At 65.4% G+C, this 110,172-nt stretch carries 115 protein-coding genes and 3 tRNA genes (2 of these 118 running past the window's edge); 67 read left to right on the top strand and 51 right to left on the bottom strand.

Annotation, left to right across the window (positions count from 1 at the left end):
- Together NATPE_RS10540 and NATPE_RS10535 are read left to right on the top strand one after the other, a co-directional pair.
- Window positions 1–851, top strand: the 3' portion of a protein-coding gene (locus tag NATPE_RS10540; protein WP_015299035.1) for a D-2-hydroxyacid dehydrogenase. The gene continues 118 nt to the left of window position 1, outside the view; only the last 851 of its 969 coding nucleotides appear in the window; its start codon lies off the left edge, out of view; the stop codon is at window positions 849–851.
- A 155-nt stretch (window positions 852–1,006) separates the two neighbouring features.
- Window positions 1,007–1,438: a universal stress protein gene (locus tag NATPE_RS10535; protein ID WP_015299034.1), complete on the top strand. Its 432-nt coding sequence runs from the start codon at window positions 1,007–1,009 to the stop codon at window positions 1,436–1,438.
- Between the two features lie 18 nt (window positions 1,439–1,456).
- Here the strand turns inward: NATPE_RS10535 and NATPE_RS10530 are convergent, their stop codons facing one another.
- The 3 genes from NATPE_RS10530 to asd form a co-directional block, all read right to left on the bottom strand.
- On the bottom strand, window positions 1,457–1,765 hold the full coding sequence (locus tag NATPE_RS10530; RefSeq protein ID WP_006180476.1) for a HalOD1 output domain-containing protein: 309 nt from the start codon (window positions 1,763–1,765) through the stop codon (window positions 1,457–1,459).
- A gap of 53 nt (window positions 1,766–1,818) precedes the next feature.
- Window positions 1,819–2,463, bottom strand: coding sequence for a helix-turn-helix domain-containing protein (locus tag NATPE_RS10525; RefSeq protein ID WP_006180477.1), 645 nt, complete (start codon window positions 2,461–2,463; stop codon window positions 1,819–1,821).
- Between the two features lie 124 nt (window positions 2,464–2,587).
- Window positions 2,588–3,622 (bottom strand): aspartate-semialdehyde dehydrogenase, encoded by a 1,035-nt coding sequence (gene asd / locus NATPE_RS10520; protein WP_006180478.1) that lies wholly within the window; start codon window positions 3,620–3,622, stop codon window positions 2,588–2,590.
- A 206-nt stretch (window positions 3,623–3,828) separates the two neighbouring features.
- On the opposite strand from asd, the gene NATPE_RS10515 reads away from it, so the two are divergent.
- Window positions 3,829–4,110: a hypothetical protein gene (locus tag NATPE_RS10515; protein WP_006180479.1), complete on the top strand. Its 282-nt coding sequence runs from the start codon at window positions 3,829–3,831 to the stop codon at window positions 4,108–4,110.
- A gap of 153 nt (window positions 4,111–4,263) precedes the next feature.
- Here the strand turns inward: NATPE_RS10515 and NATPE_RS10510 are convergent, their stop codons facing one another.
- The 3 genes from NATPE_RS10510 to NATPE_RS10500 form a co-directional block, all read right to left on the bottom strand.
- Window positions 4,264–4,455: a 30S ribosomal protein S17e gene (locus tag NATPE_RS10510; RefSeq protein ID WP_006180480.1), complete on the bottom strand. Its 192-nt coding sequence runs from the start codon at window positions 4,453–4,455 to the stop codon at window positions 4,264–4,266.
- A 109-nt stretch (window positions 4,456–4,564) separates the two neighbouring features.
- On the bottom strand, window positions 4,565–5,164 hold the full coding sequence (locus tag NATPE_RS10505; RefSeq protein WP_006180481.1) for a DUF447 domain-containing protein: 600 nt from the start codon (window positions 5,162–5,164) through the stop codon (window positions 4,565–4,567).
- Window positions 5,161–6,012 carry a triphosphoribosyl-dephospho-CoA synthase gene (locus NATPE_RS10500; protein ID WP_006180482.1) on the bottom strand — a complete coding sequence of 284 codons (852 nt, stop codon included), beginning with the start codon at window positions 6,010–6,012 and terminating at the stop codon, window positions 5,161–5,163. The genes NATPE_RS10505 and NATPE_RS10500 overlap by 4 nt, the downstream gene beginning before the upstream one ends.
- Before the next feature lie 141 nt (window positions 6,013–6,153).
- On the opposite strand from NATPE_RS10500, the gene NATPE_RS10495 reads away from it, so the two are divergent.
- A complete protein-coding gene (locus NATPE_RS10495) occupies window positions 6,154–6,498 on the top strand; it encodes a cupin domain-containing protein (RefSeq protein ID WP_006180483.1) in 345 nt (114 codons plus the stop codon).
- Window positions 6,499–6,747: 249 nt separating this feature from the next.
- On the opposite strand, the gene NATPE_RS10490 is transcribed toward NATPE_RS10495, so the two are convergent.
- From NATPE_RS10490 to NATPE_RS10480, 3 genes are all read right to left on the bottom strand, one after another.
- Entirely contained in the window at window positions 6,748–7,509 is a 762-nt protein-coding gene (locus NATPE_RS10490; RefSeq protein WP_006180484.1) for a beta/alpha barrel domain-containing protein, read from the bottom strand.
- Window positions 7,506–8,498 carry a 2-phospho-L-lactate transferase gene (gene cofD / locus NATPE_RS10485; protein WP_006180485.1) on the bottom strand — a complete coding sequence of 331 codons (993 nt, stop codon included), beginning with the start codon at window positions 8,496–8,498 and terminating at the stop codon, window positions 7,506–7,508. The genes NATPE_RS10490 and cofD overlap by 4 nt, the downstream gene beginning before the upstream one ends.
- 99 nt (window positions 8,499–8,597) lie before the next feature.
- Window positions 8,598–11,051 carry a DUF5059 domain-containing protein gene (locus NATPE_RS10480; protein WP_006180486.1) on the bottom strand — a complete coding sequence of 818 codons (2,454 nt, stop codon included), beginning with the start codon at window positions 11,049–11,051 and terminating at the stop codon, window positions 8,598–8,600.
- Window positions 11,052–11,472: 421 nt separating this feature from the next.
- Between NATPE_RS10480 and NATPE_RS10475 the strand changes: the two genes are divergently transcribed.
- Window positions 11,473–12,870 (top strand): FAD-binding oxidoreductase, encoded by a 1,398-nt coding sequence (locus tag NATPE_RS10475; RefSeq protein WP_015299032.1) that lies wholly within the window; start codon window positions 11,473–11,475, stop codon window positions 12,868–12,870.
- Window positions 12,871–12,905: 35 nt separating this feature from the next.
- Here NATPE_RS10475 and NATPE_RS10470 read toward each other — a convergent pair whose 3' ends face one another.
- The gene (locus NATPE_RS10470; protein ID WP_006180488.1) at window positions 12,906–14,459 is read right to left on the bottom strand and encodes a hypothetical protein; all 1,554 of its coding nucleotides are present in this window, start codon (window positions 14,457–14,459) and stop codon (window positions 12,906–12,908) included.
- A gap of 115 nt (window positions 14,460–14,574) precedes the next feature.
- Between NATPE_RS10470 and ligA the strand changes: the two genes are divergently transcribed.
- From ligA to NATPE_RS10420, 9 genes are all read left to right on the top strand, one after another.
- The gene (gene ligA / locus NATPE_RS10465; RefSeq protein ID WP_006180489.1) at window positions 14,575–16,308 is read left to right on the top strand and encodes an ATP-dependent DNA ligase LigA; all 1,734 of its coding nucleotides are present in this window, start codon (window positions 14,575–14,577) and stop codon (window positions 16,306–16,308) included.
- A gap of 130 nt (window positions 16,309–16,438) precedes the next feature.
- Complete coding sequence (locus tag NATPE_RS10460) at window positions 16,439–16,939, top strand: hypothetical protein (protein ID WP_015299031.1); 501 nt, start codon at window positions 16,439–16,441, stop codon at window positions 16,937–16,939.
- Window positions 16,940–17,167: 228 nt separating this feature from the next.
- A complete protein-coding gene (hisC, locus tag NATPE_RS10455; protein WP_006180491.1) occupies window positions 17,168–18,313 on the top strand; it encodes a histidinol-phosphate transaminase in 1,146 nt (381 codons plus the stop codon).
- On the top strand, window positions 18,310–18,882 hold the full coding sequence (locus NATPE_RS10450; RefSeq protein ID WP_006180492.1) for an adenylate kinase family protein: 573 nt from the start codon (window positions 18,310–18,312) through the stop codon (window positions 18,880–18,882). Before hisC ends, NATPE_RS10450 begins: the two co-directional genes overlap by 4 nt.
- A complete protein-coding gene (locus NATPE_RS10445; RefSeq protein WP_006180493.1) occupies window positions 18,879–19,493 on the top strand; it encodes a CDP-alcohol phosphatidyltransferase family protein in 615 nt (204 codons plus the stop codon). Before NATPE_RS10450 ends, NATPE_RS10445 begins: the two co-directional genes overlap by 4 nt.
- 84 nt (window positions 19,494–19,577) lie before the next feature.
- Window positions 19,578–20,120: a multiprotein bridging factor aMBF1 gene (locus tag NATPE_RS21430; RefSeq protein ID WP_015299030.1), complete on the top strand. Its 543-nt coding sequence runs from the start codon at window positions 19,578–19,580 to the stop codon at window positions 20,118–20,120.
- A 78-nt stretch (window positions 20,121–20,198) separates the two neighbouring features.
- A complete protein-coding gene (gene tpiA, locus NATPE_RS10430; RefSeq protein ID WP_006180496.1) occupies window positions 20,199–20,843 on the top strand; it encodes a triose-phosphate isomerase in 645 nt (214 codons plus the stop codon).
- Between the two features lie 46 nt (window positions 20,844–20,889).
- Window positions 20,890–21,330 (top strand): hypothetical protein, encoded by a 441-nt coding sequence (locus NATPE_RS10425; protein ID WP_006180497.1) that lies wholly within the window; start codon window positions 20,890–20,892, stop codon window positions 21,328–21,330.
- Between the two features lie 58 nt (window positions 21,331–21,388).
- Window positions 21,389–22,027 (top strand): toll/interleukin-1 receptor domain-containing protein, encoded by a 639-nt coding sequence (locus NATPE_RS10420; protein WP_006180498.1) that lies wholly within the window; start codon window positions 21,389–21,391, stop codon window positions 22,025–22,027.
- Here the strand turns inward: NATPE_RS10420 and NATPE_RS10415 are convergent.
- On the bottom strand, window positions 22,000–22,680 hold the full coding sequence (locus tag NATPE_RS10415) for a J domain-containing protein (protein ID WP_006180499.1): 681 nt from the start codon (window positions 22,678–22,680) through the stop codon (window positions 22,000–22,002). The genes NATPE_RS10420 and NATPE_RS10415 overlap by 28 nt on opposite strands.
- A 348-nt stretch (window positions 22,681–23,028) precedes the next feature.
- Between NATPE_RS10415 and NATPE_RS10410 the strand changes: the two genes are divergently transcribed.
- The 3 genes from NATPE_RS10410 to NATPE_RS10400 all read left to right on the top strand — a co-directional run bounded on the left by NATPE_RS10410 (window position 23,029) and on the right by NATPE_RS10400 (window position 25,018).
- Window positions 23,029–23,454, top strand: coding sequence for a DUF3054 domain-containing protein (locus NATPE_RS10410; protein WP_006180500.1), 426 nt, complete (start codon window positions 23,029–23,031; stop codon window positions 23,452–23,454).
- A gap of 296 nt (window positions 23,455–23,750) precedes the next feature.
- The gene (locus NATPE_RS10405; RefSeq protein ID WP_006180501.1) at window positions 23,751–23,966 is read left to right on the top strand and encodes a hypothetical protein; all 216 of its coding nucleotides are present in this window, start codon (window positions 23,751–23,753) and stop codon (window positions 23,964–23,966) included.
- Window positions 23,967–24,019: 53 nt separating this feature from the next.
- Entirely contained in the window at window positions 24,020–25,018 is a 999-nt protein-coding gene (locus tag NATPE_RS10400) for an ornithine cyclodeaminase family protein (RefSeq protein ID WP_006180502.1), read from the top strand.
- Between the two features lie 66 nt (window positions 25,019–25,084).
- Here the strand turns inward: NATPE_RS10400 and NATPE_RS10395 are convergent, their stop codons facing one another.
- The 3 genes from NATPE_RS10395 to NATPE_RS10385 form a co-directional block, all read right to left on the bottom strand.
- Window positions 25,085–26,608 (bottom strand): zinc ribbon domain-containing protein, encoded by a 1,524-nt coding sequence (locus NATPE_RS10395; protein ID WP_006180503.1) that lies wholly within the window; start codon window positions 26,606–26,608, stop codon window positions 25,085–25,087.
- Window positions 26,605–27,783 (bottom strand): thiolase domain-containing protein, encoded by a 1,179-nt coding sequence (locus tag NATPE_RS10390; RefSeq protein ID WP_006180504.1) that lies wholly within the window; start codon window positions 27,781–27,783, stop codon window positions 26,605–26,607. Before NATPE_RS10390 ends, NATPE_RS10395 begins: the two co-directional genes overlap by 4 nt.
- Before the next feature lie 78 nt (window positions 27,784–27,861).
- A complete protein-coding gene (locus tag NATPE_RS10385; RefSeq protein WP_006180505.1) occupies window positions 27,862–28,233 on the bottom strand; it encodes a helix-turn-helix domain-containing protein in 372 nt (123 codons plus the stop codon).
- 525 nt (window positions 28,234–28,758) lie between these two features.
- On the opposite strand from NATPE_RS10385, the gene NATPE_RS10380 reads away from it, so the two are divergent.
- Window positions 28,759–29,757, top strand: coding sequence for a DHH family phosphoesterase (locus NATPE_RS10380; protein WP_006180506.1), 999 nt, complete (start codon window positions 28,759–28,761; stop codon window positions 29,755–29,757).
- A 746-nt stretch (window positions 29,758–30,503) separates the two neighbouring features.
- On the opposite strand, the gene NATPE_RS10375 is transcribed toward NATPE_RS10380, so the two are convergent.
- Window positions 30,504–30,974 carry an Hsp20/alpha crystallin family protein gene (locus NATPE_RS10375; protein WP_006180507.1) on the bottom strand — a complete coding sequence of 157 codons (471 nt, stop codon included), beginning with the start codon at window positions 30,972–30,974 and terminating at the stop codon, window positions 30,504–30,506.
- 153 nt (window positions 30,975–31,127) lie between these two features.
- On the opposite strand from NATPE_RS10375, the gene NATPE_RS10370 reads away from it, so the two are divergent.
- From NATPE_RS10370 to NATPE_RS10340, 8 genes are all read left to right on the top strand, one after another.
- The gene (locus NATPE_RS10370; protein ID WP_006180508.1) at window positions 31,128–31,817 is read left to right on the top strand and encodes a type 1 glutamine amidotransferase domain-containing protein; all 690 of its coding nucleotides are present in this window, start codon (window positions 31,128–31,130) and stop codon (window positions 31,815–31,817) included.
- A 444-nt stretch (window positions 31,818–32,261) separates the two neighbouring features.
- Window positions 32,262–32,438, top strand: a complete 177-nt coding sequence (locus tag NATPE_RS22690; protein WP_006180509.1) for a hypothetical protein — start codon at window positions 32,262–32,264, stop codon at window positions 32,436–32,438.
- Window positions 32,439–32,555: 117 nt separating this feature from the next.
- Window positions 32,556–32,765, top strand: coding sequence for a hypothetical protein (locus NATPE_RS10365; protein ID WP_006180510.1), 210 nt, complete (start codon window positions 32,556–32,558; stop codon window positions 32,763–32,765).
- Between the two features lie 90 nt (window positions 32,766–32,855).
- Window positions 32,856–33,308, top strand: a complete 453-nt coding sequence (locus NATPE_RS10360; RefSeq protein WP_006180511.1) for an RNA-binding protein — start codon at window positions 32,856–32,858, stop codon at window positions 33,306–33,308.
- 127 nt (window positions 33,309–33,435) lie between these two features.
- On the top strand, window positions 33,436–34,065 hold the full coding sequence (locus NATPE_RS10355; RefSeq protein WP_006180512.1) for a TetR/AcrR family transcriptional regulator: 630 nt from the start codon (window positions 33,436–33,438) through the stop codon (window positions 34,063–34,065).
- Complete coding sequence (locus NATPE_RS10350; protein WP_006180513.1) at window positions 34,062–35,546, top strand: MATE family efflux transporter; 1,485 nt, start codon at window positions 34,062–34,064, stop codon at window positions 35,544–35,546. The genes NATPE_RS10355 and NATPE_RS10350 overlap by 4 nt, the downstream gene beginning before the upstream one ends.
- A 150-nt stretch (window positions 35,547–35,696) precedes the next feature.
- Window positions 35,697–36,935, top strand: a complete 1,239-nt coding sequence (locus tag NATPE_RS10345) for a cation:proton antiporter (protein WP_006180514.1) — start codon at window positions 35,697–35,699, stop codon at window positions 36,933–36,935.
- Window positions 36,936–37,001: 66 nt separating this feature from the next.
- A complete protein-coding gene (locus NATPE_RS10340) occupies window positions 37,002–38,765 on the top strand; it encodes a YcaO-like family protein (RefSeq protein ID WP_006180515.1) in 1,764 nt (587 codons plus the stop codon).
- Between the two features lie 57 nt (window positions 38,766–38,822).
- Here NATPE_RS10340 and NATPE_RS10335 read toward each other — a convergent pair whose 3' ends face one another.
- Entirely contained in the window at window positions 38,823–39,356 is a 534-nt protein-coding gene (locus NATPE_RS10335; RefSeq protein ID WP_015299028.1) for a hypothetical protein, read from the bottom strand.
- 128 nt (window positions 39,357–39,484) lie between these two features.
- Between NATPE_RS10335 and NATPE_RS10330 the strand changes: the two genes are divergently transcribed.
- Window positions 39,485–39,964: a cupin domain-containing protein gene (locus NATPE_RS10330; RefSeq protein WP_006180517.1), complete on the top strand. Its 480-nt coding sequence runs from the start codon at window positions 39,485–39,487 to the stop codon at window positions 39,962–39,964.
- Between the two features lie 139 nt (window positions 39,965–40,103).
- On the top strand, window positions 40,104–40,715 hold the full coding sequence (gene cmk, locus NATPE_RS10325) for a (d)CMP kinase (protein WP_006180518.1): 612 nt from the start codon (window positions 40,104–40,106) through the stop codon (window positions 40,713–40,715).
- Window positions 40,716–40,719: 4 nt separating this feature from the next.
- Here cmk and guaB read toward each other — a convergent pair whose 3' ends face one another.
- Window positions 40,720–42,222 (bottom strand): IMP dehydrogenase, encoded by a 1,503-nt coding sequence (gene guaB, locus NATPE_RS10320; RefSeq protein ID WP_006180519.1) that lies wholly within the window; start codon window positions 42,220–42,222, stop codon window positions 40,720–40,722.
- A gap of 518 nt (window positions 42,223–42,740) precedes the next feature.
- On the opposite strand from guaB, the gene NATPE_RS10315 reads away from it, so the two are divergent.
- Window positions 42,741–43,619, top strand: a complete 879-nt coding sequence (locus NATPE_RS10315) for a DUF5794 domain-containing protein (RefSeq protein WP_015299026.1) — start codon at window positions 42,741–42,743, stop codon at window positions 43,617–43,619.
- 52 nt (window positions 43,620–43,671) lie between these two features.
- Window positions 43,672–43,846 (top strand) — tRNA-Trp (locus NATPE_RS10310).
- Between the two features lie 260 nt (window positions 43,847–44,106).
- Here the strand turns inward: NATPE_RS10310 and NATPE_RS22275 are convergent.
- Complete coding sequence (locus NATPE_RS22275) at window positions 44,107–44,388, bottom strand: hypothetical protein (protein ID WP_049897232.1); 282 nt, start codon at window positions 44,386–44,388, stop codon at window positions 44,107–44,109.
- A gap of 358 nt (window positions 44,389–44,746) precedes the next feature.
- On the opposite strand from NATPE_RS22275, the gene NATPE_RS22270 reads away from it, so the two are divergent.
- From NATPE_RS22270 to NATPE_RS21410, 3 genes are all read left to right on the top strand, one after another.
- Window positions 44,747–47,479, top strand: a complete 2,733-nt coding sequence (locus NATPE_RS22270; RefSeq protein WP_015299023.1) for an ATP-binding protein — start codon at window positions 44,747–44,749, stop codon at window positions 47,477–47,479.
- Between the two features lie 155 nt (window positions 47,480–47,634).
- Complete coding sequence (locus NATPE_RS21415; RefSeq protein ID WP_006180524.1) at window positions 47,635–48,933, top strand: DNA cytosine methyltransferase; 1,299 nt, start codon at window positions 47,635–47,637, stop codon at window positions 48,931–48,933.
- A 115-nt stretch (window positions 48,934–49,048) separates the two neighbouring features.
- Window positions 49,049–51,304, top strand: a complete 2,256-nt coding sequence (locus NATPE_RS21410) for a DNA cytosine methyltransferase (RefSeq protein WP_015299021.1) — start codon at window positions 49,049–49,051, stop codon at window positions 51,302–51,304.
- A 63-nt stretch (window positions 51,305–51,367) separates the two neighbouring features.
- On the opposite strand, the gene NATPE_RS22265 is transcribed toward NATPE_RS21410, so the two are convergent.
- Window positions 51,368–51,700: a hypothetical protein gene (locus tag NATPE_RS22265; RefSeq protein ID WP_049804862.1), complete on the bottom strand. Its 333-nt coding sequence runs from the start codon at window positions 51,698–51,700 to the stop codon at window positions 51,368–51,370.
- 314 nt (window positions 51,701–52,014) lie between these two features.
- Between NATPE_RS22265 and NATPE_RS10280 the strand changes: the two genes are divergently transcribed.
- From NATPE_RS10280 to NATPE_RS10270, 3 genes are all read left to right on the top strand, one after another.
- Window positions 52,015–52,242, top strand: coding sequence for a hypothetical protein (locus NATPE_RS10280; RefSeq protein WP_241432731.1), 228 nt, complete (start codon window positions 52,015–52,017; stop codon window positions 52,240–52,242).
- Window positions 52,243–52,442: 200 nt separating this feature from the next.
- Entirely contained in the window at window positions 52,443–52,871 is a 429-nt protein-coding gene (locus tag NATPE_RS10275) for an SPW repeat domain-containing protein (RefSeq protein WP_006180528.1), read from the top strand.
- Window positions 52,872–53,059: 188 nt separating this feature from the next.
- Window positions 53,060–53,452 (top strand): SPW repeat domain-containing protein, encoded by a 393-nt coding sequence (locus tag NATPE_RS10270; protein ID WP_006180529.1) that lies wholly within the window; start codon window positions 53,060–53,062, stop codon window positions 53,450–53,452.
- Window positions 53,453–53,545: 93 nt separating this feature from the next.
- Here the strand turns inward: NATPE_RS10270 and NATPE_RS10265 are convergent, their stop codons facing one another.
- The gene (locus tag NATPE_RS10265) at window positions 53,546–54,535 is read right to left on the bottom strand and encodes a hypothetical protein (protein WP_006180530.1); all 990 of its coding nucleotides are present in this window, start codon (window positions 54,533–54,535) and stop codon (window positions 53,546–53,548) included.
- A gap of 111 nt (window positions 54,536–54,646) precedes the next feature.
- On the opposite strand from NATPE_RS10265, the gene NATPE_RS10260 reads away from it, so the two are divergent.
- On the top strand, window positions 54,647–55,240 hold the full coding sequence (locus NATPE_RS10260) for an NADPH-dependent FMN reductase (protein ID WP_006180531.1): 594 nt from the start codon (window positions 54,647–54,649) through the stop codon (window positions 55,238–55,240).
- Here NATPE_RS10260 and NATPE_RS10255 read toward each other — a convergent pair whose 3' ends face one another.
- Window positions 55,241–55,882 (bottom strand): hypothetical protein, encoded by a 642-nt coding sequence (locus NATPE_RS10255; protein WP_006180532.1) that lies wholly within the window; start codon window positions 55,880–55,882, stop codon window positions 55,241–55,243.
- A 464-nt stretch (window positions 55,883–56,346) separates the two neighbouring features.
- Between NATPE_RS10255 and NATPE_RS10250 the strand changes: the two genes are divergently transcribed.
- The 5 genes from NATPE_RS10250 (at window position 56,347) to NATPE_RS10230 (ending at window position 63,962) form a co-directional block, all read left to right on the top strand.
- Window positions 56,347–56,877, top strand: coding sequence for a hypothetical protein (locus NATPE_RS10250; protein ID WP_006180533.1), 531 nt, complete (start codon window positions 56,347–56,349; stop codon window positions 56,875–56,877).
- A gap of 133 nt (window positions 56,878–57,010) precedes the next feature.
- Window positions 57,011–58,057 carry a DNA-methyltransferase gene (locus tag NATPE_RS10245; RefSeq protein WP_006180534.1) on the top strand — a complete coding sequence of 349 codons (1,047 nt, stop codon included), beginning with the start codon at window positions 57,011–57,013 and terminating at the stop codon, window positions 58,055–58,057.
- Window positions 58,058–58,132: 75 nt separating this feature from the next.
- Window positions 58,133–61,432, top strand: a complete 3,300-nt coding sequence (locus tag NATPE_RS10240; RefSeq protein WP_006180535.1) for a PAS domain S-box protein — start codon at window positions 58,133–58,135, stop codon at window positions 61,430–61,432.
- Window positions 61,433–61,533: 101 nt separating this feature from the next.
- A complete protein-coding gene (locus NATPE_RS10235) occupies window positions 61,534–62,412 on the top strand; it encodes a universal stress protein (RefSeq protein WP_006180536.1) in 879 nt (292 codons plus the stop codon).
- Window positions 62,413–62,531: 119 nt separating this feature from the next.
- Complete coding sequence (locus tag NATPE_RS10230; protein ID WP_006180537.1) at window positions 62,532–63,962, top strand: aryl-sulfate sulfotransferase; 1,431 nt, start codon at window positions 62,532–62,534, stop codon at window positions 63,960–63,962.
- Window positions 63,963–64,050: 88 nt separating this feature from the next.
- Here NATPE_RS10230 and NATPE_RS10225 read toward each other — a convergent pair whose 3' ends face one another.
- Window positions 64,051–64,575, bottom strand: coding sequence for a DedA family protein (locus tag NATPE_RS10225; protein ID WP_006180538.1), 525 nt, complete (start codon window positions 64,573–64,575; stop codon window positions 64,051–64,053).
- Between the two features lie 155 nt (window positions 64,576–64,730).
- Here NATPE_RS10225 and NATPE_RS10220 point away from each other — a divergent pair, with 155 nt between their 5' ends.
- The gene (locus NATPE_RS10220; RefSeq protein ID WP_006180539.1) at window positions 64,731–65,240 is read left to right on the top strand and encodes a metal-dependent hydrolase; all 510 of its coding nucleotides are present in this window, start codon (window positions 64,731–64,733) and stop codon (window positions 65,238–65,240) included.
- On the opposite strand, the gene NATPE_RS10215 is transcribed toward NATPE_RS10220, so the two are convergent.
- Entirely contained in the window at window positions 65,220–65,762 is a 543-nt protein-coding gene (locus tag NATPE_RS10215) for a metal-dependent hydrolase (RefSeq protein WP_006180540.1), read from the bottom strand. The genes NATPE_RS10220 and NATPE_RS10215 overlap by 21 nt on opposite strands.
- 53 nt (window positions 65,763–65,815) lie before the next feature.
- Window positions 65,816–66,835 (bottom strand): lysylphosphatidylglycerol synthase transmembrane domain-containing protein, encoded by a 1,020-nt coding sequence (locus NATPE_RS10210; RefSeq protein WP_015299020.1) that lies wholly within the window; start codon window positions 66,833–66,835, stop codon window positions 65,816–65,818.
- A 344-nt stretch (window positions 66,836–67,179) separates the two neighbouring features.
- On the opposite strand from NATPE_RS10210, the gene NATPE_RS10205 reads away from it, so the two are divergent.
- The 5 genes from NATPE_RS10205 to NATPE_RS10185 all read left to right on the top strand — a co-directional run bounded on the left by NATPE_RS10205 (window position 67,180) and on the right by NATPE_RS10185 (window position 72,390).
- Entirely contained in the window at window positions 67,180–68,805 is a 1,626-nt protein-coding gene (locus tag NATPE_RS10205) for a sulfatase (protein ID WP_275040164.1), read from the top strand.
- Between the two features lie 135 nt (window positions 68,806–68,940).
- Window positions 68,941–69,804, top strand: a complete 864-nt coding sequence (locus tag NATPE_RS10200) for a hypothetical protein (protein WP_006180543.1) — start codon at window positions 68,941–68,943, stop codon at window positions 69,802–69,804.
- A 68-nt stretch (window positions 69,805–69,872) separates the two neighbouring features.
- The gene (locus NATPE_RS10195) at window positions 69,873–70,859 is read left to right on the top strand and encodes a glycosyltransferase family 4 protein (protein WP_006180544.1); all 987 of its coding nucleotides are present in this window, start codon (window positions 69,873–69,875) and stop codon (window positions 70,857–70,859) included.
- Window positions 70,856–71,953 carry a glycosyltransferase gene (locus tag NATPE_RS10190; RefSeq protein ID WP_006180545.1) on the top strand — a complete coding sequence of 366 codons (1,098 nt, stop codon included), beginning with the start codon at window positions 70,856–70,858 and terminating at the stop codon, window positions 71,951–71,953. Before NATPE_RS10195 ends, NATPE_RS10190 begins: the two co-directional genes overlap by 4 nt.
- Window positions 71,954–72,123: 170 nt before the next feature.
- Window positions 72,124–72,390, top strand: coding sequence for a hypothetical protein (locus tag NATPE_RS10185; protein WP_015299018.1), 267 nt, complete (start codon window positions 72,124–72,126; stop codon window positions 72,388–72,390).
- A gap of 359 nt (window positions 72,391–72,749) precedes the next feature.
- Here the strand turns inward: NATPE_RS10185 and NATPE_RS10180 are convergent.
- Window positions 72,750–72,901 (bottom strand) — tRNA-Met (locus NATPE_RS10180).
- 102 nt (window positions 72,902–73,003) lie between these two features.
- On the opposite strand from NATPE_RS10180, the gene NATPE_RS10175 reads away from it, so the two are divergent.
- Entirely contained in the window at window positions 73,004–74,143 is a 1,140-nt protein-coding gene (locus NATPE_RS10175) for a DUF7115 domain-containing protein (RefSeq protein ID WP_006180547.1), read from the top strand.
- On the opposite strand, the gene NATPE_RS10170 is transcribed toward NATPE_RS10175, so the two are convergent.
- Window positions 74,140–74,535 (bottom strand): DUF5830 family protein, encoded by a 396-nt coding sequence (locus NATPE_RS10170; protein ID WP_006180548.1) that lies wholly within the window; start codon window positions 74,533–74,535, stop codon window positions 74,140–74,142. The genes NATPE_RS10175 and NATPE_RS10170 overlap by 4 nt on opposite strands.
- A gap of 190 nt (window positions 74,536–74,725) precedes the next feature.
- Between NATPE_RS10170 and NATPE_RS10165 the strand changes: the two genes are divergently transcribed.
- Window positions 74,726–75,700, top strand: a complete 975-nt coding sequence (locus NATPE_RS10165; RefSeq protein WP_006180549.1) for a transcription initiation factor IIB — start codon at window positions 74,726–74,728, stop codon at window positions 75,698–75,700.
- Window positions 75,701–75,958, top strand: a complete 258-nt coding sequence (locus NATPE_RS10160) for a MarR family winged helix-turn-helix transcriptional regulator (protein WP_006180550.1) — start codon at window positions 75,701–75,703, stop codon at window positions 75,956–75,958.
- Window positions 75,959–76,130: 172 nt separating this feature from the next.
- Here NATPE_RS10160 and NATPE_RS10155 read toward each other — a convergent pair whose 3' ends face one another.
- The 3 genes from NATPE_RS10155 to NATPE_RS10145 all read right to left on the bottom strand — a co-directional run bounded on the left by NATPE_RS10155 (window position 76,131) and on the right by NATPE_RS10145 (window position 79,534).
- A complete protein-coding gene (locus tag NATPE_RS10155) occupies window positions 76,131–77,285 on the bottom strand; it encodes a multicopper oxidase domain-containing protein (RefSeq protein WP_006180551.1) in 1,155 nt (384 codons plus the stop codon).
- 163 nt (window positions 77,286–77,448) lie between these two features.
- Window positions 77,449–78,279, bottom strand: a complete 831-nt coding sequence (locus tag NATPE_RS10150) for a S1C family serine protease (protein WP_081597653.1) — start codon at window positions 78,277–78,279, stop codon at window positions 77,449–77,451.
- On the bottom strand, window positions 78,173–79,534 hold the full coding sequence (locus NATPE_RS10145; RefSeq protein ID WP_006180553.1) for an NAD-dependent succinate-semialdehyde dehydrogenase: 1,362 nt from the start codon (window positions 79,532–79,534) through the stop codon (window positions 78,173–78,175). Before NATPE_RS10145 ends, NATPE_RS10150 begins: the two co-directional genes overlap by 107 nt.
- 193 nt (window positions 79,535–79,727) lie before the next feature.
- Here NATPE_RS10145 and NATPE_RS10140 point away from each other — a divergent pair, with 193 nt between their 5' ends.
- Entirely contained in the window at window positions 79,728–80,030 is a 303-nt protein-coding gene (locus NATPE_RS10140; RefSeq protein ID WP_006180554.1) for a cupin domain-containing protein, read from the top strand.
- On the opposite strand, the gene NATPE_RS10135 is transcribed toward NATPE_RS10140, so the two are convergent.
- The gene (locus NATPE_RS10135) at window positions 80,027–80,665 is read right to left on the bottom strand and encodes a uracil-DNA glycosylase family protein (protein ID WP_015299017.1); all 639 of its coding nucleotides are present in this window, start codon (window positions 80,663–80,665) and stop codon (window positions 80,027–80,029) included. The two genes, NATPE_RS10140 and NATPE_RS10135, sit on opposite strands and share 4 nt — an antisense overlap.
- A 168-nt stretch (window positions 80,666–80,833) precedes the next feature.
- Here NATPE_RS10135 and NATPE_RS10130 point away from each other — a divergent pair, with 168 nt between their 5' ends.
- Window positions 80,834–81,325 carry a metal-dependent hydrolase gene (locus NATPE_RS10130; RefSeq protein ID WP_006180556.1) on the top strand — a complete coding sequence of 164 codons (492 nt, stop codon included), beginning with the start codon at window positions 80,834–80,836 and terminating at the stop codon, window positions 81,323–81,325.
- 41 nt (window positions 81,326–81,366) lie between these two features.
- Here the strand turns inward: NATPE_RS10130 and NATPE_RS10125 are convergent, their stop codons facing one another.
- Complete coding sequence (locus NATPE_RS10125) at window positions 81,367–82,245, bottom strand: COX15/CtaA family protein (protein ID WP_015299016.1); 879 nt, start codon at window positions 82,243–82,245, stop codon at window positions 81,367–81,369.
- 155 nt (window positions 82,246–82,400) lie between these two features.
- Between NATPE_RS10125 and NATPE_RS10120 the strand changes: the two genes are divergently transcribed.
- Window positions 82,401–83,531 carry a M24 family metallopeptidase gene (locus NATPE_RS10120; RefSeq protein ID WP_006180558.1) on the top strand — a complete coding sequence of 377 codons (1,131 nt, stop codon included), beginning with the start codon at window positions 82,401–82,403 and terminating at the stop codon, window positions 83,529–83,531.
- Window positions 83,532–83,543: 12 nt separating this feature from the next.
- Here NATPE_RS10120 and NATPE_RS10115 read toward each other — a convergent pair whose 3' ends face one another.
- From NATPE_RS10115 to NATPE_RS10105, 3 genes are all read right to left on the bottom strand, one after another.
- Window positions 83,544–84,173 (bottom strand): helix-turn-helix domain-containing protein, encoded by a 630-nt coding sequence (locus NATPE_RS10115; RefSeq protein WP_006180559.1) that lies wholly within the window; start codon window positions 84,171–84,173, stop codon window positions 83,544–83,546.
- Between the two features lie 55 nt (window positions 84,174–84,228).
- Entirely contained in the window at window positions 84,229–85,311 is a 1,083-nt protein-coding gene (locus NATPE_RS10110) for a glutamate--cysteine ligase (RefSeq protein ID WP_006180560.1), read from the bottom strand.
- Window positions 85,312–85,398: 87 nt separating this feature from the next.
- Window positions 85,399–86,991 carry a fatty acid--CoA ligase gene (locus NATPE_RS10105; protein ID WP_006180561.1) on the bottom strand — a complete coding sequence of 531 codons (1,593 nt, stop codon included), beginning with the start codon at window positions 86,989–86,991 and terminating at the stop codon, window positions 85,399–85,401.
- Between the two features lie 377 nt (window positions 86,992–87,368).
- Here NATPE_RS10105 and NATPE_RS10100 point away from each other — a divergent pair, with 377 nt between their 5' ends.
- Window positions 87,369–87,884 carry a hypothetical protein gene (locus tag NATPE_RS10100; protein ID WP_006180562.1) on the top strand — a complete coding sequence of 172 codons (516 nt, stop codon included), beginning with the start codon at window positions 87,369–87,371 and terminating at the stop codon, window positions 87,882–87,884.
- A 43-nt stretch (window positions 87,885–87,927) separates the two neighbouring features.
- Here NATPE_RS10100 and NATPE_RS10095 read toward each other — a convergent pair whose 3' ends face one another.
- Window positions 87,928–88,563 (bottom strand): fibrillarin-like rRNA/tRNA 2'-O-methyltransferase, encoded by a 636-nt coding sequence (locus NATPE_RS10095; RefSeq protein WP_006180563.1) that lies wholly within the window; start codon window positions 88,561–88,563, stop codon window positions 87,928–87,930.
- Window positions 88,556–89,455, bottom strand: a complete 900-nt coding sequence (locus NATPE_RS10090; protein ID WP_006180564.1) for an NOP5/NOP56 family protein — start codon at window positions 89,453–89,455, stop codon at window positions 88,556–88,558. Before NATPE_RS10090 ends, NATPE_RS10095 begins: the two co-directional genes overlap by 8 nt.
- A gap of 72 nt (window positions 89,456–89,527) precedes the next feature.
- Here NATPE_RS10090 and NATPE_RS23265 point away from each other — a divergent pair, with 72 nt between their 5' ends.
- Window positions 89,528–89,656 (top strand): hypothetical protein, encoded by a 129-nt coding sequence (locus NATPE_RS23265; protein WP_275040163.1) that lies wholly within the window; start codon window positions 89,528–89,530, stop codon window positions 89,654–89,656.
- A 136-nt stretch (window positions 89,657–89,792) separates the two neighbouring features.
- Here NATPE_RS23265 and NATPE_RS10085 read toward each other — a convergent pair whose 3' ends face one another.
- From NATPE_RS10085 to NATPE_RS23260, 4 genes are all read right to left on the bottom strand, one after another.
- A complete protein-coding gene (locus NATPE_RS10085) occupies window positions 89,793–90,920 on the bottom strand; it encodes a DUF63 family protein (RefSeq protein WP_006180566.1) in 1,128 nt (375 codons plus the stop codon).
- A 96-nt stretch (window positions 90,921–91,016) separates the two neighbouring features.
- Entirely contained in the window at window positions 91,017–91,814 is a 798-nt protein-coding gene (locus tag NATPE_RS10080) for an inositol monophosphatase family protein (protein ID WP_006180567.1), read from the bottom strand.
- Window positions 91,815–91,986: 172 nt separating this feature from the next.
- A tRNA-Leu gene (locus NATPE_RS10075) sits at window positions 91,987–92,069 on the bottom strand.
- A gap of 122 nt (window positions 92,070–92,191) precedes the next feature.
- The gene (locus NATPE_RS23260) at window positions 92,192–92,320 is read right to left on the bottom strand and encodes a hypothetical protein (RefSeq protein ID WP_006180568.1); all 129 of its coding nucleotides are present in this window, start codon (window positions 92,318–92,320) and stop codon (window positions 92,192–92,194) included.
- A gap of 101 nt (window positions 92,321–92,421) precedes the next feature.
- Between NATPE_RS23260 and NATPE_RS10070 the strand changes: the two genes are divergently transcribed.
- Both NATPE_RS10070 and NATPE_RS10065 read left to right on the top strand, forming a co-directional pair.
- On the top strand, window positions 92,422–92,907 hold the full coding sequence (locus NATPE_RS10070) for a DUF309 domain-containing protein (RefSeq protein WP_006180569.1): 486 nt from the start codon (window positions 92,422–92,424) through the stop codon (window positions 92,905–92,907).
- A gap of 84 nt (window positions 92,908–92,991) precedes the next feature.
- A complete protein-coding gene (locus tag NATPE_RS10065) occupies window positions 92,992–94,416 on the top strand; it encodes an amidase (RefSeq protein ID WP_006180570.1) in 1,425 nt (474 codons plus the stop codon).
- Window positions 94,417–94,433: 17 nt separating this feature from the next.
- Here the strand turns inward: NATPE_RS10065 and NATPE_RS10060 are convergent, their stop codons facing one another.
- Window positions 94,434–95,036, bottom strand: coding sequence for a trimeric intracellular cation channel family protein (locus tag NATPE_RS10060; RefSeq protein ID WP_394296293.1), 603 nt, complete (start codon window positions 95,034–95,036; stop codon window positions 94,434–94,436).
- 191 nt (window positions 95,037–95,227) lie between these two features.
- On the opposite strand from NATPE_RS10060, the gene NATPE_RS10055 reads away from it, so the two are divergent.
- The 3 genes from NATPE_RS10055 to NATPE_RS10045 all read left to right on the top strand — a co-directional run bounded on the left by NATPE_RS10055 (window position 95,228) and on the right by NATPE_RS10045 (window position 97,219).
- Window positions 95,228–96,070: an aldo/keto reductase gene (locus NATPE_RS10055; protein ID WP_006180572.1), complete on the top strand. Its 843-nt coding sequence runs from the start codon at window positions 95,228–95,230 to the stop codon at window positions 96,068–96,070.
- A 103-nt stretch (window positions 96,071–96,173) separates the two neighbouring features.
- Complete coding sequence (locus NATPE_RS10050; protein ID WP_015299014.1) at window positions 96,174–96,944, top strand: hypothetical protein; 771 nt, start codon at window positions 96,174–96,176, stop codon at window positions 96,942–96,944.
- Window positions 96,945–97,024: 80 nt separating this feature from the next.
- Complete coding sequence (locus NATPE_RS10045) at window positions 97,025–97,219, top strand: DUF7333 family protein (protein WP_006180574.1); 195 nt, start codon at window positions 97,025–97,027, stop codon at window positions 97,217–97,219.
- A 135-nt stretch (window positions 97,220–97,354) separates the two neighbouring features.
- On the opposite strand, the gene NATPE_RS10040 is transcribed toward NATPE_RS10045, so the two are convergent.
- Window positions 97,355–98,326, bottom strand: coding sequence for a phosphoadenosine phosphosulfate reductase family protein (locus tag NATPE_RS10040; RefSeq protein WP_006180575.1), 972 nt, complete (start codon window positions 98,324–98,326; stop codon window positions 97,355–97,357).
- 230 nt (window positions 98,327–98,556) lie between these two features.
- Between NATPE_RS10040 and NATPE_RS10035 the strand changes: the two genes are divergently transcribed.
- Together NATPE_RS10035 and NATPE_RS10030 are read left to right on the top strand one after the other, a co-directional pair.
- Window positions 98,557–99,669, top strand: a complete 1,113-nt coding sequence (locus NATPE_RS10035; protein ID WP_006180576.1) for a glutamate-cysteine ligase family protein — start codon at window positions 98,557–98,559, stop codon at window positions 99,667–99,669.
- Window positions 99,670–99,764: 95 nt separating this feature from the next.
- Window positions 99,765–100,505 (top strand): SDR family NAD(P)-dependent oxidoreductase, encoded by a 741-nt coding sequence (locus tag NATPE_RS10030; RefSeq protein WP_006180577.1) that lies wholly within the window; start codon window positions 99,765–99,767, stop codon window positions 100,503–100,505.
- Here the strand turns inward: NATPE_RS10030 and NATPE_RS10025 are convergent.
- The gene (locus NATPE_RS10025) at window positions 100,502–100,975 is read right to left on the bottom strand and encodes a hypothetical protein (protein ID WP_244880093.1); all 474 of its coding nucleotides are present in this window, start codon (window positions 100,973–100,975) and stop codon (window positions 100,502–100,504) included. The two genes, NATPE_RS10030 and NATPE_RS10025, sit on opposite strands and share 4 nt — an antisense overlap.
- 148 nt (window positions 100,976–101,123) lie before the next feature.
- Between NATPE_RS10025 and NATPE_RS10020 the strand changes: the two genes are divergently transcribed.
- Window positions 101,124–101,690 (top strand): hypothetical protein, encoded by a 567-nt coding sequence (locus tag NATPE_RS10020; RefSeq protein ID WP_015299012.1) that lies wholly within the window; start codon window positions 101,124–101,126, stop codon window positions 101,688–101,690.
- A gap of 106 nt (window positions 101,691–101,796) precedes the next feature.
- Here NATPE_RS10020 and NATPE_RS10015 read toward each other — a convergent pair whose 3' ends face one another.
- From NATPE_RS10015 to NATPE_RS10000, 4 genes are all read right to left on the bottom strand, one after another.
- On the bottom strand, window positions 101,797–102,381 hold the full coding sequence (locus NATPE_RS10015) for a DUF7110 family protein (protein WP_006180580.1): 585 nt from the start codon (window positions 102,379–102,381) through the stop codon (window positions 101,797–101,799).
- A 121-nt stretch (window positions 102,382–102,502) separates the two neighbouring features.
- The gene (locus NATPE_RS10010; protein WP_006180581.1) at window positions 102,503–102,847 is read right to left on the bottom strand and encodes a glutaredoxin family protein; all 345 of its coding nucleotides are present in this window, start codon (window positions 102,845–102,847) and stop codon (window positions 102,503–102,505) included.
- A gap of 108 nt (window positions 102,848–102,955) precedes the next feature.
- Window positions 102,956–103,753 carry a M14 family metallopeptidase gene (locus NATPE_RS10005; protein WP_006180583.1) on the bottom strand — a complete coding sequence of 266 codons (798 nt, stop codon included), beginning with the start codon at window positions 103,751–103,753 and terminating at the stop codon, window positions 102,956–102,958.
- Between the two features lie 109 nt (window positions 103,754–103,862).
- Window positions 103,863–104,609 carry a proteasome assembly chaperone family protein gene (locus tag NATPE_RS10000; RefSeq protein ID WP_006180584.1) on the bottom strand — a complete coding sequence of 249 codons (747 nt, stop codon included), beginning with the start codon at window positions 104,607–104,609 and terminating at the stop codon, window positions 103,863–103,865.
- A gap of 119 nt (window positions 104,610–104,728) precedes the next feature.
- On the opposite strand from NATPE_RS10000, the gene NATPE_RS09995 reads away from it, so the two are divergent.
- From NATPE_RS09995 to NATPE_RS09985, 3 genes are read left to right on the top strand one after another with little or no spacing between them, the layout of a single operon-like run.
- Entirely contained in the window at window positions 104,729–104,980 is a 252-nt protein-coding gene (locus tag NATPE_RS09995; protein WP_241432732.1) for a hypothetical protein, read from the top strand.
- A gap of 58 nt (window positions 104,981–105,038) precedes the next feature.
- The gene (locus NATPE_RS09990; protein WP_006180586.1) at window positions 105,039–105,947 is read left to right on the top strand and encodes an RsmB/NOP family class I SAM-dependent RNA methyltransferase; all 909 of its coding nucleotides are present in this window, start codon (window positions 105,039–105,041) and stop codon (window positions 105,945–105,947) included.
- Entirely contained in the window at window positions 105,944–106,507 is a 564-nt protein-coding gene (locus tag NATPE_RS09985) for a DUF7122 family protein (protein WP_006180587.1), read from the top strand. The genes NATPE_RS09990 and NATPE_RS09985 overlap by 4 nt, the downstream gene beginning before the upstream one ends.
- A gap of 56 nt (window positions 106,508–106,563) precedes the next feature.
- On the opposite strand, the gene NATPE_RS09980 is transcribed toward NATPE_RS09985, so the two are convergent.
- The 4 genes from NATPE_RS09980 to NATPE_RS09965 form a co-directional block, all read right to left on the bottom strand.
- Window positions 106,564–108,210, bottom strand: coding sequence for a sensor histidine kinase (locus NATPE_RS09980; protein ID WP_006180589.1), 1,647 nt, complete (start codon window positions 108,208–108,210; stop codon window positions 106,564–106,566).
- Window positions 108,211–108,300: 90 nt separating this feature from the next.
- Window positions 108,301–108,753 (bottom strand): response regulator, encoded by a 453-nt coding sequence (locus tag NATPE_RS09975; protein WP_006180590.1) that lies wholly within the window; start codon window positions 108,751–108,753, stop codon window positions 108,301–108,303.
- Between the two features lie 69 nt (window positions 108,754–108,822).
- A complete protein-coding gene (locus tag NATPE_RS09970) occupies window positions 108,823–109,791 on the bottom strand; it encodes a malate dehydrogenase (protein ID WP_006180591.1) in 969 nt (322 codons plus the stop codon).
- A 62-nt stretch (window positions 109,792–109,853) separates the two neighbouring features.
- On the bottom strand, window positions 109,854–110,172 hold the 3' portion of the coding sequence (locus NATPE_RS09965) for a DUF790 family protein (RefSeq protein ID WP_006180592.1). The gene runs 1,286 nt beyond the window's last position; 319 of the gene's 1,605 nt are visible here — the last part of the coding sequence; the start codon falls outside the window, past its right edge — the gene reads right to left on this strand; its stop codon occupies window positions 109,854–109,856.

The following is a 110,172-nucleotide window of genomic DNA, read 5'->3' as shown; positions in this document are numbered from 1 at the left end:
CGCGGACCCCCGCCGCGGAACGCGAGGCGATCCGGTCGGCGACGTTCGCGACCGGTATGACACTCGAGCGCGATCTCCTCGAGGCGGCCGACGCGCTCGAGGTTTTTGCCTGTGCCTACGCGGGGACGGGCCATCTCCCCCTCGAGGAACTCGAAGAGCGGGACGTCGCGGTGACCAACGCCTCGGGCGTCCACGGGCCGAACATCGGCGAACACGTGTTGGGCGCGATCCTGGGGTTCGTCCGGCGGTTCCACGTCGGCCGGCGGCGACAGGATCGCCGGGAGTGGCGCCACTACCGGGCCCACGAACTGCAGGGGTCGACGGTGACGATCGTCGGTCTCGGCGCGATCGGCGAGGCGGTCGCCGAGCGACTCGAGCCGTTCGGCGTCGAGACGATCGGGGTGCGGTATACGCCCGAGAAAGGCGGCCCGACCGACGAGGTGATCGGGTTCGAGGATAAGGCGTTCGACGACGCGCTCGCGCGGACGGATTACCTCGTCCTCGCGTGTCCGCTCACCGAAACGACGCGGGGGCTGATCGACCGCGAGGCGCTGGTCACGATCGACCCCGAGGCAGTGCTGGTCAACGTCGCCCGGGGCCCGGTCGTCGACACCGACGCGCTGGTCGCGGCGCTGCGCTCGAACCGGCTCCGTGGGGCCGCATTGGACGTTACCGATCCCGAGCCGCTGCCGGAGGATCACCCGCTGTGGACTTTCGAAAACGTACAGATTACGCCTCACAACGCGGGTCACACGCCCGAGTACTACGAGCGACTCGCCGACATCGTCGCCGAGAACGTCCGCCGGCGCGAGGACGGGGACGACGCCCTCGAGAATCAAGTGCTTCCCTGAGACGCGCCGACAGCCGGCCGCGGTGACCGCCGGCCGTGCCGTCCGCCGCCAGTCGATTCGACGCACCTTTTTGCCCCTTTGCGACGAACGGCGCGTATGGACAGCACAGACTGTGTGACTCGAGCGGACGCGTCCGTGTGGACGGGAGGCGGACGATGGTACTGACGTTCGACGGGCGGGTCCTCGTGCCCGTCGCCGACCCCGACGACGGCGAACGAACGGCGGCGGCGCTGGCCCCGTATCTCGGCCCCGAGAGTTCGGTACTCTTCGTCAACGTCATCGAGAAGGCGGGCGGTGCGCCGGACAAGGCCTCGGTCGAACAGCGCGAGGACTACGCCGAGGAGATCTTCGAGCGTGCCCGTGGGCCGCTCGCGGACCGAGCGGAGTCGGTGGAGACGGCGATCCTCTTCGGGACCGACGTCGTCGAGACGATCTTCGACGCGGCCGAGGAGCGCGATGTCGAGGCCGTCGTCTTCGAGCCCCGTGGAGGGAACCGGTTCGTGGAGCTACTCACCGGCGACGTGGCTCGACGACTGGTCAAACAGGCCGCGGTGCCGGTAGTCGCACTCCCGCGAACGGACGACTGACGGAGCAATGTGGAACACTCACTCGAGGGTGGCGAGTTCGACGCGGCCGGTCTGGTCGACGCCGACCCGGTAGCCCGCGTACTCGAACGTGACCGACCCGACGCAGCGGTCGGCCCCCGCCGTCGACTGGAAGAGCGAATCGAGCGCGGACGGGTCGATCACGTCGTACAGCGGGCCGAACTCGTCGGCGAGTTCGAGGGCGTCGAACGACGAGTCGGCCGCGATCGCGTCGATGACGGCCTCGCTCGGGGGCGTGTCCGGGTCGGCCTGGTGCGTACTGGTAGATTCGTGAAGCGTCAACCGGTCGGTGGTGGGCTCAGTTTCCATACACACGATACCGGCCGGCCGCGGGAAGCAACCACGATTGGAGGGCCAACCCTTCAAGTGGGGGCCGGTCCGCCGATTGTGTTCCGCAGGAGGTTGGCCTGCCCTCGCCGGAGGCGGGCGGACAGCGCCTGATCCGAGATGTCGAGTTTCGCGGCGACCGCGGAGAGCGTCGTCTCGCGGGGTACGTCGAAGTAGCCTTCCTCGAGGGCGACGATCAGTGCCTTCCGCTGGCGTTCGGTGATCCCGTACCGATCCCCGGCGGCGGCCGATTCCTCGAAGATACGCTGGATCCGGAACGGAATCTCTTTCTCACGACAGACGTCGCGATATGCGAACAGCGCCTCTCGGGTCGGTACGCGGGCCCGAATGCTCGTCTCCTCGGTGACGGTGATCTCCTGATACCCGATATCGTACTCCGCCGCCGTCGGATACGTCAGATGGGCCTGTCCCCGCTCCGACAGCGTGACGCTGTAGAGACGGCGATCGCCTGGATCCTCGAGCAGCGAGACGGCCGCGACGGTGGTGTCGTCGGCGAGCGCGGGTTCGACGCCCTCGAGGTCGTCGCCGTACATCCAGCAGACGAGTTTCGTCGACCCCGTCTCCGACTGATAGATCTCCTCGACGTCGATCCGGGAGACGGCATCGACGGTCCGTCGGAGGATCGGCGTCCCGATTTCGAACTCGACGATGAGTACCATGGGGCCTTCGCTCGAGGTACGTCGCCGGGACTGTTATACTACGGCACTAATTGGGTTGGTGCGTGTCGACGAGAGAACCGATCGGCCACTCGGCGGACGATCGAGGGGGAACGGCGTGTGCCGTTCAGATGTAGCCGTGTTCGAGCAGCAGTTCGCCGTTGAGGACGCTCGCGCCGGCGGCACCGCGGATCGTGTTGTGGGCCAGACAGTTGTACTGCAGGCCGAAGGGCGACTCCTGCAGCCCGCCCGCGGCGATGGCCATGCCGTCGCCCAGCGTGCGGTCCATCCGGGGCTGGGGTCGGTCGGGCTCCTCGAAGACGTGGATGAGCGGCTCGGGCGAGGAGCGGAGATCGAGCGACGGATACTCCCGCATGGCCTCGGCGGCCGCGTCGGCGGTGAGTTCCTCCGCGGTCTCGACCCAAACGTTCTCGAGGTGGCCGTCGATGGTCGGGATGCGGTTGCAGGAGGCCGCGACCGACATGTCGTTGTGCGACAGTTCGGCCCCGTCGAACTCGCCCAGCAGTTTGCGGGACTCGGTCTCGAGTTTGTCCTCCTCGCCGCCGATGTAGGGGATGGCGTTGTCGATGATCTCCATCGAGGACACGCCGTCGTAGCCCGCGCCGGAGACCGCCTGTAGCGTCGAGACGTGAACCTTCTCGAGGCCGAAGTCGGTCAGGGCGGCGAGCGTGGGGACGAAGGTGATCGTCGAGCAGTTGGGGTTTTTGACCATCGCGCCGTCCCAGCCGCGCTCGTCGCGCTGGACCTCGAGCAAGTCGAGGTGGTCGGCGTTGACCTCCGGAATCACGAGGGGGATGTCGTCGTCCATTCGGCCGTTCGAGGAATTCGAGGAGACGACGTAGCCGGCCTCACAGAAGCCGGGTTCGACTTCCGCACCGACGCTCGAGGGCAGCGACGAGAAGATCAGGTCGACGTCATCGGGGACCTCGTCGGGGTCGGTCGCCGTGACGGTCGTCTCGGCGACGTCCTCGGGAATGGGGCTGTCGACGCGCCACTTCGATGCCTGTCGATACGTCTTGCCGGCGCTTGCGTCGCTCGCGGTCAGGGCCGCGATCTCGAACTCCGGATGGGGGTCGAGCAATTGAATCAGTCGCTGTCCAACCGCACCGGTCGCACCGAGTACGCCTACTCGTACTGCCATTTTCCGGCACTCCGAGTCGTGTCCGCAAAACCGTTTGGGTTTTCGGTAGCGAGTGTCAATCGTCGAAGTTGCACACGTCGCCAACGCCGGCCGCCGACCGGCCGCGAGGATGGCGCTCCGAACGGATAGAAGATATTAAGAAAACGGAGCGGTACCTATCGATCGATGTACGACCGACAGGACCGACTCGAGGCGGCAGGCCAGAGGTGGTTCCGATGACGAGTTCGACCGCGAGTACTGGCGGGCTGTTCGATACCCCCTTTAGTATCGGTGCGACGGTGCTTGCGGCCGTCGCGGCGCTGGTCGGCGTCCTCTTCGCGTGGACGGGATACGCCGCCGCGGGCACCGACGAGGCGACGGCGGCGCTCCCGCTTTTGGGCTTCGAACTGAACATTCTGACCGGCTTCGTCGGGCTGTTGTTCGCCTTCGGCATCGCCTTGGTGGCGCTTGTCGCCGCGCTCTACATGGAACCCGGCTTCGGCGAGTAACTCGGTTTGCCGGCCCGGCCGTCGACCACCGATCGGCCCGGTCACAACGCGAGACGACAGCGTTGCGATAACTCACAGTAGCCGCGACAGCGGTCGCGGCGGAGACGCGTCGCTTCTCGGCTTGTGTGATCGATCCCGAGGTGAGAAAGCGAGTTATGCGGGGACTTCCGAGCCCTTCTTCCGGGTGACGTAGCCGGCGATCCGGTTGCGAACGCCCTTGGACTCGACGTTGGTGAGCTTCTCGACGCTTTCCTTGTTCTGTTCGAAGTCGGTCGTGAACGCCTCCGGGTACCGCTCGAGGAGGAGGGTCCCCGTCTTCTTGACGTAGGCCGGCTTGATTGCCATATCGAGTGGTTCATGGAGCGCGCCCTAAAGCCATTCGTTCTGCGGCGGCGACCGGTCGCCCACGGCCCCGCCACGACCGTGGCGTCCGCGTCGGTTCCGCGCCGTGCCCTCACCACCGCGACTGGTCGCGAACGCGCTCGAGGGCTTCCCGCTCTCGGGGGCCGCCGGCCCGCTCGACGACCGCGGCACAGTACTCGAGTCGGTCGCGTAACTCGCCCTCGTCGTATTCGTCGACCCCGAGCCGCGAGGCGGCGACGGTCGCCTCGACGACGGCTCCGAACCCGCGGTCGATCGTCGGGACCGTCTCGCGCTCGATCGCCGACTCGACGGGGCGAAGGGTCCACTCCTCCCACTCGGTGCCGCCTTCGCTGCCCGCGTCGATCCGCTCGACGGCGACCCGCGCCCAGGCGCTGGCAGCGTCGAGGACCGGCTCCTCGCGCTCGAGAATCGAGCAGGCGGCGTCGGCGAAGACGACGGGGTCGTCGACGAACTGGACGTAGGCCTCGCCTTGTCGGTGGAAGTTTCGCCGGGTGCGGGTGTTCCCCCACGTCCGCGCGGTGACGGGATCGCTGGCGTGGAGTCCGAGGGCGGCGGCGTTCCACAGCCCGTTCGGGCCGAGCGTGGTCACGACGGTTTCGGTGACGCCGGCGAGATCGACGGGCCACGTCGCGTCGTTTTCGGCCTCACTCGAGTCTCGCTCACCGCTCATACCGTGATCGACCCCCGCTCGAGGCCCACGAACAGCCCCGCGGCCGTGATGTCGGCCGTCGTCCCGGGGTTGACCCCCCGCTCGACGAGGTCGTCGGCGAAGGCCTCGACGGCCCGGCGATCCGTCTCGAGGGCGTCGTCGGCGACCAGTGCCGCTGCTCTGTCGGTCACTTCGCGGGCGGTCGCCTCGTCGTGGCGCGTCGCGACGAGGGTGTCGGGCCGCTCGGCGAGCAGGGAGAGAAAGACCGCGGCGGTCCGGTCCGAGAGCGGGCCGTCGGCGGCCGCGAACCGCTCAGCGGCCGCGAACGACCGATCGAACCCCTCGACCCACTCGCGGGCGACGCCGTCGCCGGGGACCGACTGCTCCATGATATCCAGCAGCGTCAGTCCGCGCTCTTCGAGGGCCGGCACCGCGTCCGAGCCGCGGCGCACGTCGAGGGCGTCCAGCTCCGCTGGCGGCTCGTCGACGGCGACGTCGACGTGGTCGAACGCCCGGTAGAAGCCCGCCGCGTCGGCGACGGTCGTCTCGTGGACGACGGCTTCGGCGGCCGATCGGGAGAGGTCCTCCTCGGCGGCCCGGACCAGCGGCACGAGCAACAGCAGGGCCCCGAACTGCGTGTTTCCGCCCTCCTGCGTGGCCATCCCCTCGACGGCTCGTTCGAAGGCCGATCCGACCGCTGTGCCCGATGCCGCCCGCTCGAGTCCGTCCCGGGCGCCGACGGCCCCGGCGAGGAAGTGTTCGAACCGCAGGTCCGTGAGGTCGCGCTCGCGGTCGACGTTGCCCGGTTTGGGCGTCCCCGCGACCTCGAGGAGCAGGGCCAGTTCCGCGTTCTGGGCCGACGTTCGCATACGGATCGCTGCGTGCCGAGGCGGCTTAGGGGTGGGGGTTCGCGGCGACTCGAGTCGCGTCGATCGACGGGGCGAGGGCCGTTCCCTGCAACGGGTTCGCCGTCCCATCGATTTAAGCCTCGAGGCGAGCATTCATCGCGTATGGGCTACGATACCGTTGCCAAGACCGATCCGGACTCAGTCATCGACGAGGAGTGGGGCGGCATGTGGTTCCTCAAGGAGCCACTCGCCACTGAGGAACTGGGGATCTCGATCCTCGAACTCGAGCCCGGCGGCAAGGGGATGGAACACGCCGAGGCGGAGTCGGGACAGGAGGAAGTCTACTACGTCGTCGAGGGACGGGTCGACGTCGACCTGACCGACGCGGGCGAGACCGTGACCCTCGAGACCGACGAGGCGATCCGGCTCGACCCCGAGGAGTCGCGTCAGATCTTGAACCAGTACGACGAGCGGGCAAAGCTCGTGTTGGTCGGCGCGCCGTTGTGACCAGTTAGGAGCATCGACTGGCTCCGGGTGGTATTTTTGCATCGTCCGACTGAGACCGCTCCCACGGATCGTTCCGAGAGCAATTCGAAGACCACGAGCGCGCTGCTACCGTGGCAACACGAAGGAGCCACGCCCTCCCCAACCGATTCACTCGCACGGCGTCATCGGCCGTCCTCACTCACCGTTCGGCCGGCCGACAGCGCGCGCCACCACGCGCCGGCCGTCGAATCCGGCGCATGCGCGACGGCGCTATCGGCTCGCCTCGAGCCCCAGCCGCCGATCCACGGCGTCGCGGACCCGCTCGAGGACGGCGGGGTTGTCGCTGGGGCGACCGACGCTGACCGCGTCCGCGCCGTAGTCGACGTACTCGCAGACGGTCTCGTCGTCGCGGACGCCGTTGTTGGCGATGACGAAGAGATCGGTCGCATCGACCACGTCGGCGACGACGGACTCGCTGTCCATCGCGTCGACGTGGACGAACGCCGCGCCCGCGCGCTCGAGTCGGGTAGCGAGCGCCGGGAGGTCGACACCGGGGACTTCCGCGCGGACCTTCACGCCGACGGTTGCGCCGGTGTCGGCTGCTCTGGCGACGTAAGTTGTGAGGCGCTCGCCGTCACGCAGCAGGGTTTCGCCGCAGCCGACGGCACACAGCTCGTCTTGGCGGCAGTGGGCGTTGATCTCGAGGTACGCGTCCCGGTCCCGGCAGACCCGGGCGGCGTCGACGACCGGTTCGATCGTGGTACTGCGGACGTTGAACGCCGGCTGGATCGGGACGTCCGCGAGCGCGTCGAGTTCGCCCTCGAGAAAAGAGAGCGGATCGTCGGGGAGGAACTCGGTCCGATCGCGGGCAACGAGTTCGCGCGCGGCCGCACGTGAGTCGTCGTCGAGCGCGATCCCGCCGAGGAACGCGGCCCCCGCGTACTCCGCCCCGGCCCGCGCCCAGTCGGCGTCGGCCTCGCCGCTGAGGCTGGCCAGCGCGAGCGGCGGTGTGAACGGTAGCTCGTTGCTCATGCCACGCGCTCGATCGCCGCCTCGATCGCGCGGATCACGCGGGCCGCGTCCTCTCGGGAGTCGATCCCGATATCGGTCCTGACCGCCGGAGCTTCGAAGGTGGCGTCGTCGCTCTCGTCGATCACGAAGGCGTCGGCGAAGGGATAGGCGGTCGCCAACCCCGCAGTGCTTGGCTTTGCGTTGACCGCCGCCATGAGGTCGCCGGCGGGCCCGGAGAACGCGTCGTCCCCGAGGAACGGCGAGACGGCGACGACCGTGGTCTCGGCGAGCGCCTCGGCGACGCCCGGCAACGCGAGCATCGGTCCGATACTGGTGACCGGATTCGAGGGGCCGATGACGACGGTGTCGTCGAGCGCCTCGAGGACGCCCGGTGCGGGCTCGGCCTGTGAGGAGCCCCGAAACTCGACGGTGTCGACGGTCGGCTCGCCCCGGCGGGCGACCCAGTACTCCTGAAAGTGCATCAGCCCCTCGTCCGTGTGGACGAGGCTGGCGACGGGATCGTCGCTCATCGGGAACAGGTCGATCGTAAGTCCGAACCCGTCGGCGAGTTGCTGGGTCGCCTCGCTCAGCGTGTAGCCTTCGTCGAGGAGGCTGGTCCGCGTGATGTGGACGGCCCGGTCGCGATCGCCGATCGTCATGAACTCGGCGACTCCCGAAAAGCGCCGCCAGTTCGCGAGGTCGCGGCCGTCGGTCTGTTTCTCCTCGGGGAGGTACTGCGGACCGTCGGGGAGGTCCGCGGCCGACGCGATGTCTTTCAGCGCCGAGTTCGTTCGATGCGTATCGCCCTCGATACCCCACCACGTCTCCCGGTCAAGGATCCCACCGCCCTGAAACAACAGCGTATCGACGTCCGGCGAGACGAAGAGTCCGCCGAGTTCGATGTCGTCGCCCGTGTTGGCGACGACCGTGGTCTCCTCCGGCGAGAACGCGGCGGCAGCGCCGTCTAACAGCTTCGGCGTGCCGGTGCCCCCGGAGAGGAAGGTTACCATACCCGCAACTCTCGAGCGAGGGTACTTAATCGCTTTCGGCCGACCGCGGGTGTGGCCGGTGACGGAGTGTACGTGGTCGGATCGACGCGATCCGATCGGTTACTCGACGACGACGGTCCCGACCATCCCGGCCTTCTCGTGAGGAATACAGACGTACTCGTGTTCGCCGGTCGTCTCAAAGGTGTGGACGTAGGACTCGCCCGACTGAACTGCGCCCGTGCCGTTCTCCCAGCCCTCGCGGGCGGCGTCCTCGCCATCGAACCCACCCGAGGCCCAGTAGTCGGCATCGTCCGGAATCCGGTCCTCGTAGGCCGTGACGGAGTGGGGTTCGCCGGCCGCGTGTTTCCAGGCGACGGTGTCGCCCTGCGCGACGGTGAGCGTCTCCGGTTCGAACGCGACGGCCTCCATATCGACGACGTGGTCGGCGTCGTTCGGAACGCCTTCGACGACGTTCGGCCCGCCCTCGAGGTCGGTCTCCGAACCGGACCCCTCGCCGGAGTCGCCCGTTCCGTCGCCGCTCGGGGCGGCGTCGGGCGCGCCGGCGACCGCGAACTGTGCCCGCAGCGCCGCCGTCGCGAACGTTTCGGCGGCCGCCTCGACGTCCGAACCGTCCTCGAGCGCACCGATGTAGTCCTCGAGCGCCGCCTCGAAGCCCTCGTAGATATCGTGGTCGGCCTCCTCGAGGAGTTCGTGGGCCCGTGCTTCCTCGAACGCCGCGAACACGTCCGATGCGAGCGACGCGGCGGCGTCACTGAACGAGCCGCCCGCGTCCGCGACGACGGTATAGGTCGCTTCGATCGCCTGCTCGTTGAACGCCCGGACTGCCGCGCTCACGTCCCCGCCGTCGGCGGCGGCGTTGCGGGCATCACCGAGGGCCGCTTCGAACGATTCGTAGCGATCGTGGTCGGCTTCCTCGAGCGCCTCGTGGAAGCCGCCGGCACCGCGTTCGAAGTCCTCGAAGATCTCTTGCAGCACGGTTTCCGCACGATCCGCCGCACCGAGGACGTCCAGTACGCCCGCGTCGAACGCCCGGGCCGCCATCGCGGCGCTCTCGACGGCGCTGACCTGTGCGGTCGTCCCTGCCGTCGTTTCGAACTCGAGCAGCGTTGCCTCGAGGCCGTCGGCGTGGTCGGCGACGGCCGCGTCGTCCTCGTTCTCGAACGCATCGATCAGCCCGTTCAGGTGTTCGTCCTCGAACGTCTCGTAGAGGTCGTGGTCGGCCTCCTCGAGCGTCTCGTGGAAGTCGGCCTCGTTCGCTTCGAAGGTCTCGAACAGCCCGCTGGCGATTTCGGCGGCGACCTCGCTCTCGCCGAGTCGGTACCGCTCGACGGCGTCGCCGAGCCGGGCCCTGAAGAAGTTCGCCTCGAGCAGAGCGGGTTCGACGCCGGTTCCCAGCGCCTCGATCCCGGTCACGACCCCGTCATCGACAGCTTTGACAGCGTTCGCGACCGCTTCGGCGTCGTCGTTTTCGATAGCCGTCGCGAGCGCGTCGAGTCCGTCCTCCTCGAACCGGTGGTAGGCGTCCTCGCTGGCTTCCTCGAGGGCCTCGTGTGCGCGAGCGCCCTCGAAGTGGGCGAAGGCGTTCTCGACGACTCGCCCTGCCGCGTCTCCGTGTCCGCGCTCGAAGAGCCAGGCGGCGTCGTGTGCCCGTGCCCGATAGCCGGTCAGTGCGGCCGCGTGTGCGAACGCCGTCGACGGCCCGCCCAGTCCCGAAAGCGCCGCGGCGTCCCAGCCACGGGCCTGATAGGTCGCGATCTGACCGGCCCCCGCCGCCGACTCGGACGGTGCGAGGGCGTACGCGCCCTCGTTGGCCGCCGCGAGCGTGTCCGTCGCGCTCGAGCGGACGCCCTCGAGGTCTTCTTCTCCCGCGGCCGCCGCGACGGCCTCGAGGGCGCTCTCGAACCGCTCGTAGATCTCGCCGTCGGCCTCCTCGATCGCGTCGTGGACCGCGGCCTCCTCGAACCGCTCGAGCGCGTCGGTCGCGACCGTTTCGGCGGCGTCGAAGGCACCGGCCTCGGCGGCGACGACGGCGTCGGCCGTCGACGTACCGATCGACTGGAGATCGAGCGCCTGTGCCGTCTCCTCGCCGACGAGCGCCGTTTGGGCCTGGCCGAGTTCGTCACTGCCGATGACGGTTTCCTCGCGTGCCCGGCCGATGTCCCCGCGATCGAGGCCCTCCGTCCGGAGTTCGCCGAGGGCTTCCTCGAACGCCTCGTAGCGGTCGTGATCCGTTTCCTCGAGGACTTCGTGGGCGTTGTACTCGCCGCTTGCGGTCTCGAACCGTTCGAACGTGTCGCCGGCGATGGCGGCACCCGTTCCGGTCTTCCCGGCTTCGCCCGCCGCGAGCGCGTCCCACAGGCGGGCCCGCATCGCGTTCCACTCGGCGGCGACGGCTCGCTCGGCCGGCTCGACGGTCGCCGATTCCTCGTCGCTCGGGCCACCGTCGTCCGTGGACTCGTCGTCCTCGTCGCCGTCGCTGGAACAGCCGGCGAGGGCGAGACTCGCGATTGCGGCGCCGCTCCCCTTCAACCACGTCCGTCGTGTCTGTCGCATATTTTTTAGGCCAGCCTAAAAGTATATATGGCCTTCGATACTTCCCGGACGAACAGACGGAATAATAACACAGGCGCGGCTCACGACACCGTCTTTCATCGGGACGGCGAGTCCTCCCCAGATGTTTAGGTCTACCTAAACTCCTTATCGGGAGAACTGAGGGCAATAATATGAATATTTTCCCGAATATGTTGTAGCGGTTGCGGCGCGGGATCGTGGATGGGTCCATCTCGGTAATGCCAGTTCGAGCGGATCCGCTCGCTGTGGGTACTACGCGTACTCACCCCACTCCGTGACAGGCTTGTTCGTCGGATACGCCCCGACACGCCTGTCCTCGAGTCTCTCCCGCCCTCGGACCTATCTTAATTATTAATTATGTGCAGCTATATCTCCGAGCGAGGCGTATAGAGACCGAAGGACGATGGCAGTGATGACCACACCCGTAGACGACGGTGCAATAGACGGATTCCGCGAGGGGCTTCACGGCGAGTTGCTCCGTCCCGGGGATCCGGACTACGACGAAACCCGAACGATCTGGAACGGAATGATCGACAAGCGGCCGGCACTCATCGCTCGTTCGAGGGGCGTCGCGGACGTGATCGTGGCGGTGGAGTTCGCCCGCGAACAGGAGATGGTTCTCGCGGTTCGCGGTGCCGGGCACAACATCGCGGGGAACGCGGTCTGTGACGACGGGCTGATGCTCGACCTCTCGGCGATGCAGTCGGTTCGTATCGATCCGGGGGCACAGACTGCCCGCGTCGAGCCCGGGGCGACCCTCGGCGACTTCGACCACGAGGCACAGGCGTTCGGGCTGGCGACACCGACCGGAATCAATTCGACGACCGGGATCGCGGGGCTCACGCTCGGCGGCGGCTTCGGCTGGTTGACTCGCAGGTACGGAATGACGGTGGATAACCTGCGGTCCGTGGACATCGTCACTGCCGACGGCGAACTGCGTCACGCGAGCGAGACGGAAAACGCGGATCTCTTCTGGGGGATTCGGGGCGGTGGCGGCAACTTCGGCGTCGTTACCTCCTTCGAGTTCGACCTCCACGAAGTCGGCCCCGAGATCCTCTCGGGACCGATCGTCTACGCGGGCGAAGACGCACGGGACGTCATCCGGCACGTCCGGGATTTCAACGAGGACGCACCGGAGGAAGCCGCCGTCTGGGTCGTCCTCCGGAAGGCACCGCCCCTGCCGTTCCTCCCCGAAGACGTCCACGGCGTCGGCGTCGTCCTCGTCGTGACGTTCTACGCCGGAGACATGGTGGAGGGAGCGGAGGTCTTGGCTCCGCTCCGTGAGTACGGAGACCCGATCGCAGATGCTGTCGGCCCCCACCAGTACGCGGCCTTCCAGCAGGCGTTCGATCCGCTACTCACCGAGGGGTCCCGGAACTACTGGAAGTCACACAACTTCAGTGAACTCTCGGACGACGCCATCGATACCGCGGTCGAGTACGCAGCCGACCTTCCGTCGGCGCTGTCCGAGATCTTCTTCGCGCAACTCGGCGGCGCGATGGCACGTGTCCCCTCGGACGCCACGGCGTACCCCCATCGGGACGCCGAATACGCCATGAACGTCCACACGCGGTGGGAGGATCCCGCCATGGACGACGAGTGCATCGCCTGGTCGCGGGCGTTCTTCGACGCGATGGCACCGCACGCGACCGGCGGCGTCTACGCGAACTTTATCAGCGAGGCGACGGGCGAGGAGGACCTCGCTTACGGGCGAAATGGGGACCGGCTGGCCGAGATCAAGGCCGAGTACGATCCGGAGAACCTGTTCCGACTGAACCAGAACGTCGAACCGGCCCGGTAACCCTTTTTCGTCCGCGACCACCGCGTTCTGAGTCGCTATTCGCCGATCCAGTCCGCGAAGCTCCCCTCGAGTAACGTCTCCGACTGGCGGGCGACGTACGTCTGCTGCATCGCCTCGATCGCCGCCTCGAGGTCGGCTCCGTCCGCGAGCGCGGTCTCGACCTGCTCGCGCTTCCAACTGGCTGGCGTCACGCCCTGTCGGACGCGTCGCCGGAGCGGGTAGAGGTACTTGGCGGCGTCTTCCTCGCTCAGCCCGCGGTTGGTCAGCCCGTCCTCGGCGTGGGCCAGCAGGTCCTCGTAGAGTGCGAGGCTGTCCGACGTTTCCTTCCCGTCGTTCGTGATCCAGGTGAGATCCGCCTCGAGCCCGTCGGTCATGGCGGCGTAGAAGTTCTCCCGGGCGAACTGCCAGTCGAGTTCGACGACGGGATGTTCGAGTCGGGTCAGACTCTCCATCAGGCCGGCGAAGGCCGCGAGGAACGCGACCGAGTCGCGGACCGTCGGCTGGGCGGGAATGGGGCGGAACTCGATGCGGGCGTTGGCCGCCGAGCGCGTCGGACCGCCGAAGACCGGGCGGATCCACCGCCAGTAGGTGCCGTGTTTCCGGCTGAAGTGGGGGAACTGGTCGTCGAAGCGTTCGCCGGGCTCGACCGGCATCGGGACCATGGTGTCGTCGGCGGCGATCCGATCGATCGCCTCGTCGACGGACGCGAGATCGCGCGGGAAGCGGACCTTCCCCTCGCCCGTCGTCGGATCGTTGAGGACGGTCTCGAAGACGCTGATACGGTATTCCATCCAGCCGTCCCGGAGGATCGCCTCGGGGCTCGCGTCGTCGTCGTAGAGATCGGCCGGGAAAAAGGGCGAGTTGACTCCCAGCGCGAGCAGCGGGCCCGCGACCCGCAGCGCGTAGTTGAAGTACTCGGGGAGGTCCGGGGCGTGGGACACCTGATAGTGGGGCTGGATCGACGTGATCAGGCTCTCGGGCATGACGGTGTCGCCCTGCAGCGAGACGTGGGGCGCTTCGATTCGCATCCCCGCAGCTTCGGCTCGGTCCGTGTTCGCCATCGCGTGATACCGGGCCGAGTCGCTCATGTTCGTCGCGACTCGGACCGCGCGTTCGGTTCCATCGTCGTCCGTCGTCGTCCGCTCGACGCTGTCGGTGAGATAGGTCGCCGCGTCCTCGCCCTCTGGCGGGAGCGTCCAGAGCGCGTCGCTGACCAGTCGCATCCGTTCGGACTGGGTCACGTTCAGTGCCGTCCGCAGGCGGGCCTTGACTTCCGCCTCTTGGGCGGTCAGCCCGTCGGCGTTCAGCGGCTGCGGGCTCGTCGTCATCTCGGCGTTGTGCAGCCCTAACTCCTTCTCGAAGCCGATCAGCTCGAGCAGCCGGCGCGGAACCCGCCGCAGAGCGCAATCGTCGGCCTTGACCGCGTAGAACTCGTACTCGAGGCCGACGATCGCCTGCGGGTTGTCGAAGACTCCCTCCTCGACGCCCTCTTTGATCACCTCGGCGTCCGCTTCGGCCGACCGGCGGAAGTCGTCGGCGTCGACCGACAGGACGTCCGCGACCCGTGCGGCGAGTTCCTCCTCGGACATACCACCGAGTGCGTACCCGATCGCCTTGAAAGGCGGCCATCGGTTCCGTCGTGGGCCCGATCCGAACCGTCCGGTCTCAGAACCGTTTTACTCCCCCCGGCGATACACACCGCCGATGGAGTTCGCCACGTTCGCCGACCGCGCCGGGACGATCGACGCCGAACCCGCCGACCTCGAGATCGTCGCCCACGTCAGGGACCTGCTCGCGGCGGCCGACGACGAGATCGAGGTCGTCGCGCGGTTCGTCCAGGGGCGGGTGTTCCCCGCCTGGGACTCGACGACGCTCGACATCGGCCCGAGCGCGTGTTACGAGGCGATCGCCCGCGCGGCGGGGCAAAACGTCAGTAGCGACGACGTCGAGGACCGACTCGCCGACGTGGGCGAGATCGGCGACGTGGCGGCCAGCTACGAGTTCGGCGGCCAGCAGGGCCTCGGCGCGTTCACGGATGGCGACGGCGGAACCGGTGACGATCTCACCGTCCGCGAGGTCGCCGACACTCTCACTGAACTGGCCGCCGCCGAGGGATCGGGCAGCCACGACCGGAAGGTCGACCTCCTCTTTGGCCTGTTCAACCGCGCCTCGAGCGAGGAGGCGCGCTATCTCGCCCGACTCGTCCTCTCGGAGATGCGCATCGGCGTCGGCGAGGGGACGGTCCGAGATGCCATCGCCGCGGCCTTCGAGGTCCCCGAGGACCGCGTCGAACGCGCCCTACAGGTGTCGAACGACTACGGACGGGTCGCCCGAATCGCACGAGACGAGGGCGTTGTGGGGCTCGACACCATGGACCTCGCGGTCGGCCGCCCCGTCCAGGCGATGCTCGCACAAGCCGGGACCGTGACCGACGCGCTCGAGGAGTGGGGGACGGCCGCGGTCGAGTGGAAGTACGACGGGGCGCGGATTCAGTTGCACCACGACCCCGCGGGCATGGACGACGGCGACGGCTCGACGGTCGAGACCCGCGTCTTCTCGCGGAACATGGAGGACGTCACCGACGCCCTTCCCGAGGTCGTCGAGTTCGCCGCGGAAACCCTCGAGGCCCCCGCCATCCTCGACGGCGAGGTCGTCGCCGTCGACGACGACGGCTCGCCGCTGCCGTTCCAAGAAGTTCTCAAGCGGTTCCGCCGGAAGCACGATGTCGCGAAGGCCCGCGAGAACGTCTCGGTGCGCCCCGTCTTCTTCGACTGTCTGCACGCCGACGGCGAGGACCTGCTCGCGGACCCGCTGACGACCCGCCACGACCGGCTCCGGTCGGTGCTGGTCGATTCCGGTGCCGATGGCGATGCGGGCGACGCGGTCGCGGACGAGGACATCGAGGGCCTCTCCCTGCTCTGGACCACCGACGATCCCGACGAGATCGAGTCGATCGACGCCGACGCGCTCGAGGCCGGCCACGAGGGGATCATGCTCAAGGATCCCGAATCGACCTACTCGCCGGGCCGACGGGGGAAACACTGGCGCAAGCGCAAGCCGGACGTGGAGACCATCGACTGCGTCGTCACCGGTGCCGAGTGGGGCGAGGGCCGACGCGCGACCTTCCTCGGGACCTTCGAACTCGCCGTGCGCGCGGGTGACGAGTTCGAGACCGTCGGCAAAGTCGCAACCGGGATCACCGACGAGAAATTAGAAGAGCTGACCGACCTGCTCGAGCCCCACATCGTCGCCGAGGCGGGACAGGAAGTCGACCTCGAGCCCGCGGTCGTCTTCGAGGTCGGCTACGAGGAGATCCAGTCCTCGCCGACTTACTCGTCGGGCTATGCGCTTCGGTTCCCGCGGTTTCTGGGCGTGCGGTACGACAAGGACCCCGAGGGCGCGGACTCGCTCGAGCGCTTACAGCGCCTGCAGGCGTGACGAGTCGGGGTAGAATCGACGCATCGCCCTCGGTCTCGAGGGCCGGGTCGACGAGTCACGGCGACCCACTTGGAACGGATATATAGAAGAACTAGTTATTTTTATGCAGTCATACGCGGATCGGCGACCTATGCCCTCCAGACGAACGTTTCTGCGTACTGTCGGTGCCGTGACGGGCGGTCTCGGAGCCGGCTGTCTGTCGTCTCTCGGTGCTGTCAGTGGATACGTGCAACTGAAGTCGATCGAGGGGTGGTACGCTGCGGCTGACGGCTGGGGAAACGATCCCATCATGTCCGTCCAGCTGAGTTCCCCGCCGGGTGGCGAACCGGAGCTGGGATATCTCGATCCCGAGTGGGAGGACCGCTTCGACACGCCCCGAGAACCGGTCGCTTCCGACGACTTACACGACGACTTCGATCGAACCTACGACACCATCGTCTACACGGTCGGCGTTTGTAGCGAGGAATGGATCGACGGACGGGACGACGACGGGGAGGGCTGTCATAACGATTCGGTGTCTCGAGAGGAGTTCAACATGGTTCAGGTCCACGATCAGGCGAGCGCGTCGTTCGAGGATCACGATCTCTCCATTCACTCGCGGGAAGGGACGTGGGCGTTCGAATCGGAGTGACCGACGACTCAGCCGGAATGTAGCGTTCGCTGACGTATTCGCGGCGCACCTGTCTGTGACTTCCACGGTCTCCGCGCACTCCCGAACTGAGCCGTCGCCGAGCGGGCGTGTCGTCGGCGGGGCCGCAGGATTCGGACCCGAGCGTTCCGGACCGCGACGATCACCGGCGATCTCCCGTCCCGAAGACAGGTAAGCACCCTTAAGACCCACGACCGACAGGATTCCCGTATGCAACCGCGCGACCTGTCCGATCACGTCGCTTACGAGGCGGGTCGAGGCATCGAGGAGGTCGCCCGCGATCTCGACCGGGACCCCTCCGAGTTCATCAAACTCGCCTCGAACGAGAACCCCCACGGCCCCTCACCGGCCGCCGCCGTCGCCATCCGGGAAACGGCCTCGAGCGTGAGTTCCTACCCCAAAGCCGCCCACGCCGATCTCACGACCGCCGTCGCCGGCCGCTGGAACGTCACCGACGACCAGGTTTGGCTGGCAAACGGCGGCGACGGGGCGATAGACTACCTCCACCGGACGACGCTGAACCCGGACGACGACGTCCTCGTTCCCACGCCCGGCTTCGCCTACTACGGGATGAGTGCCCGATTTCACCACGGCGGCGTCCGTGAGTACGCTCTCTCGAAAGCCGACGACTTCACGCAGGACGCCGACACCGTCCTCGAGGCTTACGACGGCGAGCGCGTGATCTGGGTCACGAGCCCCCACAACCCGACGGGCTCGACGATGCCCCTCGCGGAGATCGAACGCCTCGCAGACGAGACCGACGAGGAAACCCTGATCGCCGTCGACGAGGCCTACGGCGAGTTCGCCGACGAGGAAAGCGCCATCGCGTTGCTGGACGGCTGGGACGAGTTCGAGGCCCGCGACGACGTCGCGGTCCTCCGGACGTTCTCGAAGGCCTACGGACTGGCCGGCGTTCGCCTCGGCTACGCCGTCGTGCCCGACGAGTGGGCCGACGCCTACGCCCGCGTGAACACGCCCTTCGCGGCGAGCGAACTCGCCTGTCGGGCCGGGCTCGCGGCCATCGACGACGAGGAACACGTCGTCCGGACCGTCGAAACAACCCGCGAATCCCGCGCGTACATGCGCGACGACATCGACGCCCACGTTTGGGAGAGCCAGGGCAACTTCGTCCTCGTCGACGTCGGCGACGCTTCGGCCGTCGCCGCCGAGATGCAGGAACGCGGCGTCATCGTTCGTGACTGCTCGAGTTTCGGTCTCCCTGGCTGTGTCCGCATCACCTGCGGAACCGAAGACGAAACGGAACGGGCCGTCGCAACGCTCAACGAGGTCCTCGCCGACCTCGACGTCGAATCGTCCCCGGCGGACGAGTCGGATACGGAGGTCGCCGACACATGAGAGTCGCCGTCACCGGCACGCCCGGCACCGGGAAGACGACCGCGACGGAACTGCTCGAGTCGCGGCTGGCTGACGAGGAGGCCGCTCCGAACGCGGCGACGGACGCCGACGGCGAATCGGCCCCCGATCTCGAGGTGATCCATCTCAACCGCGTCCTCGAAGCGGAAGGGCTCTACACCGAGGTTGATGCCGACCGCGAGAGCAAGGTCGCGGACCTCGAGGCCCTCTCCGAGTGGCTCGCCGGCCGGGACGACGCCGTTGTCGAGTCCCACCTCGCGCATCACTTCGACGCCGACCGCGTGGTCGTCCTGCGGTGTCACCCCGAGACGCTCGAGGAACGCCTGCTCGAGCGCGGCGAGACCGCCGCGAAGGCCGAGGAGAACGCCGAGAGCGAGGCGCTGGACGTGATCCTCTCGGAGGCCGTCGAGGAACACGGCCTCGAGTCGGTCTACGAGGTCGACACGACCGATCGCGATCCGGACGAGGTTGCGGCAGCACTCGAGGCGGTCGTTGCGGGCGAGTGCGAGCCAAGCGCCGGCGAGGTCGACTTCATCGGGTACCTGACATGACGCTCGACAAGTTCCGGCCGTACGTCTCGCGGTTTCTCGACCCCTTCGTCAAGGGCTTTGACCGCGTCGGTATGACGCCAAACGGCGTGAGCGTCGTCGCCTTCGGGATGGCGATCCTCGCCGCGGTCGCGTTCGCACTGGGCGGGCTCGAGGACCCGGTCTGGTACGCCGTGGCCGCCGCGCTGGTCTTTCTCAATGGCTGGCTCGACATCGTCGACGGCGCGCTCGCGCGCGAACAGGAGGTCGCGTCGGCGGGCGGCGACCTGCTGGATCACGTCCTCGATCGCTACGCCGACATCGTCGTCATCGCAGGGTTGGCCGCGGGCGTCGAGGACTACCTGCTCGGCTTCGCGGCCGTGACCGGCGTCGTGATGACCTCGTATCTCGGCACGCAGGCACAGGCCGTCGGCCTCGATCGGGTCTACGGCGGGCTCGTCGGGCGCGCCGACCGGCTGGCGATCATCGGGATCGTCGGCTTTCTGGCCTATCCGATCACGGGGCCGATCGTCGGCGGGTTCACGCTCGTTGGGCTCCTGTTGGTCTTCCTCGCGGTCGTCGGCCACCTGACCGCACTCCAGCGCTTCTATTACTCCTGGCAAGCCCTCGAGTGAGCGCCGCTGTGGCCCGCTTCCGCCCTTTTTGACGGGCGGGAGCGCGCCGCATGCTTTATCCCTGATCACGATATAGGAACGGACATGGTTCAGTGTGAGATGTGTGGGGCCGAGACATCGTCCCCGAAGACGATCAAAGTCGAGGGCGCGAAGCTAGACGTGTGTTCCGACTGTACGGACTTCGGTACCGAGGTCAAACAGCCCTCGAGTTCGAGTTCGTCGACGAAGTACTCGACCGGCTCGAGTTCGTCGTCCTCGAGCGGGGGCGGCCAGTCGTCCGGCTCCACGAGTTCGTCGAGTTCCGGTGGCTCGAGCCAGCGCCGCTCGGACATGTTCGACGACATGGACGAGTTGGCGACCGACTACGACGACCGGGTTCGCAACGCCCGCGAGAGCAAGGGTCTCAGCCAGTCCGAACTCGCGAACGAACTCAACGAGAAGGCGAGCCTGATCCGCAAGATCGAACGCGGCGATACCCTCCCGAGCGACCGAGTGCAGTCCGAACTCGAGAGCTTCCTCGAGATCAACCTGAACGCCGAAGGGGCGTCCGGCGAGGACTCGGAGTGGTCCGGCGGCTCCTCGACCGGCAGTTACACGCTCGGCGACGTCGTCAAGCGCAAGGACTAACGGCGACGTCCGGTCCGCCCTCGGTTCCCGTACCGCCGACTCGCAAGCTATTTCTTTCGTGCGGGTGGGGTTGCGGATATGTTCGTCCTCGTCAACCTGAAGACGTATCCGTGTGATCCGGTCGCGGTTGCGGAAGCCGTCCGCGACGTCGACGAAACGACCGACGCACGCTTGGCGGTCGCACCCGCGGCGACCCACATCGAACGGGTCGCCGAGACCGGAGCCGAGACGTGGGCCCAGCACGTCGATCCGATCGATCACGGGAGCAACACCGGCCACGCCCTCGCGGAACACGTCGCCGACGCGGGCGCGGTCGGGACGCTGATCAACCACTCCGAGCGGCGACTGAAACTGGCCGACATCGACGGGACGGTCCGTGCGGCCCAGCGGGCCGACCTCGAGACGATCGTCTGTGCGAACAATCCGGCCCAGATCGGTGCCGCAGCGGCGCTCGGTCCCGACGCCGTCGCCGTCGAGCCCCCCGAACTCATCGGAACGGGGACGCCGGTCAGCCAGGCCGATCCGGACGTCGTCGAGGACGCGGTCGCGGCTGCGGCCGACGTCGACCCCGACGTGTCGGTCCTCTGTGGGGCCGGCATCAGTACGGGCGACGACGTCGTCGCCGCGGGCGATCTCGGTGCCGGCGGGGTCTTGCTGGCAAGCGGCGTCGCGAAAGCCGACGACCCGAAGGCTGCCCTCGAGGATCTCGTCGCGCCACTGTAAGTCACCCGCCGTCCCACTTTTCTCCCTGTCGCTCGAAGGTGTGTGTATGAGTGACAACAACTCCGCGTCCGACGGTGGGACGGAGACGGCGACGCATCCGGTCTCGGTCGCGCTCGAGAACCGACTGATGAGCCACGGCTACTACGTGACGTCGTTCGAGTGGCTGGACGGCGAGGGCGAGGCCACGACCCCCGACGACGGCGTCGGGGTCGTCCTCGAGTACGAGGCCGTGTCCGACGCGCCCGCGGTCACGCGCGACGAGGTCGGGGCCGTCCTGCGGACGCTGCTGTCGATCGGCGAGGAGCGGTCGTGGACGCCCGGTCGTCTCGAGGTGACCTCGTTCGCGACCGACGGGGCGGTCCGGGGGCGCTGGCACGTCGAGCGCGAGTGGTTCGACCGGCTCGGGGACGACCTCTCGCAGGTGGAGTTCTCGGGGTTGGTCCTCGGGACGGTCCGGGACCGGCCGAGCGGACGTGACACCGATTAAATACGTCCCGGAGATAGATTAATAATGGTTCGCGCCAGTCCTTGTCGTAGACGATTCCATGACCGGCGAGCAGGTGTACGTCTCCCACGCGCCCGACGATCTCGACCTCGTGCAGGACCTGTTCTCGACGGTCAAGAACTTCCCCTTCGGCGTCCACATTGCACACGAGGAGGTTGAATCCGGCCGCTCGCGAACGCGACTCGAGGGACGACTCGCCAACAGCGACCTCGTCGTCGCGGTACTGACCGAGGGAGCGGCCGACGACGAGTGGATCAATCAGGAAATCGGCTACGCGGTGGCCAAGGGGATTCCCGTACTGCCGCTGTTCGACGAGGGGATCGACCGGCGAGGGTTCGTCAGCGACGTCGACGGCGTGACGATCGATCGCGGTGATCTCTCCGCGACGATCTTCAACCTGCTGTGTCGGCTCCGAAGCGAACTCGCGCCGCTGGGCGCGCTGTCGGTTCCGAACTGGTATATCCGGTTCCCGTGTACGATCCCCGACTGCAGGGGGCCGGTCACGCTCGAACTCGAACACGATCAGTCCAAGCTCTGGAAGCTCCATGCACACGGCAAGTTCCTGACGGCCTCGTGTGCGGACTGTGGGATCACGTACTACTTCGAGCCGGCGACGATCGGCTTCATGGGTCGTGAGAACGTGCCAGCGTCTCAGTCCTCGTCCCGAAGCCGGTCGTAGGCGTCCCGAACGAGTTTGAACGCCGACTCGCTGCCGCTCTTGCGGTCGGGGTGGGCGCGTTTGACCTGCTCGTGAAACGCCTCTCGGAGCCGCTCGTCGCTGACGGCCCGCTCGAGGCCCAATACGTCGCGGGCCTCGGTCTTTCGCATGGCGACGTCGGCGACGATGCCGCGCTCCTCGGCATCGGCTTTGCAGTCCGAACATAGCTGTTCGGTCCGCTCGTCGATCGTGGTCACGCGGAACCGCTCCTCGTCGACCCACTCCCGGCACTGTGTGCATCGGGTTCGCTCGTCGGTGTCGCCGGTATCGGTCGCGTCGGCGTTCCCGTCGGTTGCCGGGCCATCTCCTTCGGCCCCAGCATCGGGACCGGGGGCCTCGGCCGCACACGACGGACAGCAGGTCAACACGGTGCCGTCCGACAGCACGACGTCCTCGAGTTCGGTCGCGAGGAACGTGCCGGTACACCCGTCACAGGCGGCCCGCCGCTGATCGAGCGACGCGCCCTTTCGGGCGGCTGCCCTGGCGTGTGGCTCACACTCCGGACAGCACGCCACCCGTTCGCCGTCCGGCATCGTCACTGTCGTGAGATCCTCGAGCGCGACCGTCCGGCCACAGCCGTCGCAGCCGGCCTGTCGTTCACCGACCACTGCCATTACCCGGGCGGTTCGGGTTCGTCCCATATTAGTTCTTCTGCTGACAGTCACGGGTTCGGACGGCTCGGTTCGCCCGGAGGGAGGCCCCGATCGTCGGTCGGGGCCGGTGTGTAGGCTCCGACTACGTGGTGAAACGAGACCGGGCGGACGGCCGACCAGTCCGAACGGAACGGATAACGAAGTAGTCGGCCGGCTATGGATCGGGCGTGCGAGGGTCCCCTCGCACGGAGACGCGCTGTCCGTTGGACGGCACTCGGTGGCCGACGGCCGCCGAGTTCCTCCTCTCCTGTCAGGTATTTCGACGATCGAACCGGGACACCAATGGGCTCGCAGTCGTGAGTATCGCGTATGGACACAGCAGTTCGGACGGAGACGCACGATGGTGCGGCCGACCGCGACCGCCTCGTTGCCGGAATCGTCGACGTCCTCTGTATCGTCGGGATCGTCCTCCTCGGCCGCATCAGTCACAGCGGCAATCCGATCGCCGAACCGATCGCCTCGCTCGAGACGGTGACGCCGTTCGTGGTCGGCTGGCTCGCCGTCGCGGCGCTGGCGGGGGTCTACGCGACCGATCGGGCGGGCGCGAGCCGCGAGTTCCGACTGCCGGCCGTCACGTGGATCGCGGCGGCGAACGTCGGGCTCATGCTCCGTGGCTCGCCGCTGTTCGATGGCGGGACGACGTGGCCGTTTCCGGTCGTCATCACCGCGACCGGGCTGGCCGTGTTGCTCGGTTGGCGACTGGTCTATACCCTCTATCTATCAGCGACGAGGTAAGTAGTCGACGCGCCGGTTCGCGATCGAAATCGGATCGAGAGTATAGTCGTCCGAAATTCGATACGTTATTCGGGACCGCGGTTCTGACGGTCTGTCTCTCGAGAACGTAATCGATCGGATACTGTGTCTGTCCGTCACGTCTCTCGAGCGAGCGGTGATCCGATCCTTCGCCCGACCCGTACCTTCGATATAACTTATGCAGATCCATTTCCGATGATGCAAATCAGAAACCCATCCATCATGAGCTAATTATGGGAAACACTTATATGGCTATTCCTCATACTATAGGATAGATTATGACTGGATATTACGACATTGTTCTCGGCCTCATCCCAGTCGCACTGCTCGGTATCACCGCGGCCCTGACGTTCGTGGGGGTGTCGCTGACCGCGGCAGTGCCGCTCGGGGCAGTCGTCGCGATGGGGATCATTGGCCACGCAATGTTCGTCAATACGCCAGCTGACACCACCGACGAGGCCCGGTCGGCGCGTCCGCCGATCAACGCGGACTGATCCGTTCTTCCGCTTTCGGTTCCTTTTCCCATCTCCGCCGCGTTCGATCGTCTATGACTGAGACGCTGTTTCTGACCAGCGACGCCATCGATGACCTCGCAACGCCGGCCGAATACGTCGACGCCGTTCGCGAAGGGTATCGACAGCGCGGCGAGGGCGCACCGGCCCACCCACGGTCGAAGTTCCTCCGTGCGGATCCCGCCGGGATGTTCACGAGCTACGCCGCCATCCTCCCGGAGACGGGCGCGATGGGTGGCTACATGTACAGCGCAGGGTTCGGTGCCGGCGACGGCTGGTTCATGACGCCGCTTTTCGACGCCGACAGCGGCGCGCCGCTGGCCCTGCTCGACGGCGCGAGCATGAACCCGTTCAAGACCGGCGCGGCCGGCGCCGTCGGTGTCGACGAACTCGCCCGTGACGACGCCGACACCCTCGCGATCATCGGAAGCGGCGCTCAGGCCCGCGGCCAGCTCCATGCGACCGCCACGGTCCGTGACTTCACCGAGGTGCGGGTCTACTCGCCGACCCCCGAGAACCGCGAGGCGTTCGCCGCCGACTTCGACGACACGCTCGCGGCCGACGTCCACGCGGTCGACTCGAGTACGGCCGCTGTCGCCGACGCGGACGTCGTGATCACGGCGACTCAGGCCAGCGAGCCGGTCGTCGACGGCGACGACATCGCGCCCGGGACCCACATCACCGCGATGGGCCAGTACTCGGCGGACGCACGCGAACTGGACACGGACACGATTGCGAACGCGACCTACGTTCCGGACCTCCGCGAGCGGGCGACGTTCGACGCCGGTTCGTTTATCCAGGCTCTCGAGGCGGGCGCGATCACCGAGGACCACGTTCACGCCGAACTGGGCGAGGTCGTCGCCGGGGTCGAACCGGGGCGGACGAACGACGACGAGATCACGGTCTTCGACAGCGGCGGAACGGGCATCGAGACGGTCGCCGCGGCGTATCTCCTCTACGAGCGCGCCAGCGAACGAGGGCTCGGACAGACGATCGAGTTCGCGCCGGCGAGTGAGGCGTTGACGGGGAACTAGGGACTCGAGGGACGCGGGACTGGAGTATAAATAACTGTTTTCGAGCCGACGGGCGACTCGAGCCGGTTACTCCTCGGCCGGTCGCACTTTGAAGCCGTAGCGAGTGACGCCTTCCTGCGTATAGACCCGGCGGATCGTCGTCTCGATGCGATCACCGACGCCGAACGCGTCGGGGTCAGCGTCGGTGCCCATCGCCGGGGCACTGACGGTCTCGTCGCCGCTATCGACGGCTTCTTCTCGCGGGCGCTGCCCGCCCGAACGGTCCGCGGAGTTTCGCTCCGCGCCATCGCCGTCTTTTCGCTGCGTCTCCGACGCACCGCTCGTCTCGAGCGCGACGATCGCGGCCGCGTAGTCGCCCGACTGGGCCTGCTGTTCGGCGAACTCCGGCGGTGCGCCGCCCTGGGAGATGGTCGTGACGGCCTCGATGGTCCCCTCGCCCGCGAGTTCGACGGGGTCGTACTCGGCGAGCGCCCCGCAGTCGTCACACGCGCCCTCCGGCGGGAACGACAGCGCATCGCACTCTGAACAGCGGCCGGCCTCGAGTCGGTAGCGCTGGGGGAGCGAGCGCCGCCACGAAGGGACGCTGACGTAGGCGCCGCCGCCCGATGGCGGGCCGGTGGTCACGACGCCGCGCTGGCGCAGGTACTCCGCGTAGGAGAGCGGCTCCGCTCCCTCGAGCGCGGTGACGGTCGGCACGTCGCCGTCGGCCGAGACGACGACCGCGTCGGCCCCCGCGCCGCTGCCGTGGGAGACGCCGATGACGGAGGCGCAGCCGTCCGCGAGCGCGGTGGCGAGCGACAGCGGCACGCTCGCCGCGCCGGTATCGCCCAGCTTATGGACCGTCGCAGCCGCCTGGATTTCGTCGGTGCCGACGCCGGCGGCGCCCGCCGCGCGGTAGGGTAACTTGCCGTCGGGGGCCTGAATCGCGGCCGCGTCGGGCTCGGGGTCGACCTCGAGGCCATCGACCGCCCCGCCGATCGTCTCGGTGAAGGCCTGCCGGTCGTACTGGGTGATTCCCAGTCCCTGCGTCTCCGCATCGCCGGTGTCGCGGAACCGGGTACCGGGATAGGCCGCGGCGTATTCCGCGCGATCGACGATTTCGGCGGGGCCCTCGCGCTCGAGGACGAACGCGGCGCTGCCGGCCCCGGCGGCGTGATCGATCCCGTCGTCGGGGTCGCCCTGCGGTGCGTCGGCGGCGACGACGAGCGCGGTCGTTGCGTCGGCCTCGAGGGCGTCCAACCCGGCCCAGAGCGCACGGGTCCCCGCGCGAGTACTTCCGGAGAAGAGCTGACGGGTCGCCGACTCCGAGAGTGCCAGCATCGCGCCCAGCCGAGCGGTCAGGTCCTCCTCGGCCGCCGGCGGCCGCGAGGAGGCAAACGCCAGCCAGTCGACGTCGTCCGGGTCGGTCTCGGCCGCCTCGAGCGCGCGGGTCGCGGCCTCGTAACCTATGGTCAGGGCGTCCTCGTCGGCCGCGGGGACGGCCTTCTGGGTGACGCCGGCGGCGTGGAACTGCCCCCACGCCTCTTCGAAGGCCTCGCTGCTGATGCGGAACCGCGGTGCGTACGCGCCGATGCCGGTGATCGCGCTCATGCTTTCACCTCCTGTTCCTTCTCGAAGACGTGGACGACGGCGGCACCACCGCTGCCGCCGACGTTGTGGGTCAGTCCGCGGGTCGGGTTCTCGACCTGTCGCTCGCCGGCGTTGCCGGAGAGCTGTTTGTACGCCTCGACGACCTGGCCGGCGCCCGTCGCGCCGATGGGGTGGCCCTTGGACTTGAGGCCGCCGGAGGTGTTCACGGGAAGGTCGCCACCGATCTCGGTCGCCCCGGATTCGATCAGCCGGCCGGCCTCGCCGGTCTCACAGAAGCCAAGATCCTCGTAGGCCAGCAGTTCGGCGATGGCGAAGCAGTCGTGAACCTCCGCGAAGTCGAGGTCGTCGGGGTCGACGCCGGCCATCTCGTAGGCCTGCTCGCCGGCCCGCTGGCTCGCCGGAATGCCGGTGTAGGTGTCACGCTGGAAGAGCCCGACGGTGTCGCTGCCAGCACCGACGCCGGCCACCCGGATCGGATCGTCCGTGTACTCGTCGACGACGTCCTCGCTGACGATCAGCGCACAGGCCGCCCCGTCCGAGGTCGGACAGCAGTGATAGAGGTTCAGCGGGTCCGCGACGACCGGCGCGGACTGGGCGTCCTCGAGCGAACACTCGAAGCCTAACTGGGCGTGGGGGTTTTTCGCGCCGTTGGCGTGGTTCTTGACGGCGACTCGCGAGAGGTGTTCGCGTGTGGTGCCGTACTGCGCCATGTGAACGCTGGCCATCTGGGCGTAGACGCCCGAGAAGGTGGTTCCCGAGAGTCGCTCCCACTCGGTCTCCCCGGAGACGCCGAGCCAGTACTTCGTCGCGTCCGAACTCATGTCGGACATGATCTCGAAGCCGCCAGCGAGAACGACGTCGGCCATCCCCGATTTGACGGCCTGGACGGCCTGTCGCACCGCGAAACCGCTCGCCGCACAGGCGTTTTCGACCCGCGTCGTCGGCACCCCGTCGAGACCGACGTGTTCGGTCACGGCCGGCCCGGAGAGGCCCAGTTGCCGGCCGCCGACGCCGAGATTGCCGATGACGGCCTCGTCGACGTCGTCCGCCTCGAGTCCCTTCGGTACGCTGTCCGTCGCCGCGTCGAACGCCGTGCGGAACAGGGACCGGTAGCTCTCCGAGGGAAAGGCTCCGTAGTCCGACTGCCCCGCGCCGACGAGGTAGGCGTCTCGCATACCGGCCCCTCAGTCGTCCGGTGTGAAATAAGTACACACTTACCTACGGTCTTCAGGACCGATCGTGGCTGGACCCCGCTACCGCTCGGTCGGCTCCCGCGACGCATCGAGGACCGCCCGGATCAGCGTCGACTCGGCCGCGCGGAGCCGCTGGGAGACCGCCGACTTCGAGATCGCCAGCTCATCGGCCAGCGTCTCGAGATCGACTCCTCGTGGCCGGTCGAAATAGCCCCGCTTGCCGGCCAGTTCGAGGGCCTCCCACTGTTTCGGCGTGAGTTCGCGGACGTCGAGCTGGAGCGACTCCGGACGACCCTGCTGGTCGGTGGTCCGGTCGTCGACGGTGCGTGCGTCGACGACGTCGTCGACGCAATCAATCAGCTGTTCGATCGATTCGTCGTCGGTGACCGTTACCGTCACGCGTATTCGATTGCTCTCGGCGTTGTCAGTCATGGGTGGACACCGTCGTCCGCGCCGGAGTGGTGGGTCAGTCGTTCAGTCACGAGTCCGCCGTCGCCCGTCTTACCCTTTGTCATCGTTCTAACCCACTGGGTCTCGATCACAGCGGCCCGCTTACGGGTCGCCGTCGCGGTAGACGCGACTCCAGCCGTCGCCGATGGCGTGCTAGGAGCTGAGGAGGCTGGGGCCGCCGTTGGCGAGTACGAACCGCCGCTGCATGGACGCATCCGGATTCATCGTTGACATCGAACCCTCGACCTGTGAAGGTATTGAATAGGCGTCCAGATTTCTCCCCGCCGAGAACCGTACTGCAGGGGTACAGACCTCTTACTTCCCGCTGAGAACCTTCCCAAATGTGTTCGAATAGCATATGTAAGTGGGTTTGGCAGTGAACCGTCCCAGTGGGCGTCGCCCGACCTCGAGCGGCGTCACTCACGCGGTACCCCCATCCCCGATCGATCGTTCGTCCTCACTGAGAGGCGACGCGGGTTTCAAACGTCTCGTCGCCGTATCTCACGTATGCCTCGCGCGGCCGACCTCGTCTCCGTCCTCGAGGCGACCGAATCGCTGGCGATCGTCTGTCACGACAATCCCGACCCGGACTGTCTCGCCAGCGCGCTCGCCCTCGAGGCGATCGCACGCGACCACGACATCGCGCCCGTGACGATCGCCTACGGCGGTGAGATCTCCCATCAACAGAACCGCGCGTTCGTCAATCTCCTCGACATCAGTCTCCAGACGGTCCAATCGACGACGCTGTCGGAGTACGAGAGCATCGGGTACGTCGATCACAGCAGTCCGGGTGCGAACACGGAGGTGCCGGAACGTGTCACACCGGACATCGTCATCGACCATCATCCCGGCGAGGCAAGCGGGGCCGACTTCGAGGACGTCCGCACCGAGTACGGCGCGACGGCGACGATCTTCGTGGAGTACCTCGAGGAACTCGAGGTCGAACTGACCACCCGGCTCGCCTCGGCGTTGCTCTTTGCGCTCCACCGTGAGCGGCTGGACTTCGTCCGCGAGCCGACGCGCCGCGAGTACGAGGCCGCGCTGGCGGTCTATCCCGACGCGGATCTCGAGACGCTCGAGCAGCTGTACGGCAGCGCCTTCTCCCCAGGGACCCTCGACGCCATCGGGCGGGCCATCGCCAGCCGGGAGCGACGGGGCTCGTCGCTGGTCGCCAGCGCCGGCAAGACCGGCGAGACGGACGCGCTGCCACAGGCTGCGGACTACCTGCTCAACCTCGAGGGAGTCGATACGGTGTTGGTCTACGGGATCGTCGGCGACGCGATCCGGCTGAGCGGCCGGTCGATCGATCCGCGGGTCCACATCGGCGAGGCGCTCGAGGAGGGATTCGACGAACTCGGGGCGGCGGGCGGCCACCACGACATGGCCGGCGGGCGGATCGAACTCGGGCTGTTCGCCGACGAAGACGGCGACGACGACGCGTTACTCGAGTTCGTCGGCGGACGACTCGCTCGCCGGTTCTTCGATGCGTTGAACCTCGACGAGTGACGGTGCGGGTCACAATTTAGCCATTGTCTATCACAACCGGCGTGCTGAATACAGAGCGTGAATTGAACGGTTGGATAGCGAACGTCGAGCGCGGGGTCAATGGAGGCGCGACGAAAATAGTCCAAGAACTGTGAGGCTCCAGAAAAGGAGTCCAAGCCCGTAGAAGAGGAGACGCACCCGGACTGGAATGTCGGAGGATACCCCCGGCCAGGATTCCAGATGTTCGGTCATCATGCTTGCCTCACTACTCTCATCGTACCCGATCCTATCCGCAGCAGCGAATCCAGAAGTACCACCATGTCCAGTAGTGCCACCACCCGCCGCAATACAGAGGATGCCAAGACCAGCCAGCCCTAAGATTACTGCCCCCGAATGGGTGAGACCGTACGCGAGACCGACGGTTACGCCACCTATTATGCCAGTATCCCTCACCAGGGGCTTCAGCAATCGTGTCAAATCCATATCCAGTACGTGCAAACAATCAACTGGCGGTTATCAACTTTTGGTACCCTCTGATTGATTCGCACACGCAGTTACCGCGAGCCTTGTGCCCGAGAACTGCAGTAGAGTTGGACAGGAGGCCGTGAATCAGTGGTTTGACGATAGAGTGCGTTAGTTTTCTCGAGAGCACTCATAGTTCGCCAGTAACAGGTACTATAGTAGCCACTGACAGTCATTGCACACCTGATCGCACGACAGCGTCGCGATCAGTGTGTAAATCGTTTCAGTGGCTACTATAGTCGTCTTCAGTCGATGTCGATCGAGCGCGCTTCCTCGTCCGGCTCGTGCTTGGGGAGCCGCACCGTCAACACGCCGTTGTTGACGCTTGCCTGCACTGCATCGGCGTCGACCGACGCCGGCAGGCGCACCTGCCGGCTGAACGACTTGGTCGTCCGCTCGTGTCGGATGTAGTTCTCAGCCTCGTCGCCGGTCTCCCGTTCGCGTTCGCGCCGGCCCGAAATCGCGAGGGTCCGGTCCCGATCGGTGAGTCGCAACTCGAGGTCGTCGCTCTCGTAACCGGGGACGTCGACGGTGGCGACGAACGCCTCGCCCTCGTCGGCGAGGTCCAGGCTCGTCTCCGCGCCACCCATCGAGAGGTCGAGCTGGCTCCGGTCGTCCACCTGCCGCTCCCACGATCGGGCCGCCGTCTCGACTTGGCGGTTCAGTCGCTCGAGGAGGTCGTCGATACCGTCGAACGGGCGGGGTCGGTCTGCCATGATTTCACCTACCGTAGGTAGGGGGCCGATAGCGAAAAAGGTCACCCTCGGCCAGTGAAACGGTCACGCAGGCTAACCTATCGACGGGGTGACTTGCGGCAGAACCGAGGGGTGGGCTGGTCGTTTTTACGCTCCCCGTCTTAGGGGAGATGCATGACGGACGCACTATTCGTCGTCAGCGAAGAAGGGTACTGGGGAGAGGAATGCGTCGAGCCGCTCGAGACGCTGTCGGACGCGGGCGTCGAGGTCACGGTCGCGACGCCGTCGGGGAGTCCGCCGGTAATCGACGAGCGATCGCTCGATCCCGACGAGGTCGGCGAGGAGACCGCCGAACACGTCCGCGAGGTCCACGAGACCGACGAGCGACTGAACGATCCGATCCCGGTCGCACAGGCCGATGCCGAGGGGTACGACGCCGTCGTCTTCCCCGGCGGGCACGGAACCGCATGGGACATCAACCAGGACAAACACGCACGGCAACTCCTGCGGGACGCCGTCGAGGGCAACGGGAAGGCGCTCGTGGTCTGTCACGCCGTCGGCATTCTCGGGTTCGCCCGCGACAGCCACGGCGCGTTCATCGTCAACGGCCGTGACGTAACCGGCTTCCCCAACGCGTGGGAGGAGGGCATCGTCGACGAACAGGACCGCATGCCCGACGGCCGCAAACTGCCCTACTGGACCGAGGACGAAGTGAAAGCCGCCGGCGGAAACTGGGACGCCGAACTCGACGCCGACACCAGCGTCACCGTCGACGGCGACCTCATCACCGCCCGCGGCCCCGGCTCTTCGAGCGCCGCGGCCGACACGCTGCTCGAGGAACTCGACGTCGAACTCGAGGCCTGAGCGACCCGCGATCGCCGGCCCGTACTGGACGACGAAACCGGCCACAGCGACTCTCGTTCCGTCGTTCTGCTATCTCCCTGAACTGTTTCTACCCGTTCGTGTAGCGCCGTTCATATGCCGGCGATACGAACGCAGAGGACTCACGAAACGGTACGGGGCCGGCGATGAGGCCGTCGTCGCCCTCGAGGGTCTCGAGCGCGAGTCGCGTCGCCGGGACGGTGCTGCTTTCCTTGTCGGAGTGGGTCGTACCGTCGTCTTGCTCGTGTGGTTCGTCGTCCCGATCGCGATCGGCTACCGGCGGTTCGAGCGAGCGGATCCGAACTGATCGCCGGCCGGCGTCGCGGTCGGTCGGGGCTCGGTCGCCGCCTCCCTCGAGCCGGCGGGCGATCGGCGGCGAGAGGGGCAGACCGAGCGAGTTATGGGCGCTGACCCCCGAGGACGCCCGTGGAGCCAGCCCGATCGGAGACGACCGAACGGACCGATTCGCTACGGAGTCGCAGCTTCCGGATCACCGTCGACGACGGCCGCGACTCGTTTTTCGCACTCAGCATCGAGGACGTCTCGAGCGACGACGCGTGGCTCATGTCCGACACCGTCGTCGCCCTCGAGAACAAGCGCTGACCGCCCCTGCGACCGCCGGCTGCCGACAGTGGTCGCGATCGATAGCGAAGGCGGGTCACGCAGGCTGCCCAGTGGCGAATCAGTCCCTTTTTACGCGACCGCGGGGAAATATCGGCTATGAGCTTCGAGGAAGACGATCGCGTCGTGCTGCACGACGAGCACAGTGAGTTCGACGGCGAAACCGGGACCATCACCCAGACGATGGAGTCGATGTTCGGTGACGTCACCTACACCATCAGCTTCGAGGACGGCCAGGAGGCCGGCGTTCCCGAGGACGACCTCGAGGCGGCCGACGACGAAGACGACGAAGACGCAGACGAGGAGTAACGCCGCTCGAGGGCCGGTCCCGCGAGACGACGTCACACCTGCGACCGCCGTGCCGGCCGAACACTACCACACTACCCATTCGAATCGTCGATGCCACAGATCCCGCTTCACTACGTCGATTTACGGACGTTCTGCTACGCCACCGAGGACGAGAAACGCGTCGAGGAAGCGCTGCGAACGTTCCTCCCCGACGGTGACGATGACGACCCCTTCGAGATCGAACGCACCGAAAGCGAGGGCCACTACGGCGACCGTATCCTCGTCCTCTCGGCCCGCGTCGAGAACGCCGACGACGTTCGGCACGTCCTCTCGCGGCTAGCCGACCTCGAGACCTTCGACGACCTGATCGCCGAACTCGACGAGCGGGTCACGGAAAACACCGAACTCTTCCTGCGACTCGACAAACAGGCCGCCTTCGCGGGCGACGTTCGCCTCGGCGACGGCATCACCTTCCGTGGGAAAGTCGAGGCCTACCCCGCCAAGAAGGAGAAAGCCGTCGAAAACGCCGAGGACGTCCTCGAGCGGCTTCGCGAGCAGGGCTGAGTCGCCGTTTCGCTGACGCTGCCGCGTCCCGCTTCGTTTCGTGACGCCGGCTGAACCCGAACGTGATCGTCCGGTTACGAAGCGCTTTTGACTGGCCAGTCAGTAAGTTAGTGTAGGTATATTCTACATGACTGACGAGACGATCGACGATCTCATGGATGCGACGTACCGGGCGCTCTGCAAGCATGGGTATGCGGAGTTGACAATGCAGGACATCGCCGCGGAGTCGGACAAGAGCAAAGGAACGATTCACTACCACTTCGACGGCAAACAGGACCTTCTCGAGTCGTTTCTGGAGTTTTTGCTGGACGACTTCGAAGAACGAACCGAGACGATCCCCGGCGAGACGCCGAGTGAGCGACTACACGAGTTTCTCGACCAGTTGCTGACTCCCAGCGACGAGGAGTCGTCCGAGGAGTTCCGAACGGCGATCCTCGAGATCAAGGCTCAGTCGCCCTACAATGAGGCCTACCGGGAACGACTGCGTGGGTTCGACCGTGCCACCAGGGACCGCATCGCCGGTCTCGTCACTGAGGGGGTCGAGGCCGAGGAGTTCCGCTCGGACATCGATCCCGAGGCGACCGCCGACTTTCTGGTCACCCTGTTTCACGGCGCACAGACGCGGGCGGCCGCGGTGGATCGACCGCCGGAACGGACGCTGGAGTACATCCATGCGTACATCGACGACACGCTGTGTCTCGAGTCGGCCGACCGGAACGGGTCGTCGCCCGAGGTTGACACGGGGGCCGAAGGATGAGCCTGCTGGCTCGACTCGTCGGCTGGATCAAACGGCGGTTGGCCCCAGTCTCCGGGCTGTTCAAGGGTCGCGAGGAGTTCGATCTGACCGAGGGCGGGATCGCGAAGCCGCTGTTCTATCTCTCGCTGCCGATCATCGTGACGAACCTGTTGCAGACCGCCTACAACCTCATCGACACGTTCTGGTTGGGCCAGTACAGCACCGAGGCGCTGGCGGCGATCAGCTTCGCGTTCCCGATGGTCTTTCTGCTCATCTCGGTCGGGATGGGGCTCTCGGTGGCCGGGAGCGTTCTCGTCGCCCAGTACATCGGTGCTGACGAGGAGTCCGAGGCGGAGTACGCCGCTTCCCAGACCGTCGCGCTGTCGCTGCTCGCGGCGTTGCTACTCGGCGTCGTCGGCTACGTCTTCGTCGAGGAACTGCTCGGGTTGCTCGGTGCCTCCGAGGCCGTGTTGCCGCTGGCGACCGATTACATGCAGGTCATCTCGCTCGGGATGCCCTTCATGTTCGGCTTCTTCGTGTTCATCGCCTTGATGCGCGGGTACGGCGACACGATCACGCCGATGCTCGTGATGTTCGGTTCGGTCCTGCTCAACGTGATCCTCGACCCGTTCATGATCTTCGGTTGGGGGCCGTTCCCCGAACTCGGGATCGAGGGTGCGGCGATCGCGACGGTCTTCTCGCGCTCGCTCGCGCTCGTGGTCGGGTTGGCGATCATGTTCAGCGGCGTCCGGGGCGTCCGGATCCGACTGGCCCAGATGCGGCCCGACCTCTCGTTCGCGAAGCGGCTCGTGAGCATCGGCTTCCCCGCTTCGATCGAGGGGATGGGCCGGGCACTGTCGATCAACCTGTTGCTGGTGATCGTCGCGTTCTTCCCGGACACGGTCGTGGCGGCCTACGGGATCGGGACCCGCGTCTTCTCGGTCATTTTCCTGCCGGCGATCGCGGTCGCCCGCGGTGTCGAGACGATGACCGGGCAGAACGTCGGCGCGGGCAAACCCGAGCGGGCGAAAGCCGCGGCGGACTTCGCCGCCCGGACGATGTTCATCGTCCTCGGGGCGATGGGCGTCGTGGCGTGGCTCGCCGCGGAGCCGATCACCGCCGCGTTCACCGACAACCCCGAAGTCATCGAGATCGGGACGACGTTCATTCGATACGTCGCCCCCTCCTTTGGCTTCATCGGCGTGATGCGAGCCTACAACGGCAGCTTCCGAGGGACCGGCAAGACCCTGACCGCGGCCGCGATCGTCATCGTGATCTACGCGCTCGTGCGGCTCCCGATCGCCTACGGCCTCGCGACGGCCTACGACTATCGAGGGATCTGGGTCGCCTTCGCCGTCTCGAACGTCGTCGGTGCGGTGCTGGCCTACGGCTGGTACCGCCGTGGCACGTGGCGGGACGCCGACGTCACTGACGATCCGATGTCTGCTGGTTCGGGCGACGACCTCGAGGTCGGCGAGGCGGACGCGAGTACCGACGACTAGCGATGCAACCCGAGACGTAATCTCGCTCTGGCACGTCGAACGATACCGTGACGAGGTTCGATGGACGAGACCGTGACTGATCCGTTCCGGCGCGTCGCTCGCGGCGAACAGCTTCCCGGCCGTCCGGGCCGTCGAACGGAGGTGTGACCGATGGTCGAAGCCGTCGGTATCGACATCCTGAGTCTCCTGCTCGTCCTCTCGGTCGCGTGGGTGTTCGGCGCGGTCGCCGAGCGCTTTGGCTATCCGACGATGATGGGCGAACTGTTCGCCGGCATCGCCTTCGGCCCCGCGCTGCTCGGGCTCTTGCGCCCCTCCGAACTGCTCACGGTCCTCTCGGAGCTGGGCGTCTTCCTGTTGATGGTCTACGTCGGGATGGAGGTCGACCTGCGGGAACTGTTCGAACTCGGGCCCCAGTCGCTGTTGATCGCCTTCGGGGCATTCGTCATCCCATTCGGACTCGGCTACGCTGCCGGCGTCTGGCTCGGCGTCTCCGTCGGCGCGGCGCTCTTTTTGGGCCTCGCGATGGCCGCCACGTCGCTGGCAACGAAATCGCGTATCCTCGCCGACCTCGAGTTGCTGGATACGCGGATCGCGAACGTGTTGCTCGGCGGGGCGCTGGCCTCCGACGTGGGCGTGTTGATCGCCTTCGCGGGGGTCGACAGCTACGTGACCGCGGGCGCGCTCGAGCCGTCCGAGATCGGCGTCATCCTGCTGCAGGCGGCCGGCTTCTTCGCGGCGACGCTGCTGATCGGCTACCGGTTTCTCCCGTACGCCTGGCGCTCCATCGAGCGCCAGCGCGAACGCTACGGGTTCGTCGACCGGACCACCGCCTTCACCTTCGCGCTGTTGGTCTCCCTACTCTTCGCCCAGCTGGCGACGCTGGCGGACCTTCACATGATCATCGGCGGGTTCATGGCCGGGATGTTCCTCCGGCAGGCCGACGTCGAGCCCGGGCTCTACGACCACATGCACACGGTCATGTACGACCTCGCGATGGGGCTGTTCGCCCCGATCTTCTTCGTCACCGTCGGCTTCCAGATCACCTTCGGCGTCTTCGCCGACTCCCTCGCCGTCCTCGCCGCGCTGGTGGCCATCGCCTTCCTCGGCAAGATCGTCGGCTCATGGCTGTTCTCGCTGCCGACCTCGCTGTCCTCTCGGGAGGGACTGGTCGTCGGCTTCGGCATGAACGGTCGCGGCACCGTCGAGATCATCATCGCCGAAGTCGCCTTTCAGGCCGGCGTCATCGACCAGTCGATGTTCTCGATCCTCGTGTTCATCGCCGTCTTCACGACCGCGCTCGTCCCCGTCACCGTCACCTGGGGCGTGCGGCTGCTCGAGTCCCGCGACGAACTCGTTTACGTCGATTCGGCGACGCCGGCCGAAGACTGACCCTCACGGGCGTTCCCGCGGCGCTCGAGCGGGGCGTTTTTCCCGGCCGCGCGAGCAGCTAGGGGTATGCAAATCCACGTCGTGGGTGACGGTCCGGTCCGCGAAGCGGTCGTCACCGCGCTCGAAGACGTCGACGTCGGCGTCCGGGAGGCCGAGGCGTCCGCGATCGGCGACGCTCGGTTCGCGGTCGTCAGCGACGTCGCCGGCGCGGCGACGTTCGAACGGGCCAACGAGGCCGCACGGGCTGGGGATACCCCCTGGATCGCCGTCGAGATCGGCGGCGTCGGCGGCCATCCGATCCCGGCGGTCGACGCCGCGATTTCGGGGTTCGCCCCCGCGACCGCCTGCTTTGACTGTCTGCGCGCCCGCGTCGCGTCCCAGCTCGAGGAGCGGGCCGACGGCCCCCAGGCCGATCGGAGCGCGGCTCGGCTGGCCGGGGCCGTCGCCGGCCGGGAGTGTGTGCGCGTCCTCTCGGGCGACGAGCGCTCGATTATGGGCGCGGTCCGGGAGCTGCCCTACGCTCGCCGCGAACTGCTGCCGGCCCCCGGCTGCGGGTGTGCCGACGGTCACCAGGACCGGTCCCTCGAGCGCGACGACGCTGACTCGCTCGGCCTCGAAGCGGCCGTCGAGGCCGCCGAGCGGGCGATCGACGATCGGATCGGCCCGGTCGGGAGCATTGCCGAGGTCGAGTCGTTCCCGTCGCCGTACTACCTCGCGACGATCGCGGACACGACCGCCTACAGCGACGCGAGCGCGCCACGACAGGCCGCGGGCGTCGCCGACGACTGGAACGCCGCATTGATGAAAGCCGTCGGTGAGGGCCTCGAGCGCTACTGCGCCGGCGTCTACCGCGAGTCGGACTTCGTCCGCGCGAGCGAGGGCGCCCTCGAGAACCCGGTTCCACCGACGGAGCTGGTCCGGCCTGACGACGGACCCGCCTACGACCCCGCCGCCGAACACCGCTGGGTTCCGGGCGAGGACCTCGTGAGCGGCGAGCAGGTTCACCTGCCGGCGGCCGCGGTCCAGTTCCCCCAGCCCGGCCCGGCGCTGGTCCCGGCGATCACGACCGGGCTGGGACTCGGCTCCTCGACGGTCGACGCGCTCGTCTCCGGGCTGACCGAAGTCGTCGAGCGCGACGCGACGATGCTCGCGTGGTACTCGACCTTCGATCCGCTCGGGCTGGCCGTCGACACCCCGGCGTTCGATCGCCTCGAGCGCCGTGCGGAGAGTCACGGCCTGTCGGTGACGCCGCTGCTCGTGACACAGGACGTCGATGTCCCCGTGGTGGCCGTCGCCGTCCACCGGAATACGGCAGCCCTCGGAGACGGTCCGGTCGCACCCGACGACGACGCGTGGCCGGCCTTCGCGGTCGGCTCGGCGGCCGGCCTCGACGCCGCGGCGGCCGCGACGGCAGCCCTCGAGGAGGCGCTCCAGAACTGGATGGAACTGCGGAGCCTCGGCTCCGACGAAGCGGACTCGGCGGGCGGCGAGATCGGCACCTACGCCGCCTTCCCGGAGCGGGCGCGATCGTTCGTCGACGTCGAGTCGACGGTGCCGGCCGAGAGCGTCGGTCCCGATCCCGTCCCGACCGGCCGGGACCGGCTCGAGGCGTTGGTCGATCGGGTGGCCGACGCGGGGCTGACGCCCCACGCGGCGCGGCTGACGACCCGGGACGTCGAGCGGATCGGGTTCGAGGCCGTCCGGGTCGTCGTCCCCGGCGCGCAACCGCTGTTTACCGACGCGCCGTACTTCGGCGAGCGCGCCGAGACGGTTCCAACGGATCTCGGCTTCGAACCGCGCCTCGAGCGGGCGTTTCATCCCTATCCCTGACGCGTCGCTGTTCGGCCGTTCTCTCCTCGAAAATCGTTTCCGGGCCGCGTCAGCGAGTTATGCCGACCCGTCCGAGTCGGGAGTCGTCTCGTTCGTTTCGGTCGCGTTCGTCGAGTCCCCGTCACTCACGTTCGATTCGTTCCCGGCAGGGCCGTCCGGCGGTTCGGACGGCGGTGTCGGCTCCCCGTCGGCCGCCTCCCCGCGTTCGATATCCAGTATCAGGTCGTCATCGGTAATCCGAACGGTCACGAGTTCGGTCTCGGGCCTGAGCGTCACCTCCCTGCTCGTTCGGTCGCCGTCCGCGTCCACGAACTTGGTCACCCGGAAGCTCTGCTCGATTGCATCGAGATGCGGTGCCGACACCGTCTGGTCGGGCGTGACGGTGTAGCTCTCGTCGTAGGTCTGTCGGTCGGTCCCGGACTCGTAGGCCTCGAGGACGATGTTGTAGTGACGGTCGGCCTCGCTTTTGATCTCGAGCGGGATCAGTCCCTGAAAGCTGCCCTGATAGTGTTCCCGCAAGGTATCGAGACAACCCGATAACCCGGCGACGGCGGCCACCCCGGCGGTTCGAAGTACCGTACGGCGGTTCACGTGGCTATCTCAGGCTTGGACGACCGTATGCGTTACTCTTCGGTACCGGGTCGCCGTCGGCTCCGATCCCCCATGCGTCAGCCATCGACACCCACTGTCTTTTTGGTCCACTATCCTAACTATCGTTCATGGAGAAAACAGCGATCGACGACGTCGAGATCGAAGTCAACCCGATGGACGTCCATTCGGTTCGCCGGCCGATTTCGGACGCGCTCGGCTTTACCGACTTCGCGATGAACTACTTCGAACTCGAGCCCGGCGAGTCGTTCTCGGGCGGGATGCACACTCACCACGATCAGGAAGAGGTCTTCTACGTCCAAGAGGGGACCGCGACCTTCGACACGGAAGACGGCGAAGTCATCGTCGACGAGGGCGAGGTGATCCGGTTCGAGCCCGGCGACTTCCAGACCGGCTACAACGACACCGACGAGCAGGTCGTCGGCTTCGCCTTCGGCGCACCCAAATCGAAACACGACTGGGACCAGCTCGAGTCGCTGGTCTACTGTCAGGAGTGCGAGGAGGAGATCGGCCACGGTCTCGAACTCACCGACGACGGCAACTTCCGTCTGACCTGTACCGAATGTGGCAACACGTTCGTTCCGCCGTAACGGGGCGACACGGCGATTTAGTGCCGGCGTGAACTCGGCGGTCGACCCCGTCGATGACGCTCGTTCTCACCGATCCGAGTGCTTTCGCTCCCGAGGAAAGAGGGGAAAATTGTTCACTGGGGACTGAGAGTATCGACGTATGGCTGCACAAGAGGGTTCGACCGTCGATATCGACACGTCGCTTTTTATCACCGTCTCCGGACCGCCGGGTTGTGGAGCGACGACACTGTGTGAACAACTCGCCGACGCGATCGGCTGTCCCTACGTCTCCGGCGGCGAGGTCTTCCGGGAACTCGCCGAGGATCGCGATATGAGCCTCAACCAGCTCATCGCCAAGGCCGACGAGTCCGACGAGATCGACCGCGCACTCGACCAGCGGCTCCAGCAGATCGCCGAGAAGTGGGGCATGTCGAACAAGCCGTTCATCCTCGAGTCGCGACTCGCGGGCTGGATCGCCGGCGACCGTGCGGACCTACGACTCTGGCTCGACGCGCCGGAAGCCGTTCGTCTCGATCGAATCGACGACCGCATCGAGACCGAGGCGGAGATGCGGGTCCGCGAGGTCAGCGAGGCCGGCCGCTACGAGTCCTACTACGAGATCGACATCGACGACCGGGAGTTCTACGACCTGCACATCAACACGGCCCGCTGGAGCAAGCGTGCGGTCTTCACGATCGTTCGGTCCGCGATCGAGGAGTACGATCCCGAGATCGACGAAGGGGCGTTCCGAACGCCGCCGATGGACCCCTAAGTGATTACTCGCTGTCGGGCGAGTAGTTGGGCGCTTCGTCGGTGATGACGACGTCGTGGGCGTGGCTCTCGGCCTGTCCGGCCGAGGAAACCCGGACGAACTCGCTGCGCTCTTTGAATTCGGGGATCGTCTCGGCACCGACATAGCCCATCCCCGACTGCATGCCGCCCGCGAGCTGGTGGAGTTCGGACTTGAGCGTTCCCTTGTAGGGGGTCGCCGCCTCGACACCTTCGGGGACGTATTCGTCTTCCTCTTCGGGTTCGTCCTTGAGATAGCGGTCGCCGTCGCCGGATTTCATCGCGCCGACCGATCCCATGCCGCGGTACTGCTTGTACTTCTTGCCGTTCATCGTGACCACGCGGCCGGGCGCTTCGTCGGTGCCGGCGAAGTACGAGCCCAGCATGACCGCGTCCGCGCCGGCGGCGACCGCCTTGATCGCGTCGCCGGAGTACCGGATGCCGCCGTCGGCGATGACCGGGACGTCGTGTTCGGCGGCCACGTCGGCCACCTGTGCGACGGCCGTGATCTGGGGCATGCCGGAGCCGGAGACGATACGCGTCGTACAGATCGAGCCCGGCCCGATGCCGACCTTCAGTCCGTCCGCGAAGTCGACGAGATCCTCGGCCGCCTCGCGCGTACCGATGTTGCCGACGACCACGTCGGCGTCGACGGACTCCGTGATGTCTCGAGCGCCGTCGATGACGTTCAGGTTGTGCGCGTGCGCGGTGTCAATAAAGAGGACGTCCGCGCCGGCCTCGTCGGCCGCGACCGCGCGGTCGTGTTCGAACGGGCTGACGGCGACGCCACAGCGGAGTCGGCCGTCCTCGTCGCGGACCGCTTCGCCGTACTCGCGGCGCTGAAGGATGCCCTGCATCGTCACGAGCCCCACGAGGAGGTTCTCGTCGTCGACGACCGGAACGCGCTCGATCCGGTGTTCGTACATCAGATCGAACGCCTCGCGGGCGTCGATGTCCTCGGGGGCCGTGATGACCTCGTCGGTCATCGCCTCGGTGACCGGGTCGTCCTCGTTGACCTCGAGGTGGGGCCGGATGTCCGTACTCGAGATGATCCCCAGGACTTCGCCGTTCGTGTTGACGACGGGCGCGCCGCCAACGCCCTGCCGGGCCATCCGTTCGTCGACTTCGCGGACGGACATCTCGGGATCAGCGGTGACGACCTCTTCCAGCGGGATGATGAGTTCGTCCGCGCTCTTGACGCGGCCGATCTCCTCGACCATCTGGTCGACGTTCATGTTCCGATGGAGGACGCCGAGCCCGCCGTGGCGGGCCATCGCGATCGCCATGTCGCTCTCGGTAACGGTGTCCATCGCCGCCGAGAGGATGGGAACCGAGAGTTCGACGTGTTTCGAGACGTGCGACGTGAGGTCGGCGTCGTCGGGTTCGACGCGGCTCTCCTTGGGGCGGAGAAGGACGTCGTCGAAGGTTAGCGCTTCCGGTACCTGCAGTTTCGAAGAATAGGGCTCGTGCTCGGGAACGTCGTTCGCCATGTAAGCCGTCCGTGGTCCCCGGGGAAAAACGTTGCGAGACAAACCCGGCTGTGAACGGTTGACGAGTCACTCAACGGGCGATTCGACCCGGTCCGGTCGTCGGCACCGTAGCGCCGCTCGAGCCGTCGCCCGCGTTCCGACCGGTCGCCCGTGTGTCCCGGCGGCTCGTTCCCGTGGTCCTGAGACGAACGCCCACCGCGAGCGCAGATCCGTCCGCTTTCGTCCACATCTGTGCGTCGTCGGCGGGACGATCACCGAGTCGTGGAATCGTTTCTCACACAACGTTTATTGACAATCCCCCCGTCTTGCCGTGTATGTACGCTGTGAGTGCATTCGACGCCCGGACCGCCGGTCTGACGAGTTCCGACTCCGTCACGACGATGTTCGGGAATTTTACAGCGAAACTCACAGCTCGAGGCCCTAATCCGAATCTGATCGACTGGCCCACGGACCAGTCGGTGCGGGACCGCCCGTCCTCTTACCCATCGGCCTCGGGTCATGGCCATCGACCCTGACCGATGAGTACGTCCCAACACCCAGTCGCGCTCCAGATGGAGCGTATCGTGGGGGGCGACGCCAGGCTCCTGGCACTCGTGATGATGCTGCCGTTAGTCGACGGCGTCTTCCCCGCACTGATCCTGGCCGGCGCGCTCGACGAACCGCTCGGGGCCCTTCAGATCGGATTGCTGATCTTCGGTGGCAGCGCCACCGTCGCGGTCATCCTCGCGGAGATGGAGGGGTCTCCCCGCGAGCAGGCGACGGTCGTCTTGCTGGTCGGGCTCCCACTGATCCTGCTGGCGGCGGTGCAGGCGGCGTTCGCCCCGGCGATCGCGAGCGTCATCGACATCGGCATCTTCGAGCGGTTCGCGGCGCTGGTCATCGCCACGATCGCGGCCCAGACCGCCAGCGCGACCATCGGCGAGTCCCTCCCCAACCCCGTCGTCGTCATCGGGTTAGGGCTGGTCGCGAGCGTCGACCCCTCGGGGGCGGAGTTCGCGGTGTTGACCGACCCCGCCCTCGTCGCGAACGCGACGCTGGCGGCGGCCGTCGGCGTCGGCTTCGCGCTGGCCATCGCGCTCTCGGGCCCCTACCTCCGGGAGTACATGGACATCGATCGGTTCCGCTTCGGCAGCGCCGTCGCCCTGGGCCTGCTCCCGCTGTCCCTGCTCGGGATGGCCTTCGGACAGGCCCCGCTGGCGGCCCTGATCGTCGCCGGCCTCTTCGCCGTCGATATCCCCTTCCGCACGGGCGAGGACGAGGACTCGAGCCCCGACGGGAGCGCAGCCGCCAAGATGGACGCGCTGGCCGACGGCGGGGACGCGACGGAGTCGCCGGCCGTCGACGGCGAGTCCGCGGACGACGGGACCGATACGCCGGGCCGTGCCCCGTGGCTGTAGGGCGATTCTGAATCGAAACCACTTTAGGGATCATCACCCAACGAAGACTCGAGGGGTCGTGGCCAAGCCAGGCATGGCGGCTGACTCCAGAGGCAACGCGCCCGGGACGACACTCCAGACTGATATACTGATCGGGCACCTGATCAGTGTCCGTGTGATGACCCTCTGGAGTTCCGAGGCGCACCGGAGATATCAGTAGATCGGGGGTTCAAATCCCTCCGACCCCATATTTCTGCGCCGAACAACCTCGTGAGGCGCAGGTATGTAATTCGGTGGGATTTGAATCAGGGAGCAGCTTTGCTGCGACCGTGGTTCAAATCCCTCCGACCCCATCTTCTCGCCGCTCGCAAACTCGCGAGCGGCGCGTATTGGACGAGGCGGATTTGAACGAGACTGCGGTTCTGCAAACGTAGTGAGCAGGTTCGCAGGCGTTGTTCAAATCCCTCCGCCCCATTCGAGACAACGGAAGTGAGTGACGGTCTCGAGTTTACGGCAGGTAGATCCCACGAAGAACGGGACCACGCTCGAGGCCGACGAGAACGGCGACCCGCCGGACGTGAATCGAGACGATCCGTTCCAGACTGAAGGCCGATAGCGTCGGAACTGTCGCGACGATCGCGAGTGAGCCCCTCGAGAAGTGGTCGACGTCGGGGAACGATCCGACGGTCCTCCGCGGCGTCGAGCTGATCTGGAAGACTCCCGGCGGCAGGACTGAAACCGGATTCGTCGGCGCGGTTGCGGATCGGTGAACCGGCTTGGGTAGTGGCAACACTCTCAGGACCCCTCTTTTCTGCAAGTTCGGTTGACTACCACGGTTTCGTCTGTAACTCTGGGTGTAGCCAGTGGCTCGAGGGCGGGGGCAGCACCGCGATCGCACGGCAACGCCGGCGGGGTCGTTTCGCGCTTCGCGCGAAAGACCCCTTGGCGGCTGTCGCCAAGGCGACAGCGCCAAAAAATTACAGCGTACCTCCCTATCACAGTACGTAGAACTCCAGTTGAAGCACACGAAACAAGAGTCAGGATATTCACGACAGTAAAAACAGCCTGTCATCTATGGCCATTAGATTAAACAATAGGTTCGATGCCCTCATGTTTATTAGAATAGAGATTAGAGACGGTATATCATAATGTCTGGCAATTTTGAGGGGGAACTTTCCAGAGAATTTGGAACCGAATTTCTGATGGCTGAATCTCCTAAAACGGTTGGTGAGACCATTGAGAAACTTGAAGAACAGTTTAACGTCGAATGGCGAGCGCTTGGACGAGAGCCCAATAATTATGGAACGGTACAGACCCAAGCCAGTAGCCCAATGCCATGCTTTGTGGAATTAAAGGCCAATGCAGATGATGCTGTACTAATCAGAGGGTTTGAAGAAAACGCCCCCGATGGAGCGGATCCAGACGAATATCCAACAATGGCAGATGCTGCAGAAGAGTTTGCGCCTGATGATGGAGAAATCGAAATTCTCGCGGATGGAACAACGCCCACAAATGGAAATGTTCTGAATTTAACTGTCAGAGATCATGGATGTGGGCAACCCCCAGATCGGTTTGAAGATACCTTCCTCGGACTTCATACGCCGGGGGTAATTAAACAGAATTACAGCTTTACCCAAGGACAATATGGCATGGGGGGAACTGGAGTACTCCAATTCTGCGGCGATCGACATAGAGGTTGCTACAAATTTGTCGCCTCAGCATCTCATCAAGAACCCGGAAACTGGTCGTGGAGCTTAATCCGACAGAATCGGGAAGCTAACCAGTATGAATACTGTTTAGTAGATGGTGAAATTCCGCGATTCGATGGTGAATTTGGTCAATCACTCGTAGAAACAGTTCCAGGGGCGGAGACAGGTGATTATGGCCAAGAATTTGGCTCATTCGTCAAGGTGTATGACTATCAAATGGATGTCTCTCGTGCAGACATATCTGGCCAAGAGGGATTCCTATACAAATTCGAACGATATGTTGTTGAATCCCCGCTTCCGGTCACAATGACTGAAACACGCGACTACAGCACCAGTGTCACTCAAAATTCCACTCGAGGATTCCTACCAACGTTAAACGAACCTCGAAACGAGAAACTCCTGAAAGGAACAGAGACCCTCAAATATGACTTTACAGATGTCGGTTCTGAAATCTTAGGAGAACGTGATATCGAGGTGTTCCTATTCAAAGACGAGGACGAACTCAAGGAGCAAGAAACGACGACCCGGTCGAAAAGTCGTTTCCTGCAGAAAACCAGTGGACATAGAGATATGACTGGCCGTACTGGTATCCATAAGAAACATGCGGTGATGTTCACAGTGAATGGCCAGACCCATGGTGATCAGGGACTAGGATTCCTAAAGAACCAGTGTGGATACTCGAAAGTCGCACAAGATACTGTGGTGATTGTTCGATTTGATGACTTTGCAAACCCCGATATGTCTGATCTCTTCAAACCAACTCGTGATCGACTTCAGGAAGGGAAAGAAGAGACTAGATGTCTGAAAGAGGGACTCAAGGACGCTCTCAAACAGAGCGATATGCTGACCGACGAAGAGGACCGTCGGCGAGCGAAACGGGGAACCAATGATGCAGAATTCGACACTGAATCGTTCGAAGACTTCGTGAACGAGAATCCTGAATTTGCGTCATATGTGAGTTCTGGTCGAAAAATATCTGGCCCTCGTCTCCACCCTAAGACCGAAACCACTGGAGAAGGTGATGGTCCTACGGTCGGAGCCGGAGACGAAAATGATCATCCCGGTGATGTTGAGTCAGAAGACCCTGACTCTTTGATGCTCCCCACGTTCCTTACTGGGATTGAGGAGTATAATCCGGACGGAGATCATGTACTCTGGGATGAATCAGACGCTGGGACAATGCAGGTGGAAGTACCAATAAACAGACGACGTAAAGTCAGGTTTGCTACTGATGCTCAAGATGATTATCTCACCAGAGACATTCTGTCTGGTGAGCTAATAGCATCGCATTCGGATCTTGTCCGCGTTACCGAGATCCACAACGGTGTGCTTACTTTGACCATCGAACCGCTAGAAGACGCTACCCCTGATGAGTCCCGGATGATGACTATTCGTCTTACACGACCAACGCTGGATGAGGAACTCCTATCTGAACTTGATTATTCGCGAATCGATGCGAATGAAGATACAATTCTTGAAAGCGACGACCCCGTACTCGAATGCTATCGGACTCTCTGTCCGGAACCGAGTGAAGCAGATAAAATCGATTCAGTCGATACGAGCCCGCTTTATGGCCACGTAGAAATAAAGTTCACCGAAGAAGAGGAAGAAAAGGAGCCCCCCACGCCATCAGATTCTAATGGTGGTTCGGATACAGGCGGAGGAGGCGGAGATGGGAACTCTGGGACTGACGAATCTGATGAGGGACTCGCGATACCTACCATCCACACGGTATACGAGAAGCACTGGAATTTTGATCCTGATGCTCCGGATTTCAATCCAGACGAACTCGAGATTGATGAAGATGAATTTGATTCAAGCATCGCTCGAGAGTTCGATGAAGACGTGATCATGCGTATGGATGAAAGTCTAAACGGGAAGATCAGTGGACTCACAATAACTCTCAATATGGATGCTGCTCCCCTGCGATCGTTCATCGTCAACAGAAATATAAAAGAAACATACAAGGAGTATGTCGAGGATCACTACAAGAACGCAGTCGTCTTTATGGCAATCAGTCAGTATCGTGAACTCAAAGATAAGCGTGAGGGCGAATTCGAAGAGAAAGAAATCGGCGTCACAGGCATCATTGAAAACTCGATTGATGGTATTGGTCAAATTCTCATGCCAATGCTCTTTACTGAAAATGAGATCGAGCGATTAGCCGACTGAGAACCTCAGTATTCGATCCTCTGTTTCCAATAAGCGTAGAAATTGAACCACTGTTGGCCTGACATGCAACCATCGGAAGGCACGAAGCCATTTGCAGCAGTACGACAGTACCTGACTCGAAACCGTCATTAGGACTGATGAACCACAGTCTAACAATGTCAGACCACCTTACTGCGATTGATCTTTTCTGTGGTGCAGGTGGGATATCTGCAGGGCTCAAAGAAGCCGGGTTCGACATCCTGTGGGCTGTCGATAACGATGCGGATGCGATCAAGACTCACCGTCACAACTTCCCAGATACAAAATACGGTGCGATAACCGGAGATATGACTGAGTTGGATCCGGAAGTTGTCCTAGATGACATTGAGCCTGGGGAGCTAGATCTGATTGCTGGTGGCCCCCCATGTCCGACCTTCTCTATGATTGGACGCTCAAAAATCAGGTCTCTCGATGATAAATCACCTGAATCAGACGATCGCCATCAACTGTATGAGGACTTCCTCCGTTTTGTTGAGTCCCTTTCTCCTCGGGCATTCCTAATGGAGAATGTTACCGGTATGCTCTCCTCAACTGGGGCGAACGGTGATTCCATCGTCGATATCATTTGTAATCAGATGGAAGAACTCGGCTATACAGTAGATGTCCAGAAAGTAGATGCCGCGAATTTCGGAGTGCCACAGCATAGAACGCGATTGTTCTTCATTGGACAACGAGAGGATACAGATCGAATTGACCTCGAGAACTGGGAGACCCACCGTGAGCCCAAGAATGAGAAGGAGCGGAATATGAAGCTCCGGACCGAACCGGACGCGTTTCATGACACTACGCAGAGTACTATAACGGACTTCGGTGTGGAAATTGAGGAGTTTGAACACGATTTTCAAGAGCATCCAGCTGAAAAGCAGCCGTATGTGACAGTTGCTGACGCAATCATGGATCTACCCCCCCTCTCACCTAGTGGTGGGATGCCTCCAAAGGAATCAACTGACTATACCGTACCCGCTCTGACGAGATATCAGGAATGGGCACGAGACCTACCAGAGGGCACTGACTGGAAGGATGCTAACCTGACTAACCATAGCTCGCGTGGGCATAATCTCAAGGATTTAACTCTGTACAAGATCCTTGGGGAGGGGGTTGGGTGGAATATTGGTGATGTGGCTTCCACTCTTCAGCCGTACCGAGACGATATTTTCACTGACAGCTACAAAAAACAGCACCCGAATGAACCAGCATCAACCATCGTGGCTCACCTCCAGAAGGATGGCCACATGTTTATTCATCCTCGAGAAGCTAGATCTCTTAGTGTCCGAGAGGCTGCCCGTCTCCAGTCATTTCGAGATTCATTTGAATTTCCAGTTTCCAGAACGAATGGTTTCCGCCTCGTTGGAAACGCCGTCCCACCCTTGCTTGCCAAAGCGATTGGGACAGCAATTCGAGATGAATTGCTCTGAGTTAGTCTTGCCAGAAATTAATACAGGCTTCAGTCCTCTGATTCAGAATTAATTACGCGTCATTAGGAATGTTGATACCAGGAAATATTTATACTCCGGTGAGAAACGGTTTTTCATGTCAAATCGGGGTGTGTCCTGCGGTTCTCTTTCTATCCCGCCTGCTGTCCGCAATGCACCAACAAAAGAGCAAACCCTGCATCAAGAATTCCTCCTAGACCATCTTGATTTTATTACTGACGTACTAACTGCCGAACAGATTCACCGCAAACGTGACCTTCCCGCTTGCTGTCCGCACGCTACTCCTGAAACGCTCGCTCGAAGTCGTGGGACGGACGAGACATATCCATGTCGGTATACAGAGATCCACAACCCATCTGGAGACACATGTCCAGGTGCAATCTGTGAGTGTGGGGATTCACTCTCAGGAAGTGACGATCCACTTGACGCGGTGGCCGCCGTAGCGCTCGTCGAATCAAATAAACCAGCTAGCTATCTCTATTTTGCAAAGAAAGAACGTCAACTTGTTGCGGATCTTCGTGAAAGGTTTGGAACATGGGGAAACATCGCTGATCTAAAACAACAAACGCTTAATGATTATTTACACGAACACCCGTCAACCACTCAGGAAGATAAAATCGGTGCTGGTATTCTATCGGCCCTTCTTGAGGACGTCGCCGCACTTCAGTACACTGAGGGTGTTACCCTTTGTAACTTCAGTAGACTGCAATACGATCGATTTCAGGAGGAATTAGCTGCACTCCCTGGAATCGGGGAAGACGATGCATGGTGGCTCTTGCTCACTGCCTTCGATAAACCAATCTGGCCGGCCGACCCTCAAATTGACTCACTCCTCTGTTCCTTCGGCCTTCTCACACCAGAAGAAGCGGAAACCAGCACTACCAGACACAAATTACTTGAAAATGAGATCACGGATCGGTTGCTCCCTGTTCTCCACCGTGCGCTGGCAGGACATGCTTGTACAGGAGGAGTCGGTCAGTGTGAAGAGGACTGTGAGATCAGACAGTTCCTACTCTCACATCGGCTCCAAGTCCAGCAAAGGGAACAAACCAATCTAACAGCGATAGATTTGTTCGCGGGAGCAGGTGGTTTCTCCTGTGGACTCGCACACAGCGGATTTGATATGCAGTGGGCGATTGATTTTAATGAATATGCAACAGCGACATACCGTCTGAATCATCCAGAAATACCTCATCGAAATATCGTCTGCAGTGATATCCGTGAGACTGATGCTGCAGAGCAAATCCGATCAACAGTCGGGGAACCCGACCTCGTAGTTGGTGGTCCTCCTTGCCAGTCCCTATCGCTTGCTGGCTATCGATCTCGCTTGGCAGCAGATGATGACTACAGTACCCTCGATGATGAACGGACTTCATTGTACGAAGAATACCTTGATATCATCCGTGAGCTGCAGCCCAAGGCCCTTGTAATGGAAAATGTTGAAGGAATCATGACTGAAGTTGGGGACACGGGTGTTCGTGTAATTGATCGTGTCCTTGAAGGGTTTGAGGATATTGCTGCAACTTCTGAATATGGATACGAAATACAGTTTGATCTTGTTGATCTCTCTAAACTTGGCCTACCCCAATCACGTGATCGGGTCATCTTGATCGGTGTCCGTGAAGATATCCTTGAGAATGATTTCCAGATTGAATCGATATTCGAAAACCTTGGAGAGGATCAATCCTGTAAACGAACTCTTCGACAAGCACTTGCGGGACTTCCGAAACTACTTCGTGGCGAAGGAGGACGCGTAGTTGCCGGCAAACAGCCAGGTAGTCCAAGCGACTACATTGCCGAGAACTTCATTGCTGGCGATACTGATCTCTCATTCAACCACCGGGCGCGTGAACACCCTATGGAGAAAGATCAACGTCTGTTTGAGGAGGCACTTGATCCGGGCGACACGGGGTGGGACGTGAAGTACAAGAAGGATGATGAATATTCTGACTTGATAGAATATGATGTCGGGACAGAAGAAAACCCCCGATTCAAAGATAAATACCGGATGCTAGAGTGGAACGAACCTGCACCAACAGTCGTAGCACACTTAGCTAAGGATGCCAATAGTTTCGTTCTTCCCGATTATTACGAACACGTAGTAGATGACGAGGATAGAGCAAACAAAGAACGATACCGAGGGATTACACCTCGTGAGGCTGCTCGATTACAATCATTCCCTGATGACTGGATCTTCTTAGGCCCGTTCACGAGTTGGTTCCGCCAAATCGGAAATGCTGTCCCACCAATGGTGGGTCGTCAAATTGGCAACCTGCTCACGCCAATGCTCGCTGATGAAACATCAGTCCAAACTGATAGGGAACTTCCAGAACCCGCGACTTCTGATGATTGATTAGTAGGGGAGAACGGCAGTGTCTAATCGATCAATTCTGTCTCAGATCGGCGTTTATACTAGTTAGAAAATCGAGTCGGTCGAGATCTTCGCCTGTTCGGTCCCGCGGTGATCACCGCCTCCGTGCCACCGGAGTAGCGGGAGATCACTCGAGCGGACCATCTTGTCCCGAAGGATCGTACAGCCCGAACGCCCATGTGGCCGGTAGACAACGAAACAGTACCAGCCGTCGTGACGCCGGAGTTTCTCGTGGTACTCGCGATAGACCTTCCAGTTACCAGGCTGGCTGTCCGTGTGTTCGTGCATCGTACTCTTGATTTCGACCGGCGTCCCGTTCCCGAACTGGGCGTCGTGCCAGCTCGCCCGCTCGAGGTCGAAGTGGCGCTTCTCGGCCATGCGCTTCTCGACGGTGGTGCCGAAGTGATTCGCGCGCTTCGAGCGGTTCGCGGTTCCCTCCGGTCGTCTCGCCAGCGTCGAGCCGTCGTGTGAATCGTCGGTCGTCTCCGAGTGACCGATAGGTTCCGCTACTTTCGGGCCGAACGGGTCATTCAGTACGTCGCACCCCAGTGGATTCTGGGGTCGTGTGTGCAACTATTCGAACATGAACTGTATTGCCAACGGCTGTTCGTAATCACATTCGAATATACGGTTGTAACTCGAACTCAGAGCCACGACAATCTATTTATGTGCTGTGGTATATGTTTGCACGCATGAGTATCGATCGTCTCCGCGATGACCTACTGATCGCTGTGGCATTAGCGGAGTTTTCGTACCGCCATCAGGACACCGACTCCGAATTGGCGAGACAAGCGTGGATTCTCGCGGCTGAAATGCTGGATACGTACGACCTTGATTCGTATCAGAGCATCGACGCCCTGAGAGCGGTAGCCGAACTCGAGCCTGCTGGTGTCTCCGAGCCCCCGATCGACGTGGAGTGACACGATGTGTCGTGTTCTCGTGGCCGTTCGGAGTCGGTGAGACTGAGAGCCGCGTCGATCTCGCTTAGAATCCGTCCTGTGCGTCATCCCATAGTTCGTATTCGCCACCGGCCGGCCCGCACCCCGAGCCGGTATGAACCGCCCGACGACTGCAGGCACTGTCGTTATGCCCGACACTCGGCTACCCTCGGCTGAGAAACATGAGCGACGCATCCGAAACCGAACGCCGGACCCGCACCGACTACAACTCGCTCAACACCGACGTGATGCAGTGGATCAGCGCCCTCGCGGCGCTGCTTGGCCTGTATCTGGTCGCGTCGCCGTTCCTGCTCGAGTCGACGGACGCGGCGGTCTGGAACGACACGCTGATCGGGACGGCGATCTTCCTGACGGCCGGCTACAACTTCTACCGGCTGTCGAAGGACCGACTGGCCAGCGTCGGGGTCGCGTCGCTGACGGTCCTGCTGGGGCTGTGGGCGCTCGTCTCGCCCTCGTTTATCGACATGGGCGGCAACGCGCTGGCGACCGGGACGGCGATCTCGGGGCTGCTCGTCGCGGCCCTCGCGGCGTACAACGCCTACGCCAACAATAAGGCCGACACGCCGGAGCGTGCGCGAGCCCGGGCCTGAGACGGCTCGTCGTAACGGTTGCCCGGTGTAACCGCGCCCGTCCTGTGGGTGCCTCGGCAATGACTTCCGGCGGTCCACGTGATCCGGTCGGTAACCGCCGTGACTCCGCCGGATACCGGCGCTGCTCGAGTCCCCGTCGCGAGGAATCGCCGCTGCTCTCATATGCGTGGCTGTCAGTAGTACCGAATATGAGTACCCACCACGCGGACGATGCGGCGGTACTGGTCGAACGAACGGCGGGACTGACCGCGGTCTTGGGGGCGTTCGTCATGGTTTCGACGGCGGTCTTTACCATCACCGACACGCTTGGTATCCACAACGTCCTCGCCGGCGCGCTCGTCGCCCTACTGGCGTCGGCTCATGCCTACCGGACCGGCGAGCAGCGATCACCGAGCATCGTCCTCGCCGCGGTGCTGACGCTGCTTGGCGTCTGGATCGCGGCCGCTCCCTACGTGATCGCTTCGTCCCAGACCCTCGCCGTCGGGATCAACGGACTGGCCGGCGTGTTCATCGCGATCCTGTCGCTGATCGGGATCTACGGGAGCGTCCGAACGACGGGCGCGTCGGCCGCGAGTGCGTAGCGTCGTCGCTGTCCCCACGGTCCGCCGTCGAGGTCAATGGGCCGACACTGATTTTTCGCCCGCTCGAGCGATCGCCGACGCAGGCAGCCCGTTTCAGGCGACGAAGAAGACTGCGATGGCGACGAGGATGAACGCGGCTTTCAGCCCGACGTTGACGACGATCACCTTCGTCCCGAACGACGCGCCCCAGATCCCGAACTGGAACGGGATCGAGCGCTTGACGGTCCCGATCGTCAGCGACACGAGGCTGCCGACCAGCAGCGTGATCACCGCCTGATCGGGCGTCAGGACGTCCCCGATCAGCGGCGCGACCGTGATCGCGCCGGTCGTCGGGTCGACTAGCGAGACGAGGATCACCGGCACCGCCGCGCCCGGGAGGCCGAGCAGGCCGGCGATCGGGTCGACGGCTGCGGCCGGCTCGGTGATCCCGACCCCAGCAAGCGCCTCGAGGATTCGATCGGCGTACTCGAGTGCGAGAAAAACCACCGAGTAGACGACGGCCAGTCGGGGCACGATCGAGCGGAGTCGCTCGAGCGTACTCGTGCCGGCGGCGCGGAACTTGTCGCGGGTCGTCCGGACCTCCTCGTCGGGCGTCTCGGGGTCGAGTGCGTGGGGGTCGTACTCGTAGCCACGGAGGAGGACGGCACCGGCGAGCAGGCCCACGAGCGAGATGCCAAGCGAGATCCCCGCACGCGCGCCGACGTACATGAGTCCGACCTGGACCCCCAGGATGGGGACGAGGACCGGGCCGTAGTAGGTGAAGATGTGCTGGACGAAGCCGAAGAACGTGTTGATGACGACGGCGATCAGCGTCGCGCGGTCGTCCAACAGCCCTTCTTCGCGGAACTCCGCGAGCATGCCGTAGCCCGCGGTCACCGAGACGGTGTTCGTGAGGACGGCAGTGCCCACCTCCGGGGGGAGGTTCGCCGGCTCCGTGAGATAGCGCCCGACCCGGGCGACGACCGTGACGAGACCGTACTCCACCGCGAGGTTCGCCAGCCCGACGCCCGCGCCGATCAACAGCGTGATCGTCACCACGCGCGGGAGCGCTTCCTCGAGGAGGACCGAGACGACTGTCTGCACGGCGGCCAGTTCGGAGCCCGGGAGGAAAGGGCCGTCGGATCGTGCGACGCTCTCCTGTCAACGAGCGTTTCTTTCGGATCGCTTTTCCCGCTGCCGGTCGTCCGACGATCCATGAGCGACGACGACGTTCGCGTGACCGCACTGTGTGGCAGTCTCCGCGACGGAAGCCACACCCGGACCGCGCTCGAGCGGGCGCTTGCAGCCGCCGAGGGGGCCGGTGCGAGTACCGAATTGCTGGACCTCCGCGGGTACGAACTACCGGTCTTCGATGCGGATCGGGACCGGGAAGACGCCGGCGACGCAGCGACACTGGCCGCACGGGTCCGGGATGCGGACACGGTCCTGTTGGGGTCGCCGATGTATCACGGCTCGTACTCGTCGCCGCTGAAAACGGCGCTTGACTACTGCGGGTTCGACGAGTTCGAGGACACGACGGTCGGTCTGCTCGCGGTGTCGGGCGGTGCCTTCCCCGTGACGGCCCTCGAGCATATGCGGTCGGTCTGTCGGGCGCTGAACGCGTGGGAGATTCCCCACGAGGCGGCGATTCCGAACGCCGGCGACGCGTTCGACGGCGGCGAGTTCGTCGATCCGAAACTGGCCACGCGGGTCGAGACGCTGGGACGGCGGGCCGTCCAGTACGCGACGATCGAGCCGGATCCGGACTCCTTCGAGAGCGATCAGAACGTCGGTGCGGAGGGGAAGTGATCAGGTGCCCAGGAGCCGCTGGAACCGGCGTTGGTGGGCAAGAACGGCCGCGAGGCCGAACGCCGCCGCGCCGAGGTGGACGGCCTCGAGGCGGACGACGACCGTCGTGATCCCGAGCGAAATCGGCCCCGAGGAGAGCGTCCAGCCGGTAAACCAGGCGGAGGCCAACAGCGCGGCGGCCCCGAGCGCCAACAGCAGGCCCGGGCCGACGAGCCAGCCCGTCCGGTAGCGCGCGTAACGATCGCAGACGCGTCGCTCGAGGCGACACTGCGCGGTGAGGACGGCGGTCAGGACGACGGTCGCGACGGCGACGCCGGCCACGTCGCCGACCAGTTCGGCCACGAGCAGCCAGCAGATCCAGCCGCCGGTGAGCAACAGCGGCGCGGCGAGTCGGTGCGGTTGCAGGAGATCGCCGAGGTCGCCGATCGTCGCGTCGACGACGACCGTCCTGAGGAGTGCGCCACAGAACAACACCCCGAGCCCCGCGAGCGCGGTCGTCGTCGTCCGTGAGCCGACGACTAACCCGAACCAGAGCCCGACCCCGAGCGTTTCCACGGCCGCGGCCGAGAGCGCGGCCGTCACCCCCACGACGCGTCGTCGCGTCGTCCGGCCGAGAACCTCCGTCCGGCGGATAACGCTCATGTCCGGTCGTCTTTCGGGGGAGCCCTTTCGTTATGGAACCCGTTCGACGCGGTGACCCGCGGGAAAGCGGCCGACGCGGTTTTATAGGTCGGGAAGGGTCGGCTTTCTCGCCCCTCGAGGGAGGCCGGATCGACGCGCGAGGATCGTACCGCCCTCGCTGGCCGTCGGGGCCGTCGTCCGCCCCCCCCCTGCCCGGTCGAGACGCGGCCGCGCGATCGATGGGTGGGTCGGCGGCGGCGTTCGCGAGCCGTCTCGCCGGGTGGGAGTCTCGGCTCGCGTTCCGAGCCGATCCTGGTGGGTCGTCCGTCGCGGCCACGCCCGTAACGCCGGTAGTCGGGCCGACGGTAGACTTCGGTTGTCCCCTCGCTCCGAACGGTTAGCCGGTGTCTAACGCGGGCGGACCGTGTCCGAATCGAGGGAAACGGTGGATAGAACTATGTACGGCGGTGTGGTCGTGGCGGATTATGCCCGAGACGGAGCAACAGGACAGGACGCTATCGGAACTCGTCGTCAAGGAAGCGATCACCAAGGGGATGGACTCGCCGATGCGCGAGTCGATCCTCGAGGCCGTCGAGGAGTCGGAGGGCGGACGCTCCGGCGGGCGGCTGCCGCTCGCGGGGGCCCTGTTCGGCCTCGGTGCGGCGCTTGGCTTTCTGGCGGGGCGGAACTCACCGGAACTCGAGGAGTCGCCGATCGAGGACATCGAGGAACCCGAGATCATCGAGGACGTGATGGAGACGACGGCCGGAACGAGCGAAACGGGCGAGGAAACGACCGAGACGGACGAAACCGGGGGCGGCTCCTCGGTGTTGCCGCGGCTCCTGCTTGGCGTCGGACTGCTTGCTGGGGCCGCGATCCTCCGTCGTCGGCTCGCCGGCGACGAGGAGGCCGAATGGGAGCCGATCGAGGAGTTCGAACCCGCCACTGGCGGCGAGGGCGACGAACCCGAGGAAGCCGAGGCCGAGTCGGGGGCGGACGAAGAGACCGAAGAGTAAGCGCGAGTCGCCTTCGGTCCTTTTCGTCGCAGTCAGTTCGTGCCCACAACCGGGCCGTTAACGTCGCCGCAGTGGCCCGCGGTCGCGGCGGTGACGAAGGAGCTAAGGGTGCGACGCTGACAGTGTGTAGCCAATGGAAACGACCCACCGCGTGTTCGTCGGCGACGCCCGCGATCTCTCCGCGGTCGACGACTCGTCCGTCGAACTCGTCGTCACGTCTCCCCCCTATCCGATGATCGAGATGTGGGACGACCTCTTTACCGATCTCGATCCGGCCGTCGGGGACGCGTTAGACGCCGGCGACGGGCGGGCGGCGTTCGAGGCGATGCACGCCCAGCTCGACCGGGTCTGGGACGAACTCGAGCGGGTGTTGATCGACGGTGGGATCGCCTGTATCAACGTGGGTGACGCGACCCGATCGGTCGACGACAGCTTCCGGGTCTACCCGAATCACGCTCGCGTCCTCTCGGCGTTCGAGGAGCGGGGGTTCGATCCGCTGCCGGACGTCCTCTGGCGCAAGCCGGCAAACAGCGCGGCCAAGTTCATGGGCAGCGGGATGATCCCGCCAAACGCCTACGTCACGCTGGAACACGAGTACATCCTGGTCTTTCGGAAGGGGGGACAGCGGCGCTCGTTCGAGCCGGGGGCCGACCGCCGGTACGAAGCCGCCTACTTCTGGGAGGAGCGCAACCGCTGGTTCTCCGACGTCTGGACGGAGGTCACCGGCGAGCTACAGGCGCTCGAGGACGACGAACTCCGGGAGCGGTCCGCGGCCTACCCTCTCGAGATCCCCTACCGGCTGATCTGTATGTACTCGGCCTACGAGGACACCGTTCTCGACCCATTCTGGGGGACCGGGACGACGACGCTGGCGGCGATGTGTGCCGGTCGCAACTCCATCGGCGCGGAACTCGAGTCGGCGTTTCTCGAGACCTTCGACGACCACCTTGAGGAACTCCCGTCGTTGTCCCGGTCGGTCGGCCGGACGCGACTCGAGCGCCACCGCGAGTTCGTCGAGCGCCGCCGCGGAGAGGGCGAGTCCCTCGAGTACGAGGCCGAACACTACGAGACGCCGGTCATGACGGCGATGGAACGGGAGATTCGGCTGTGGGAGGTTTGCGAGGTCGTAGACGCCGCCGACGGGTACCGCGCCGAACACGCCCCGCTTTCCCTCGAGTAGGCGAGCCGACCGGCGCGAGCGAGCCGACGCCGGAACCGACACGAGATTTTTACGCGCTGCGCTCCCAGCAGACGTATGACACGCGGTTTCACGGCGACCGAACCGACGCCGGTTCGCGCGCTCGTCGTCGGTTCGTCCGAGTGGGCCCGGTCGACGGCGGGGCTCGCCGACGAACGGCTGACGGTGACGGGGCCGGTCACGGGGGTCGACGACCTCGACGACGATCGACTCGAGGTGGTCGATTGCGTCCTGACCGACGACCCGACGGTCGTCGACGACCTCGCCGGGTCGTGTCCGGTCGTCTACGCCCTCGACCCGACGGGAGACGAATCGATCGACGACGTCCGGCGAGGGGCGACGGACGTGATCGCCGCGACGACCGCCCGGAACCCGGCGCTGCTGGCTCATCGGCTCGAGCGAGCGGTCGCCACCGACGCGCGGGCAGCGACGGCGGACGGACCGCCCGTTCGTGGGCCGGAGTGGTACCGGACCATTCTCGAGTACTCCTCAGAGGTGGTACTCACGATCGAGGCCGACGGGGAGATATCCTACGCCAGCCCGGCGGTCGAAGTCGCCGGTGGCTACGATCCCGCCACCCTCTGCGGGGATCACTACCTCGAACACGTCCACGGGGACGATACGGCGGCAGTTGCGGCCGAGTTCGAGGCGACCCGTGCGGCCGATCTGGGCACCTCCCGGACCGTCGAGTACACGTGCCAGCACGCCGACGGCGCGTGGTACGTCCACGAGGCCGTCCTCACAAACCGGCTCGGGGACGGCGTCGTCGACGGCGTCGTCGCGTCGATCCGGGATATCACCGAGTATCACCGCATCGAGCGGGAATTGAGCGAGTCGTTCAAACGCGTCACCGACGCTTTCTACGCCCTCGATTCGGACTGGGAATTCACCTACGTCAACGATCGCGCCCTCGAGATCCTCTCTACCGACCGGTCCGAGCTGCTCGGCCGACACATCCTCGAGGTGTTCCCGGAAATGACCGGGACGGCGTTTCAGTCCGCGGCCACCGAAGCGATGGCCGAGCAGGAGTCCCGGACCGTCGAGGGCTACCTCGACGCCTACGACGCGTGGATCGAGGCGCGGATCTACCCGTCGCCGTCGGGGATGTCGGTCTACTGGCGGGACGTCACCGACCGCGTCCAGCGAAAGCGGGACCTGACCGAACGGACCGAGCGATTACAGACGTTGGTCGAGAACGCACCGATCGTCCTGTTCGTCCTCGACGAGGACGGGACGTTCACGCTCTCGGAGGGGCGCGGGCTCGCGAACCTCGGTACCGATGCCGGCGAGGTCGTCGGCGACTCCTTTTTCGACCAGCTCGGGGACTATCCGGCCATCTGTGACGACGCAAGACGTGCCCTCGAGGGCGAGGACGTCCACTCCCGGCGGGAACTCTCGGACCGGGTCTTCGAGATGTGGTACCGACCGATCACCGACGGCGGCGACGTCGACCGCGTGATCGGCGTCGCAAGCGACATCACCGAACGGGTACAGTACCAGGAGGCGCTCAGCGGACTCCACGAGGCGAGCAGCCATCTGTTGAGCGTCGACTCGAAGGCAGCCGCCTGCAAGTCCATCGTCGAGGTCGCGACCGACGTTCTCGACCTCGATAGCGTCGTCTACCGGTTCGACGAGCGCGCGAACGAACTCCGGCCGGCGGCCCACGCGTCGGCGTTCGAGTCGACCTTCGGGTCGCCGCCACGGATCGAGCCGGACGGGAGCATCGTCTGGGAGACGTTCGTGAACGGCGAGACGGCGATCGACGACGACACTCGAGATTCGACCGCGGTATCCGACGAGGAAACGGCCGCACGGAGCGTCCTCTCCGTCCCGCTGGGCGAACACGGCGTGGTCGTCGCGCTGTCGACCGACCCGGCCGCCTACGACGACGAGACGGTCGAACTCGCGGAACTGTTCGCACGGGCCGCGGAGGCGGCGCTCGACCGGATCGGCCGAACGCGTCGGCTCCGTGACCGCGAACGCGAACTCGAGGCACAGAATCGCCACCTCGAGCGGCTTAACGACGCCAACGAGATCCGCCAATCGATCGAGGAACTCCTGTTGAAAGCGGACTCCCGGGCCGAGATCGAACGCGGCGTCCCCCGGCGGCTGGCCGCCCTCGAGTCGTGTTCGCTGGCCTGGGTCGGGGAGCCCGATCCCGGCGGGAACCGCCTACAGGTTCGGGCCCACGCGGGGGCCGAACGGGGGTATCTCGAGGCAGTGACGGCGACGGCGGTCGACGACTCGGCGGCCGAACCCGCGGGACGGGCGGCGCGAACACAGGCCCCGGTCTACGTCGAGAACGTCGCCGACGCGGTCCACGACGGGGAGTGGCGACGGAAGGCTCTCTCCCGGAACTTCCAGTCGGTGTATGCGGTCCCGCTGGTCTACGACGGGTTCTGCTACGGTGTCGTCTCGATCTACGGCGAGGATCGCGATGCCGTCGACGAGACGCTTCGCTCGATGCTGTCGGAACTCGGCGAGACGATCGCCTACGCGATCGACGCCGTCAAACGCAAGAACGCGCTGTTCGGCGACGACCGCACCGAGGTCGAACTCGCAGTCGCGGCCGACGCGACGCTGTGTCAGTTGGCGGCGCGTCTCGGATCACCCATGAGATACGAGGGGGCGACGGCACCGGACGAGGGGCCACAGCTCGTCTTCGCAGCGATCGAAGGGCCGATCGACGATCCCGCATCGGCCGTCGACCTCGCCGCGGTCGACGGGATTAGCGAGATCACGACGATCGCCGACCACGAGGGGGAGACGCTCGTCCAGCTCCGGATGACCGATTCGTTCCTCGGCTCGATCGCCGGTACCCACGGCGCGCGGCTGCGCGAGTTCTCGGTCGACGAGTCGGGTGGTCGCGCCGTCGTCGACGTTCCCGATGCCGTCGAGATCCGTGAACTGCTGGCCGATATCACCCGCAGCGGTCCCTCGGTGTCGATGGTCGCGCGACGTGAGGCCCCGACCGACGACCCCGAGACGGTCGGCGGGGCCACACGGACGGTCCTCCTCGAGTCCTTTACTGATCGCCAGCGAGAGGTCGTCCAGACGGCCTATCACGGCGGGTTCTTCGAGTGGCCGCGTCGAGCGACCGGCGAGGAAATCGCCGACTCGCTTGATATCTCTTCGCCCGCGCTCAGCGTTACCGTCGCGGACGCCGTCGCAACGCACAAGGGGGTCGAGGTCACGGATCTCGAGCCGCTTCACTACTCGATCAACGCCGACGCGCTCGAGCGACTGTTCGAACCGCGGACGGACGGTCTCCGATCCAACGGGTCGGTGACGTTCGAGTACAGCGACTGTCTCGTCACGGTCACGGCGGACAGCGAGATCCGGGTTACATCGGTCTGAGGCGCTGCCGAGTCCTTCTTCTCCGGGGCGGTCGTCCGATACCGACGCGTCCGGGCCGGGATATCCCACAACGGTAAGCGGGTGGCGGCCCAAGCCGGCGCATGGCGAGTCGAATCCTCGTGCCGACCGACGGAAGCGACGCCGCGACGGCCGCCCTCGAACACGCGCTCGATATCGCGGCCGACCGGGAACTGACGGTTCACCTGCTTACGGTCGCGGACACGAACCAACCGAGCATCACACGCCTCGGCAGCGAGGTCGTCGACGCCCTCGAGCTGGAGGGATCGGAGATCGTCTCGGACGCCGCCGATCGGGCCGACGAACGGGGCGTCTCCTACGTCACGGACGTCGCTCAGGGCGACCCGCGGGAGGTGATCGTCGAGTATGCCACCGGCGACGAGTTCGACCGCGTCGCGATGGGGACCCACGGCCGGCGCGGGCTCGGGGAGTACGTCCTCGGAAACGTCGCCGATTACGTCGTCAATCGTAGCGACGTGCCGGTCCTGACCGTTCGCGCGGCCGAGGACGCGAGGGCGGCCTATCCCTACGAGAACGTACTGGTACCGACCGACGGCAGCGACCACGCGACGGCTGCGCTCGAGGAAGCCGCGGCGGTCGCCGCCGACTGCGGTGCGACGCTGCACTTGCTGTCGGTCGTCGACGAACTCCCCGAAGTCCTCGATACGGGGTCGGCCGCCCTCTCCGCGGGCGTCGAGGAGAACGTGCAGGCGGTCCTCGACGAGGCCGCAACGACCGCCCGAGAAGCCGGCGTCGACGACGTGACGACGACGATCGCGTCGGGCTCGGTCGCCCGGGAGATCACGGCTGCAGCCGACTCGACGGCCGCGGATCTCATCGTGATGGGGACCCACGGCCACACTGGCCTCGATCGACACCTGCTCGGGAGTTTCACCGAGCGAGTGATGCGTACCTCGCCGGTCCCAGTTCTCACGACACGCCTCGCCGGCGACGAGGACTGACCGCCCGTTCCGCGGGTCGCCCTGCAATCGCGGCTGTAACTCGGAGAAAAGGACTAATATCTCGGCCCTGAACCGGATCCAATGGCTCCTCAGACAGTACCCGAGCTGGTGATCGACCCGTGACCGAGCGCCCGCTGCCGTCGGCCGGGGACGTCCGATCCGGACTCGGCAGCGTCCGCGCCGCGCTCTCCCGGAACCGGCTCCGAGTCGCGTTCGTCGTCCTGATTCTCGTCTCGGCGGCCGTCGTCGCAAGCGCCGCGGGTGAGGGCGTCTCGACGGCATCGAAGGCAGACGTCCCGGACGCCCCACCGACCGACAACCACACGGTCGTCACCGAGTCCGGTCGCGCCGGCACGATCACGGCGTACCAGCCCAACGGCGAGGTCCGCTACTACAACAACTCGCGGACGAAGTACTTCGATGCCGATCCCGTCGAGGGCGACCCGTTGACCGTCGAGTACGCCGCGACGGATACCCTCCACACCGAGGGGCCCAACTGCGGCGCTCCACCGTGTACGCGTAACGTCATCGAGCGCGCCGACCTCGAGACCGGCGACGTCGAGGTCCTCTACGAGCGCTACGACTACAAGGAGTACGCCGGCGAGTGGCACGACGTCGACCGTATCAACGAGAGTCACTTCCTCGTCGCGGACATGGTCGCCGATCAGGTGTTCATCGTGAACACCGAAACCGAAGTCGTCGAGTGGCTCTGGGACGCACAGAGCGACTTCCCGCTCGAGGGCGGTCACTCCTGGCCGCGCGACTGGGCCCACATCAACGACGTCGAGTACATCGAGGAGGGCCAGATGGAAGGGCGCATCATGGCCAGCCTGCGCAATCAGGACCAGGTCGTCTTCCTCGACCGGGAGGAGGGCCTGCTCGAGGACTGGACGCTGGGCAGCGAGAACGACTACGACGTCCTTCACGAGCAGCACAACCCCGACTACATCCTCGAGAGCCAGGGCGGACCGGCGGTCCTCGTGGCCGACTCCGAGGGCGCTCAGATCAAGGAGTTCCAGCGTGAGGACGGTGAGTGGACCCAGACTTGGGTCTGGGAAGACGATCGGATCCAGTGGCCCCGTGACGCCGACCGACTGCCGAACGGCAACACGCTGATCTCCGACACCCACGGCAACCGCGTCATCGAGGTCAACCAGTCGGGTGAGATCGTCTGGGACGTCGGGTCCTCGCTCCCCTACGAGGCCGAACGCCTCGAGCCGGGCGACGAAAGCGAGGGCGGACAAAGCGCCCAGTCGCTCGGTCTTGAGAACCGCACCGCGGCCGACACCGGCGGAGGCGGCGGTGACGGCGGCGGCTTCGACTTCAACCCGCTCGCTTTCCTCGGGGATCTCATCGAGTCGATCCTGCCACACCGGATCTACAACGCCCTCCTGTTCGTGAGTCCGGTCTGGATGGGGTCGACCGAGTTCGCCGCCATCGGGGTCGCTCTCTTCTCGGGGCTTGCGTGGATCGCCCTCGAGATCAGATGGAAGCTCCGGGACGCCGGCGTTCGGTTCCGGCTGCCGTTCTACCGGACTCGAAGCGAGTAGTTCGGACCGCCCACACGCCCTCAGAACCCCCCTTCTCGTCGATTCTATCCAGCTGTGTCACGCGTCGAGGATCGGTCTCGATCGACGACTACAGCGCCAGCAGATGCCCGCCGAGCAGGTACAGCGCTGCGAGGATCGATTGGAAAGACAGCGACCCGACCGCCGACAGGACGAGGAACGAGCGGCCGTCCATCTCCGAAAGGCCGGCGGGAACGGTGAGCAGCCCCCTGACGAACAGCATCGTATTGCTCCCGGCGATAGCGACGGCGCCCCATCTGTCGAACCAACCGTCGAACCGCTCGAGGCGCGACTCGGTGACCGGGAACCACCGCTTTTGTAGGACGTACTCCCGGCCGGCGCGACGGACGAGTCCGAACAACAGGAGTTGGCCGACTGTCGTCCCGGCGACTGCGAGGGCGACGATCGAAACCGCCGTCGGAACCGACGAGCCGATCAACGCCAGCGCCGACGGCACGACGAGTTCGCTGGGCATGAATCGCAGTAACATCGCTCCCTCGAGGACGCAGATCCCGAACAGGACCACGAACCCGTGCTTCGAGGTGAATAAGGACTCGAGCCACGGCGGCGTTTCGGTGAGTTGGAGGAGGACCATCACCGGTCGTCGTCTCGAACCTGACCTCGTCGGACGACTGAAACCGTGGGCTTGCAATCCCAGGCGTCATAAGTAGGCACTCTCGGAATCGAATCCGCACTCGCAGCCGGAGCGTCTCACAACTTATATAGGTACTTCGATCAACAAGCGAGCTAATGCTGTTCGGACTGATCGTCTTTCTTACCGTTGCGTTCGCGACACACGCGCTCGTTGGCGTCGCGCTCGTTCGAGGGTTCGCCGACGTCGGTCCGCGAACGGGGGTGTTGCTCGGGATCGTCTTCGGGCTCGCACCGGATGCGGACTTTCTGTTTCCGGCGGCGTGGGGGTGGCCGTTCGTCCACCGCGGCATAACGCATTCGCCGCTGTTCGCGCTGTCGGTCATCGGCGGAACGTACGCGCTTTGCCGAAACCGTGCGATTGCGCTCGCTACCGGGCTCGCGATCGGCTCACACCTCGTCATCGATTCGCTTTCGCCGATGGCGATCCTGTGGCTGTTCCCGCTGCGAACGACGTGGAGTCCCGGACTGGACGTCCACGGCGTACTCGCGACGGCACTGCTCTGGTCTGTCTCGGCCGGCGTCCTCGTGTGGCGCACTGACGACCTAGCGGAGATCGTCCGGTGGCGGACTCGAGACGATGATGTCCTACCCCGCCAATCCGAGTAACTCTCCGGCCGTCGCCGACATCGAAGTCAGAGTTGGTTCCTGCTGAACGACCGTCAGAAGCACCGATACGACTAACGCGAACGTTCCGATGACCAGAAACGTGCGATTGATGAGACCGTTTTTCGATTTGAACCACGCGAGCGTGACATGAACCTGTGAGACAGGCTCGAACGGCGAAATTCCCATCGGCGTCACGACATCACCTGCGAGATGGGCGAGAATCCCGCAGGTGCCGATGACGAAACCAAAGCCGAAACCGCCACTGGAACCGAACCCCGAGCGGGCGACGAGCATCGTTCCGAGTCCCGCGACGAAGCCGAACAGAAGTGCGAACCAGATGGTGTGAGTCGGGCCGCGGTGGTCGATCCGTTCGAGACTCTGGTCGAGGTCGGGCAGGTTTGCCGCGGCGAGCGTGACGACTGCACCCCAAAGCGCTGTCTCGAGCGAGTAGGAAGCGGTTATTAGTGGTACGAACGGAGCATACAGCAGCGCGTTGAAGCCAGCGTGGCCGTCTCGATACATCGGTTCCGAGTCGTTCCCACTCAGCGGCCGGCGCGGTTAACTGTTCGGCAGGCTCACCGGATGGCACGGATCCCCAGCGCCGACACGGAGGCACCACCGAGAAGGATGGGCATCCAGTAGACCGCGCCGCGGAATATCAGGACGGCCGCGGTAACGGCCGATGCTTCGATGCCCGTTGTCGGGACAAGCAGCGTGACGAACGCGGCCTCGATTCCGCCGAGACCTCCCGGGAGCGGGGCCGCGCCGGCGACGTTTGCAAGGGGAATCACAAACAGTAGGATATAGGGCGGGACGCTGTATCCGAGGGCGGCGAACGCTGCAAGCAGTGCGACCACCTGAAAGAGCCAGCCACACAGCGAGAGCCCGACCACGGCTCCGAGCCGCCATCGGTTCGTCGCGATCCGCTCGATGTTCTCGAAGAACCGACCCATTCGGTCCGCGAGGTCGTCCTCGAGCGTCTCCGAGTTGAAGCGCTCGAGACCGAGTTTACCGAGGTGGGGGGCGATGACGGCTGGAAGCCAGTTGATGATCATCTCTCGGTATCGCCACACGAGTCCCATGACGATGACGATAGCTCCGATTAACACGACGGCCGACCCGATGGCCGTCTCGAGGCGGTCGCCGACGGCGGCGGTAGTCGCGTAGTAGCCGACCCCCACGAAGACGAGCGAGATCGACGGAATCACGTTGAGTACGTCGACGCTCGCGATCCCGACGAGACCGGTTTCGTAGCGTGAGTCGGAGACCTTCGAGATGAGCAACGCTGCGACCGGTTCGCCGCCGGCCTGTCCGAACGGGGTGACGTTGTTGGCGAAGACAGCACCGGCGTAGACGAGAAATGACTTGCCGAGCGGCATCTCGACGCCGAGCGTCCCGAGGACGGTTCGGAGCATCAGGCTCCAGACGACCAGCCAACAGAGCGCGAGGGCGAATGTCGCCGCGACGAGCGATGGAGTCGCCGAGAGCAGGGAATCAAGGATGGAACGCGCACCGACGATGAACACGAGCACGGCGAAGACCGCGATCGCACCGAAGGCACCGATGAAAAACGCGCGCCGATTTCGCTCCTCCATGGCGGGTATGGATCCGCAGTTGACTTGAAACGTCTGATCGATCGCGGCAGCGGCGTCTGTCGGCGCTTGCGGGAACTCCATCCTCCCGTTGATGGGGCCGCTCGAGGCGTCGAGGAACGAGTGGGGTCCACATTGGCGGCCGCTCGCTTGGGCGGAATCCCGTTCAATGACTCACTACGGCGACGAGACGCCGGTTCCGCTCCCGTACCCGGTCCATAACAAATTGTGCGTCCGGTCGAATACGCCCAGTGAGTTACCTGAATTCTTCTGCCATCCTGTCAGCGCCCGCTCTCTGCTACGGCGACCGTCAACGGTCGCGGTCGACGGCGCGCGGGACTGCAGCCATACGGGGAGTCGGCACGGGGTCGGAGACGGAACCCGACACCCGTCGGTCGAACGTCCTCTTCGTCGTGCTGGATACGGTCCGGAAGGACCACCTCGAGCCCTATGGCTACGAGCGGTCGACGACGCCGGCACTCTCCCGGTTCGCCGAGGAGGCTACCGTTTTCGAGTCGGCGGTCGCCCCCGCTCCGTGGACCCTCCCGGTACACGCCTCGCTGTTTACGGGGCTCTACCCGAGCGAACACGGGGCCGATCAGGGAAGTCCGTACCTCGACGACGCTACGACGCTGGCGTCGTCGCTGTCGGCGGCCGGCTACGATACGGCCTGTTACTCCTCGAACGCCTGGATCACGCCCTATACGAGCCTGACCGACGGCTTCGACAGACAGGATTCGTTCTTCGAGGTCCTGCCCGGCGACGTCCTCTCGGGGCCGCTGGCCAGCGCCTGGCAGGCGGTCAACGACAACGCCTACCTCCGCGAACTGGCGTCGTCGATCGTCCACATCGGGGCCAAGGCCCACGCCAAACTGGCAAGCGGCGAGGGGGCCGACTCGAAGACGCCGTCGGTCATCGACCGGACGAAGTCTTTCATCGACGACAGCGACAGCGACGAGGGCTGGTTCGGCTTCGTCAATCTGATGGACGCTCACCTGCCGTACTACCCGCCCGCGGAGTACCGCGAGGAGTTCGCGCCGGGAGTCGACCCCAGTGAGGTCTGCCAGAACTCGAAGGAGTATAACTCCGGGGCTCGCGAGATCGACGACGCTGAGTTCGACGACATTCGCGGGCTCTACGACGCCGAGATCGCCCACATGGACGCCGAACTCGGCCGACTGTTCGACTGGCTGCGCGAGACAGACCAATGGGACGACACGACAGTTGTGGTCTGTGCCGACCACGGGGAACTCCACGGCGAACACGACCTCTACGGCCACGAGTTCGCCCTCTACGACCAGCTGATCAACGTCCCGCTGCTGGTCAAACACCCCGACCTCGAGGCCGACCGACGCGACGACCTCGTCGAACTGCTGGATCTCTATCACACGGTCCTCGACGCGGTCGGCGTCGATCCCGCGACTGCGGTCGGGACGACCGGCGACGACGCGCCCGTCCCCCGCGACCCGACCCGATCGTTGCTCTCGAGCGAGTATCGCGCCTTCGAGGGCGCGAGCGAGCCCGATCCCGGCCAGCGGGCCGTCCTCGAGGGCGACGAAACGTCGGGGGACGCCTCGAGCGACGACTACGCGTTCGTCGAGTACGCACAGCCGGTCATCGAACTCCATCACCTAGAGGAGAAAGCCAGTGAGGCGGGGATCGAGCTATCGAACGATCATCGCGCGTACTCGCGCCTGCGCGCGGCCCGCAGCACCGACGCCAAGTACGTCCGCGCGGATCGGATCCCCGACGAAGGGTACCGGCTCGACGAGGACCCGGCCGAGGAGTCGCCTATCGATCCCGACGACGATGCGGTCGTCGCGGCGACCGAGCGGGCGCTGGCCCGCTTCGAGGACGCGGTCGGCGGCGCGTGGGACGATCCCAGCGAGACCGATCCCGACGACGCCGACGCACTGGCCGAAGCCGACGAGGGGACTCAGGAGCGACTGCGCGAACTCGGCTACCTCGAGTGACCGCTTCGGTTGCCGTCCTCAGCGGCGGACGATACATCGGCGTACAGTGACTGAAACACCGGAACTGACGGGTTACGGTGACTTTCCGGGAACCAATAAGAATACGTAGGTCGACTCGAAAGGTTGCCGCAACTAATGGAGGACCAGCACTTCCTCGAGTCCGATTGGGACTACTGTCTCGTGCTGGATGCGTGCCGGTACGACGTATTCAGCGAGGTATACGACGACTACCTCGACGGAACGCTGGAGAAACGATGGAGCGTCGGCTCGTCGACGCCGGAGTGGGCCTATCGGACCTTTCAGGACGATCACGACATCGCCTACTTCTCGGGGAACCCATTTATCAACGACTTGGGGATTCCGCTGAACGAACTCAAGTGGGGAGCCAGTTGCGACTACGAGTGGACGGCTTCCGACCACATCAGTGATATCCACGACGTCTGGAAGTCCGGCTGGGACGACGATCTCGGAACGGTGCCGCCGGACAGCCTCGCTGAAGCCTATTACGACAATCAGGACGCCGTCGAGCGGGCCGACCGAACGGTGCTTCACTATATGCAGCCCCACGCGCCATATCTCTCCCGCGGGAAGGGCCAGAAGCTCAAACAGATCCAGAAGGGCATCCGGAAACAGGAGGAAGCCGAGAAGGGCGAGGGCGACGCCGGCGGCGGCGCGCTCTCGTCGCTCGGGGACACGATCCGACCGAAAGTCGAGGACAAACTCGACGGCAGCGAACTCGCCCAGAAGGCGGGACTCTGGCTCGAACTCGATCCTGCCGATCTCGTCAAGAACGGCACCCGGGAGGCAGCGCTGGAGCTGTACGAGGAGAACCTCCGTATCGCGCTGGAGTCCGTCGCCGAACTGATCCCGGAACTGGACGGTACAGTCATCGTGACCGCCGACCATGGGGAAGCGTTCGGCGAGGAGGGCGTCTGGGAACACCACATCGAGACACACATCCCGCCGCTGATGGAGGTCCCCTGGCTCGAGGTCTCGTAGTCGGTGAGGAACGATCGATGAATCGGGTGGGAGACGACGGCCGGGACGACAGCCACAGGGAGTCGGGCATGAAGATCAGCCACTACTTCGAACTCGAGGACCACGTCACCGGGGGCATCAGCGAGTCCGTCGCTCATCAGCGGGCGATGCTCGACCAGTTGGGGCTGCAGTACACGACCGAACCGACCCTCGAGGCCGACGTGTTTCACTGTAACCTCATGGGCCCGCGCTCGGTCTGGTACGCGCGGCGGGCCCGCTCGAAGGGAATTCCGGTCGTCGCGAACACCCACGTCACCGCCGAGGACTTCGGCGACAGCTTTCGCTTTACGAACGCGCTCGCTAAACCGCTGAAACCGTACCTGCGGTGGGCCTACGGGCTCGCCGACGCTCTGGTCTGTCCCTCCGAGTACAATCAGGGGCTGATCGAGGGCTACACCGATACCCCGACGACCGTCATCTCGAACGGCGTCGACCGCGGGAAACTCGAGGGGTTCGACTCCCTCGAGGCCGAGTACCGCGACCGATACGACCTCGAGTCGCCGACCGTCTTCCTGGTCGGTCACGTCATCAAGCGCAAGGGCCTCGAGACGTTCGTCGAACTGGCGCGGCGGCTACCCGACATGGACTTCGCGTGGTTCGGGCCACTCGATCTCTCTCTGAAGGGTCGGGAGACGACGCAACTGATCGAGAACGCACCGGAAAACTGCACGTTCACCGGCTTCATCGACGACATCCGGGGGGCCTACGCGGCGGGCGATATCTTCTGTTTCCCGACCCACGAGGAAAACGAGGGGATCGCGCTGCTGGAGGCGATGGCCGCCGGCAAACCGGTGCTGGTCCGGGACATCGAGACCTTCTCGTGGCTCGAGGACGGCGCGGACTGTCTCAAGGCGTCGGGCGACGGCGTCGCGCCGTTCGTCGACGCCCTCGAGCGGCTTCGGGATCCCGCCCTCCGGGACCGACTCGGATCGAACGCGGCCGACCGCAGCGAGGCGTTCTCCCTCGAGGCGGTCGCGAACCAGTACCAGTCGCTGTACACGGCGGTGACACCATGAAGATCGGATTTTTCACGGACAGCTACTTTCCCGAAATCGACGGCGTAACGTACACGATCAAACTGTGGCGCGAGGAGTTAGAACGCAAAGGTCACGAGGTCTACGTCATTTATCCCGATGGCGACTACGACCCCGGCGAGCGCGAGGTCCCCGTCAAATCGGTGTCGAACCCGTTCTACCCCGGCTATCGGATTCCCCTCACTCGGCGGCCGTCGACGCTGCCCGACCTCGACGTCGTCCACTGTCATGGACCGGCCCCTATCGGTCTGTTGGGTCGGTATTACGCCCGCAAACACGATCTGCCGTCGATCTATACGCACCACACCCCCCTCGAGGAGTACTTCCACCAGAACGTCAAGTTCGAGTCGGTCGCAAACGCTCTCTCGAAACTGTACGTTCCCTTCGAGAACGCCTTCCTCGAGGGGTTCGACATCGTCACCGCCTCGACCGAGCGGATCGACCGGAACGTCGAACACGTCCAACTCCCGGTCGGCATCGACATGGACTTTTTCCAGCGGACCGACGAGGACTGGTACCCCGACCGAACGGTGATCGGCTACAGCGGCCGGCTCAGTATGGAGAAAAACGTCAGCGAGATCCTCCGGGTCGCCGAGAAACTGCCCGAGTACGACTTCGTGATCGTCGGTGACGGGCCGTACCGGGCCCCCCTCGAGCGGGACGCCCCCGACAACGTCGAGGTCCGCGGATTCCTCCCGCGCGAGGACCTGCCGACCTTCTACTCCTCGATCGATGTCTTCCTGACCGCCTCGACCGCCGACACCCTCGGGCTCTCGACGCTCGAGGCCAACGCCTGTGGCACCCCCGTCGCGGCCACCGACGTGTTGCCCTTCGAGCAGACAATCGGCGCTGACAACGGCGAACGGTTCGCGTACGGCGACCTCGAGGCGATGGTCGACGCCATCGAGACCTGTCTCGAGACCGACCGCGACACCCGTGCGGCGGTCGAACGGTACTCGGTCGAGTACACGATGGACCACTTAGAGCAGTTGTATCACAACGTGCCGCTATCGAAAGACGAGTCGCCTGTCGACGCCGACGCGCCGTGGCGCTTCTCCGACGAAGAACGGAGCTAGCCGGTACACCCGTCGCTTCGACCCGCATCCCTTTCGAGACCGGCCGTGATCGACACGATACTCGATCGGTTTCTCGAGGCCCACGAATCGGGAAGGCCGAAGTGGCTGCCGCCGGTAGTGTCGTCCATGTGTATCGACGACCGGGACCGACCCGAGACGGGTGGTCGACCGTGACCGACGGCAGACTCTCACGCTTCCGACGCCGCCTCGATGCGGCGGTCCGGGAGCGACTCGAGAACCTGCGGTGGTGGTTCGCGCTGCGGTTCGGCGGTGCCCCGCGGTGTGCGGAGTGTGGCGGCGAGGCGGCCTGGATCGCCGAAACGGAGGGCGAGCCGCGCTGTTTCAAACACATCCCGAGCGAGGGGGAAGAGGCCATCCGCGACGTCCGGCCGGCGGACTGTTTCACCGATTGGAGCGAGGAAGACGGCGACGCCTGATCGCGGTCGTCCCGGTTGTCGTGACGCTCGCGGGCAACAGCGCTCGCTTGGCGATCGGATCGCGTCGAAAAGACCGCAGAACCCGCCCGGATGGGCACAGGGGGACGGCCGCCGGGCGGAAACGGGACGAATCGGGGTGGATGCTGATTGGATCGTCACTGTCGCGCGGGGAACGCGACGATGAAGTTATTCGTCGAACTGGTTATCAATCTCGTTCCGATTCCAAGGGACTCGGAATCGTCCCAGCGGCCACTGCAACTATTGTCCCCGCTCAGCGGTCCATGGGCGTCGGTCATCACACTCGAGAGCGGGGACTACTTCGTCACTCACTCCGTTCGTGACGTCGCGTCAAAAGCAAGTGCCCGGGGAGGGCTCCGAACCCTCGATCTCCGCATGTCCCAGGTTCGAGGCTCGGCAGTCCTCTATGGGACACGGAGGCTTCCAAGGCGAAACCGCACCGAATCTCTGAACCCTATGAGTGCGGCGCTATGTCCAGCTAAGCCACCCGGGCTCAGTTACGGATAGTGCGGTCCGTTTCTTTAACCTTCTCATTCGAATCCGGCGTGCAACGTGGACCCACGGATTTATCACACGGTGTTACGAAGGGCGCGGCATGAGCGTTCCCGGCATCGTCGATGCTTCTCTCGATGGCGAGGAGATCGCGGCGCGAGTCTCTCTTGGCAGTGACGACGAACTCTTCATCACGCCGACGAGGACCATCGTCTACCGTGCCGACGGCCTCCTGAGCGACGAATCGGCCGACGAATACCCCCACGACGCCGACCGGCTAACCATCTCCGAGGGCCGGCGAAAGACCAAGTTCGCCCTCGAGTACGCCCTCGAGGGCGAACGGGAGTTCGCCGTTCCCGCGAAAAAGACCGACGACGTTCTCCATCCCGTCCTGGCGGGCGTGTTAAACGGCAACGGGATCACCGATCCCGGCGAGACGGTCGTCAAGACCTACCGTTTCAGCGAACTGACGCTGATCGTCACGAGCGACCGTCTGGTCAAACACATCGGCGGCGCGGTCTGGGACGGCGACTACGAGGAGTATCGCTTCGAGGACGTGACGAACCTGACCTTCGAGGACGGCAGCGTCGCGACCCAGATCGTCCTGACGGTCGACGGCCGCCCACAGCGGATCAAGGCCCCCAACGAGGAGGCAAACGACCTCCGGGAACGGCTCCAGCGGGCGCTGTTCGACTACCACGACGTCGAGTCGCTCGAGGAGTTCAACCTGACCGTCGGTGACGACGAGGACGAGGCGGCCGCCGACGAGGGATCGATGGACTTCGGCGGCGGGGTCGATCCGCTGGACGCCGATCCGCCCGAACCGGAGGATCGAGAGACGGCGGGGACCAGTGACGCCGGTGGGACCGGATCGACGGATCCCCTCGCCGACGGGACGGCCAACGATACTGCCGCGAGCGGATCGGCGTCGGCGGGGACCGCGGCCGGCAGTGAATCGGCGGCCCAGTCGTCGGCCCGCGGGACGACGGGCGACGCACGTGCCGATGTCGGCTCGTCGGAGCGGGGCCGTACGGAAACCGGATCGGTCTTCGAGTCGGCAAGCGATGACGAGCCGGCCGTCGAAGAGGCCGGACGGGCACAGCGAACGCCGGCCGAAACGGACCCCGAACTCTTAGAGCGGATCGAGTCCCTCGAGGCGGCGGTCGAACGACAGACCGAAATCATCGAGCGACAGGAGGAGACGATCGAGCAGTTGATCGCGGAACTCCGACAGGGCCGTTAGTCGTCCCGCCCGGTCACTTTGCGGATACACGAGGAGCCGAAGGGGCCGAGTTCGCCCGCCTCGAGGTCGATGAAGTAGCCGGTCTTCAGTCCCGAGCCACAGCGCCGGCAAGAGAAGTCCCCCTCTTTCGTGATGACGTCTCGCTCGAAGCGAACGTACAGACGGCTCTTGGGGCGGATGACACCGTCTTCGCGGTCGATGATCCCGTGGAGTTCGGCCCGGTCGAGGATCGTCCTGGTCACCGTTGGATCGGACGTGACCGTCTCGATCCGATCGATGGCATCGGGGAGTGGCAACTGTTCGTGTTCGAGACGGGCCAGCAGTGCGAGTCCCCGTTCGACGCGGTCGTCGTCGATCTCGATGTCCTCGAGCGGGTCCCTCTCGTTCGACATTCGTCCGTGGTGACGGCTTGCAGCGAATAAACGTTGTTCCTCTCGAATCCAGACTATGTGGCTGTGACACAAGGGTCGTGCGCCCCGTTCTCAGGCCGTGGGAATCCGCCGGTCGTTGATACTGTCCGTTCCCTCCATTCCAAGGGAAGACAGCATACGAACCGGGGGTGACTCCGGCGATGATAGACATATGACTGGAACGAGCGTCGACGCGACCGACGAGCGGACGACCCGGAACGGCGAGCGCAATGCCGCTCCCGAGCGGGAGCGTTCGGAGTGTCCGGAGTGTACCGGCCGGATCGCCTACGACGAGGAACACGGTGAGCGAGCCTGTGCGGACTGTGGGCTCGTTCTCGATGCCGACGGAATCGATTACGGACCGGAGTGGCGACGCTTCGACGACGACGGCGACGACCGGTGTCGAGTCGGCGCGCCGGTCACGGCGCGCAAACACGACAAGGGCCTCAGCACGACGATCGGCTGGCAGGACGAGGACGCGTACGGGAACCGGATCTCGGGGCGAAAGCGCCGCCAACTCCAGCGGCTGCGGACCTGGAACGAACGCTTTACGTCGAAAAACGCCCGCGAACGGAACCTCAAGCAGGCACTCGGCGAGATCGAGCGCATGGCGTCGGCGCTCGGCCTCCCCGAGCCGTGTCGCGAGACGGCCGGCGTCATCTACCGCCGGGCCGTCGAGGAAGAGCTGTTGCCGGGCCGGTCGATCGAGGCGATGGCGACCGCCTGTCTGTACGCGGCCGCCCGCCAGCAGGGCACCCCGCGGACGCTCGTCGCGTTCGCGTCGGTCAGCCGGGTCGAGAAACTGCCCATCCAGCGGGCCTATCGCTATCTCTCGAGCGAGCTGGGGCTCAAAATCGAGCCCGCCGACCCGATCCACTACCTCCCGCAGTACGCCTCCGAACTGGGTGTCGGCGACGAGACCGAACGCCTCGCTCGGAAGATCCTCGAGGCGGCAAAGGACCGGGACCTCCACAGCGGGCGGAGCCCGGCCGGACTGGCTGCGGCGGCGATCTACGGGGCGGGTCGGCTGACCGACGAGGGCCTCACACAGGAGCGGATCGGCGAGGAAACCGGTGTCAGCGGTGTCACGGTCCGGAACCGCTACCGCGAACTACTGGACGCCTACGGGGCGACCCGTGATCGATAGATGACCGGGAACGACCGCCCGGTTCTCGAGGTGCTGGCTGCAGACGGGCCGCTCGCTGTCGTCGATCTCGCCGCGGCGATCGATACCCATCCAGTGACCGTCGATCACGTCTGTGACCGACTCTACGAGCGGGACGAGGTTCGACTGATCGGCGGCCAGCGGTACGAGATCACGGCCGCGGGTCGGCGGCGGCTCGCGGACGAGACGCCGGTTGCGACCGACCCGGACGTTCGGCCCGGAACGGAAAGTCGTCCCTGACCCCTCGCGACAGCGGCCAGCGGTTGCAGTAGGTTCTCCGAGGACTCGAGCGAACGGGGAGCAGTGCCTCGAGTCGGGGTCCGTGGTCGCCGTTGGAGTCGGAGCGAAAAACCGAGTAGCTATCTCGATGGAAAGCAGTCACGGCCTCGAGACCGGCCGTGATCGGGTCGGGTCAGCCCTCGTAGCCCGCGTAGGACATGAGGTCGGCGAAGACGTCGGTGTCCATCGCGTCCCGGTAGACGATGCCGTTGACCATGCCGCCGGGATAGGAGTCGCCGTTCATCGCGTGGTTGACCTTGTGACAGTGCATGAGGTAGATGCCGGGGTCGGCATTGGCCTCGAACTCGACGGTGTGACGTTCTGCAGGCGCGATGTTGGTGACGTCCTGTTCGTACTGGGCCGCCTCGGGGAGCTGGCCGCCGTCTTTCTCGATCAGCCGGAAGCGGTGGTTGTGCGTGTGCATCGGGTGGGACATATAGCCCGCGTTGACCATGTGGAGGCGGACGGTATCGCCGTGGTCGACGATGATCGGGGAACCCTCCTCGGGGTGGAGCGTCCGCGGGAGGCTCTTGCCGTTGATCGTGAACACGTCGGGGTTGCGGTTCCGGGGGCTGTAGTCGACGTCCTCGCCGGCGAACTGGCGGTTGACCCGCGAATCCCAGTCTTTCAGCGTGAAGAAGTACTCCTTGTCGGCGGGCTCGTACCCCTTCGGATCGACGCGGAAGATACCGTACATCCCCATGTCGATGTGGCGATGGGTCTGGTAGTGGCAGTGATAGAGGTGCGTTCCCGGGACGTTCGCCGGAATCGTGTAGGTGTGTTTCTCGCCGGGGTTGACCGTGATCCCCGTCGTCGTCGGGACGCCGTCGTTCTCCCAGGTCTTCTGTGCCCCGTGGAAATGCAGCGTGTGCGGGTGATCGTTGCCCGTGTTGTCGAGGGTGACTTCGATGTCGTTGCCCTCGGTCGTTCGGAGGATCGGGCCGGGAACGCTGGGTTCGCCGTCGTCGGCCTTGAACGCCCAGACCCGCGGCAGTTCTACCGGTCCGCCCATCGAGTCCATCGGGTGGACCGCGTGTTGGGCCGATACCGACTGCAGCGTCACGCTCCCGCCCTGCTCGTCGACCTGTACGACCTCCGGGGAACTCGTCCACGGCAGGTCGGGTTCCGACCCCGCGGACTTCGCGGACGGCTCCTCGGAGCCGGCGTCTCCCTGAGAGCCCCGACTCACACAGCCGGCCATGCCGGTCAGTGCCGCCACGCCACCGGTCGCAGCAACGAATTCGCGTCGCGATAGCCCCAGTCCGGGTGCGCCGATTCGATCACTCATGACAGTTCGTGCTAAGAATAGCCGGCGTATAACGGGGTCAATCGGTTCTTACCGGCCGAGAAGACCCAGGAACATGTTCTCGTATGGTACTTAAATGGCGATCCGTACGTCCCCCCTGAGTCACGGCCGGCCGAGAACCGGGACACGGCACGGGCCCGTCCCGCTATCGGTACGGCCCGCGACGCGCGGGACGGGTCCCGAGTTCGAGCGAGACGGACCGTTCGGTGCCGTCGCGGCGGACGGTCAACTCGACGGTATCGCCCGGTCGCGTCTCGAGCGCGAGATAGCGCTCGAGGTCCTCTTTCGTCGCCAGTGCCGTCCCGTCGACGGCGAGAAGAACGTCACCGCCGACGGGCACGCGTCTCCGACCGGTGTACTCCGTTCCGGGACTCGGCTCGAGGACGCCGGCCGCCGGCCCGCCGCCGACGATATCGACGACGAGTAGCCCGCCGCGGTCCGCGAGGTCGTTCGCGGACGCGACGGCGGGCGTGACGTCGGTGAACGACGCGCCGAGAAACGAGTGGTCGTACGCCCCGTCTTCGACGAGTTCGGGGACGACGCGTTCGGTCAGTGCCGCGGAGATGCCGAAGCCGACGTTGTCCCCGCCGCCGGAGTTGATGACCGCGGCGACCGCGCCCTCCAGCGTCAGCAGCGGGCCGCCGCTGTTGCCCGGGTTGACCGCGGCGTCGGTCTGGATCGCGTCGGGGATGCTGTAGCCGGTCGGTGCCGGGATCGACCGGTCGACGCCGCTGACGATCCCCGTGGTGAGCGTCCCCTCGAGATCGAAGGGGTTGCCGATCGCGACGACCTCCCGACCGACGGCCGGCGGGTCGTCGACGGAAAGCGAACAGGACTGGTGAGCAGGTTCGAACGGGTGTCTCAGCTGCTCACTCGACCCAGACCGTCTTCCGGTTGACGAACTCGAGCATGCCCTCTCGCGCGAGTTCGCGCCCGTAGCCCGACTCCCCGACGCCGCCGAAGGGAACCCGCGGATCGGATTTGACGAGTTGGTTGACGTAGACACAGCCCGCGTCGATCTCGCGGGCGAGCCGTCGGCCGCGCTCGCGGTCTTCCGTCCAGATGGTCGCCCCGAGGCCGAACTCGGTGTCGTTGGCTTTGGCGACGAGGGCGTCCTCGTCGTCGATTTCGTAGACCGCGGCGACCGGCCCGAACGTCTCCTCGCTGTCGGCCGGACAGCCCTCGGGAACGTCCGCGAGGATGGTCGGCGGATAGAACGCGCCCTCGCGGTCCAGCGGTTCGCCACCGGTGAGTAGCTCCGCACCGGCCGCGACACTGGCCTCGACCTGTGCGTGGAGTTCGTCCATGAGGTCCGCCCGGGCCTGCGGGCCGATATCCGTCTCCCCGTCCGTCGGATCGCCGACGGTCAGCGACTCGACCTCGTCGACAAAGGCCTCGAGGAACCCGTCGTAGACGTCGGTGTGGACGAGGAATCGCTTGCCGGCGATGCAGGACTGACCGCCGTTCTGGTTGCGCGCCCACGCGCCGGTCTCGGCCGCGGCCTCGATATCGGCGTCGTCGAGAACGACGAACGGGTCGCTCCCGCCCAGCTCGAGGACGGACTTTTTGAGTTGGTCGCCCGCCGTCGAAGCCACGGCGCGACCGGCCGGACCGCTGCCGGTGACGGTCGCGGCTTTGACGCGGTCGTCTTCGATGACGTCGTCGACAAGATCCGAGGAAATCAGCAGCGTCTGGAAGACGTCCTCGGGATAGCCCGCTTTTCGGAACACGTCCTCGATCGCTTGCGCGCAGCCGGGGACGTTCGAAGCGTGCTTGAGCAGCCCGACGTTCCCCGACGTGAGATGGGGTGCCGCGAATCGGAACACCTGCCAGAACGGGAAGTTCCACGGCATCACCGCCAGGATCGGACCGAGCGGATCGTAGACCGTCTCGACCGACGAGCCCGGCGGGCTCGGATGGCCGTCGGCCGAGAGGTAGGCGCTGCCGTGTTCGGCGTAGTGGTCACAGACCCAGGCACACTTCTCGACCTCGGCGATCGCCTGCGAGATCGGCTTCCCCATCTCCCGGGTCATCGTCTCGGCGTACTCGCGCTTGTTCTCGCGAAGCACGTCCCCTGCGGCCGCGAGCAGTTCCTCACGCTCGCGGATCGGTCGGTCCCGCCACTCCTCGTAGGCCGCCGTTGCCCGCTCGAGGGCGTCGTCGACGTCGGATTCGGTATGCTCCTCGACCGTCCGCTCTCGCTCGCCGGTGGCCGGATTGATGACCTCCATACGAAACTCCATCATTACGCATTCAGTTTAACTTTTCGTCGGAAACAAGGATTCAGTTCAAATAGAACGTCTTGGGATGTCGTGTATTCGACTGCCGATCGGCTCCACCGCCGACAGCGCGCCGGCTACGTCGTCGATCGGGTCGAACCGATTCGTCCGGAGGTATAAGTCCACGACCCGTTTCGATTCGTATATGCCCGAAGTCACGTCGCTCGAGCGCCTCGACGATGCGCCCCACGCAGAAGTCTTCGACGTACAGACGCCACGAACCGTCCGTCTCGAGTTGACCGAGGAGCAGCGTGTTCCCGAACACCGCCATCCGGAGTCGAACGTCGTCCTCCACCTGCTCGAGGGAGCCGTCGAACTCACCCTCGGCGACGAGGTCTACGACCTCGAGCCGGGCGATATCGCTCGGTTCGACGGTGATCAGGACATCTCTCCGTACGCGCGCGAGGCGAGTACGGCACTGCTCGTTTTCGCCCCGAAGACCGATTAGCCGACCGTCGTCGCGACTCCTTTCGTCTGCCGGTAATCGCTCGCGAGCAGGGCCTCGAGCCGCGAGACGATCGCCTCGCGGTCGCCGTCGATCCACTCGCTTGGCTCCCTGATCGGAACGACCAGTACCCCTCGTCCGCGGATCTCGCGGGCGTGTAGCGCAGCCATCTCGAGGGTGTCGTCGTACCGACGGCGTTGGGTCGTGTACTCCCGGAGGACCCGGTCGGTCGCACGGGCACCGACCGGCAGGAGGATATGTGCGTTGATCGCGCGGAGTTCGGCGTCGAAAAACCGCTCGAGGTCGGCGTAGTCGTCGTCGGTCGGCGCTTCGTCCGCGGGCAGGCTACAGAGGTAGACGTAGCTCCAGAAACAGTTCTCGAGGACGGGGCCGTCCGACGAGCCGCTCGCGAACCCGACCGCGCGAACGACGTCCTGGACGGCGAGTCCGGCCTCAGTTTCGGTGAACGGGATCCCGGTCGTTTCGCCGCCATGGACGCCGGGATAGTCGCCGATCACGTGGAAGTCGGCGTTGGCGTCGCCGTAGCCGAAGACGGCGGCCCGGTCCTCGGGGTCGGAGCGGTCGACCGGCGCACGCAGTCCGAACGGGTTGCTCGTCCTGTCCGTAACGTTTCGCACAGCCGTTCGGAGGCGGTTCGCGATCAAAACCGCATCGGTCGCGGCGAACGGGGCCGCCCGCCACCGGTCCCGTTCGCTACTGGGTACGCTCCGGGCCGGTATCGCCCTGTCCGCCGTTCGCGGGCGGATGGCGGTGGCTTTATGCCCCGTTGGCCGATCATGTCGCACATGTATCAGGTGGGCCACTACGGCGGTGCGCTCACGGCGTACGCACCGCTTGGCACCATCATCGCCGTGGGCGGCTACGGCGAGGTCGCGATCGTCGGCGGCCTCGTCTGTGTCGCGCTCTCGACGCTGCCGGACTACGACCACCGGCTCCCGCTGATCGACCACCGCGGGCCGACCCATACGATCCCGTTCGCGCTGTTGGTCGGCATCGGCCTCGCGACGATCACCGGCGTCCTCGTCGACGCGTCCTCGGCCTTCGCCGACGTCGGCTTCGTGACTTTCGCCTTCCTCGTCGGTTTCGTCTCGGTCGGCTCCCATCTGTTCGTCGACGCGCTGACGCCGATGGGCGTCCGCCCGTTCTGGCCCCTCTCGCGGCGACGCTACTCCCTCGAGGTGACGACCGCGGCGAACCCGGTCGCGAACTACGGACTGTTCGGACTGGGTCTTGGCTCGATTCTCACGGGGGCCGCGATCGTCGTGGTTATGGGCTGATCCGACTCGGAAGAACGGTGGCGGGTCCGGTCCGTACCCGGTCAGGGCGAGAGCGCGTCGGCGCCACCCTCGGTCGCGTTCGCGGAGCGGGTAAGCACCAGTCCGGCGAGGAAGGAGACCAGCGAGACGGCCACCGCGACGAGGTACGGCACCTCGAGCGCGGGGTTGATCGCTTGCCGGCCGAAGAAGAGGACGGCGATCACGATCGGCGGTGCCGCAAGCAGCGGGATGACGGCGCGACCCGTCAGGCGGCGACGACCGACCATCGCGGCGACGATCGCCGCACCCAGCAGGACGAGCGTCACACCGTACTGGGCCATCTGCATCGTCGGCGAGTAACTCGAGAGCGCCGAGCCGACGACGGGGCTGAGCGCGACGTGGACGGGCAGGGCGACGAGCCCCAGCACGAGCGCGGCGGCGACGTGGCGGCCGGTCAGTCGGTGTGCCCACACGAGGACGGTCGCGACCAGAAACAGGGTGAAGATGGTGACGGCCGTCCAGAAGTGCAAGGAGAGGATATCCATCGTGTACGTGGTGACCGTCTCGCGACCGAGCGCGACCTGGACCGGCGTCAGGACCATCCCCAGGACGACCAGGCCGGCCACGTTTCGGTCGATATCGGGCAGTCGCCAGGCGGCGATCGCGGAGCCGATGATGGCGAAGCCGGCGAACATCGAGACGAAGCGGTGGAACCACTCGTAGAAACTCGGGAGGTTCGCTGGGAACAGGTTAAACGGTCCGGCGTCACACTGCGGCCAGTTGGCCTCGCAGGCCAGCCCGGAGCCCGTCGCCTTCGCGGCGATCCCCAGCAGGATCGTCGTCGCGACCAGCGCGAGCGTTACCGTCAGCAGGTGCGGGAAGCCGAACCGATCGATCAACGATCGAAACCTCGAGTCGGGCGTGTGATTATCGTACGACACGGTCTCTAGCGGCCGTTAGGACGGCCCCTACTTAGGTTGACCGAGTCGTCCGATTCGCTGGGAATCGGGGCGGGATACCGTTCTTGTGGCTCCCTCACGGGACCCCGCAGACCGGCGTTCGCCGCATTCAAGACGCGGCCTCGCAAGCACCCGATATGGACAAACACGACCGGCTCGAGGCCCACCTCGAGTCCACCGGACTCGATTCGGTCTGGTTCGCTCGGCCGAACGCATTCGCATGGCTCACCGGCGGGAACAACGTCGTCGACCGCGAGGGCGACGCCGGCGTCGCCGCCGTCGGGTACGACGGGACCGAGATCACGCTCGTGGCGAACAACATCGAGGCCGATCGCATCGTCGCCGAGGAACTCCCTGACCTCGATGCCGACGCGGTGTCGGTCGTCGAGTTCCCCTGGCACGCGTCGTCGCTGGCCGCGGCGATCGCCGAGCGCGTCGGCCCGGACGAACGGGCGGCCGCGGACATCGAGGTCCCGGGCCTCGAGCGCGTCGATCCGACCGCGCTGCGCCAGCCGTTGACCGAGCGCGACCGGGAGCGCTACCGCGACCTCGGCGAGGAGACGGCGGCCGCCGTCGAATCGGTCTGTCGGGAGCTACAGCGCGACGATACGGAACACGAAGTCGCCTCGGCGCTGCAGGTCGCGCTGTCGGCCCGGAACATCGAGACGCCGGTGGTTCTGGTCGGCGGTGCCGAACGCGTCCAGCGCTACCGCCACTACACCCCGACCGAGGCCGAACTCGGCGACTATGTCCTCGTCTCCGTGACCGCCGAACGGGGCGGTCTCCACGCGAGTTGTACCCGAACCGTGGCGTTCGACCCGCCGGCCTGGCTCGAGGAGCGCCACAGAGCGGCCGCTCGCGTGGAGACGACGGCGCTGGCGGCGACGCAGGCGGCGGCCATCGATGGTGAGACCGACGGCAGCGGAACCACCGGCGGTACCGCAGGAGCCGTGTTCGCGGCCATACAGGATGCGTACGACGCGGTCGGCTACGAGGGCGAGTGGCGACATCACCACCAGGGCGGGGCCGCCGGCTTCGCCGGTCGGGAGTGGATCGCCACGCCCGGCCATGATGCGCCCGTCAAAGCGCCGATGGCTTACGCGTGGAACCCCACAGTACAGGGCGCGAAAAGCGAGGATACGGCGCTCGTCACCGACGACGGGATCGACGTCCTGACGGCGACGGATCGCTGGCCGACCATGACTGCGACGGCGGTCGATCGAGATCTCGAACTCGAGCGGCCGGTCCCGCTCGTCCGCGAGGCGTAAGTCGGCTCCCGACTACTCGTCGCCGTCCGCCGGGTCGTCGGCATCCGTCCCGATGGGGTCCGTGTCCGTCTCATCCTCGAACTCGATGACGTCGGCGTCGTCCGACTCGTCGGACTCGCGGGTCGGTGCCGTGTCGTCGATCGTGATCGTCACCGGTTCGGTCTCGTCCTCGAGATCGGGCGGCGTCCCGCGGTCGGCCTCCCGATCGACGATACGATCGAGCGTGAAGATCGTGTTCAGTTCCGCCTGGACCTGGTCGACGACACCGCCGACGAGTTCGCTGGGCTGGATCGCGGTGTACTCGTAGGGGTTGTTGCCGGCCCCCTCGTTTTCCCGTTTCTCCCGCGTGACCCGTTCTTCCTCGTGGAGTTCCGCCAGCGCCTCGCGGACGGTGCTGGGATAGAGACCGGTCCCCTTCGCGACCTCCTCGGACGTACTCCCCGGGTTCGCGAGCAGGAACACGTAGATCTTCGCGCGGGTCTCCGTATCGAGGATCCACGAGAGCAGGTCGATCAGCCGCTGGTCGAGTTCTTCGACCGTCGGATTACGGCGCTCTCCACCCGGCTCGACGACGTCGTGGTCCTCGAGCGGTTCGTCTCCCTCGCCGTCGACCGGACCCTCGTCAGTGTCGTCGAAACTCATGTGTTTTCTCGTACAGGTGGAGGCTTCCCGCGGAGTTAAACCTTTGTGGGGGTCGTCACTCGGTCTGCAGAAACAGCGAGTCACACAGCGCGTCCGGCCCCTCGTCCTCGAGCAGCCGGCGCTGGCGGTCAGCGCCGCTCTCGCGCTCGTAGACCCGTTTGATCCCGTCGATTCCGAGTCGTTCACACTCCCGGTCGACGAGTTCGCCCAGTTCGACGGTCCCCTCGAGTTCGCGGTCGATGAAGGACGCGTCCTGTCCGTACCGGATGGCGCGCCACTTGTTCTCGTCGAGCAGTTCCCGCCGGTGATCGTGGCCGGTCGCGCCGTCCTCGTACTCCTCGGCCAGGGCCTCGACGAGCGCGTGGGCGTACTCGACGAACGCCAGCACGACATCGGGGTCGGCCTGGCCGTCAGGCGTTCGTAACTCGACGGTGCCGTGGGCGGTGTGGGGTCGGACGTCGTACCAGAGTTCGCCCCGGTCGTTGATCGAGTCCGTCTCGAGCATCCGGCGCTCGAACCGGTCGAAGGCCTCGAAGTCCTCGAAGTGGGTCGGCATGCCGGTGTTGGGAAGGGCCTCGAAGATCTTCGCGCGGGCGGACTGGAGCCCGGTGTCGAACCCGTTCCAGTACGGCGAGTTTGCCGAGAGGGCGAGCATGATCGGCACGTACCACCGCAGTTCGTTGGCGATCCAGACCGCCTTGTCGGCGTCGTCGACGCCGACGTGGACGTGGACCCCCGCCGTCGTGTTCCGGTGCTGGGGATACTGGATCCGGTCGAGCTGTGCCCGATAGCGGGGTTTCTCGGCGTGTTCGAGTTCCTGCCACTTCGCCAGCGGGTGAAGGCCCGCGGCGGCGATCCGGTAGCCGTGTGCCTGGGCGTGGTCGACTAATGCCTGCCGGATCGCAAGCAGCGAGTCGCGGGCGTCGTCGGGGTCCTCGATCAGCGGCGTCTGGGTCTCGATGACGAACTTGAACAGTTCGTGATCGAGTCGGCCCTCGAGGATCTCGGGCGGGTCGTGTTCGTAGACGAGGTCGTCGGTCCCGCTGGTGGGGCGACCGTCCTCGTCGACGACGAAACACTCCTCCTCGATCCCCAACGTACCCATGCGCGTAAACGACTCTCGGGACCCGCGTTCCATCGTATCGCCTTTTCGACGCCGACAGTAAATACGGTTTGGAGTCGGAGCGTTCGGCCGGAACGTCGGCCGGCCGTCCCGCTCGTGCGATCAGGACGTGACGGTCTCGGGTTCGGGCTCGAGGTCGGCCTCGTCCTCGCGGAGCTTGAACTTCTGGACCTTCCCGCTGGGGTTCTTGGGGAGTTCGTCGACGAAGTAGTAGGTCCGTGGCCGCTTGAAGTCGGCCAGTTGGTCACTCTCGCGGACGAACGCGTCGAGGTCCGCCGCCTCGACGCCGTCGGCGACGACGTAGGCGGCGACCCGCTCGCCCCACTCGTCGTCGGGTTCGCCCACGACGGCCGCCTCCTCGACGGCGTCGTGGGCAAAGAGCGCGTCCTCGACCTCGGCCGGATAGACGTTCTCGCCGCCGGAGACGATCATGTCGTCCTTGCGGTCGACGACGTAGAGGTAGCCGTCGTCGTCGCGATAGCCCAGATCGCCGGTGTAGTACCACGTCGTGCCGTCGGCCTCGCGCAGCGACTCCGCGGTCGCCTCCGGTCGGTTCCAGTACTCGCGCATCGTACAGGGGCTGGCGATCAGGATCTCGCCGATCGCTCCCGGCTCGACTTCAGCGTCCGGATCGGCGTCAGGTTCGACGATCCGCAGCCGATGGTTGAGCGCCGGCAGGCCGGCCGACCCCTGTTTCGAAAGCTGGTCCTCGGGTGGCTGGAAAACGCCGGCCGGGCCGATCTCGGTCATCCCGTACGCCTGCAGATAGTCGTCACAGAGGTACTCCCGGCAGTTCGCGAGGACCTGTTCGGGCATCGGGGCCGCGCCGTAGAGGCCGAGCCGGAGCGAGGCAACGTCGACGTCCGCTTCGGCGGCGGTCATCGATAGCGCGTTCCAGGCCGTCGGGGCCGCAAAGAGGAGCGTGACGCCGTGTTCCTCGACCGCCTCGAGCGTCGCCTCCGGATCGAACTCGTGGTGGATGACGCTGGTCGCGCCGCGGTGGATCCGCGGGAAGAGGTTACAGTGGAGTTCGGCGCAGTGATACAGCGGCATCACCGACAGTCCGACGTCGTCGCGGGTCATCTTCCCCTCCGCGATACACAGGAGGTTGTGTTCGACCATATCGCGGTGTTCGTGGACGACGCCCTTCGGCCGGCCCGTCGTCCTCGACGTATAAATAAAGGCGTACACGTCGTCTTCGGCGACGCGAACGTCGGGCTTCTCCGGAGAACCCGACTCGAGCAGGTCGTAGAACCCGCGGGCGTAGTCGGGGACCGCCTCGCGGTCGTCGTCGATGAACACGTACTCCGAGACGGTCTCGAGGTCGGGTTTGGCACCTTCGACGGCCTCCCGCGTGTCGGCTTCGAACAGCACCAGCTCGGCCTCGGCATCGTTGACGATGTACTCGATCTCCCCCGCCGGCAGCCGGAAGTTCAGCGGGGTGAAGACCGCGCCGATCTTCGCGCAGGCGTAGACGGTCAGGGCCATCTCGGAGCCGTTGTACAGTACCGTCGCTACTCGATCCCCTTTCTCGATGCCGGCCTCGAGCAAGGCGTTGGCCAGCCGATTGACCCGCTTGTCGAACTCGGCGTAGGTCCAGTGCTGGTCCTTCCGTGGATAGACGATCGCGTCCCGGTCGGGGTGGCGCTCGACCGTCCCCTCGAGCGTGTCGCCGATAGTGGGGTGTTCTGACATACCACGCTCGCGTACCACGACCGATCATATAGTAGTTAGTATGCGGCCGTTCGTCCGTGGCTCGACGGATTTGTCTCGTCGGAGTCGAGTGCCGCGACAACAGGGCCGGGGTGGCCCGGGTGGGACTCGGTAACTCAGTGACTAGTTGAAGCCGCTCCCACGAACGGCTGCGTTAACACCCCACACGAACGGTCATGAGTGTACCGGCTGGGTTCGTCTCTCACGTGAGGAAAGAAAAATCGGGAACCGTTCTCGACCGAACTCCAACGTCCGCTGAAACGTCCGGTTCCGGAAATCCCAGACGAGCAGCTACGGTACTGCTTCTTCTCCAGTACTTCTGCAGCAGTATTTTAGGGATTGTTTGTGTTTATGGCACCATGAACGAAACAATAGAGTTCGAGACGAGTTACGAGGAGTTGGAATTCTTTCACAACGACGACCTTGTGGGAATAATGTATCTAAGATCTACCGGTGGCAAACGGTTCTCTGAAGATTTACAGTATCCACCCCACCTCATGCCAGCGAATGGACGATATCTCGGAGCATCGCACACGGTCTCCCTGTCGGTCTCCGATGAAGCGTTCTCTATCTCTCCGTCCGTCAGATCTGATGTCTCAATACAACAGTTTGTAGGCCGGATTTTTGGCTTCGCATTCGATGCTCCGGCCTTCAAATTGTACACTCTCACTACTGATGACTTGGTCGCTCAGATTCAATTAGACCCCGCGCATCTCCCAAAGTGGCTGAGTGATGAAGGTGATGTCTGTTATATGTCAATTCGGGTTGAGTACGACCACGAGGCAATGCTGGACCACTATAGCGAAGACGAAATCGAAGCGAAGCGAAAACAGTTCCCGGAGAAGGTAGCTGACATGGAAGAATTGAGACTGTAGGGCGCAGCCGGCGGTACCGGATCAAAATCGCGCTGGGATCACCTCACAGCGACTGCGCAACGATCCCGAGATGATCCGTATGATACCGCTCGAGCCGTTCCGTCTCCACGATCTCGTATCCCTCTGCCAGTTCCGCCTGAACGTCCTCGAACACGTCTTCCGGGGCTCGAGTCACGTCCTCGCTCCGGGCCTTCACGGCCAGCAGCAATCGCCCGTCGTCAGCCAGGAACCGCCGGTTCTCGAGCGCGACCCGCGCCTGCCCGCGCGTCGCCACGTCCTGGACGATCACGTCGACGTCGGACTCGACGACGTGGGCGTAGCTCTCGGGCTTCCGGGCGTCTTTCAGCAGCGGGAAGAGTCGATCCCGCGATTCCGCGGCCTCGAGCAGGTCCCGGGCCGGCCGCGCGGCGAACTCGACGGCGTAGGTCGGGCCGGCGAAGTCGGCCACGTGACTCACGGTCGTCCCGCTGGCGGCCCCCAGATAGAGGACCGTCTCGCCGCCCTCGAGGCCCGTGTCCATGCCCAGCTCGAGCATCGAGCCGAGCTTGGACCGGTTCGGGTTCCACGCGCGCCACTCCCCATCGGTCGGTTCGCCGTAGACCGGTTCGCCCTGCGTCGCGAGCCGCTCGGTCCCGTCGAACTCGCGGCGCTGGACCCCCGCCGGCAGGGCCTCACTCATCGTCGATACCTCCGTCGGTCGCCGCCTCGTCTCCACCGTCCCCATCCGCGTTTCGCGCCTGAATCGTCTCGATCCGCTCGGCGAGTTCGGCCTCGAGTTCCGGCTTCAGGTCGCCCGAGTAGTGATCGACGCGGGCGGCGATAGCGAGTTTCCCCGCGACCGCACGCGCCGCCGAACCGCGCTCGTCGGGGTGGGTCCCCCGCACCGCGTCGTGGGTGTAGATGATCCCGTGTTTGGGCGAGGGAGCGTGGCCCCGCAGGTGGGCGAATAACGCGTCCTCCGCGCCCAACACCTGTACCGTGCCGCTGGGTTTCTTCGCGAGTGCCTCGAGGCCGCCGGCCAGCGAGATCAGCCGCGCCGCCAGCACGGGGTCGGCCAGCGCCGAGAGGTTCGGCGCGACGGCCGGCGTCTGGCGCTCGACGAACTCCCGGAGTTCGTCGGCCTCGTCCGCGAGGCCGGCAACCCGTTCGGCCAGCGATCGAATCGCGGGCTCCTCGAGCCCGTCCTCGTCGTCGCTCGCCAGTCGTCGCGCGTACTCGACACCGGTCCCCGCATCGGGGTCGACGGTGCCGGCCCACTCCGCCAAGCGTTCGGCGAGTTCGTTGGCCGTCCGCTCACAGTCGTCCATGGCTCTGATCGCGTGGACCAGCTGCTGGTCGTCGGCTCGCTCGCGCTTGCGGACCGCTTCGCGAGTTGCGGCCATCGTCGCCTCGTGAAGCCGGTCGTAGTAGTCGTCCCTCGAGTCGGCGTAGCCGTCCTCGACGGCTGCGGTTGGCCACTCCCGCGGCGCTTCGGCACTGCCCTCGGTGATCGCGTCGGCGGCGGCCTCGAGATCCCCCGGCTGTAGGTCGGAGAACCAGCCCGCCGTCGCGGCGTCGGTCTCGTCGGTCATTGTGGCAGGGTAGACCCCGTGGTTGTAAATGCGTTCCCGAAACGACGAGCGGGCAGTTCCACGGTCCGAACAGTGCCGTCTCAGTCCGAGGAGACGCCGACGGCAGTCGAGGACGTGGTGCTTACTCAGGCGCACTTCGATGCGGCACTCGAGGGATTCCGTGGCGAAGCCGACGACAGCGCGGAAGCCGACGACCTGTAACGGTCGGCCGTCGTTGAGAGACGCCTGCTACTGCCCGTTTTTTGAACCCGTCTCTTCCCGAGTTCGCGAGCGTCGAGACGAGTGATTTCCGGCGTCTGTCGACGTACTCGAGCCGCGGAAAACGGAACCGAGTCGCTTACACGCCGAACGTCGCCCGCAGCATGTCGCGGGTCCCGGGGCCGAGGCCGACGGCGACGACGGTGATCATGAGCAAGACGGCGTAGCGCGGGCTGTCCTCGAAGACCGTCTCGTCGAAGATCCAGATGACGAAGACGGCGGCGGCGAGTTTCACCAGCAGGAACGGCCACGCGGAGCCGGTCGCCGACACCACATCGGCGGGCAACACGTCCGCAGTCGTGTTGGCGATGGCGCGGTTGATCGGGTGTTTCGGGACGAGGTTGGCCGGGAGGCCGAGCGTCGTCGCCCAATCGAGGCCGATCACGTTCGCGACCCCGTCGACCGCGTGGGCCCAGATGACCACGATCCCCATGTATCGGGTGCCGCGGTTCAGTTCCGGCGCGTACGTTTCGATCCCGAACCAGGTGATCGCCGTCGCGACGGTCGCCCCGACGAGGACGACAAGCGGGATCAGCGGGTAGAACTCCGCGTAGGGCTCCGTCGCTGCCGTGTAGGCCAGATACGCGACCGTGACCGTCAGGACGGTAGCTCCGATGCCGGCCAGCGGATACTCATAGCCCGAGACGTAGTCGTTGCGCTCGAGCCAGACCGAGGTCACGACCGCAAAGAGCGCGATGAAGAAGACGGTGAAGTAGATCAGCGGGCTGATGATGAACCCCGACCACGGGAGCTGGATGGCCATCTCGCCGGCGTACTCGTAGGCGGCGGCGTTGGCGTCCTCGACGACGCGCAGGGCCCCGCCAAAGAGCATGAACGGGAACAGGGCGAAAAAGCCCGCACGATACCGCTCGATCTCGAGCCGGCGCACGAGGAAGATGATCCCGATCAGCAACAGGACCAGCGTGGGGATGTAGCCGGCATAGGAGACGAACGTGTAGCCGGGCTCGGCCGTCGGTCCGGCGTTGGCGGCCGCTTCGGTGCAGGGAACCTGTTCGCCGCCGGCCCAGGCGACGCAGTTCCAGCTGTGTGCGTCGGCGACGACGGGGCCCCAGAAGTACTGCCAGATGAACTCGACGTACACCCGCTGGGGGAAGATCACCGCCCCGAGGGTAACGGCGACCGCGAGCGTGGCGACGGTCGCGGCCCAGACGCGCTCGGCCCCGAACCGGTCGATGAAATCGTCCATACCGGAATCCCGTAGTGGGGGGCGCTTACCGTTTCCGATTTCAGCCCGCCTGACACTCACGATTGCCCGTCGACGAGCGCCGTGGGACGGACCGTCTCAGCCGTCGATCTCCCGGGCTGCCGCGAGGACGGCGTCGTGAATCTCGCCGTTCGAGGCGACCAGTCCCTCACTGTCGTGTCGCCAGCGCTCCCCCGAGAGGTCGGTGACGACGCCGCCGGCCTCGCGGACCATGCCGACGCCGGCGACGGTGTCCCAGGGGTTGGCCCGCACGTTGGTCAGCGTCCCCTCGAGCGCGCCCGAGGCGACCATCGCCAGCTCGAGTTGGGCGCAGCCGTACCGACGCATGTCGTCGAACCGCTGGACGATCGCCCGGGTCGCGGCGGCGTACTCGTCGCGCCGGTCGCGGCCCCACCAGAACGTCGGGCAGACGGTGGCGGCCGCGGGATCGTCGCAGTCGCTGACCGACAGCGACTCGTCGTTTCGGGAGATGCCGTCGGGGCCGACCCGGTAGACGTCCCCGAGTGCGGGGCAGTCGAACGCGGCGGCGACCGGCTCACCGTCGATCACGGCCGCGACGGCGGTGCCGAACGCCCGGGACCCGTCGACGTAGTTGTTCGTTCCGTCGATGGGATCGACGATCCAGGCCGGCCCCGACTCGGGGACCTGCTTCAACGCGTCCTCCTCCTCGCCGACGACGCGATCGTCCGGGAACGTCTCCCGAATCGTCTCGATGACTCGCTCTTGGGCGTCGCGATCGACCTGCGTGACGACGTCGGTTTCCCGGTCTTTCGACTCGATCTCGAGGTCGGTCCGGAACGAGTCGGCCGCGACGGCGGCTCCCGCCGCGGCCGCGCGAACCGCGACGGCCTCGCGGCGGGACGTGGCTTCGCTCATGTCCGTTCTCGGTGGCCGGGCCGGAAAAGTGGTCGTGATATCCACAGATCGGAACCACGTTCCATCGTAGCGTTCGCGTTACTCGAGCGGACACAGCGTTTGCTGTCCGTTTCGTCGGTCGGCAGAAGTTTGCGAGGGCAAGACGCTCCGTCTTGCCGCGCACTATGGTGAGTGCGAGGGGAGGGGATCGAACCCACGAACTCCTACGAGAGCGGATCTTGAGTCCGCCGCCGTTGACCGCTTGGCTACCCTCGCACGCGTCTTCCTCTGGGGCCGCCCGGAGGTTAAATCGTCCGATTCGGATCGGCGGTGGCCCGAAAACGGATCCGTTCCGTCCCGTCGTCGGGGATGGCGGCGGGCCACGAGTGACGCCTGACTCAGACGGCCCGCGTCTCGAGGTCGGCCTCGGTGTAGCGCCGGTCGCAGTTCACACACTGGTAGTCGCCCTCGATATGGGCGTAGAGGCGTTCCCCGCAGTGCTGGCAGCGGCCGTACGGATGCTCCATACTGCGACGTAAGGGATCACATCCGAATAAAGGCGGTGCTTACACACTCGCCGCCTGAAGTGACCGATGGAGGTTTCCGGCGCTCGACCGTTCGGTCGGGTATGGACGACCACACCCGGGACCCGACGGTCGAGCCGCCCGCCGGAACCCCGACCGGATGGGATCCAGAGGCGGGTCGCTGGGACCACGCGACGCTCCGCCGGGCGACGGTCCACGGCGTCGCGTGCTACAACGCGGGCGCGTACCACGAGTCACACGACTGCTTCGAAGCGGAATGGTACAATTACGGGCGGGGTTCCACCGAGAGCGCCTTCTGTCACGGACTCGTGCAGGTCGCAGCCGGAGCCTACAAGCACTTCGATTTCGGGAACGACGACGGAATGCGGAGCCTGTTCGAGACCGCGCTGCAGTACCTCCGGGGAGTACCCAACGACTACTACGGCGTCGACCTCCTCGCCGTCCGGACGACGCTGACCAACGCCCTCGACGACCCCGCGGTTCTCGAGGGCTGGCAAATCGAAATCGACGGGGAGGCCCCGGTCGCCACCGACGCCGACTTCGCGTACGCCGCGGGGCTCGAGGAGTAGCTGTGCCCCGCCAATCGTTTCTTGACGATCCATGTCGTCGAAACCCGAGCCAACATATATCACGGACGGTGTCGTTCACCCGGTATGTCATCCGAAACGGAACTCACGCGACTCTCCGCGACGGCTCTCGCGGCTCGCATTCGGAACGGCGACGTCACCGCGACCGAGGCGGTCGAGGCCCACCTCGAGCGAATCGACGAGCGCGACGGCGAGATCAACGCCTTCGTCACGGTCTGTGCAGAGGCGGCCCGCGATGCGGCGGCGGAGGCCGACGCCGCGCTCGAGGACGGCGCGGACGTGGGCCCGCTCCACGGGGTCCCGCTCGCGCTGAAGGACTTAGGCGCGCTGAAGGCCGGCGTCCGACACACGTACGGCTCGGCGCTGTTCGCCAACCACGTCGCTGACCGGACCTCGGCGATCGTCCAGCGGCTCGAGGATGCCGGCGCGATCGTGATCGGAAAGACGAACACGCCGGAGCTGGGCCACAAGGGGACGACCGACAATGAGGTAATCGGGGCGACCGCGTCGCCGATCGATCCCGACCTGAACGCCGGGGGCTCCTCCGGGGGCTCGGCGGCGGCACTGGCGGCCGGGATGGCCCCGATTGCGACCGGCAGCGACGCGGGCGGGTCGCTTCGCATCCCGGCCGCGGCCTGTGGCGTCTACGGGTTCAAACCGACGTTCGGGCTGGTACCCGATGACGGCCGTCCGAGCGCGTTCGGCCGGGAGCTCCAGCACACCACGAAGGGGCCGATGACCCGGACCGTCGCCGACGCCGCCCTGTTGCTGTCGATCATGGCCGATCCCCACCCCGATGATCCCAACAGCGTTCCCGTCGAGATCGACTATCGGGACGCGGTCGAGCGATCGATCGACGACTACCGGATCGCCTACAGCCCCGACCTCGACGTCTTCCCCGTCGCCGACGAGGTGCGTGCGGTCGTCGACGACGCGGTGACCGCCTTCGCGGACGCGGGTGCGACCGTCGACGAGATCAGCGTCGATCACGGCTACTCGATGGCCGAACTGAGCGAGGCCGCGATGCCGGCGTATACGACCTCCGTCCTCGAGAGTGCGACGGTCATGGAGGAGGCCCACGGCGTCGACTTTCGGGCACAATCCGACGAGGTCTCGGACAGCCTGCTTGCGATGCTCCACGTCGCCGACGATCACGGGCCCGCTGACGTCGCCCGGTCGGGGATCGTCCGCACTGGCGTGTACGACGCCGTTCAGGACGTACTGGCCGATTACGACCTGCTCGTGGCCCCGACGCTGTCGGCGGCCGATGTCTCCCTCCACGCCGATCTCGAGGCCGAGGCCTGGGAGTGGCCCATGACCTGGCCGTTCAACTGGACCGGCCACCCCGTCGCCTCGGCCCCCGCCGGGCTGACCGAGCGCGGCGGTCCCGTCGGCCTGCAACTGGTCGGTCGCCGCTTTGCCGACGACGACGTCCTCGCGGTGAGTGCGGCCCTCGAGCGCGAGCGGCCATGGGACGGGCTCTACGACTAGGTGGTCGCTGCCGGCGCTCAGATCGACTCGAACCGCTGTGCCGTCGGGAGCGCCCAGCCGTACGTGACCGCGGCCAGTCGGCTCCCGACGGTTATCGCGGCGCAGGCGGCCGCGGCAGTGGTTCCCGACGCGCCGACGGTCGCCACGATCCAGTAGGTCGTTCCGCCCAGCACGGCGCAACTCGCGTAGAAGTCCTCGAACAGGATGAACGGCGGCCGGTCCAGCAGGACGTCGGCGATCGCGCCGCCGCCGACGGCGTTGATCGTCGCGATGACGACGACACCGAAACTCGAGACGCCGGCTCCGGACGCCACGATGGCCCCGGCCGTGGTAAACGCGGCGAGGCCGACGGCGTCCGAGACGAGCGTGACCGGGTGATCATCCGGCGACTCGAGAGCGATGCTGAGTCCGATCGCCAGGGCGATGCCGAGGAGTCCGAGGCCGATCTCCGTGGGATCGCTCAGCGCGAGCGGGACGCGATTGACGAGGAGATCGCGCGTCGCGCCGCCGGCGAAGGCCGTGGCGAGGCCGACGACCGCGATCCCGAACAGATCGTACTCTTCGCGGATCGCCTTGCTCGCGCCGACGAGCGCGAACGCGACCAACCCGACCGCGTTCATCGCGACGAACGGGTCGGCGAGTACTGCGGTAGCGACGTCCCGTATCACGAGGGAGTCTCCGTCCGGAACGGCCTTGAGCGCTACGCATCGCTCGGTCCGGCGCGCGGCGTTCCCGTTCCGATCACCAGCGGACACCCGACTCGCTCTCCGCAACCCAAACCCATTTTCGCTCGCTGGCCCACTTCCTGCATATGGGAACGAACGACGCCGAGACAGTCGCACCCGAAACGTGTCCGACAGCGAACGGCATGCCGATGCTCGGTCTGGGAACCTGGCAGAACGACGATCCCGAGCAGTGTGCCGAGAGCGTCCGTACGGCCCTCGAGACGGGCTATCGCCACATCGACACTGCCCAGGCCTACGACAACGAGGAAGCGGTCGGCGAGGGGATCGCCGCCGCCGACGTCGATCGCGAGGAGATCTTCCTCGCGACCAAGGTCTGGATCTCGAATCTCGACCACGACGACGTCCTCGAGACGGCCCGTGCGAGTCTCGACCGGCTCGGCGTCGACTACGTCGATCTGCTCTACGTCCACTGGCCGGCCGGCGAGTACGACCCCGAGGGGACCCTCTCGGCGCTCTCGGAACTGTACGACGAGGGCCTGATCGAGAACGTCGGCGTGAGCAACTTCCGCCCCGAGGACCTCGAGGTAGCCGTCGACGTCTGTGACGCCCCGATATTTGCGAACCAGGTCGAACTCCACCCGCTCCTTCCCCAGGAGGAGATCCGAGCAGCCTGCGAGAACGACGACGTCGAGGTCGTCGGCTACTCGCCGCTGGCCCGCGGGCAGGTCTTCGACCAGCCGGAAATCCAGGAGATCGCCGAGAAACACGGCGTCACCGAAGCACAGGTCAGCCTCGCCTGGGCCCGCGAGAAAGGCGTCACGGCGATCCCGAAGGCGACCGGCGAGGACCACATCGGCGATAACTGGGCCTCGCTGACGGTCGACCTCGAGCAGGAGGATATCGACGCGATCGACGCGATCGACGAGACGAGCCGCGAAGTCGACCCCGACTTCGCACCCTGGAACTGAGCGGAGCCACAGTCGCGAGTCGCGTTTTTCCGTCCGGTATCGACCTGTCGTTCGCAAAGAAAGAGAAGGAAAGTTTACGGTACGCCGGCTTTTTGGCTCGCGTATGTCTACCCGCTCACGAAGCGGTGGCGGCGGTGGGCTCGTCGGCGCGGTCAGAGCCGACATCCAGCGGTTACACGGGGCCTGGATGGAGATCGTCTTCCCCAGGCAACGTGGCCGTGGCCACTCCGTCATGGGCAAGTGGCAACCCGAGAGCCTCCCACAGAAGGTGGCCTATCACGGCTGGAGCGCGCTCGGGGTCGTCGGCTTGCTCCTCCTCTACCCGCTTACCGTCCTCGGCCTCGCGACCCGCTACTACGCGGCGAAACTCGACTCGACACGGACCCGGCTGGGTATCGTCGGCGTTACCGGCATCGCCCTGCTCGGCTGGGGCCTCCTGACGATCGCCTGGGGGGCGATGTCGTACATGGAACAGGTCGATATCCCCCTCGAGGCGGTGCTTGCGGTCGCGGCGGCAAGCGGCGTCGCGACGGTCGCGACCGCGCTCGCCGCGTCGGCGACGAAGGTCGGCGGCCGCGGGACGACGGTCGTCTTCGCCTACCCCTTCGCGATGACGGCGTTGTTCCTGCCGCCGGTCGTCGCCGCCCTGGTCACGCCATCGCTGCATCCGTACATCCTCGACCCCAGCTACGAGTTCGCCGCCTGGGCGCTGGACAACGTGTTGGTCGTCGGCGGCCTCAACGAGTATCTCCGGAGCAACTTCACGCTCGAGGGGGCGGCCTACGCCGGGATGTGGCTCGGGATTTCGTTCCCGCTGGGCTGGTTCTTCGGGGTCGTCGTCGCGTTGGCGAACCTTGTTCGCCCCTCGCAGTAGGCTGTTTCCCTTCTCCCAACCGACGTGAACGGACTGCCGATTCCCGATACCATTAGGGGCCCCTGTCCTAACGGTCGCCCATGGAGTTCAACCAGACGACGACGGCGGCCGCGTTCCTCGCGATAATCGTGATCGGCGTCGGCGGCCTCGTCGCCGCGCCGATGATGGCGACGGAGACCGTCCTGATGATGGTCGCACCGTCGATGATCGCCTTCGGACTGATCATGCTCGCCATCGGCGTCAAACACGGCGAGTACCGCGCAACGGGCCGATAACGAACGGGTTCGACCCGGACTGCGTTCTCTCCTGAAGACCGGTGATCACGACGTTGTCACCGTCGACACTCCTCGAGACGCTGCAACCGGAAGAAACGGGTAGTTAGCTGGCGAACGAGCGGCGGCGCCGACGGCCTACATGTAGCCGAGGTCGCGCAGGCGCTCCATCAGGTCTTCCTTGTCCTGGGCGCGGCCGGCGCGTTCGGTCGTCCCCTCGAGGTCCTGCAGCCAGGCGGGGTCCTCGTCGGACTTTTCGGTGCTGACTTCGCTGCCCAGCGAGCGGAAGCCGGCGAAGTACTTCGGCGAGATCGGGACGTCTTCCTGAGTGACGCCCTCGGGGAGGTCGTCGTCGGCCTCGGGGACGTAGCCCTCCTCGGGGAAGTCCTCGACCGTGTCCGGTACGACGAAGTTCCAGAAGGCGTCCCAGACGGCGGCCTCGTCGAACTGCAGGATGGGCTGGATGCGGTCGTGGGGCGGGTAGATGTCGGGATCGTGTCGCGGCGAGAAGAACGTCTCGTCGGCGCGGGCCTCCTGTTCGTCCCAGCGGACGCCGGAGATGACGCCGTCGATGTCGTACTCCTCTAGGGCGTCGTTGAGCGCGACCGTCTTCAGCAGGTGGTTGCCGACGTAGGTATCCAGCAGGAACGGGAAGGTGTCCTCCTCGTACTCGAGGATCTCCCGGACGTGGTGCTGGTTGTGGTCGGAGAGTTCCGAAATGTCGATGTCGTCGCCGGGCTCTAAGCCGTGTTCGTCGACGTACGCGCCGACGTCCTCGTTGCGCGCGTAGATGACCTCGAGGTCCCACTCGTCGGCCCAGTGGTCGACGAAGTCGTGGATCCCGTCGAAGTGCTGGTAGTGGTCGATGAAGACCGCGGGCGGTACCTCGAGGTCGAAGCGGTCGGCGACCTCTTTGATGAAATACAGCGTGAGCGTCGAGTCCTTGCCGCCGGTCCACATCACGGCCGGGTTCTCGTAGGACTCGAGCCCCTCGCGGGTGACCTCGATGGCCTTCTCGATCTTGTCCTGAATGTGCTGGTAGTCCTCGGGGTCTTCGCCGTTGCCGTCGTCGTAATCGACGTCGACGTAGTCGGGGAAGTTCTCGGTCATCTCGTGTAATTAGATGTAATTAGGAACTGTAAATCCTTTGGGTCGGCGGAAACGCCTGTCGGGACTTCGGACCGCGAGCGGCCGACCCGACGAGCTGTCTGGCGAATATTTCCCGTCACGAAAGGTTCTTGCCATCGTTCGAGAGAGGTTCTCATATCGAGTGTTAGCATAGGTCTGTGGCCGAGGACGGCGTCGCTCGGCCACTCGAGCCGTGATCGCGACTACCAACCGTGTCAGCACACGAATCCACGCCGATACGACGGAGCATCGAGGTCGAGTACTGGGTCGTCGACGACCGGGGCCGGCTCGTCGAACCGGGTGATCTCGTCGAGGCGTCGCCGGGTGCCGAACGGGAGTTCGTCGAGCCGTTGCTCGAGATCAAGACGACGCCCTGTGAGTCGACCGCCGAGTTGCGCGAGGAACTGTACGAGCGGCTCGGGGCCGTCCTCGAGCGAGCGGACGAACGCGGGCTGGGACTGGTCCCGCTCGCGACGCCGATCAACCACGGCGAGATTGCGGATCGGCCCAGCGACAGGACCCGCGTTCAGGAGCGGGTCATCGGCGAGGACTTCGAGTACGTCCGCCACTGTGCGGGGACCCACATCCACGTCGAGCAACAGCCGGGACGGGCGGTCGATCAGTTGAATACGTTCATCGCGCTCGATCCGGCGCTGGCGCTGGTCAACTCCGCGCCGTACTTCCGCGGCCGGAACCTGGCGACTGGCGCGCGTTCGAAGCTCTACCGCTGGATGGCCTACGACGACGTCCCCCATCAGGGACGGCTCTGGCCCTACGTCGACGACACCGAGGAGTGGACGCGCCGACTCGAGCGGCGCTACGAGGACTTCGTGACGGCAGCCGTCGACGCGGGGATCGATCGGTCCACGATCCGAGCGCAGTTCGATCCCGAAAGCGCCGTCTGGACGCCGGTCCAGATCCGGGAGTCGTTCGAAACCGTCGAGTGGCGCTCGCCCGACACCGCCCTCCCGAGTCAGGTCGTCCGACTGGCGGACCGGCTGGCCACCGTCGTCGACCGACTCCGCGGGGCCGAGGTCCGGATCGAGGGTGACACCGGCCGGGTGACCGACGAGGAGATCGTCCTGCCGACCTTCGACGCCGTCATCGAACACGTCAACGCCGCGATCCGGGACGGGCTGGACGCGGACGCGGTGCGGTCCTACCTCGAGCGAATGGGATTCGAGGTCGCGACCTACGAGCCGATCGCCCACGATATCGGTGGCCGCGGCCCGGTCGACCGCGAGGCGGCGCGTCGACTCCGACTCGAGTACGCTGAACGCCTCGCGAACGACGTTCGACGGGCCGGCCGCATACCCAGTGACTGACCGCTCGACGACCGAACCGCGACTCGCTCGCCGCGGCCGGTTCGACCCGCCACGGGCGAACGTATTACTCGATGGGCCCGTAACTGATCGGTCAGATGACCACACTCAACGACGAGACGATCATCGTCACCGGTGCGAGCAAGGGACTCGGACGCTCGATGGCGCTTGCCCTCTCCGAACGGGGCGCGAACGTCGTCCTCACGGCTCGCAGCGAGGACGAACTCGAGACCGTCGCCGACGAGGCGGCCGGCGAGACGCTGGTCGTCCCGGCGGACGTCCGCGAGGCCGACGACGTCGACCGCGTCGTCGAGGCGACCCTCGAGCGGTTCGGGCGCGTCGACACGCTCATCAACAACGCCGGTGTCTCCGGGCTCAGCTTCGGCGAGGAGCGCCGCTCGCTCGTCGAGACCGACGAGGAGGAGTGGGATACGATTATGGATGTCAACGTCAAGGGCGTCTATCTGTTTACGAAGCGCGTCCTCGAGACGATGCTCGAGGCCGACCAGAACTCGGGCAACGTCGTCAACGTCTCCTCGGGGCTGGGCCGGTACGCGATCCCCGACGCCGCGGCCTACATCACCTCGAAGTGGGGGCTCGAGGGCTTTACCCAGGCCGTCGCGCTCGAGGTTGAGGACGAGGGAATCAACGTCAACGCGATCGACCCCGGCGGCCGCGTCAACACGCGGATCTGGGAACACCTGCCCGACGACGAGCGCGGGGAGATCCTCCAGCCCGACGTGATGGACGACGCGGCCGCGCTGCTCGCGGCACAGGGACCGGATGGCGTCACCGGCGAATCGATGACCGCCGAGGAGTGGGAGGACCGGCTCGCCTAATAGCCGGCGGCACAGTCGTACGACACGTCCTGAATCGTTGTTTTCTGGTGGATGTAGACCGGCTCGGAAACGTCGACGAGAAGCGTGACGTCACCCGTTCCGTCGGCCGTAGTGGTCCCCGAACACGAGACCACGACATTGCGGGCCTCCCCTTCGGACAATGTTGTTGGTGCTTGGCTAACCTCGAGAGTGTCGTCAGACGCACCTCCGACGGTGTCGACTTCGACATTGAGGGGAGAGTAGTCGGTGACGTACCTGTTCTCGAGGGTAGCGACTGTCCGGGGTCCGTCGTATGAAAAACAGAGGAAGATACAAAGATAGTTCCGCACAGTGCGCCCACGGTACTCATCCTGTATCGAGAGATATGCCTCGTCCTCTCCGGCGACGCTCACGGAGGCGTCCCGTTCGGCGACGACCTGATCGAACGCACCGAGTTGAACGCTGCCGAGAGCGACGCCGAGAACGATCAACAGGAGACCGAACGCGGAGACGAGTCGGTTCATGCGAGGCTATTTTCGGCTGTCCGTTCGTGCTCGCGAGCCGTTTTTCGGTCGATACAGAACGGTTATGTATCTATAGTATTAAAGATTGATAGGAGCGCTCGAGAGTGACCACCGAATGAAACGACGAACGGTTCTGGTTGGGTTGGGGGCTCTCACCGCCGGTGGTGGGGTGGCCTTCGGGACCGGTGCGTTCAGCCGGACTGAAGCCGAGCGCGGTGTCACCGTGTCGACCGCAGTCGACGACGCGGCGCTGTTGCGGCTCGCACCTGGCTCCGGAGACGACGGCGGGTTCGTCACGGGCGAGAGCGACGGGACGATCACCGTCGAGATCACCGAGGTCGATAACGGTACTTCCGATCCGGGACTAGGTGTAAACGACGGGTCCGTTACCGGGTTTCCCAAACTCATCAAGGCGGAGAATCAGTCGGCCAACGAGATCGAGTTGTCCGCGACGGTTTCTCCGACCGGCGGCGTCGTTCTCTTTCCTGACGGCGGCTTCGACGGTCCCGAAGCGATTGATCGGCTCGACGAACCCGAAAATCACGTGCTTCTCTCGCAAGAAGAGTCGGCGGAATTGGGGCTCGCACTCGATGCCGGGTACGGAACGAGCCAGATTCCCGGGACGGTCTCTGACGGGGACTCAATCGACCTCGAGATCAGCGCGACCGACGCCGAGACCTGATTCGTCGCATCCGTACGGTGCGTGTAGCCGTTACAGTTGCCACTTCGGGTTTCCGGCGAAGAGAACGGACCGACCAACGGCTCCGCTCTGTCGGGTCGAACCGAGTTCAGTCCGTGATGAACTTGTTGTCCCGCCAGTTGACGCCGCCTTGCCCCGAGCCGGTGTCGCGGGGCCCCTCGACGACTTCGATGTCCGCGGGGCGGGGTTCGCCGTCGACGATCCGGGTCGCATCGAGGTCGCCGTCGCGTTCCGAGATGGCCGTCAGTGTCCCCTTCTCGGCGGCCTCGGCGATCTCACAGAGGACGAGGAACATCTCGTATTGCAACAGCGAGTTCTGGAGGACCGTCTCGCGGTCGCCTTTGAACGCGGCGAACTCGACGAGTTCCGACTCGATCTCCTCTTCCTCTTCCTCGTCCCAGCTGAACGACTTCTGTCGCCGCTCGTCGGGGTCTTCCTCGTAGACCCGGTTTTCGGTGACGCTGGCTTTGAGCTGGGCCGTCGGCGTGTACTTGCTGACCGACTGATCCTCGGCGACGGCCTTGAGGATCAGCGTGTTGTTGCGTCGCGTGATCTCGACGTCGTCGATCCCGTCGGGATATCTCGCCTCGTCGATGTGTTCTCGAAGGTCTTCGAGGGGCAGTTCAAGGGTCGAATGCAGCCGATATACGTGTCTGGATTCCTCTGTTGACATTGTGGGAAGGTGTGTACGGCGATAGTCGTGATCTGTTACTACGAGGGCGTGACTTATATGAGCTGCTATTAAATGCGTGAGATATCAACTCGAGTATATGGGTCACGCCAGTGGGCCGGCCCTACGCGGTCTCGAGCGTCTCCGCGAGTTCGTCCCGTTCCTCGAGTTCCTCGAGGACGTCGGAGCCGCCGACGAACTCGCCGTCGACGAACGTCTGGGGGATCGTCTCCCAGCCGCTGTGTTCCGAGAGTGCCTGTCGGTACTCGTCGAGCGAGTCGAGGACGTCGACGGTCTCGAACTCGTCGCGGTGCTGGTCGATCAGGCCAAGCGCCTTGCGGGAGTAGCCACACTGGGGCATCAGTTCGGTCCCTTTCATGAAGAGGACGACCTCGTTTTCCTCGAGCGCCTCGGCGACCTGTTCGTCGACTTCGTCCTGATCGAGACCCTGGTTCGGTGGGAACTCCATACTCGTCCGTAGGGCGGTAAGGGGGATATGCCTTGCGTCATCGGCACTCACGCCGGTCGGTCGCGACCGCCGGCCGGACACACCGTTGGCACAGGGAACCCGGGCGATCTAGTCGGCCGACGCCGGCGTCTCGAGGACGTCGAGTTTCTCGGCGGCGTAGCCGAAGACGTCCCGGTAGCCGTTCGGGGACATTAAGACGGGATAGAACGACTCGTCGGCGACCTGCTCGTCGCCGTCGGCGGCGGCGAAGGAATCGCCGGCCTCGACCTCGGTGAAGTTCTCGACGAACACCTCGTAGGAATCGGCCTGTTCCTTGCTGATGACGTCCGTGAGCCGGTAGATCGGGAGGTCGCGTCGGACCGTATCGCCGGGTAACACGCCGACGGCGGTCAGAAACGCCCGCGTCAGCCGGTCGGCGTTCTCGGCGGCCGTCTCCGAGCCCTGGAGCCCACACTCGACCTCGACCGTGTCGATCTCGGCGAACAGTCGCCCCTCCGCGAAGTTGCTCGTCTCGACCATTGCCGTCACGGGCAGCTGTGGCACGATCTCCTCGGCCGTCTCGCTGACGCCGTTGACGACGGCGAACGGTTCGGCGTGGCTCTGGGTCGAGTGCATCGAGAAGGTTAGACAACCCTCGAGTTCGTCGACCAGTTCGGTTGCGAGGCGGCCCTCGTGGGTCGTCGCGTCCGGATCGCCGGGGAACGCACGGTTGAGATCCTCGTCGATGAATCGAACCCGTCGCTCGAGCGCTTCCTCGTTGGCGACGATGAGCTTGACGGGCCGTTCGACGGTCGGGCGCTCGTCGAGCAGCCGTTCGACGGCCCGGACGCCACAGGGTTCGTCCCCGTGAACGCCTGCGACGACTGCGATCTCCGGCTCTCCCGACCCGAGCTGTGCGACTCTCATTACTAGTTAGTTCGGCTGAAGAGCCAAAGGCGATTCGGTCTCTCACCCGGCAGACGTGGTGGCATGTCCCACGACTGAGCCGTCTCTCCGCCTCGGTCGGCGATCGACGCTACTGATACATCCGCAACGGCTGGGCCTGCGAACTCTCCTCCTGTGCGATCGCCTGCATCTGTTGGGCCAACTGCTCCCGTTTCGCCCGGATCTCCTCGGCGCGGTCGACCAGTTCGCTCACGTCGATATCGAGGCCGGCGACGGGGGCGATGGCGTCCTCAAGCAGGACGCTCGCGGCCTCGGGGTCGGGGAACCGGTGGTTGCACTCGACGACGAAGCCGAGGCTGCCGTAGTCCTCGTGGGCGGCGCGGTTGATCAACGCGCCCGTCGGCCCGGTGATGACGCCGTCCTCCGGTGGGGTCGCCACGTCAGTGTCCTCGAGTCGCTCCCCGGCGTCCCCGGTCGCGATCCCGTAGAGATCGGGCCGTTCGCCGTCCTCGCGCTCCGCGGGGAGGCCGCTGAGATACAGCGGCGTCGCCTCCTGCTCGACGATCCAGCCGGTCAGACAGTCCGCGACGGTCTCGACGGCCTTGGCGCTGATCGGCGCGTCGCTTCGCAGCGCCAGCAGATCGTGTTCCTCGTCGGCGTAGAGCCGGACCGGCGGTCGAGCGGTCCGATCACCCTCGCGGTAGACGCCGATCCGCGGCAATCCCTCGCAGCCGACGCTCGCGTAGTACTCCATTTCCAGTTGCTCGATGAGGTGGTCGGTCGCGATCTTGCCCACGAGACCGACGCCCGGAAACCCTTCGACGAGCGTTGGATCCTCGAGCGCGACCGATTCGCCGTGGACGCGGATTCCTGCCATGCTCGGACCGACGGACGTCACCGGCTTAAAATCGGGGGCAGGGTGTGCCGATACCGTCGCCGGATTCGTCCCCGTCGCCCGAGGATTTATATCGATCGCCGCCGATGGTTCGTCCAACGATGACGACGACCGATCCGGAGTCGAGGAAGACACGGCGGGACCGCGACGCGATCGGCCGCTCCGCAGTCGCGGACGCGATCTTCGACGCCGTCGGGACCCTCTCGCTGCTGGGATTCTCGCTGCTGTTTCTGGCCGTCGGCGTGCGGGGCCTTCTCGTCGACGGATCGACGGCGGTTGCCGTCGCCGCGCTCGTCGCCAGCGTCGCGGTCGCCGGGGTGGCGTTCGAACTGGTCCCGCCGTTCCGGGACTGAGCCGGTCGGGCCGGCCGCTTCGAAACCCACAAACGCCAGTCGCGCGAACCCGCAGTCGATGGAGCCACTCGAGCGGTATCGACCGATCATCGACGACTTCGAGGACTTCCTGGCGGCCTGTCGGCGGCCGCTTGGCAACGCCGTCCGCGTAAACACGATCAAGGCCTCGGTCGACCGGGCCCTCGCGACCCTCGAGGCGGAGGGACTCGCGTACGAACAGGCCGACTGGAACCCCCGGGTACTGGACCTCGAGACCGACTCGCCGGGCTCGACGTGGGCCTCGTTTCACGGCTTTACCCACGGGCAGGAGGAGGTCTCGGCGGTGCCGCCGGTCGTCCTCGATCCCGAACCCGGCGAGCGGGTCTGGGACTGCTGTGCCGCACCGGGTGGGAAGGCGACCCAGATCGCTGCGCTGATGGACGACCGGGGAACCGTCGTCGCGAACGACAACAACCTCGGGCGGATCTCGGCGCTGCGCTTTAACGCCGAACGGCTGGGTGCGACCAGCCTCGCGGTGACCAACGCCGACGCCCGGAACTACTCGCTGTCCCGATTCGACTTCGACGAGTTCGACCGGACCCTCGTCGACGCGCCCTGTTCCTGTGAGGGGACGATCCGCAAGAACCCCGACGCGCTGGACAACTGGTCTGAGGGCCACATCTCCTCGGTCGCAGGGATTCAGAAGGGGATCATCCGTCGGGCGATCCAGGCCACCCGCGAGGGCGGGACGGTCGTCTACTCGACCTGTACGTTCGCCCCCGAGGAGAACGAAGCCGTCGTGCAACACGCCATGGACGAGGAGGACTGTCGCGTCGTCGACTTCGATCTCGGCCTCGAACACGCTCCCGGCCTGACCGAGTGGGACGGTCGGTCGTTCGACTCGAGCCTCGAGAAGGCGGCCCGGATCTACCCGCATCACAACGACACCGGCGGCTTCTTCGTCGCGAAACTGGAGGTAACCGCATGAGCCCCGACAACGACGGCCAGCGGTTCGATCGGCTGCCGGCCACGGCCGACGAGCGGAGCGTCGAGGGCCGCGCAACTCGCGAGGAGGTCGTCGACTACTTCGCCGACCGGTTCGGGATCCCGCCGGAGACCTTCGACGACTACACGTTCTGGGAGAAAGGCGCGGGCAAGATCTGGCTCTACGGCGGCGAGGCGTCGACGCCGCTCGAGATCGAGGCCATCGGCATGACCTGTCTCCGCACCCGCCAGGAACACTGGAAGCCCACGACCGACTTCGTCCAGCGGTTCGGCCGCGCGGCGACCGACTGCGTGATCGACTTAGCGCCCGCGGAGGCTCGCCGGTTCGCCGCGGGGGAGGATCAGGAGATCGAGCGGTGGGACGGCGACTGGGGCTATCTGATCGCCGCCCACGACGTCGGGGTCGGGCCGACGGGCCAACCGGGGGGAGACGGTGAAACCGTCGACCGGGGCGAACGCGAGCCGATCGGCGTCGGCCTCTACGTCCACGGCGAACTCCGCTCGATGGTACCGAAGGGGCGTCAACGCGACCTCGAGCCGTAGGCGCCGGGCGGGTCGATCCGCGGCCGCAGTCGGGATCGGTCTCGGCGACGACGGAGCTATGCGTCACGCGGCTGCGGTTCCGCAACGGTCGTGGCGACGTCGGAGACGACGAGTCGAATCCCGTCCCGGTACTCGGTGTCGATGTCGACGCGCCAGCCGTGTACCCGGACGAACGACCGGAGCTTCGGGAGTTTCATTCCCGACTCGGCGTCGGGGACCGACTCCCCGAACTCGAAGTACCTGTCGACGGAATCCATCGGCGGCCGTCCGTCGTCGGTGATGGTGAACCCGTTCTCGCGGAGCGCGACGGTCACCGTCTGCGCCTCGTTGAGTTGCGCGAAGGCGATCGCGTCGCGCACGAGTTCGCGAAACCGCTGGGGATCCGCCTCGAGGCATCCGTCGGTGTCGACGGTCAACTCCAGATCACCCGTCGCTTCGGTCGCCCAGACGCCCCTGATCTCCGCTCCGAAGTCGACCGTCTCGAGCCGTTCGACCGTCTGTCCGTGCTTGGTCAGCGTCGTGAAGTCCTCCACCAGTTCGGACAGCCGATCGTTGGCCTCCAGGGCCGCGTCGACGGACTCGCGTTCGGTCGTTCCGGCCGAGAGCCGTCGGCGTGCGATCCCCAATCGACCATCGATTATCTGCAGCATGTTGCGCAGTTCGTGGGCGAGAGCGCCGGCAATCCCCTCGAGCTGGTCGTTGTGTCGCTCGAGTTCGCGCCGGCGTCGCTCCGCCTGTGTCACGTCGGTGATCCCGAGGACGCGACTGGCTGTTTTACCGAGCGTGACCGAACTGTTCGAGACCAGGTAATACCGTCGTTGGGTACCCTCCTTGCGCTTCAGGAGTTGCTCGTCGCTCTCCGCGACGGCGGCCACCGACGGGAGGGTGGTTGACAGCCGCTCGCCGTCGGCCCCCTCGAGATCTGGGAACGCGGCCGTCGCAGCGGCGGAGTAGTCGCGGATCCGGCCGTCGTCGTCGAGGACGATCATCGCATCGTCGTCCGAGCCGGTATACTGGGCCGCGAGGAATCGCCGCTCGAAGACGAACAGGACGCCGACGACGAAGGCGGCGACGCCGATCGGCGCGTAAATGGCCTCGATCAGTTGCGGGATCGCGAGTGCGACCATATCGAAGACGACCGGGAGACCGATCAGTACCGTCAGAACGGCGAGCGGACGGGTGTCGTACTCCGACTCGAGGTAGCGTTCGAACAGCATGAACAGCCCGGTCGCTGCGAGCGCGTAGGACAGTCCGGTCGCGGCCCAGTGGAGAGACTGGTGTTCGATCGCGAGATGGACGAACGGCGTCGTCCGTTCCGTGGCGGTGAAGTAGAGCCCGTGCAGCGGGTTGGTGAGTTTGACCGCGACGACCCCGAGGAAGACGCCCGCACTGAGCCGTCGCAACGCGGTGTTGCGGTGGTAGTCCCGCCCCGTGTAAGCGGAACAGAAATAGAGCCACGCCCAGACCGTGGAGAAGCCGACGGCGAGGCCGACGATATACGACGGCTCGCGGAACGGGTCCGGAAGCACGAAGAACGCGCTCTTGAGCAGCGCCCAGATACCGGTCGTCACCAGCAATCCGACGAGCCCCCGTCGGACCGCTTCGTCGCCGACCGTTCGCGCTCGCGGGACCGCACCCAGACAGACGAGCCCGGTCACGAGGAAGACGCTCACGTAGCCGAGTCCGATCGGGTTCACCGGCATCGACGCTCCATGAGAACGTCCGAGGTGTAGCAGTACGGGAGCAAAAACGTTCTGGCAGTCCGTCTCCGACGGCGTTACCGTTCCGTGTCCTCACCCGGGAACCGGCGGCAGCGTCGCTTCCTCGACCCAGAACGCCTCGACCGCACGGCCGATGTCGGCGAACTCGTCGGGATCGGTCGGTTTCGTCAGGTAGGCGTTCGCACACAGTTCGTAGCTCCGGACGATGTCCTCGGTCGCTTCCGAACTCGTCAGGACCAACACCGGCAGCGACGCGAGTTTCGGGTCGTCCTTGATCGTCTCGAGGACCTCGAACCCGCCGGTCCTGGGCAGGTTCAGATCGAGCAACATCAGGTCCACTTCGGGGCCGTCCTCGCTCGCCGCCCGTTCGTGAAGGAACTCGAGGGCGGCGTCGCCGTCGGCCTCCGTGTGCAAGCTGACATCGAACGACGCCGTGTTGAACGCCTCCTCGATCAACCGCACGTCGCCGGGGTTGTCTTCGACGAGGAGGAGGGAAATCGATTCCGTGGAAGACTGATGGGACACGTGACTGTCTCGGAATAGTGCGGTCCGGTGGTTAAGGGTGTCCACTACAGACGTTGGTTTCGGCCCGGATCACGCCAGCGAGCGCCGAACGGCGGCGGCAGCACGCTCGAGTCCGTCCCGCTCGTTCGGGGCCAGGTCCCACTCGACGATCTCGCCGACGCCGCCGGCGTCGAGCCGGACCGGGACGCTCACGCTGACGCCTTCGAGCCCGTACTCGCCGGAAAGCGGGGTCGAGAGACAGACCGGTTCGTCGGTTCCGCCGTCGGCCAGTCGAGCGACGATCGTGGCGACGCCGCGGCTCGTGACCCACCGCGAGGAGTCCTCTGGACCCCGCCGCTCGATGACGTCGTAGGGAACGTCGCGGACGTACTCGAGGACGGCCTCGCGCTCGGTCGCCGAGAGATCGATCGGCTCACCGTCGACGGTCGCCCGCGAGAACGCGGGGACCATGTGTTCGCCGTGTTCGCCGAGGACCGGACAGGAGACGGCGGCGGGCGAGGTGTCGAACCGGCGGGCCAGTTCGTCCGCGATGCGGGCCGTCTCCGACAGGGAGTAGCCGAGGAACCGCTCGCGGGGCCAGCCGCTTGCCTCCCACAGGCGGTAGGTGATCCGATCGGTCGGGTTGGCCGCCACGACCGTCGGCGTCGGGTCGGCCTCGCCGAACCACTCGCCGATGTCGGCGGCGATCTCGAGGTTTTGCTCGAGGTTCGACAGTCGACCGCCCCGTTCGAAGCTGTCGGGGTCGCGCGCGGCGCTTGCGGTGACGACGATCGCGTCGGCCGCGTCGATCGGATCGGGGCCCGGGGACGCGCTCGGATCGATCGCGGTGACGGTGCCGGGCGGGTCGTCGCCGAACGACGGGCGCCCCGCCGCGGTGGCGACGTGACACTGCGCGTGGCGCAGATCGATCGCATGGCCGGTCGTGACGGCCGTCTGGGGATCCGCAAGCGTGACGGTCGTCTCCGGACGCTGTACCGCCAGCGTGTACGCGACGGTGCTGCCGATCGTCCCACCACCGCCGACGACGAGGACGTTCATGGCCGAGCTATCGGCGCGGGCACTTGTAACTTGGCCGGGGCGTTGTCATCCGGCGGGAGCCGTCAGCGCTCGACGAGCGTCCCGCCGGCCAACCCGTCCCACTCGACGCGATACCCCAGCCGCGAGAGGGCGGCGCTCGCGTCGGCGATCCCGTACTCCTCGAGGACCGCCTCGGCGTCCTCGAGGGCCATCCCCGCCTCGATCGCGTCGGCTAGTGACTCGAGGACGGCCGGCCGGACGAGCGTTCGGCCGACGCGCTCGTGGTCCGGGACGGAGACGTCCGCAAGGGCGTCCTCGCTGACGCCGTGGCGCTCGGCCAGCCCCTCGAGCGCGATCGCGTCCTCGTCGGGCCGGAGTTCGTCGGGCAGGGCGGCAGCGCTT

The organism is Natrinema pellirubrum DSM 15624 (genome assembly GCF_000230735.2).
Lineage (GTDB): Archaea > Halobacteriota > Halobacteria > Halobacteriales > Natrialbaceae > Natrinema > Natrinema pellirubrum.
Note: the sequence above shows the minus strand (reverse complement) of the source record. Positions and strands in the feature narration are given on the sequence as shown.

Coding starts and splice junctions, on each gene's coding strand:
- NATPE_RS10535 (WP_015299034.1), top strand. CDS start 1,007: ATGGTACTGACGTTCGACGGGCGGGTCCTCGTGCCCGTCGCCGACCCC.
- NATPE_RS10530 (WP_006180476.1), bottom strand. CDS start 1,765: ATGGAAACTGAGCCCACCACCGACCGGTTGACGCTTCACGAATCTACC.
- NATPE_RS10525 (WP_006180477.1), bottom strand. CDS start 2,463: ATGGTACTCATCGTCGAGTTCGAAATCGGGACGCCGATCCTCCGACGG.
- asd (WP_006180478.1), bottom strand. CDS start 3,622: ATGGCAGTACGAGTAGGCGTACTCGGTGCGACCGGTGCGGTTGGACAG.
- NATPE_RS10510 (WP_006180480.1), bottom strand. CDS start 4,455: ATGGCAATCAAGCCGGCCTACGTCAAGAAGACGGGGACCCTCCTCCTC.
- NATPE_RS10505 (WP_006180481.1), bottom strand. CDS start 5,164: ATGAGCGGTGAGCGAGACTCGAGTGAGGCCGAAAACGACGCGACGTGG.
- NATPE_RS10500 (WP_006180482.1), bottom strand. CDS start 6,012: ATGCGAACGTCGGCCCAGAACGCGGAACTGGCCCTGCTCCTCGAGGTC.
- NATPE_RS10495 (WP_006180483.1), top strand. CDS start 6,154: ATGGGCTACGATACCGTTGCCAAGACCGATCCGGACTCAGTCATCGAC.
- NATPE_RS10490 (WP_006180484.1), bottom strand. CDS start 7,509: ATGAGCAACGAGCTACCGTTCACACCGCCGCTCGCGCTGGCCAGCCTC.
- cofD (WP_006180485.1), bottom strand. CDS start 8,498: ATGGTAACCTTCCTCTCCGGGGGCACCGGCACGCCGAAGCTGTTAGAC.
- NATPE_RS10480 (WP_006180486.1), bottom strand. CDS start 11,051: ATGCGACAGACACGACGGACGTGGTTGAAGGGGAGCGGCGCCGCAATC.
- NATPE_RS10475 (WP_015299032.1), top strand. CDS start 11,473: ATGGCAGTGATGACCACACCCGTAGACGACGGTGCAATAGACGGATTC.
- NATPE_RS10470 (WP_006180488.1), bottom strand. CDS start 14,459: ATGTCCGAGGAGGAACTCGCCGCACGGGTCGCGGACGTCCTGTCGGTC.
- ligA (WP_006180489.1), top strand. CDS start 14,575: ATGGAGTTCGCCACGTTCGCCGACCGCGCCGGGACGATCGACGCCGAA.
- NATPE_RS10460 (WP_015299031.1), top strand. CDS start 16,439: ATGCCCTCCAGACGAACGTTTCTGCGTACTGTCGGTGCCGTGACGGGC.
- hisC (WP_006180491.1), top strand. CDS start 17,168: ATGCAACCGCGCGACCTGTCCGATCACGTCGCTTACGAGGCGGGTCGA.
- NATPE_RS10450 (WP_006180492.1), top strand. CDS start 18,310: ATGAGAGTCGCCGTCACCGGCACGCCCGGCACCGGGAAGACGACCGCG.
- NATPE_RS10445 (WP_006180493.1), top strand. CDS start 18,879: ATGACGCTCGACAAGTTCCGGCCGTACGTCTCGCGGTTTCTCGACCCC.
- NATPE_RS21430 (WP_015299030.1), top strand. CDS start 19,578: ATGGTTCAGTGTGAGATGTGTGGGGCCGAGACATCGTCCCCGAAGACG.
- tpiA (WP_006180496.1), top strand. CDS start 20,199: ATGTTCGTCCTCGTCAACCTGAAGACGTATCCGTGTGATCCGGTCGCG.
- NATPE_RS10425 (WP_006180497.1), top strand. CDS start 20,890: ATGAGTGACAACAACTCCGCGTCCGACGGTGGGACGGAGACGGCGACG.
- NATPE_RS10420 (WP_006180498.1), top strand. CDS start 21,389: ATGACCGGCGAGCAGGTGTACGTCTCCCACGCGCCCGACGATCTCGAC.
- NATPE_RS10415 (WP_006180499.1), bottom strand. CDS start 22,680: ATGGCAGTGGTCGGTGAACGACAGGCCGGCTGCGACGGCTGTGGCCGG.
- NATPE_RS10410 (WP_006180500.1), top strand. CDS start 23,029: ATGGACACAGCAGTTCGGACGGAGACGCACGATGGTGCGGCCGACCGC.
- NATPE_RS10405 (WP_006180501.1), top strand. CDS start 23,751: ATGACTGGATATTACGACATTGTTCTCGGCCTCATCCCAGTCGCACTG.
- NATPE_RS10400 (WP_006180502.1), top strand. CDS start 24,020: ATGACTGAGACGCTGTTTCTGACCAGCGACGCCATCGATGACCTCGCA.
- NATPE_RS10395 (WP_006180503.1), bottom strand. CDS start 26,608: ATGAGCGCGATCACCGGCATCGGCGCGTACGCACCGCGGTTCCGCATC.
- NATPE_RS10390 (WP_006180504.1), bottom strand. CDS start 27,783: ATGCGAGACGCCTACCTCGTCGGCGCGGGGCAGTCGGACTACGGAGCC.
- NATPE_RS10385 (WP_006180505.1), bottom strand. CDS start 28,233: ATGACTGACAACGCCGAGAGCAATCGAATACGCGTGACGGTAACGGTC.
- NATPE_RS10380 (WP_006180506.1), top strand. CDS start 28,759: ATGCCTCGCGCGGCCGACCTCGTCTCCGTCCTCGAGGCGACCGAATCG.
- NATPE_RS10375 (WP_006180507.1), bottom strand. CDS start 30,974: ATGGCAGACCGACCCCGCCCGTTCGACGGTATCGACGACCTCCTCGAG.
- NATPE_RS10370 (WP_006180508.1), top strand. CDS start 31,128: ATGACGGACGCACTATTCGTCGTCAGCGAAGAAGGGTACTGGGGAGAG.
- NATPE_RS10365 (WP_006180510.1), top strand. CDS start 32,556: ATGAGCTTCGAGGAAGACGATCGCGTCGTGCTGCACGACGAGCACAGT.
- NATPE_RS10360 (WP_006180511.1), top strand. CDS start 32,856: ATGCCACAGATCCCGCTTCACTACGTCGATTTACGGACGTTCTGCTAC.
- NATPE_RS10355 (WP_006180512.1), top strand. CDS start 33,436: ATGACTGACGAGACGATCGACGATCTCATGGATGCGACGTACCGGGCG.
- NATPE_RS10350 (WP_006180513.1), top strand. CDS start 34,062: ATGAGCCTGCTGGCTCGACTCGTCGGCTGGATCAAACGGCGGTTGGCC.
- NATPE_RS10345 (WP_006180514.1), top strand. CDS start 35,697: ATGGTCGAAGCCGTCGGTATCGACATCCTGAGTCTCCTGCTCGTCCTC.
- NATPE_RS10340 (WP_006180515.1), top strand. CDS start 37,002: ATGCAAATCCACGTCGTGGGTGACGGTCCGGTCCGCGAAGCGGTCGTC.
- NATPE_RS10330 (WP_006180517.1), top strand. CDS start 39,485: ATGGAGAAAACAGCGATCGACGACGTCGAGATCGAAGTCAACCCGATG.
- cmk (WP_006180518.1), top strand. CDS start 40,104: ATGGCTGCACAAGAGGGTTCGACCGTCGATATCGACACGTCGCTTTTT.
- guaB (WP_006180519.1), bottom strand. CDS start 42,222: ATGGCGAACGACGTTCCCGAGCACGAGCCCTATTCTTCGAAACTGCAG.
- NATPE_RS10315 (WP_015299026.1), top strand. CDS start 42,741: ATGAGTACGTCCCAACACCCAGTCGCGCTCCAGATGGAGCGTATCGTG.
- NATPE_RS22270 (WP_015299023.1), top strand. CDS start 44,747: ATGTCTGGCAATTTTGAGGGGGAACTTTCCAGAGAATTTGGAACCGAA.
- NATPE_RS21415 (WP_006180524.1), top strand. CDS start 47,635: ATGTCAGACCACCTTACTGCGATTGATCTTTTCTGTGGTGCAGGTGGG.
- NATPE_RS21410 (WP_015299021.1), top strand. CDS start 49,049: ATGTCAAATCGGGGTGTGTCCTGCGGTTCTCTTTCTATCCCGCCTGCT.
- NATPE_RS22265 (WP_049804862.1), bottom strand. CDS start 51,700: ATGGCCGAGAAGCGCCACTTCGACCTCGAGCGGGCGAGCTGGCACGAC.
- NATPE_RS10280 (WP_241432731.1), top strand. CDS start 52,015: ATGAGTATCGATCGTCTCCGCGATGACCTACTGATCGCTGTGGCATTA.
- NATPE_RS10275 (WP_006180528.1), top strand. CDS start 52,443: ATGAGCGACGCATCCGAAACCGAACGCCGGACCCGCACCGACTACAAC.
- NATPE_RS10270 (WP_006180529.1), top strand. CDS start 53,060: ATGAGTACCCACCACGCGGACGATGCGGCGGTACTGGTCGAACGAACG.
- NATPE_RS10260 (WP_006180531.1), top strand. CDS start 54,647: ATGAGCGACGACGACGTTCGCGTGACCGCACTGTGTGGCAGTCTCCGC.
- NATPE_RS10255 (WP_006180532.1), bottom strand. CDS start 55,882: ATGAGCGTTATCCGCCGGACGGAGGTTCTCGGCCGGACGACGCGACGA.
- NATPE_RS10250 (WP_006180533.1), top strand. CDS start 56,347: ATGCCCGAGACGGAGCAACAGGACAGGACGCTATCGGAACTCGTCGTC.
- NATPE_RS10245 (WP_006180534.1), top strand. CDS start 57,011: ATGGAAACGACCCACCGCGTGTTCGTCGGCGACGCCCGCGATCTCTCC.
- NATPE_RS10240 (WP_006180535.1), top strand. CDS start 58,133: ATGACACGCGGTTTCACGGCGACCGAACCGACGCCGGTTCGCGCGCTC.
- NATPE_RS10235 (WP_006180536.1), top strand. CDS start 61,534: ATGGCGAGTCGAATCCTCGTGCCGACCGACGGAAGCGACGCCGCGACG.
- NATPE_RS10225 (WP_006180538.1), bottom strand. CDS start 64,575: ATGGTCCTCCTCCAACTCACCGAAACGCCGCCGTGGCTCGAGTCCTTA.
- NATPE_RS10220 (WP_006180539.1), top strand. CDS start 64,731: ATGCTGTTCGGACTGATCGTCTTTCTTACCGTTGCGTTCGCGACACAC.
- NATPE_RS10215 (WP_006180540.1), bottom strand. CDS start 65,762: ATGTATCGAGACGGCCACGCTGGCTTCAACGCGCTGCTGTATGCTCCG.
- NATPE_RS10210 (WP_015299020.1), bottom strand. CDS start 66,835: ATGGAGGAGCGAAATCGGCGCGCGTTTTTCATCGGTGCCTTCGGTGCG.
- NATPE_RS10200 (WP_006180543.1), top strand. CDS start 68,941: ATGGAGGACCAGCACTTCCTCGAGTCCGATTGGGACTACTGTCTCGTG.
- NATPE_RS10195 (WP_006180544.1), top strand. CDS start 69,873: ATGAAGATCAGCCACTACTTCGAACTCGAGGACCACGTCACCGGGGGC.
- NATPE_RS10190 (WP_006180545.1), top strand. CDS start 70,856: ATGAAGATCGGATTTTTCACGGACAGCTACTTTCCCGAAATCGACGGC.
- NATPE_RS10175 (WP_006180547.1), top strand. CDS start 73,004: ATGAGCGTTCCCGGCATCGTCGATGCTTCTCTCGATGGCGAGGAGATC.
- NATPE_RS10170 (WP_006180548.1), bottom strand. CDS start 74,535: ATGTCGAACGAGAGGGACCCGCTCGAGGACATCGAGATCGACGACGAC.
- NATPE_RS10165 (WP_006180549.1), top strand. CDS start 74,726: ATGACTGGAACGAGCGTCGACGCGACCGACGAGCGGACGACCCGGAAC.
- NATPE_RS10160 (WP_006180550.1), top strand. CDS start 75,701: ATGACCGGGAACGACCGCCCGGTTCTCGAGGTGCTGGCTGCAGACGGG.
- NATPE_RS10155 (WP_006180551.1), bottom strand. CDS start 77,285: ATGAGTGATCGAATCGGCGCACCCGGACTGGGGCTATCGCGACGCGAA.
- NATPE_RS10145 (WP_006180553.1), bottom strand. CDS start 79,534: ATGGAGGTCATCAATCCGGCCACCGGCGAGCGAGAGCGGACGGTCGAG.
- NATPE_RS10140 (WP_006180554.1), top strand. CDS start 79,728: ATGCCCGAAGTCACGTCGCTCGAGCGCCTCGACGATGCGCCCCACGCA.
- NATPE_RS10130 (WP_006180556.1), top strand. CDS start 80,834: ATGTATCAGGTGGGCCACTACGGCGGTGCGCTCACGGCGTACGCACCG.
- NATPE_RS10120 (WP_006180558.1), top strand. CDS start 82,401: ATGGACAAACACGACCGGCTCGAGGCCCACCTCGAGTCCACCGGACTC.
- NATPE_RS10115 (WP_006180559.1), bottom strand. CDS start 84,173: ATGAGTTTCGACGACACTGACGAGGGTCCGGTCGACGGCGAGGGAGAC.
- NATPE_RS10110 (WP_006180560.1), bottom strand. CDS start 85,311: ATGGAACGCGGGTCCCGAGAGTCGTTTACGCGCATGGGTACGTTGGGG.
- NATPE_RS10105 (WP_006180561.1), bottom strand. CDS start 86,991: ATGTCAGAACACCCCACTATCGGCGACACGCTCGAGGGGACGGTCGAG.
- NATPE_RS10100 (WP_006180562.1), top strand. CDS start 87,369: ATGAACGAAACAATAGAGTTCGAGACGAGTTACGAGGAGTTGGAATTC.
- NATPE_RS10095 (WP_006180563.1), bottom strand. CDS start 88,563: ATGAGTGAGGCCCTGCCGGCGGGGGTCCAGCGCCGCGAGTTCGACGGG.
- NATPE_RS10090 (WP_006180564.1), bottom strand. CDS start 89,455: ATGACCGACGAGACCGACGCCGCGACGGCGGGCTGGTTCTCCGACCTA.
- NATPE_RS10085 (WP_006180566.1), bottom strand. CDS start 90,920: ATGGACGATTTCATCGACCGGTTCGGGGCCGAGCGCGTCTGGGCCGCG.
- NATPE_RS10080 (WP_006180567.1), bottom strand. CDS start 91,814: ATGAGCGAAGCCACGTCCCGCCGCGAGGCCGTCGCGGTTCGCGCGGCC.
- NATPE_RS23260 (WP_006180568.1), bottom strand. CDS start 92,320: ATGGAGCATCCGTACGGCCGCTGCCAGCACTGCGGGGAACGCCTCTAC.
- NATPE_RS10070 (WP_006180569.1), top strand. CDS start 92,422: ATGGACGACCACACCCGGGACCCGACGGTCGAGCCGCCCGCCGGAACC.
- NATPE_RS10065 (WP_006180570.1), top strand. CDS start 92,992: ATGTCATCCGAAACGGAACTCACGCGACTCTCCGCGACGGCTCTCGCG.
- NATPE_RS10060 (WP_394296293.1), bottom strand. CDS start 95,036: ATGAACGCGGTCGGGTTGGTCGCGTTCGCGCTCGTCGGCGCGAGCAAG.
- NATPE_RS10055 (WP_006180572.1), top strand. CDS start 95,228: ATGGGAACGAACGACGCCGAGACAGTCGCACCCGAAACGTGTCCGACA.
- NATPE_RS10050 (WP_015299014.1), top strand. CDS start 96,174: ATGTCTACCCGCTCACGAAGCGGTGGCGGCGGTGGGCTCGTCGGCGCG.
- NATPE_RS10045 (WP_006180574.1), top strand. CDS start 97,025: ATGGAGTTCAACCAGACGACGACGGCGGCCGCGTTCCTCGCGATAATC.
- NATPE_RS10040 (WP_006180575.1), bottom strand. CDS start 98,326: ATGACCGAGAACTTCCCCGACTACGTCGACGTCGATTACGACGACGGC.
- NATPE_RS10030 (WP_006180577.1), top strand. CDS start 99,765: ATGACCACACTCAACGACGAGACGATCATCGTCACCGGTGCGAGCAAG.
- NATPE_RS10020 (WP_015299012.1), top strand. CDS start 101,124: ATGAAACGACGAACGGTTCTGGTTGGGTTGGGGGCTCTCACCGCCGGT.
- NATPE_RS10015 (WP_006180580.1), bottom strand. CDS start 102,381: ATGTCAACAGAGGAATCCAGACACGTATATCGGCTGCATTCGACCCTT.
- NATPE_RS10010 (WP_006180581.1), bottom strand. CDS start 102,847: ATGGAGTTCCCACCGAACCAGGGTCTCGATCAGGACGAAGTCGACGAA.
- NATPE_RS10005 (WP_006180583.1), bottom strand. CDS start 103,753: ATGAGAGTCGCACAGCTCGGGTCGGGAGAGCCGGAGATCGCAGTCGTC.
- NATPE_RS10000 (WP_006180584.1), bottom strand. CDS start 104,609: ATGGCAGGAATCCGCGTCCACGGCGAATCGGTCGCGCTCGAGGATCCA.
- NATPE_RS09995 (WP_241432732.1), top strand. CDS start 104,729: ATGACGACGACCGATCCGGAGTCGAGGAAGACACGGCGGGACCGCGAC.
- NATPE_RS09990 (WP_006180586.1), top strand. CDS start 105,039: ATGGAGCCACTCGAGCGGTATCGACCGATCATCGACGACTTCGAGGAC.
- NATPE_RS09985 (WP_006180587.1), top strand. CDS start 105,944: ATGAGCCCCGACAACGACGGCCAGCGGTTCGATCGGCTGCCGGCCACG.
- NATPE_RS09980 (WP_006180589.1), bottom strand. CDS start 108,210: ATGCCGGTGAACCCGATCGGACTCGGCTACGTGAGCGTCTTCCTCGTG.
- NATPE_RS09970 (WP_006180591.1), bottom strand. CDS start 109,791: ATGAACGTCCTCGTCGTCGGCGGTGGTGGGACGATCGGCAGCACCGTC.